This is a genomic window from Streptomyces sp. NBC_00631 (assembly GCF_045206895.1).
Lineage (GTDB): Bacteria > Actinomycetota > Actinomycetes > Streptomycetales > Streptomycetaceae > Streptomyces.
This window is the reverse complement of the sequence record NZ_CP107734.1, coordinates 8,097,005-8,210,470: the sequence shown is the minus strand read 5'-3', so window position 1 is coordinate 8,210,470 and position 113,466 is coordinate 8,097,005. Positions and strand designations below refer to the sequence as shown.

Below are 113,466 nucleotides of genomic sequence, written 5' to 3'. Positions count from 1 at the left end.
GGCCACGACCGCGGCCAGAAGGTGATCGCGACCGCCTTCGCCGACCTCGGCTTCGACGTCGACGTCGGCCCGCTCTTCCAGACCCCCGAGGAGGTCGCCCGCCAGGCGGTGGAGGCGGACGTCCACGTGGTCGGCGTGTCCTCGCTGGCGGCCGGTCACCTCACCCTCGTACCGGCGCTGCGCGAGCAGCTCGCCGAGGAGGGCCGGGCGGACATCATGATCGTGGTCGGCGGGGTGATCCCGCCGCAGGACGTGCCGACCCTCCTGGAGATGGGCGCCACGGCCGTGTTCCCGCCCGGGACGGTGATTCCGGACGCGGCCCACGACCTGGTGAAACGGCTGTCGGCGGAACTCGGGCACGACCTGTGATCGATGTCGACGCCTATGTGAAGGGTGTGCTCGACGGGAGGCGCGCTGTCATCGCCCGCGCCATCACCCTCGTCGAGTCCACCCGACCACAACACCGGGCACTGGCCCAGGAGTTGCTCACCGAGCTGCTCCCGCACAGCGGCCGGGCCCGGCGGATCGGCATCAGCGGGGTGCCGGGCGTGGGCAAGTCGACGTTCATCGACGCGTTCGGCACCCTTCTGACGGGGCTGGGACACCGGGTGGCGGTGCTGGCCGTGGACCCGTCGTCCACCCGCACCGGCGGCTCGATCCTCGGCGACAAGACACGCATGGAGCGGCTGGCGGTCGACCCCGACGCCTTCGTCCGCCCCTCCCCCAGCGCGGGCACGCTCGGCGGGGTCGCCAAGGCGACCCGCGAGTCGATGGTGGTCATGGAGGCGGCCGGATACGACGTGGTCCTGGTCGAGACGGTCGGCGTCGGCCAGTCCGAGACCGCGGTCGCCGACATGGTCGACTCCTTCCTGCTGCTCAGCCTGGCCCGCACCGGCGACCAGCTCCAGGGCATCAAGAAGGGCGTGCTGGAACTCGCCGACGTGATCGCCGTCAACAAGGCGGACGGCCCGCACGAGCGCGACGCCCGGTCCGCGGCACGGGAGTTGGCCGGCGCCCTGCGGCTGATGCACGGCAAGGACGCCTTCTGGACTCCCCCGGTGCTGAGTTGCAGCGCCCGGGAGTCGACCGGCCTGGAACTGGTCTGGGAACGGCTGGAACAGCACCGGGCGCTGCTCGACTCCACCGGACGGCTCGCCGACAAGCGCCGGGAGCAGCAGGTGGGCTGGACCTGGTCGATGGTGCGGGACGAACTGCTCGGCCGGCTGTACGCCGACCCGGCGGTGCGCGCGGCCGCCCCCGACCTCGAACAGCGGGTCAGGGACGGCACGTTGACGGCGACACTGGCCGCCGAGCGCATCCTCCGGGCGTTCGAGGGGCCTCAGGACAGCTGATCCTGGAGCGCCTCCCGGGCCCGGGCGACGCGGGAGCGGACCGTGCCGACGGGGCAGTCGCTGACCTCGGCGGCCTCCGCGTACGGCAGCCCGAGCAGCTGGGTGAGGACGAACGCCTCCCGCCGCTCCTCGGGCAGTGCCGCCAGCAGGTCGAGGAGCGCGACCCCGTCGTCGAACCCGGGCAGCCCGTACGGCTGAGCCCGCTCGACGGCCTGCTGCCAGTCGGGGACGTCCGCCGGGCGGGGCCGGGTGGCGGCGTACCGATGACTGTCCACGACGGCCCGGCGGGCGATCGACAGCAGCCAGGACCGGGCCGACGAACGGCCCTCGAAGCGGTGCAGGCTGCCCAGCGCGCGCAGGAACGTGTCCTGCGCGAGGTCGTCGACCGCCTGCGGGTCGGCGCAGAGATGGGCGACGTACCGGAGGACGTCACGGTGCAGAGCCCGTACGAACGCGTCCACGGCGGCCGTGTCCCCGGACCGGGCGGCGAGAGCCCAGGCCGTGATCGACGCGTCGCGGTGCGCGTCCGGCGCAGTGCGTGCGGGCAGGACGGAAGTGATCACTGGGTGTCCTTGTGAGAAAGGTGAGCGGGGGCGACGGCCCTGTGGTGCCCGCGGATGGGGGCGTGCGGCCGCCGTGTTCGTCCGGGGCGCGCCTGGGCGGCCCCGGAACACCAGCTGTCGTCAGGCGACAGCCGTCCGCACGGGCGGACCCCGGGTAGTGATCGCGTGGACGAGGGCGAGCAGCCGCGGCGCGCGGTCCGAACGGCGGCGGCGCAGCAGGGGGCGCGGGCGCTCGGGGGTGACCGGCAGGGCGAGCAGCAGCCGGAACGGCGCGACGAGCCGGCCGGCGACGGCCCGGACGATACGGAACGCCGCGCGTTCGCCGTGGCCGAGCCAGAGGCCGCACAGCAGCGCGGCGAGGAGGTGGGCGGCGAGCATGCCGGTGGAGGCCGTGCCGCCGGCGCCGAAGCCCAGGTATTCGACGGGGTCGGTATGAGCGGGGCCCATGTGCATCGACCCCATGTTCATGGCGGCCATGTCCCCGGCCGTGTCCATGTGCATGGACCCCATGGGCGTGGTGTGGGTGGTCCACACCTGAGCCGCGGAGAAGCCGGAGTGCAGTGCCGTCTGGGCGCCGACCGCGGCGGACACCACCAGCGGCAGCCCGCGTTCGCGTGCGGACAGGGCCCAGCCGAGGGCGCCGGTGAGTGCCAGGGCGACGGCCAGGGCAGAGGCGGGGACCCGGTTCCCGGACATCAGGACGTGCCCCAGGGCGGCGAGCAGCACGCAGACGGCCGCGAACACCGCGGACCGTGTTGTGCGCGCACACCACCCTGCCGTCATGGCGCATCATCCTTGCAGCCGGCGCCGACCTGTCGGGGAGTGGTACGGCGATCCACAGGCAGTGCGCTCAACTCACAGGTGGTGTGGGGTGGTTCACAGAGCCGTTCGGCCCCGCCCCCTTACGGGGCGCTGTACAGCCGCGGGCGGTCGTGCCGCTGGGGCGGCACGGGTGGGCGCTGGGGGTCCCCCTCTGGGGGAGGCACCCTGCCAGCGCCGGTGAGCGTCCCCCACCCCCCGGTCCCAGCCCCGCTCAGCCCCTCGCCCACGGCCCGTCCGGCACCGCCGTCCGTACCCTCTCCCCCGTCACGTCCACCACGATCGTCCGGTCGTCGTCCAGGTCCTCCCTGACCCGGCGCAGCCGCCCCGCCCCGTCGATCCAGTACCGCAACGGCACGTCACCGGCGGAGACGACGTCGTAGCGCCGGCCGTCGATCCGGTCCGTGCCCAGATGGCGTCGGCCCGACCGGGCGATCCGGCGGGCGTCGTCCGGGCGGTCGGCGGCCAGGGACAGCGTCAGCCGCAGCGCCGTGTCCAGCGAGGCGGGCCCGTACCGGCGGCGGATCCACGCCGTCGGCCTCAGCCGCGCGGCGTCCCGTACCGCCTCCGCCGTCGACGCCGGTCTCGCCAGCGGGCCCGCGCTGCCGTCGGCCTTGGGGCGGGCGACCGCCAGCCCGGCACCGTCCCACGCCAGCAGCCCCCGCTCCGCCGCGTCCCCGGTGTCGAACCAGCCCACCGCCCGGTGCCGGCGCTCGTCCACCACCGCACGGACCACCGCCGTACCGCCGGGCAGCGGCGCCCGTACCGTCACCTCGGCCGGGCTGTCCTGGTACACGCGGAGCGGGGCGAGGGCCATCCGCCGGGCCTCGTCGGCCGAGAGGGGGCGGGGTCCGTCGCCACCGGCGAGGAGGAACGGCAGTGCCGCGCACGCACCGGTGACGGCGGCGAGGGCCGCCCAGGTCCAGGGGGATCGCAGCCGTGCTCGTAGGCGCGCCGGTGTCATCCGCATGGCACGTACCTACACGCGGACGGGCCGCGCCCGGTCGACACCGGTGCGCGGCCCGCTCGGCGTCACCCGTGCGGGGTGCGCCGTTTACTCCGTACCGATGCTGCGGACGGCCTCGCGGATCAGGTCCGCGACCTTCTTCGGGTGGGCGAGCATGACCAGGTGGGACGAGTCGACCTCGACCGTGGTCATGCCGGCGCGCTCGTAGCCGTAGCGCTCGACGTCGGGGTTGATGGTGTGGTCCGAGGACGCCACCAGGCCCCAGGACGGCTTGGTCTTCCAGGCCGCGACCGGGGCCGCCTCGGCGAAGGCCGCGCCGGCCAGCGGACGCTGGGAGACGGCGAGCACCTGGGCGAGGCCGGGATCCACGTCGGCGGCGAAGATCGCGGGGAACCTGTCGATCCCGACGGTCACGTCGGTGCCGGGCTCGTCGGAGCCCTCGACCGGGAACGGCGTGTACACCAGGGCCGAGGCCAGCTCGGAGTCGGGGAACCTGCCCTGCAGCTCGCCGAGGCTCTCGCCCTCCTCCAGGGCGTAGCCGGCCAGGTAGACCAGGGCCCGCACGTTGTCCTCGGCACCCGCGACGGTGATGACGGCACCGCCGTAGGAGTGGCCCACCAGGACGACGGGGCCGGGGACGGCGCGGACCACCGAGGCGATGTAGGCGGCGTCGCCGGTGAGACTGCGGTTGGGTACGGCAGGGGCGAGCACGTTCAGGCCGTCGGCCAGCAGTTCGGGGATGACCCGGGCGAAGCTGGACGCGTCGGCGAAGGCGCCGTGCACGAGGACGACGGTGGGTGTGGGGTCGGTCATGGAAGTTCCTTGTCTGCTGTCCGGGTCGGTGCCGGCCGGCGCGGGTCGACGCCGATGTCGGTGCCGACGTCGTGGGCGGCTTCCGCGTGGCCCGGGGCGGGGTGCGCGATGTCGGCCCCCAGGTCGAAGGCCGCCGTCCGGACGGCCTCCGCCGGCTCGGTCTCCTCGCGCCCGGCCCGCGCCCGGAGCTGGTGCCGGGTGAACCGGTCCGTGAGGCGCCTCAGGCCCGGGTGGCCGTCGGGCTCGGGCGGGTCATCGGTGGTCACGCCGGCCTCCCCGGTTCAGGCGGTGTGCAGGGCGGTGTGCAGGGTGTGTACGGCCAGGGTGATCGCGGCTTCGGCGGCGTGGGTCTCGCGCAGGGCGTTGAGCATCACGAAGTCGTGGATGATGCCCTGGAAGCGGACCGCGGTGACGGGCACACCGGCCTCGCGGAGCTTGTTGGCGTACGCCTCGCCCTCGTCGCGCAGGACGTCGGCCTCGGCGACGACGACCAGGGCCGGGGGCAGGTCCTTGAGCTGCTCGGTGGTGGCGCGCAGCGGGGACGCGGTGATCTGGGCGCGCTCGGCCTCGTCGGTCGTGTACTGGTCCCAGAACCAGAACATGCCGTCGCGGCGCAGGAAGTAGCCCTCGGCGAACTGGTGGTACGACGCCGTGTCGAAGCTCGCGTCGGTCACCGGGTAGAACAGCACCTGCTGGAGCAGCGGGAGGCCGCCGCGCTCCTTGGCCATCAGGGTCAGCGCGATCGTCATGTTGCCGCCGACCGAGTCACCGGCCACCGCGATCCGGGCGGGGTCCAGGTCCTTGGTGGCGCCCTGCTCCACGACCCACTTCGCGACGGTCCAGTTCTGCTCGATGGCGACGGGGTAGCGGACCTCGGGCGAGAGGTCGTACTCGGGGAAGACGACGGCGGCGTTCGCGCCGACGGCGAGTTCGCGGACCAGGCGGTCGTGGGTGTGGGCGTTGCCGAACACCCAGCCGGCGCCGTGGATGTAGATGATCACGGGCAGGGTGCCGGTGGCGCCCGCGGGCTTGACGATGCGGGCCCGGACGGTGCCGGTGGGACCGCCGGAGACCGTGATCCACTCCTCGTCGACGGCCGGCTTGGCGATCTCGCCCGACTGCACCTCGTCGACGGCCTTGCGGCCCTCCGCGGGGGCGAGGTCGAAGAGGTAGGGCGGGTTGGCGGTGGCCTCGACGAAGGCCTGCGCGGCGGGTTCGAGCACCGGCGTGACGGGCGTGACGGCTTCGGACATGCGAGTCTCCTGGATCGGCGTGGGGCACACCGGTCGTTCCGGCGCCACCGCGGTTCACCGTAGGAGCACTGTGCGCCGTGCAGTTGCCCCTGAGTGCACTGCCGGTCTCCCCGCAGCGCACGCGGGCCCCGGGTCATCTCTGATCGAGATGACTGACATCCCGGATCATCGTCCGCGAGAGGGAAGCATGGAGGACGGCCGAGCGCTGGGGGGTGGTGAGAGCAACGCCTCCTGTGAGGAAGGTCCCGTGTCCCAGTCGTCGTCCGAAGAAGTCCGTTCCCCGCGCCGGGAGGCAGCCGCCGAGGCCGCCCACGGGGTGCCGGGCCCGCTGATCGCGCTGTTCGCCGTCGCCTCCGGCATGACGGTCGCGAACCTGTACTACGCGCAGCCGCTGCTGTCCGAACTGCGCGGTGTCTTCCACATCGGCGAGGGCACCGCGGGTCTGCTGATCACCCTCACCCAGGTCGGCTATGTGATCGGCATGGTCTTCCTGGTCCCGCTCGGCGACCGGCTGGAGAAGCGGAGCCTGATCACCGCGCTGCTGACGGTCACCACGCTCGCCCTGGTGGCGGCCGGTCTCGCGACCGGATTCCCGATGCTGCTGGTTGCCTCGCTGGTGAGCGGTGCCACCTCGGTGGTGGCGCAGATCCTCGTCCCGTTCGCCGCGAGCCTGGCGCCCGACCACGCCCGGGGCCGGGTCGTGGGCCGGGTGATGAGCGGCCTGCTCACCGGCATCCTGCTCTCCCGCACCCTCAGCAGCCTGGTCGCCGGCATGGCCGGCTGGCGGATCGTCTACCTCGGCTCGGCCGTCCTGATGCTCCTGCTGGGCGTGGCGCTGCGGCTGGCCCTGCCCCGGCACGCGCCGACCACCTCCGTGCCGTACCACCACGTGCTGCGCTCCACGGCGGCGCTGGTGCGCACGCACCCCGCGCTGGTCCGCCGGGGCCTGTACCAGGCGGCGATGTTCGGTGCCTTCAGCGCCTTCTGGACCACCGTCTCCTACGTCCTGACCGGGCCGCACTTCCACTACTCCGCCGTCGGTGTCGGGGTCTTCGCGCTGGTCGGCGCGGCCGGTGCGGCCGTCGCCCCGTTCGCCGGGCACTGGGCCGACCGCGGGCTGGCCCGGCCGATGACCGGTGCCGCGTTCGGCGTCGCCTCGCTGGCCTTCGCGGCAGCGGGCTTCGGCCGGCACAGTGTCGTCCTGATCGGGCTCGCGGCCGTCGCCCTCGACATGGCCGTGCAGACCAGCCTGATCCTCGGCCAGCACACCGTCTACCAACTCGACCCCCTCGCCCGGGCCCGGCTCAACAGCGCCTTCATCGCGATCTTCTTCGTCGGCGGCGCCCTCGGTTCGCAACTCGGGTCCCTCGCCTACCGGTTGGGCGGCTGGAGCGCGGTCAGCCTGTTCGGGGCCGCCCTGCCGGTACTGGCCCTGCTGTACTGGCTGACCGAGCGCCGAGAGCACGTGGCGCGCTCGGCATAGGGCGGTCGCGCTCGGCACAGGGCGGTGGGGGCCGCTCGCCGGTCGGTCCGGGACAACCGGGCGGCGCCTGCCTAGGATGCGGCCCAGACCGCCGCCCGGCAGAGGCGGGCGCTGCGCCACCGGGAGCGGATGATGGACCTGCGGCAGATGGAAGTCGTCGTCGCCGTGGCGGACACGGGCGGGTTCACGGCGGCGGCGCGGCGGCTGCACGTGGTCCAGTCCGCTGTCTCCGGCACGGTCCGCGCGCTGGAACGCGAGCTCGGCACGGCCCTGTTCACCCGGACCACGCACCGGGTCGGCCTCACCCCGGCGGGTGAGGCGTTCGTCCCGGCGGCCCGGCAGGCCCTGCGCGCCGCCGAGCTGGCCCGCGAAGCGGTCCACGCGGCGCAGGGGGAGCTGTGCGGCCGGGTGACGGTCGGCACGATGCAGGGGGTCTGGGCGGACCTGCACCTCGCGCTGGGCGCGCTGCGGGCCGAACACCCGCGGGTGGTCGTCCAGTTGCGGCAGGCGGCGGTCGCCGACATCCGGCAGGCGCTGCGCGAGGGCACGGTGGACCTGGCGGTGGTGGCGCTGGACCGGCAGCAGCAGCGCGGGCTGGTGAGCAGGCTGCTGTCCCGGGAGGAGATGGTCCTGGTCGCCTCACCCCGCCGGAGTCTCACCACGAGCGGCCCCGAAGGCACCGTCGACCTGGCCGACATCGCCGAGCTGCCGCAGGTGGAGTTCACGCCGGGCTGGGCCATCCGGGAGGCGGCCGACCGCTCGTTCCGGGCGGCCGGCGTCGAACGCGCCACGACCTTCGAGGTCAACGACATCGTGGCCGCGTCCGAACTGGTCCGGGGCGACCTAGGGGTCTGCATCATGCCACCGACCATCGCCGGCCGTTTCCCGGACCTGGCGACCTACCGGATCGCCCGGCACGCGCCGACCTGGAAGGTGATGGTGGTACGGCCGCCGGGAGAGCCCCCGGCGGCCGTCGCGGCGCTGCTGCGCCATCTCGCCTGAACCGCCCGGCCGACGGGCCGGCCGTCAGAAGTTCCCGGACTCCGGGATCACGTGCATCGCGGCCTCCTCGGCCGACGCCCCGGCGCCGTCCAGGCCCCGGTCGGAGGCGAACAGGTCCGAGTCGGTGACCTCGTGCGCACCCTCGTCCGGTGCGAGGAGCCGTCCGGCGCGGACGTCGCCGACCTCGTCGTCGAGGAGTTCGCCGTCCGTGTCCCAGACGTCGCCGAGGTCGTCACCCTCCGGGACGGCGAGGTCGGGCACCTCCTCGGCGAGGCGCTCGTCCAGGGTCTCCCCGCGTCGCCCCTCCGCCGCCGTCACGCCGGTGTGCTCCACGGCCCAGGGCCGCTCCGGCGGCGAGTACCCCTCGTCCAGGGCCTCCTCGCCGGCCCGGTAGTCCAGGGTGTCCGAGGCGTCCAGCAGGCCCGCGTCGTCCTGCACCTCGGAACCGTCCGGCTGGTAGACCTCGTCACCCATCGCCTCGTCGGTCATGTGCGCTCCATCGTCACTCGGTCATCGTTCGATCCGGTCGTCAAGCGGAAGGGTAGAGGCGGTGGTCGCGGCGGCGCGGCGCGACCACGAAAACGCCGGTGGCCCGTGTGCGAAGGCCGGACGGTGGTCGGGTGCCAGGGGCCGGCCGGCGCATGCCGACCTGACGCGGTCCGGCCACGCCACCGCCGGGTAACCGGACCGTCGCGGACACCCGCCGCCCCGCCTTGCACGAAGGCGGCCCCCAGGTCCTCGACCGCGTGACCGGCGTCCTCGCCCCTTTCCGCTCGCCCCTCTTCGCTTGCCTCTTTCCGCTTGCCCCTCTTCGCTTGCCTCTTTCCGCTTGCCCCTCTTCGCTCGCCCCTTTCCACTCGCCCCTCTTCGCTCGCCCCTTCCCACTCGCCCCTTCCCACTCCCCCCTTTCCACTCGCTTCTTTCCACTCGCCTCTTTCCACTCGCCTCTTTCCGCCGAAGGCCGGTGCTCGGGACGGTAGGCGGGGGAAGCAGGGGGGATCGTTCACGGTGTGCACCTTGGCTCGCCCGTCGGCGACAGGCGGCGGTGTCAGCCGCCCTGGTCCGTGCCCGCCGCCCGCCGCCACTGCGCCGGCGACATGCCGTACGTCTCGCGGAAGGCCCGGCTGAAGTGGGAGGGGCTGGTGAAGCCCCAGCGGGCGGCCACCGCGGCGATGGACCGGTGGGCGGCGCCGGGCAGGGCCAGCTCCTCGTGGGCCGCCTCCAGCCGGCGGGCGCGGATCCAGGCGCCCACGGTGGTGCCCTGGCACTGGAAGAGCCGGTGCAGATAGCGCAGCGAGATGGCGTGCTGGCCGGCGATGTCCCGCGGGGCCAGTCCGGGTTCGCCGAGCCGGGCCCGGACGGACGCGGTGATCCGCTCCCACAGGGCCGACTCGGCCTGCCCGCCGGTCCGGTCCAGAGCCAGCGTGGCGAGGATGTCCACGACGGTCCGGGCGAGCTGTTCGCGGCGGCTCGGCTCGGGCCGGGACACCTCGTCGGCGAGTCCGTCGAGCAGGGGGAGCAGCAGGCCCGCCGCGCCCCCGTCGGCGCCGTCCACCGCGGTGGCGGTGAGGGCGTGCAGCTGCCGTTCCTCCAGGCGCAGCAGGGCGCGGGGCACCATGAAGACCCGGGTCCGCTGCCGCTCGGGGAGCACGATCCGGAACGGGCGCCGGGCATCGCAGAAGGCCAGCCGGCCGGGGCGCAGCTCGGCGGTGCGGCCGTCCTGGAGGAGCAGGGCGGTGCCGGTCAACTGGCGGCGGACCAGGATGTGGGTGCGTGGGTCGGCGGCGGCCGCGCGGGCGCCGCGCAGGATCGTGCCGGGGCCGAAGTCCTCGGTGGCGATCTGCAGGGCGCCGAGCCGTTCGGCGACCAGTTCGCCGGTCCAGGGACGGTCGTGCGCCACGGTGACCTCGACGTCCACGAAGGTCCGCGAGAGGGCGCGCTGCCAGGCGCCGAGGCGGTCGCCGGGTGCCAGGTCCCGGGCGGCGCAGGACACCACGGTCAGCATGGCGGTCCGTCCGCCCGGACCCGGTCCAGCCAGTCCGTCGGGGACAGCCCGAAGGAGCTGCGGAAGGCCTTGCCGAACCCGGCCGCGCCGGTGAACCCCCAGCGGCGGGCGACCTCGCCCAGGCTGACCGGGCCCGGGGGGCGTGCGGCCAGTTCCCGGCGGCACTCGCCGAGGCGCAGGTCGCGGATCCACCGGCAGACGGTGGTGCCCTCGCCTTCGAACAGCCGGTGCAGACAGCGCACCGATATGCCGTGCGCCCGGGCGATGACGGACGGGGTCAGTCCGGGGTCCGACAGGTGCCAGCGGATGTAGGTCCTGACGCGCGTCAGCAGCACGCCGTCGGCGCCCGGCAGCTCGGCCGGGTCCGCGCCCAGTTGATCCGCCGCCGTGGCCGCCACCAGGTCGATGACGCTCTCGGACAGCCGCTCGGCCATCGGTGTGGTGTACGACGCGGAGGTGTCCGCCAGCCTTTCCAGCAGCGGCCCGAGCAGCGCGGGGAGCCCGTCGCCCGGGTGGACCGCGCGGCCGGTGAGCTGCCGTACGTCGGCCTCCGAGAGCATCAGCAGCGGGCGCGGTATGGCGAAGATCTTCATCCGGAAGCGGTCCGGGAAGGTGGTGCGGAAGGGGCGGCGGGTCTCGAAGAACCCGATGTCGCCGGGGAGCAGCTCGGTGGCGCGGCCGTCCTGTTCGACCCGGGCCCGGCCGGTGCCCTGGACGGCCACGAAGACCTCGCGGCCGTCGCCGCGGGCGATGAACCGCGGCCCCCGGTGGACCCGGCCGGGGTCGGCCTCCACCGTGGTGATCCGCAGGTCCCCGAGGCGGTCGGTGCGCAGGGTGGCGTCGTAGGCAGGGCCCTCGGCGGCGATCTCCATCCCCACCAGGGTGTCGAACACGGCGTCGTGCCAGTACTCCAGGCTCTCGTCGGGCGGGACCGAGCGCGTGGTCAGCACCCTGGTCCGCTCGCTCGCCGCGCCCGCCGGACGCCGGGTTCTCTCCTCGTAGGAGCCGATCGCGGTTGGCATGCCCTCAGCTTCACCGGTCGACGGGTGCCGGCGCATCAGTCGGCCGACTGGTCCTCGGTCCCGTTCCCGGGCCGGTCACCGCAGCCGGGCCCGGAGAAAGGCGCACCCGGTCAGCACGGCCGCCCGGGTGGGCGGGCTGTCGGCGAGGGCGTGCAGCGCCACGAAGTCGTGGATGGTCCCGAGGAACCGCAGGGCCAGCGCCTCGACCCCGGCCTCGGACAGTCGCCGCGCGTACTGCTCGCCCTCGTCCCGGGCCACGTCGGCCTCGGCGGTGACGACCAGGGCCGGCGGCAGCCCGGCCAGCTCCGCCATTCGCGCCCGCAGCGGTGCCGCGGTGGGCTCGTTCCGGCGGGCCGGGTCGGCGGCGTACCGCTCCCAGTAGGCGCGCAGCGCCCGGCGGGTGAGCAGGTAGCCGGTGGCGAACCGGTGTTGCGAGGGGCTGTCGCAGCGGGCGTCGGTGAGCGGGTAGTAGAGGAGCTGTGCGCGGATCCGCGGACCGTTCCGCGCCTTGGCCAGCATGGTCACGGCGGCCGCCAGCGTGGCACCGGCGCAGTCGCCGCCGACCGCCAGCCGGCCGGGGTCCAGCGCGAGCGCGCCGGCCTGGGAGACCGCCCAGTCCAGCAGGGCGTAGCACTCCTCCAGCGCCATCGGGTAGCGGGCCTCGGGGGCGCGGCTGTACTCGGGGACGACGGCGCACACCCCGGCGCCGGTGACGAGTTCGCTGATGAGCCGGGCGTGGGTCTGCGCGTCGCCGAACGCCCACCGGCCGCCGTGCAGGTACAGCAGGGCCGGGAGCGGCCCCGGCACCCCGGCCGGGCGTACGGTCCAGAAGCCGAGCAGCCGCGCGGGGCCGACCGGTGCCACCTGGAAGACCGCGTCCACGTCGAAGTCCTCGAACCGGTCGGCCTGGGTCTCCCGCAGCGCCTGCCGTGCCGCGTCCGGGCCGAGGTCGTCGAGGGCAGGGGGCACGCCGGCGGCGCTGACCAGGCGCTGTACCACGGGGTCGAGGACGACGGCGGTACCCGGGCGCGGTCCCGGACCTGGGCGCGGTCCCGGTCCCGGACCCGGTCCTCCGGGTGTCATGGGCGCTGCCCCGACCGGCCCTCGGGCGCCCTCACCGGCCCTGCACCAGGTCACGGAGCTGATGGCGGCTGCTGACGCCGAGCTTGGGATACACGTTGTACAGGTGCGAGCCGACGGTGCGCGGCGAGAGGAAGAGCCGCTCGCCGATCTCGCGGTTCGACAGGCCGCGCGCGGCCAGCTGGACGATCTGCCGTTGCTGCGCCGTGAGTTGCTCCAGCGGTACGGCGCCCACGGGGGCGGGTGCGGCGCCGCTGGCGCGCAGCTCGCTGCCGGCGGCGGCCGCGAGGGCGCCGGCGCCGAGGCGTTCGGCGGTCTCCAGGACCGTGGTCAGCTGCTGGCGCGCCTCCAGGGTGCGGCGGCAACGGCGCAGCCAGATGGCGTAGTTGAGGCGTACGTGGGCGCACTCCCACGGCCAGCGGTTCGCCCCGTGGTTGACGAGCGCGAGCTGGAAGTGCCGCTCGGCCTGGCCGTCCGGGCCGACCAGGGCGGTGGCGTGGTGCAGGAGCAGCGTCATCCTGGTGCTCGGGCGGTCCCCCTGTTCCGCCAGGACCCGTTCCACGACGGGCAGGGCCTCGGCCGACCTCCCGGTGCGCTGGGCGGTGACGGCGAGTTCGGCGACGGCGCGTGCGGACAGGACGGGGTGCAGGGGCGCGCCGTCGGCGGTGAACAGGTCGCGCAGCCGCCGCCAGGCGTCCTCCATGTCCCCACGGGTGAAGGAGGCGAGGCCGCGGGCGCTCAGCAGCCGGGCGTGGGTGGCCCGGTTCTCGTCCAGGCAGACGGCCCGCCAGACGTCGGGGGTGAACCAGGGCTCCGGCGGCAGGGTGCCGCGCAGCGCGCGTACGGTCAGGGCCTGCGTCTCCAGATCGGCCCGCAGCCGTGGCAGGCGCAGCACCGTGGCCTCCGTGAGGGCGTCCTCGATCACGCTCCCGGCCTCGGCGAACCGCCCGGTGGCCAGGAGGGTGTCCACGAGCGGCAGCACCGACCAGCCGCGCAGCCCGAAGGCGCGGGCGCCGCGCAGCCGCTCGTCGGCCGTCCGCGACTGCCCCAGGTCCACGTCCGCCTCGTCCGCCTGGCGGGCGACCGCGGCGAATACGGCGCGGGCGACGCGGGCGGTCGACGCGTCGGGGGCGCTGTGCGTCCGGCCGGGGCCGGGCGAGGCGCCGGTGGCCGTGGCGGACCGCGGCCGGGCACCCGCCGTGACCTCGGCGACCGCCGTGACCTCGGTGGCCGCAGCGACCCCGGCGGCCGCCATGACCTCGGTGGCCGCAGCGACCGCCGTGACCTCGGTGGCCGGGGTGAACAGTGCGGCCAGGGCCCGCCGGGTGTGGGGGGTGTCCAGGCGGGCCAGTGGTCCGGCCGTTGCGGGCCGCCACCGCCCGGACGCGTCGGCCCGCCGGGCCCGGTCGAGCAGCGCGGGCAGTGCCGCCGTGTGCTCCGGCAGCCCGGACTGGGCGGCGATGTCCGCCGCCAGGACGGCGAGGGCGCGCGCGAGGGTCCGGTCGACGACGGGAAAGTGCTCCGAGGCGTCGGCGAGCAGTTCGAAGGCCTCGCGCTGGGCGGACTCGTGGGAGAGGACGGAGGCCAGGGCACCGGCCGCGGCACAGCCGAACTCCGGCTCGGCGGACTCCCGGACGAGCCGTTCGTACAGCTCACGGACCCAGCCGGGGTCGCCCGCGGCGTGGGCCGCCGTCAGGGCCTCGGCCAGCCGGCGGGCGCGTTCCGGCGACCGTGGGCTGAGCCGGGCCGCCTGCTCCAGGGCGCGTGCGGCCGCCACCGCGTCCCCGCGCCGCCAGGCGGAGGCCTCCAGGGCGGCGGCGATGAACGCGTCGGCGCCCACGGTGGCGGCGGCCAGGTGCCGGGCGCCGACCTCGGGCAGCACGGCGACCCTGGCGAGTTCCCGGTGCGCCTGCTGACGTTCGCCCGCCGGGCGCGTGAGGTAGGCGGCCGAGCGGGCCAGGGGATGCCGGAAGGCGAACCGGTCCTCGGCCAGCGCGATCAGCCCGGCGGCCTCCGCGGGCGCCCACACCGACAGGTCGCCGGTGCCGAGGGCGGCCATCACGGCGGCCACGGGCTCACCGGGTCCGGCGGCCGCCGCGTACAGCAGGGCCCGGCGGGTGTCGGCGGGAAGCGCGTCGACCCGTACGCCGAAGACGTGCGCGTGCCGTACCGCCCTGGCGGGGCCCGGCGCTCCGCGGCCCAGTTCCACGAGGGCCAGCGGGTTGCCCTCGGCCTCGGCGAGGATCTCCAGCCGGTGCCGGCCGGCGGGCACCGCCGGCTGCCGGTCGAGGAGGGCGGCGGCCGAGGTGGCGCTCAGCGGACCGAGGCGCAGGGTCTCGGTGCCGGGCGGCGGGGTGGGCAGGGCCGTCTCGTGACGTGCGGCGAGCAGCACGGTCAGGGCGCGGCCGGTCAGCTGCCGGACCGCGGCGAACAGCGTCTCGGGGAAGGCAGGGCCGCACAGGTCGGCGTCGTCCACGCAGACCAGCACCGGCCGGGACGCGGCGAGCCGTTCCAGCAGCGCCGTCACTCCCGCGTGCAGGTCGGCCTCGTCCGCCGGGTCGTCCGCTCGCGGTACGGCCGTCAGCGCCCGTTGCTGCGCGGCGGGCAGGGCGGCCAGCTCGTCCCGTACCGGCGGTGTCAGCATTTGGTGCAGACAGGCGTGCGCATGCCGTGGGTCCTCGGCCCAGCCCTGCGCGGCCAGCACCAGCACCCCGTCGGCGGCGGCCTGTTCCCGGACGTGCCTGAGCAGTGTCGTACGCCCGGTCCCCTCGTCACCGAGGAGCAGCAGGGTCTGGGCGGCGCCGGTCTCGCGCGCCACGCACCGCAGAATCCGCGCGATCTCGCCGTCCCGGCCCAGAACGGTCGCCTCGTCGCCGATCGTGGACTGCTGGGGTGGGTGGACCGACATGCACATACTCCCCGGGCGGTGCGCGTTTTCCCTGTTCAGAGCCATCATCGCGAAGACCGGGCAGGCCCGCTTCTGTCACATGACCAGTCACCGGCGCCACCGGCCCGGCCGGTCCCCAGGGCTGCCACCTCACCGGCACGCGCACTTTGCCGGCACGCGCACGATCCCGCCCTTTCGACCCACCACGGCTCCGGCCCCTACGACCGGTCCGTGGCTCCGGTCCCGTCGACCGGCCCGCAGTTCCCGTGCCGTTGGCCCGGCCACGGCTCCCGCCCCCTCGGGCGACCCGCGACTCCCGCCCCCTCGACGGGCGCTGGCAGGATTGTCGTATCAGTGGCTCGACGACAAGGACGTGGTTCATGCACGCCGGCACCACCGACCACCTCTCCGATCCGGGCATCCTGGGGCGGGCCGCCGAGCTGGGGCGTCTTGACCGGCTGCTCGGGGCGGTGGACGGCGGCGGCCCGCAGGTGCTGGTGCTGAGCGGGGAGCCGGGGGCGGGCAAGAGCACCCTCGTCGACTGGGCGGCCGAGCGGGGCCGGGCCCGGGGCCTCGGGATCCTGCGGGTGCGCGGCAGTGAGGGCGAGGCCGGTCTGGGGCTGTCGGGTGTGCACCAGTTGCTGCATCCGCTGCTGCCCGGAGAGGGCCTGCCCGCGGGGCAACGGGAGGCGCTGGACCGTGCCTTCGGACCGGAGGCGGCGGGGTACGAGCTGAAACTCGACCAGCTGTCCCTGTGCGTCGGCGTGCTCGGGCTCATCACCGGGGCCGCCGCGCGCCGGCCGCTGCTCCTGCTGGTGGACGACGCCCAGTGGCTGGACCTCGGCTCGGTGGACGTGCTGGCCTTCCTCGCCCGGCGTCTTGAGGGCAGGCCGGTGGTGCTGCTGCTGGCCGCCCGCGAGGACGGCGTACCGGCCCGCTTCGACCGGGCGTTCCCGCAGGTCACCGTGGGTCCGCTGAGCCGTACCGCGGCCGGGCAGCTGCTGGACGCGCAGCCGGATCCGCCGCGCGGCAAGGCACGGGCCGAGATCCTTCAGCAGGCGGCCGGCAATCCGCTGGCCCTGATCGAGCTGCCCCGCGCGCTGGCCCGGGGCCGGACCGGCGACATGGGGGCCGGCGGGGCCGGGGGCGCCACGCTGCCGCTCACCGCACGCCTGGAGAACCTGTTCGCCGCCGACCTGCCAGGCCTGCCCGCGCCCACCCGGGCGGCTCTGCTCCTGGTGGCCGCGGCCGGGCCCGCACGGCTGACCGATCTCCTGCGGGCCGCCCCCGAACTGGACGTCGTATCGGCGCTGGACCCCGCCGAACGCGCCGGCCTGGTGCGGGTGGCCGACGGCGGGGTGCTGCTGCGGCACCCGCTGGTCCGCTCGGCCATCTACCACGCGGCCTCCTTCCACGAGCGTCGGCAGGCCCATCTCGCGCTGGCGGCCGCACTCGCGGAGGAGCCGGACCGCCGGGCCTGGCACCTGGCGGCCGCCGCGACCGGCCAGGACGCGGAGGTCGCCGACGCCCTGGCGGAGAGCGCCGAACGGGCCCGGGGCCGGGGCGGCTACGCGGCGGCCGCGACCGCGCTGGAACGCGCGGCCGAGCTGACCCCGGCGCCGGAGCTGCGAGCCCGGCGCCTGCTGACGGCCGCGCAGGCCGCGATGTTCGCGGGTCATCCGCAGTGGGTCGGCGAGCTGAGCGGCCGTGTCGGCCGGCTGACCGAGGATCCCCGGCTGCGTGCCGAGGCCTCGCTGCTGGGCGGCTGGGCTCTCGGGGTGACGCTCCGTCACGAGGAGGCGCTGGAACTTCTGTTGGGCGTCGCCGAAGCCACCGCGGCCTCGGCCCCGGGCCTCGCCCTCGGCGCCCTGAGCACCGCCGCCACGTCCGTCTACAACTCCGGAGCACCGCACTACCGCGCCGAACTCGACCGGATCGGCGGCCTGATCGACGGGGACGGGGATCCCGCCGGCCGTGCCTGGGCGCGGGCGGTCGTCGATCCCCTTCACGAACGGTCCCGTCTGGCGCAGCGGTTGGCGGACGGGATGGCCGCCCTGGCGCGGGACGAGTCCCTCGGCAACCTCACGGCGCTGGGCGGCACGACCTGGATCCTGGACGAGACCGAGCAGGCCGTGCGCGTCCTCGGGCGGACCATGGACGTCCTGCGGCGGGCCGGCAGCGCGGGCACGAACGCGACCGTGACCCAGGCGCTCGCCCTCGCCCTGTTCGAGAACGGCTCGTGGACGGCGGCCGAGGAGGCGGCGGACGAGGCGTTCTGGATGGCGACGGAGGCGGGAGCGGACAACGTGACCGTGGGCGCCCGCATCCTGCGGGCCGCCCTGCGCGCGCTCCAGGGCGACCCCGCGGCCGCGCGGAGTCAGGCGATGCAGGCCGTACGGGGCATGGACCCGCGCAGGTCGCTGAGTCTTCAGGTCCGCCACCGGCACGCCATGGGCATGGCCGCGTTCGTCGCCGGCGACCACGCGGAGGCCTATGAACAGTTGCGCGCGACCTTCACCCGGGACTTCCGTCCGGCCCCCGTCCACTACCACGCCTCGCTCTACTACCTGGGCGACCTGGCGGCCGCGGCGGTCCGCGCCGGGCGGGCGGACGACGCGCGCACGGTGCTCGACGCCGTCGAGCAGGACCTGAAGCCCGACCCCTCCCCCCGGCTGGCCGCCGTGCTCCACCGGGCCACCGCCCTGCTGACCGACGGCGACGACGCGGAGCGGCACTTCCGCGCCGCGCTCGACGACTCGGCCACCGACTGCTGGCCGTTCGAAAAGGCCCTCGTCCACCTCGACTTCGGCGAGTGGCTGCGGCGGCGCCGCCGCAGCACCGAGGCGCGCCCGCACCTGAGCCAGGCCCTGGAGTGCTTCCAGCGCCTGGACGCCCGCCCCTGGATCGAGCGTGCGACGGCGGAGCTCCGGGCCGCTGGGGCGGCGACGGCCCCCGCCACCCCAGGCGGCGAACTGACCCCGCAGGAACGCCAGATCGCCGAACTGGCCGCCCAGGGCCTGACCAACCGCGACATCGCGGCCCGCCTGTATCTCTCCCCCCGTACGGTCGGTTACCACCTGCACAAGGTCTTCCCCAAGCTCGGCATCACGGCCAGAGCCCAGCTCCGGGACGCCCTCACCCACGAGGACCAGGGCTGACCCGGTCCGGCGCGGCCGCTCCATGAATGCGCCATTCCAATATCCGATAAGTAGCCTTTATCCTGTTTATTCGTTCTCGCTGCGGCCGCAGTGGTGGAGCAGGGACGCGCCAGGAGGCCGGAATGCACCGCTCGATCGTGACCGCGACCCGGCCTTCCGTCGCCGGACACTCGTGATGTCGGGGATCGGGGAGGGGGAGCACGAGAGGGAGCCCCACCTCCCCGGCCTGCACCTGCGCCTGCGTGACGAGCTGGGCCGGATCGACGAGCAGTTGCGCGCCCTGCTGACCGCCATGGACCGGTTGCAGGGCCTGCTGGACGCGGTGGTGGCCATCAGCCGGGAGGTCGAGCTCCCCTCGGTGCTGCACCGCATCGTGACCACCGCCATGGAGCTGGTGGGCGCCCGTTACGGGGCGCTCGGAGTGCTCGACGAGTCGGGAGACAGCCTGGCGCAGTTCATCTCCGCCGGTCTGTCCGAACAGGAACACGCCGCTCTTGCCGAGACCGGCTTCCCTCGCGGCCTGGGGGTCCTCGGGCACCTGATCCGCCACCCCGAGCCGCTGCGGGTGGATCACATCCAGACCCATCCGGCGTCCGCCGGATTCCCGCCCGGCCACCCGCGCCTGCGCACCCTGCTCGGCGTCGCCATCAGCGTGCGCGGCCAGGTCTACGGTGACCTCTACCTCTCCGATCGGCGCGACGGACGGCCCTTCGACGCCTACGACGAGAGCGTGGTCGTAGCCCTGGCCGGTGCGGCCGGCATCGCCATCGAGAACGTCCGTCTGTTCGAACGGGTGCGCCTCGGAGCCGAGCAGTTCCAGCGCCTTCTGCTGCCCAAGCTGCCCGACCTGCGGCCCTTCACTGCCGCCGCCGTCTACCGGCCCGCCGCGGAGCCCAGCCGCCTCGGCGGGGACTGGTACGACGCGATCCCGCTGCCCGGCGACGTCGTGGCGGTCGTCATCGGTGATGTGGTGGGGCACGATCTCAGGGCGGCGGCCGCCATGGCCTCCATCCGCAACATGCTGCGCGCACTGCTGTTCGAAGGGGGCGGCACGCCCGGCGCGGTGCTCGCCCAGCTCGATCGCACTCTGCAGGCCATCACCGAGAATCCCGTCACCACCACGACGCTGGCCCGCATCGAACCGGACGGGCCGGGCTGGCAACTGAGATGGAGCAGCGCGGGGCACGTCCCGCCGCTGCTCATCGCCCCCGGGCGCCGGGCGGAGTACCTGCTCGTCGAGCCCGGCCTGCCGCTCGGGGTCGACTCCGAACAACCTCGCCCCGACCACTCCCGGTTCGTGCCCCCGGGCGCCACCCTGGTCTTCTTCACGGACGGACTGATCGAGCGCCCGGACCGGCCCATCGACGCGAGCCTCGACGAACTCACCTGTCTCGCCACCGCGTACGCCGATCTGCCCCTGCAGGAGTTCGTACAGGCACTGGCCGACCACCACCCGAGCGACGGTCACGACGACATGGCCGTGCTCGCCCTGCGCACCCCGCGCGGCTGACCCCAGGGGGCTCCGCCGGGACGCCCGGCTCAAGGGTGCCGTGGATGATTCGGGGGATCCGGCGGATGATGGACCTCGGGGCGATGTCGATGCGGAGGTCGCCCGATGACTGTCGCGCGGCGTGCACAGCTCCGGCGCGGTGGTGTGGCCGTCCTGGACATCTGTGTCGTCGCCGCGCTCTACTACGGCTCGGCCAGGCTGGGGCTCATTCAGCAACTGGTGCGCAGCCAGGTCACCCCCCTGTGGCCGCCCACCGGTATCGCCCTGGCGGCCCTGCTCCTGCGCGGCCCACGGGTCTGGCCCGGGATCGCCCTCGCCGCGCTCCTGGCCAACATCTCCCTGGGGCCGTCGGTCTGGGCCGTACTCGTGATCGCGACGGGGAACACCCTCGCGCCCGTCTGCTCGTACCTGCTGCTGCGCCGTACGGGATTCCGTCTCGAACTGGACCGGCTGCGGGACGCGCTCGCGCTGATCTTTCTCGGCGCGTTCACCGGCATGCTGATCAGTGCCACGACGGGCAGTGGGACCCTGGCGCTCTCCGGTGCGCTGCCCGCCGGCGGCTTCTGGCCCACCTGGTCGGTCTGGTGGACCGGTGACGCGATGGGCGTCCTGGTGGTGACGCCGGTCCTGCTGGTGCTGCGCTCGGCGCGGTGGCCGAAGAACGCTCCGGCCTCCCGCTGGGCGGAGGCGCTGCTGCTCGTCGCGGCCACCTACGGCGTCGGTCTCCTGGAGACCGGCAGCATCCCCCTCCTGTTCCTCGGCTTCCCGTTGCTGATCTGGGCGGCCTTCCGCTTCCGGCTGGCCGGGGCGGCACCCTGCGCCCTGGCCGTGTCCACCTTCGCGGTCGTGGCCGCCGCCCGGGGCGCCGGCCCGTTCTCCGGTCACGACCTGCTGACAAACATGATCACCCTGCAGGCGTTCAACGGTTCCTCCTCACTCACCGCACTGCTCGTCGCGGCGACCGTCAGCGAGCGCGACGCGACCCACAGGGAGATCGCGCGAGCCTGCGCCCAGCTCGCCGCCATGGTGGCCAAGATCACCGCGGTCGGCCACCCCGCCCTGCCCCCCGACGCCGACGGCACCACGGAGGACCGGAAAGAACCCGACGAACAGCCCAGCAGCCCACCATGACCCCCACCCCGGCCCCGAGCGGTTCGTGCGCCGGCCGGTTCCTGCTTCCCGCCGGGGGATGACGGGGGTCGGTGCGGACGGCGCCGTCGTCCGCGGCCGGGACGGGTGCGGACGGGCGACTGGGGACGGGCGGAGGCGGACGCGCGGAGGCGGACGGACTGCCGGGTCCGCCCGCACCGCCCGGTCAGGTGGCGGTGTCCCGCTTACGCGTGCGTTCGGCGGCGCGGACGATGTTGCGGGCCATGCCGCCGAAGACGACGGCGTGGAAGGGCGACACACTCCACCAGTAGAGCTGGCCGAGCAGTCCGTGCGGGTGGAACAGGGCCCGCTGCCGGTAGCGCGCGCCGCCGGCGCCCTCCTCCTCGACGTACATCTCCAGCCAGGCCAGCCCGGGCAGCCGCATCTCGGCGCGCAGCCGCAGCAGCCGTCCGCGTTCGATCTCCTCCACCCGCCAGAAGTCCAGCGAGTCGCCGACCCGCAGCCGCCGCGCGTCACGTCGTCCCCGGCGCAGACCCACCCCGCCGGCGAGGCGGTCGAGCCAGCCGCGCACCGCCCAGGCCAGCGGGAAGGAGTACCAGCCGTTCTCCCCGCCGATGCCCTCGACCACGTCCCACAGGGCGTCGGGAGCCACCTCGGCGTGGCGTTCGCGTACGTCGGTGTAGAGGCTGCCGCCGGCCCACTCCGGGTCGGTGGGCAGCGGGTCGCTGGGAGCACCCGGCACGGAGGCGGAGGACCAGCGGGTGACGACCTGGGCGTCCCGCACGCGCTGCAGTGCGAGGGTGACGGCGCGGTCGAAGCCGACCGGGTGGCCCGGCAGGCTGGGCACGTACCGCTCGATGTCCCGTTCCCGGCACACCACCTCGTGGCGCAGCGACTCCGTCAGCGGGCGGGCGATGGCCGCCGGTACGGGGGTCACCAGGCCGACCCACTGACTGGACAGGCCGGGCGTGAGCACCGGCACGGGCACGATGAGCCGCCGGGGCAGGCCGGCGACGGCGGCGTACCGCTGCATCATCTCCAGATAGGTCAGCACCTCGGGGCCGCCGATGTCGAAGGCGCGGCTGACCTCGGGCGGCAGTCCGGCGCACCCCACCAGGACGCGCAGCACGTCCCGTACGGCGATCGGCTGGATGCGGGTGTGCACCCAGCGCGGCGTGACCATCACCGGGAGCCGCTCGGTCAGGTAGCGCAGCATCTCGAAGCTGGCCGAGCCGGAACCGATGATGACAGCGGCCCGCAGCACGGCCGTGGGCACGCCCGAGCCGAGGAGGATGCGCCCCACCTCGGCGCGGGAGCGCAGATGCGGTGACAGTTCCCGCTCGGGCACCTCGGCCGGGGTGAGCCCGCCCAGGTAGATCAGGCGGCCGACGCCGCATCTGCGGGCCTGTTCGCCGAAGACACGGGCCGCCTGCCGGTCGGTGTGCTCGAAGTCGGGGCCGGCGCCGAGTGCGTGCACCAGGTAGTAGGCGACATCCACGCCCGCCATCGCCGCCGCCACCGAGCCCGCGTCGGCGACATCGCCCTGGACGACCTCCACCCGACCGGCCCACGGCTGGTCACGCAGCTTCTCCGGTGTGCGCACCAGGCAGCGGACCCGGTACCCGGCGTCCAGCAGTTCCGGCACCAGCCGTCCGCCGATGTAGCCGCTGGCACCGGTCACCAGACAGGTCCTCGGCTCCGTGGCAGCGGTGCCGTTCACGTTCGTCGTCCCGGCTGTCTCGTCCGCCACGCGAACCGCCTCAGTCTCGTCCGTGCGCCCTTGCGCCCCTCGGTCCCGATACCTCTACGGTGCGGTCCGCCCGTCCGGATACGCCGGGTGACCGCGGCATCCGGGTGACGCGGAGCTCTCGACCGCCGGCCGGAGCACGCCCAGATGCGACGGCGATGCCCCTGGGCGGCTCAGGGGGGAGTGAGGGTGTCGAGTTGGGCGGCGAGGTCGGGGTGGGTGGTGATGAGGTGGGGGCGGGTGGCGTGGAGGGGGTGGATGAGGTCGGCGGGGTTGTCGTGGGCGAGGGCGGCGTGGAGATGCCTGAGGGGAAGGCGGGCGGCGTCCGGCAGGTCGGTGAGGGCGGTGATCTGGCCGGCGATGCGGCGCAGGTCCGCTGCGTTGTGGCGGGCCCAGGCGGTGGTGGTGCGTTCGGCGGCGCGGCGTTCGCGGGTGGCCTGGACGCGTTGCTCGCCGGTGGTTCCGGCCGGTCCGGGACGGCCGCGAAGGTAGCGGCGTTCGGCGGCCTGGCGGCTGGCGACGCCAAGGGGGTGGGCGAGGTCGGCCCAGCTGGCTCCGGCGTCCCGGGCGGTCTCGATCAGGCCGGTTTCCCATCCGGCGAGCCGCTCGCGCACCTGCCGCAGCAGGAGAAGGGAGGCCAGGGCCTGGTCCGTGCCGACTTCGGGAGCCTCGGAAGTGCCGGGGGCCTCGTGCCGGGCGGCGCGGAGGGCGTCGTCTATGGCCTCCAGTGCCGCCGCGGCGGCGAAGAACGACGTCGGCCTGTTCGCTTCGGCGCTGGGTGAAGCCGGCAGATCGGCCGGGGTCATGGGCACCTCCCTCGCGGTTGTCATCCTTCAGACGACACCGTGTTTGTCATCCATTGGATGACATGTTACAACGGTTTCAGTGAGGCGCATTGGCAGCCACTGCCCGAACCCTCTGGAGGTGTTTTCCGATGTTGATGCGCACTGACCCCTTCCGTGAGCTCGACCGGCTGGCGCAGCATCTGATGGGTCCCGGCACCTGGTCGCGGCCGTCCCCGATGCCCATGGACGCCTACCGCGAGGGCGACCGGTACGTGGTGTCCTTCGACATTCCCGGCGTCACCGCGGACGCGATCGACATCGACGTCGAACGGAACATGCTGACCGTCAAGGCCGAGCGCCGGCCGGCGGCGAAGGCCGACGACGTGCAGATGGAACTCTCGGAGCGGCCGCTGGGGGTCTTCTCCCGGCAGCTGGTGCTGGCCGACACGCTGGACACCGAGCACATCCAGGCCGACTACGACGCGGGCGTGCTCACCCTGCGCATTCCGATCGCCGAGCGCGCCAAGCCCCGCAAGGTCGCCATCGGCGTCGGATCCGACCGCGGGGAGATCTCCGGCTGAGCCGGACGGAGAAGGGCTGAACAGCGGCGGAGGACGGGTGACCGCTCTCCCCTCGCCCGTCCTCCGCGCCCCGGAGACCGGGGCCGGGGAAGGCTCCGCCCACGGCAGAGCACCGAGCCGCCGGCCCACGAGCGGTTCCGGTTCGTACGGGCGACCACGGCCCGGGGCGGGGGCGCCACCGGAGCGGACCGCCGGCCGGGACATCGGCGCCGCCCCCGCCGTCCTCACCATCGTCTCCGCAGCGCTCTTCGGCCGCCCCCGGCCCACCCGACCACCCATCCCTGGTGACCGCACACCGGCACCCCGACCCTGGTGACAGAAAGGCAACCACCGCAGTGATGTCCGACCGACGCGCACCCTTCCAGCAGCCCTACGGGAGGGCGTACGAGCAGATGCTGGAGAAGGTCCGCTACGACGGCGCCTACGCCACCCGCGAGAAGGCCGAGGAAGCCGTGCGTCTGGTCCTCGCAGGCCTGGGACGCCAGCTGACCGGCGACGAACGCGCCGAACTGGCCGCCCGCCTGCCCTTCGAAGCCGCACGCATCCTCACCGCCCAGGTCCCCGACATCCAGCCGCTCACCGGCTGGGCCTTCGTCAAGGACCTCGCCGCCCGCACCGGCGCCTCCCAGGCCACCACACGCTGGGACACCGGTTCCGTCCTCTCCGCCGTCGCGGCCTGTGCAGGCCAGGAGCTGGTCACCCGCATCCTTCACCAGCTCCCCTCCGGCTACGCGCTGCTGTTCGGCCGCGCGGAGCTCACCCCCGCCGCGTAGCGGCGACGAGGAGCAGGTGCGGGGCGGACGCGTCCTGGGCGTCGCGGTCCGCCCCCGCACCCTCCGCACCGCGAGGTGACCGCTGCCGCCCGCTCGGCCACCCGCGCCGACGAGCCGACACGCCCCTCCGAGCGCATCAGGACCGCCCCGCGTACCCGGCCGGGGCGCCCTTCCGACCGCCTGCCGTACAGGACGATCCCACCAGGCGCTGGGCGCGCTTTCCGTATCCTGCCTGTCGATATCCGAAACCGGCCAGGTGGCCGACCAGCCCCCCTCCTCAGCGCTGAAGTGCCACGCAACACTCCTTGCTCGATCTATCGAGTTTCGATAGATTCCCATCGTGAATCGATGGAGGGGTGGGCCATGGGCAAGCTGACAGTGGGTGCGCTGCGTGCCGTCCTCGGGGTGGTGTTCGCCGGGACCGTGTTCGTGCAGGCCGGGATGGTGTGGGCGTTGGCCGCCAAACCGGCGGACGGATCGCTGCCGCTCACCCCGCTGCGCGTGATCACGATCCTGGGCATGGTGTCGGCCCAGGTCGCCCTGGTCTGCGTATGGCGGCTGGTGACCATGGTGCGACGCGGAACCGTGTTCTCCGACGCCGCCTTCCGGTACGTGGACGGCGTGATCGGCGCGATCGTGGCGGCTGCCCTCGTGTGGTTCGCGGTCACGGGCATCAACGCCCCCGGCCAGCGGGACGATCCGGGCGTCACCGTCATCATGGCCGGGATCGGCGTGGCCATCCTCGGGGTCGCGCTCATCGTGCTCGTGCTGCGGATGCTGCTCACCCAGGCCGTCGCGCGCGACGTCCAAGCGGCCCGGATGCAGGCCGAGCTGGACGAGGTGATCTGATGCCCATCGCCGTCGACATCGACGTGATGCTGGCCAAGCGGAAGATGTCCGTGGGCGAACTCGCGGACCGCGTAGGGATCACCCCCGCCAACCTGGCCGTCCTCAAGAACGGCCGCGCCAAGGCGGTGCGCTTCGCGACGCTCGCCGCTCTCTGCGAGGTGCTCCAGTGCCAGCCGGGCGACCTGCTGCGCTGGGAGGCCGAGGACGCCGCGGGCGGATGACCCGCCCCAGGGCGGGCGCTCCGGCGACGACGGGGACGGGGGCGGCTCATCCAGGGCGTGGATGAGCCGGATAGCGGATTCGGATCGCGCGGAGGATGGTGGCCGGGTTCCGGACGACTCATAGTCGTCCCTACCCGCACGCCGCTGTCCGGATCATTCGCCGGCGCGCGCGGCCGTCCCCGCATGCCGTGCGTCCCCGGCGCCCGTCACAGGCATGCCCGCTCCCGTACCCCGCCTCTGGAGTCGCCATGCCCGGTTCCGTTCCGCCGCCGCCTTCCACGGCGGTCGACGACGCCGCCCCCTTCCCCGTGGCCGTCTCGGGCCCCGCCCATCTGCTGCGAGTGACCCTGCTGATGGCGGGCAGCTGCCTGCCGATCCTGGGCGCGGTGCTCATCGCCCCGGTACTGCCGAAGATGCAGGACCACTTCGCGTCGGTCCCCGGGGCCAAGGCGCTGGTGCCGCTCGCACTGACCGTTCCGGCGCTGTCGCTGGCGCTGCTGGCGCCCTTCGCCGGGGTGATCGTGGACCGGCTGGGCCGCAAGCGCCTGCTGATCCTGGCGACCCTCCTGTACGCCGTGTTCGGCACGGCACCGCTCTGGCTCGACTCGCTGGGGGCGATCATCGCCGGCCGGGCCCTGGTCGGGGTCACCGAGGCCGCCATCATGACGTGCTGCACCACTCTGATCGGCGACTACTACACCGGTCACCGGCGGGTGAAGTACCTCGCCCTGCAGACCATGTGCGCCTCGGCGTCGGCCACCGTCTTCTTCGTGCTCGGCGGCACCGCGGGGTCGGCCGGCTGGCGCGTGCCCTTCTGGGTGTACGCCGTGAGCCTGCTGCTCGCCCCGCTGATGGCCACCGTCCTCGCCGACCCGGCGCACCGGCCGGTCAGCACGGAGATCCCGGCCGGGGCCGAAGGGCGATCTCCCTTCCCCTGGCGGCCGTTGGCAGGCATCTGCGCTCTCACCTTCTTCGGCGCGATGGTCTTCTACACCGTCCCGGTCGAGATGTCCTACCTGCTCGACGATCTCGGGGTGGAGAACTCCGGTGTGATCGGTCTGGCGACCGCGATCGCCAGCGCCGCCACCGTGGGCGGAGCGGTCGCCTTCGCCCGTCTCAAGCGCTCCCCCGACCCGATGCTGCCCGCCGTCCTCGCGGTCTGTGCCTTCGGGTTCGGGGTGATGTCCCTCGCCGGGAACGCCCCGCTGCTGGTCATCGGCGCGGTCGTCAACTGCGTGGGCACCGGCATGCTGCTGCCCGCCCTGCTCACGAGCGCCATGTCCCGGCTGGCGTTCGAGGACCGCGGCCGTGGCACGGGGCTGTGGATGTCGGCCTTCTTCGCCGGTGAGTTCGTCTGCCCGCTGGTGCTGCTCGCCGGGGAGTCGGCGGTCGGCAGCCTGGCCGGTGCCGTGGGTGTGCTCGGGCTGGCCGCGGCCCTGGTCGCCGCGGGGCTCCGGGCGTCCCGGGCGACGGCGGGGCAGCCGGCCTAGGAGCGTCGCGAGTGCCCTCTCGCTACCCCATGAGCGTCGCCCCCACCTCCGCGGCTTTCTGGCGCAGCCAGATGTGGGCCGCGTCCTGGGCGTGCACGGGATGCCACCACATCGCCTCCTGTACCGGCACCGCCTCGAACGGGCAGGGCAGGACCCGCACCGCCGCCGAGCACACCGCCCGCCGCGCCAGCCGCTCCTGGATCATGGCGACCCGGCGGGTGCCCTCGACCATGTGCGGCAGCAGCTGGAAGGTCTGCACCGAGACCTCCACCCTGGGGCTGATGCCGATCATGCTCAGCTGGCGGGCGGCCGGGGCGTCGTACGGGCGCTGGTAGACGGCCCAGGGCAGCTGGGCCAGCTGGTCGAGGGTGAGCTCGTCGCCGACCTCGGGATGGTCGTCGGCGACCATGCACAGCCAGCGGTCCTGGTGGAGGTCGACCGCGGGGAAGCCGTCGATGACGCCGTGCGGCATCAGCAGTCCGTCGACGGTGCTCAGCAGGGCCGCGGTGTTCTCCTCGACGGAGGGTGCCGGGTGCCGGAAGGTGAGCCGGATGCCAGGCGCCTCCCGGTGCAGGTCGCGAGCGAGCGCGGCGCCGAACACGGCGGCGCCGTAGTCGGAGGCGAGCAGGGTGAACTCGCGTTGCTCGGCGCCCGGATCGAAGTCGGCCTGGCTGGCGAAGACCCGCTCCAGCAGGTCGCACGCGGTGGCGCTGCGGTCCCGCAGGGCCACACCGAGCGGGGTGAGTTCATAGCTGTTGCCGGTGCGGGCGAGCAGCTCGTCGTCGAAATGACGGCGCAGTCGGGCCAGCGCGGCGCTCATGGCGGGCTGACTCAGCCCGACGCGCTCCCCGGCCCGGGTGACGTTGCGCTCCTCCAGCAGCGCGCGCAGGGCGAGGACCAGATTGAGGTCGAGTCGGGACAGGTTCACCGGGACCACCTAGGCGAGGGAAAGGCATCCACCGCGTGGATGGGCCTGATCCACAGGATTGATTTCCGTGATTCACGGATCACGGTCAGAGTAGACCGCAACCCCGCAGGAGGAAATCTGATGGCAACGCTCGCGCACCCTGCCGGTCCGTTCGCACCACCCGCCGGCCCGTTCGCGCTCGGCACGTTCTCCGCCGAGGACGGGAATCCGTTCCCCGGCCTCCTGGCGCGGGGCCGGGTGCTCGACCTGAGCCGCGCCCTCGTCTGGGCGCCGTCCAGCGTGCGCGCCGTGGTGGAGCGGTGGGAGGAGACCCTCCCCGCCCTGCACGGACTGGCGGACGACGACACCCTCGACCGGCGGCCCCTGGAAGGTCTGCGCGTGCACGCCCCGATCGAGCCGCGCCAGATCTTCCAGTCCGGCGCGAACTACCGGCAGCACGTGATCGACCTGGAGGTCGCCCACCGTTCCCCCGACGACCCTCGCACGGCCGAGCAGGCGCGTGCGGAGATCGCCGCCGTGATGGACCGGCGGGCCGCCGAGGACCTCCCGTACGTGTTCATCGGCCTGCCCACCGCGGTCACCGGCCCCTACGACGACGTCGTACTCCCCGACTGGGCCGAACAGCCGGACTGGGAGCTGGAGCTGGCCGCCGTGATCAGCAGGCCGGCGTACCGGGTGCCGGTCGGGGAGGCCCTGTCCCACGTCGCCGGGTACACGATCGCCAACGACCTCACCGACCGGGCCGCCGTCTTCCGCCGGGACATGCCGGCCGTCGGCACCGACTGGATGCGCAGCAAGAACGCACCCGGTTTCACTCCGCTCGGCCCGTGGCTGGTCCCGGCCGGGTCGATCACGGACCCCGGCGACCTGCGGATCACCCTCAGGCTCAACGGCGAGACCATGCAGGACGAGTCCACCAAGGACATGCTCTTCGGCGTCGCCCGGCTGCTCTCGTACGTCTCGCAGACCGCGCAGCTCCTGCCCGGTGACCTGGTGCTGACCGGCAGCCCGGCCGGCAACGGCATGCACTGGGGACGCCTGCTGCGCGACGGCGACGTGATGGAGGGATCCATCACCGGTCTGGGCACGCAGCGCACCCGATGTGTCGGGGAGGCCGCGTGAACCGGCACGATGCCGAAGGTGCCATCGCCGAGGCCGCCAAGGCGTACTCGAACTGGGGTCGTTGGGGCGCGGACGACGTGCTCGGCACGCTCAACTTCCTCGACGGGACCAAGCGCCGTGAAGGGGCCGCACTCGTCCGCCGAGGCGTCAGTTTCTCGCTCTCGCAGTCCTTCGACATGAACGGCCCGCAGAAGGGCTGGCGCCGGCGTACCAACCCGGTGCACACCATGCTGGACACCGGCACCGACGCGGCACTCGGCAACCAGGGCTTCCCGCACGGCATCGGCGGCGCCGACGACGTGATCGCGATGCCGTTGCAGTGCTCCACGCAGTGGGACGGCCTCGGCCACATCTTCGACCACGGCAGGGCCTGGAACGGACGCGCGGCCGAGAAGGTCGTCACCTCCGACGGCGACCTCGTCACCGGCATCGAGCACATGGCGCCGTATGTCGCGGGACGCGGAGTGCTCCTGGACGTGGGCCACGTCGTCGGCGCCGAAGGCGAGCTGGCCGACGGGTTCGCCATCACCGAGCAGCACCTGACCGCGACCGCCGAGGCGCACGGCGTGACCGTCGGCCGCGGTGACATCGTGCTCGTCCGCACCGGACGGCTCACCCGCGCCCGGCGGGACGGCTGGGGCGACTACGCGGGCGGACCCGCACCCGGGCTGTCGTTCACCACGGCCGGCTGGCTGCACCGCACCGAGATCGCCGCCATCGCCACCGACACCTGGGGCTTCGAGGTACGGCCCAACGAGTTCGAGAACGCCTTCCAGCCGCTGCACCAGGTCGCCATCCCCAACATGGGCCTGCTGATCGGCGAGATGTGGGACCTCGACGCCCTCGCCGCGGACTGCGCGGCCGACGGCGGGTACGAGTTCTGGCTCACCGCCGCACCCCTGCCCATCACCGGAGCCGTCGGCTCCCCCGTCAACCCGATCGCCGTCAAGTAACGGGCGGAACAAGGGAGTTCCTCATGATCCCCGTGATTCCCAAGAGCACCACCCGCAGTGTCCTCGTCGTGGGCGGCGGCACCTCCGGAAACGCCCTGACCGTCCTGCTGCGCCGGGCCGGGATCGGCGTCGACCTGGTCGAGGCGAGCCCCGACTGGAAGGCGTCCGCCGGCTCCGGCATCACACTCCAGGGCAACGCACTGCGGGTGCTGCGCGAGGTCGGGGTCCTCGAAGGGATCGAGAAGGACGGGTACGCCGCCGAGGGCGTCGCCGTCCTGGCGCCGGACGGCACCGTGCTCCACGCCCACGAGGAGCTGCGCACCGGCGGCGACGACCTGCCCGCCCACATCGGCATGCGGCGGCCCGGGCTCCAGCAGCTCCTCATCGACCAGGTGCGCGCCTCGGGCGCCGGCATCCGGCTCGGCACCACCGCCACCGCGTTCCAGCAGGACGCCGAGGGCGTGGACGTCACCTTCTCGGACGGCACCACCCGCCGCTACGACCTGGTCGCCGGCGCCGACGGACTGGGCTCCGCCACCCGCCGGATGATCGGCATCACGGACCGGCCCGAGCCCATCGGCATGGGCATCTGGCGCGCCCCCGCGCCCCGCCCGGCCGGCGTGCGCCGCACCGAGATGATCTACGGCGGCCGCTGCTTCATCGCCGGGTACTGCCCGACCGGCGAGGACACGGTGTACACGTATCTCGTCGAACCGGCCCGCGACCGGGCCTCCTTGGCCCCGGAGACGTACGCCGACGAGATACGGGCGCTCGCCGACGGCTACGGCGGTGTGTGGCCGGAGCTCCGCGCCGCGTTCACCGACCCGAAGGCCGTCAACTACGCCTGCTTCGACCGGCACCTGGTGGAGGGCCCCTGGCACCGCGGCCGGATCGTGCTCGTCGGCGACGCCGCCCACGCCTGCCCGCCCACCTTCGCCCAGGGCGCCGCGATGTCCCTGGAGGACGTCCAGGTCCTCGCCGAGCTGCTCAGCTCCGGGGACGACTGGGACGCCGCGTCCCTCGACCGGCTCCTCACCGACTACCACGCGCGACGGCTGCCCCGCGTGCGCATGGTCGTCGACGCCTCCGTCCAGCTCGCCCGGTGGCTGCTCGACGGAGTGCGCGACGCGGACGTGCCCGGACTGATGTTCCGCACGCTGAGCGCGCTGAAGGAACGCCCGTGACCGAGCCGCACCCGACACCCACGATCGACGTCCACGCCCATCTCCTGCTCCCGGAGATCGAGGAGGCCGTCGCGGGGCACCCCGGCCTCGCCGAGGCCCGCGCCCTCGACGCCCGCCGCAACGGCCCGGCGGCCCTGGCCGTGAACGGCCCGATGGTCGGCGCGCGCGTGCCGAAGCTGACGGACGCCGCCGTGCGCCTGGCCGCGATGGACGCCCAGGGCGTGGACGTGCAACTGGTCAGCCCGTCCCCGTCGCACTACCACTACTGGGCCGGCCTCGAACTGGCGCAGCGGTTGTGCCGGCTGGCGAACGAGGGGACGGCCGCCCACTGCGCGAAGGCCCCCGACCGGCTGCACGGCCTCGGCCTGGTCCCGCTCCAACACCCGGACAGCGCCGTCGAGTTGCTCGAAGACGCTCTGGCCCAGGGGCTGCGCGGCGTGGAGATCTCCTCGCACGCACCCGGCCGCGAGTTGTCCGACCCGGCGTACGAGCCCCTCTGGTCGCGGGCGGAGGAGACGGGAGCCCTCCTCTTCCTGCACCCGTTCGGCTGCACCCTCGACGAGCGCCTGGACCGGTGGTACCTGTCCAACACCGTCGGCCAGCCCGCCGAGAACGCCGTCGCCCTCTCCCATCTGATCTTCTCCGGTGTCCTGGACCGCCATCCCGGCCTGAAGCTGATCGCGGCGCACGGCGGCGGCTACCTTCCCACCCACCTCGGCCGCTCCGACCATGCCTGGCGGGCCCGTCCTGACGCGCACGGCTGCGGCCGGGAGCCGAGCAGCTACGTCCGGCAGCTGTACTTCGACTCCCTCGTACACGACCCGTACGTACTGCGGGAGTTGGTGCGGGCCGCGGGCGCCGACCGGGTCCTGCTCGGCTCCGACTTCCCCTTCGACATGGGCACGGACGACCCGCTCGCCGCGCTGCGCGCCGCCGGCCTGCCCGACCCCGACTTCCACGCCGTACGAGGCGGCAACGCCGCCGGCCTCCTCCGGAAGGACTGACGCCATGCGCCTGCTCACCCATCTGCGGCACGTCGATCTCGCCGTGCCCGACTACGACAAGCAACTCGACTTCTACGCCGGTGTCTGGGGGCTGACCAAGGTCGCCGAGGACTCCGGGATCGCCTTCCTGGCCGCCGAGGGCAGCCCCGAGCAGTACGTCGTACGGCTGCGCAAGGCCGGCGAGAAGCGTCTCGACCTGGTCGCCTTCGGCGCCGCCTCGATGGCCGACATCGACACGCTCGCCGAGCAACTCCTGGCCGGTGGCGTCCAGTTGATCTCACAGCCGGTCAAGGTGGACACCCCCGGCGGTGGTTACGGCTTCCGCTTCTTCGACGTCGACGGCCGCACCGTCGAGGTCTCCGCGGACGTCGAGGCCCGGCAGCACCGCAGGATCGAGGAGAAGGAGTCGATCCCGGTCAAGCTGTCGCACGTCGTCCTCAACTCGCCCGATCTGGACCGGACCCGTGCCTGGTACGAGACCCACCTCGGCTTCCGCCACTCCGACACGCTCAGCTCCCCGCACGTCGGTGACGTCATGCACTTCATGCGGATCAGCAACCAGCACCACTCCATGGCCATCGCCAAGGGCCCGCACACCTCGCTGCACCACGTCTCCTTCGAGATGCGCGGCATCGACGAGTACATGCGCGGCTCCGGCCGGGTGCTGCGGGCCGGCTTCCGGAAGGTCTGGGGGCCTGGGCGCCACATGGCGGGCGACAACACCTTCACCTACTTCCTCGATCCGCACGGCAACACCGTCGAGTACACGACCGAGTTGGAGGAGCTGGACGAGGACACCTGGCACCCGCACGTCTACGACTTCTCCCAGCCCGAGGTCACCGACCAGTGGGGCACCGCCAACCCGATGAACGAACTGGTCGCCAAGGAGTCCTTCAACGACGCCGACCGCGGCTGCTTCGTGGCCCCGCCGGTCTGATCCGTCTCTGGAGAGGGACCACCATGCGATTTGCCACGTACGAACACCGGGGCCGGCGCCAGGTTGCCGTCGTCGAGGAGGACGGCACGCTGTACCCGCTGCCCGGCGTCGCCTCACTGGCCGGCCTGCTCGCCGAGGGCGGCGGCCTGCCCGGGCTGCTCGACGCGGGCTCCGCGACGCTCGATGCCCCGGCCGGCCCGCACGTCCGCGACGTACGGCTGCTCCCGCCGCTCCAGCCGCCCACCGTGCGGGACTTCGTCACCTTCGAGGAACATGTCGAGGGCGTACGGCGGTCCGTGGACGGGACGGCGGGGGTCCCGGAGCAGTGGTACACGGCCCCGACGTTCTACTTCACCAACCCCTACGCGATGTACGGCCCGTACGACGACATCCCCGTGCCGCCGGGGTCCGGCATGCTCGACTTCGAACTCGAAGTCGCCGCCGTCATCGGGAAGGAGGGCGGCGACCTCACCCCCGAGCAGGCCCGTGACCACATCGTCGGCTACACCGTCCTCAACGACTGGTCCGCCCGCGACCTGCAGTCCGCCGAGATGAAGGTCGGCCTCGGCCCGTGCAAGGGCAAGGACACCGCCACCACGCTGGGGCCCTGCCTCGTCACCGTCGACGAGCTGGAGCACCACCGCGACGCCGACGGCTTCCTGCGTCTCGCGCTCACCGCCGCGGTGAACGGAGAGGTGGTCGGCGAGGACCTGTTGTCCAACATGAGCTGGACGTTCGAGGAGATGGTCGCCCACGCCTCGCGCGGCACGTGGGTGCGCCCCGGCGACGTCCTCGGTTCCGGGACCTGCGGCAACGGCGGCTGCCTGGCCGAGCTGTGGGGCGTACGCGGCAGGCAGGACCCACGGCCGCTGCGGCCCGGCGACACGGTGACGCTCACCGTCGAGGGCATCGGCACGGTCTCCAACACCGTGGTGCGTGGCGCTGATCCCGTGCCGGTGGCGGCCGCTCGGCGCCGCTCCCGGGAGCGTCCGCCGAACGCCTGAGAGCGCGGGGCGCACCGCGGTGGCCGAGCCGTCATGCGCCCGTCGTCGATCCCGGGCGGACGATCATCAGGACCACCACGACCAGCCAGACGAGGGCGAACATGCCGGTGATCATCGACAGCCGGGGCAGCCGGGCGATCAGGGACTCCGTGGAGGTCGAGGTCCGTTCGGGCGTGTCCAGCCGGGTGACCACGGCGTCCTGGGTGCCGAGAACCGCGATGCCCAGCAGGACGGCGGCCACCGCCGTCAGGGCCATGGAGGCGATGAGCCAGGCGCTGCCCATCACCCCCATCACCTCGGCGGTGCCGACACCGAGGACGGGGACGGAGATGCCGGCCACGGCGTAGACCCGGCAGATCCGGTGCAGCAGCTGGACCGACCCCGTGGCCGCCCGCTGCTCGGGTCCGTCGGCCAGTGCCTGGCGCGCGTAGCGCGGAAACAGGCTCGCCGCAACGGTGACCGGCCCGATGAGCAGGATCGCCGCCAGCACGTGGACGCTGAGCAGGAATTTGGCCATGCCGGTGTCTCCTCTTTTCGCGCGCTCGCCGGGCGGGGCATCAGGCGCACAGTTTCAGTCTGCCTTAAACTCGCTCGACGATAGCATTCCTCTCTCAAGAACCCGGAGCTGCCGGTCGTCGGCGTCCGGCCCCGGAAGGTGGGACAGGTGACGAGCAACCCGGCCGAGCGCCCACCCCAAGGGCGCCCCGCGCTGTTGCTGATCGCCCTGGGGCGGATCGTGCGGGAGGAGGCCGAGCGGGCCCTTGAGGCCCAGGGGCTGTCGCTGCGGCATCTGAGCGCCCTGGGGCACCTCTCGCGCGAGCCCGGGCTCTCCTACAGTGCGTTGGGGCGGCGGGCCGGCATCACCGCGCAGAGCATGCAGGCCACCGTTCGCCAGCTCGAACAGGCCGGCGCCGTCCACCGCGTGACTCCAGCAGGACGCGGCCGCACCGCCGAACTACGCGTCACCGACACCGGCCGCCGGTTGCTGCACGAGATGGACCATGCCCTCAGCTCGGTGGAAACCGCGCTGCTCGACGGGCTCACGGCCGAGGAGCAGGCCGGCCTGGGCACGCTGCTGCACCGCCTCCTGACCAGGAGCCTGCGCGCCGACGCCCCCGGCCGCTCCTGACACCCCCTGACGCCCCCTGACGCCCGCCGCACGACGGCGACGTACTCCTCGCTCAGGTCGACGCCGGTCACCTCGGCGCCTGGGTGCCGGGCCGGATGGCGGTCCGGGCCGTCCGGTCCGCTTCCCACGCCGAGGACCCGCCGGCCCGCCCTCGACTCCAGGTACTCCGCCGGATGTTCGAGCGCTTCGCCCGTCTTCCGGCGCGGGTCGCCCTGCCGGTGACGGCGGGCCGCGGCGGACGACCGCTGCGCGCTCACGGGGACCGCCGGCCGGTGTCGTCCTGGTCGTGATCGGTGGAGCGGGCGACGTGCCGCCAGGCGTCCAGCTCCTTACGGAAGGCCTCCAGCTTGGCGTCGAAGGCTTGCAGGGTGTCGGCTCCGAGCGGGAGGCGCAGGGGCGGCTCGGCGGTGCCGGCCATCTCGACGATGGCGCGCGCGGCCTTGACCGGGTCGCCGGGCTGGGTGTGGTTGAGGCTCGCCGCGGCCGCACGCATCGCGCCGACGGTGGGCGCGTAGTCGTCGATCGTGCCGGGGCCGGTGCGCAGGCTGGCGGGGTCGAGGAAGTCGGTGCGGAAGAAGCCCGGTTCCACGAGCGTCACATGGATGCCCAGGGGCGCCAGTTCGGTGTGGAGAGTCTCGGTGAAGCCTTCCACGGCGAACTTCGTGGAGGCGTAGACGCCCCAGCCCGGTGCGGTGGCGAAGCCCACGATGGAGCTGATGTTGATCACATGCCCGGAGCCCTGGCGCCGCAGTACCGGCAGTACGGCGCGCTGGACGGCGAGCGGGCCGAAGACGTTGGTCTCGAACAGCGCGCGTACCGCGGCGTCGTCGGACTCCTCGACGGCGGCCAGCAGGCCGGTGCCGGCGTTGTTGACCAGGACGTCGATCCGGCCGAACCGCTCGACCGCCGCGTCGACGGCCGCTTGGATGCTCTGGTGGTCGGTCACGTCCAGCGGCACGGCGAGCAGCGTGTCACCGGCGTCGGGAAACTGCTCGCGGACGGTTTCGGCCTTCCTCGCGGTCGCGACCACCTGGTGGCCGGCGGCGAGGGCGGCGCGGGTGATCTCCAGGCCGAAGCCCCGGGACGATCCGGTGATGAACCAGACACTCATTGATTTCTCCGGTGTTCAGGCGGTGGGCAGGTCGAAGGCCGCGCGGTTCTGGGCGACGAAGCCCTCGACGTCGAGGGGTTCGCTGCCGCCGATCGTCTTCACCAGGTCGTTGGTGCCGGCGAAGACGCCGTTGCGGTAGTCGACGGCCACCGCGAGCAGGTGCTGGACCAGGTGGTCCGGCGCGCCGCGCCCGCGCAGGATGGCGGCGAACTCGTCGAGCTCGATGGGAACGTAGGAGACTTCACGGTCCAGCGCCCGCGACATCTTCTCGGCGATCTCGTAGTGGTCGAGTTCCTCGGCTCCGTAGAGCGGGTAGACCTGGCCGGCGTGCGGGGCGGGGTCTTCCAGGATGGCGGCGATCACCTTGGCCTGGTCGCTCTCCGCGATGGGGGCGTGGCGTCCGTCGGCGAACGGCAGGCGCAGTTCGCCGGTCCCGTCGGCCCAGGTGTCGATCAGCCACTGGGCGAAGAAGGTCGGGCGGATGTGGGTGACGGGGACCGGGAAGCGGTCGAGGACGCGTTCGGCGACCCAGTGCTGGCGGGCCGCGTTGCTGGCGGTGTGGCGGCGGGCGGAGACCTGCGACATGTTCACGATCGCCTGGACGCCGTTCTCCTCCGCCGCCTGCGCCACGTTCACGGTGGCGTCCATCGGGCCGGGACGGATCGGATAGGTGAAGTACAGGGCGTCGATACCCTGCGTCGCCCGAGCCAGCGAGTCCAGGTCGAGGACGTCGCCTTCCACGACGTCCGCTCCGAGGGTGGCGAGCCGCTCGGCGCGCCCGTCGAGGCCGCGGACGAGAGCGCGGACACGGTGGCCGCGCTGGAGGAGGAGTTCGGTGGTCTGGCCGCCGGTCTTACCGGTGGCCCCGATCACGAGGAGGTTGCGTTCCATGAGGGTGATCTCCGTTTTCCTGAGCGGGAGCTGAAGGGGGATTCCAGCGTCAGCCCTGTGCGCGGGTGACGCATGAGATGGGCGGGAGGCGGTGCGCCGCCCGCCCGGCAGGCGGCTGCGGTCACCGGGCTCGGCCCGGTCGGCCGCGCTCCTGCGGTCAGGGGGTGCGCCGGGGCCGGAGGGCGAGCAGGGCGGCGGCCGCGGCGACTCCGGCGCCGGCCTGGACGTACCAGGCATGGTCGAACCCGGCGGTCGTGGCCTGGGGGGTGAGCGCGACGAGCAGGGCCACGCCCACGGCGCTGCCGATCTGCCGGCTCATGTTGAGCACGGCGCTGCCGGTGGTGGCCCGCTCGGGTGCCAGGGTGCCGGCGGCGGCGAACAGCGGCGCCTGGGCCAGTCCGCCGGCCAGGCCGACCAGGATCAGACCCGGGAACATGCCGCCCCAGTAGTCGGGGGTGGTGTGCACGGCCGCGAGCCAGTACCCGGCGGCGAGCGCCATGGCCAGCGTTCCGGTCACGGCGGGGGCGGTACGTCCGAAGCGGCGCTGGAGGGGACCGGCGTTCATCGCGAAGGCGATCGAGGCCAGGGGGGCCGGAGCGATGGAGACGCCTGCGCGCAGCGGGCTGAAGTGCCAGACCTCCTGCATGAACAGGGCGGTGCTGAGCAGGACGATGGCGAAGCCCGCGGAGAACAGGAAGAGGGCCACGGTGGCGGCGGTGAACGGCCGGCCGGCGAACAACTGCTTCTCGATCACCGGCGCCTCGGCGCGCAGGGTCCGCTCGACGGTCGCGGCCCCGGCCAGGACGGCGCCGGCGAACAGCGACACGGTGCGGATGTCTGTCCAGCCCCACCCCGGCCCCTGGACGGTGGCGAGCACCAGCAGACTCACGGCCAGCAGCAGCGCGAGGGCGGAAGCCGGGTCCGGCACAGCGGCACCCCTGGGCCGGCGCACCTCGGGCAGCAGCAGCGCACCGGTGACGAGGGTGGCGACGCCCACCGGAACGTTGATCAGGAAGATCCACCGCCAGTCGACGGTGACGAGCAGACCGCCGACGGGCGGCCCCGCCGAGGCCGCGATCGCGCCCATGCCCGCCCACAGGCCGACCACCAGAGTGTGCTGGCGCCTGGGGAAGCTCGGGTAGAGCAGGCCGAGCGAGGTCGGCACGATCATCGCCGCGCCGACGGCCTGGAGAGCCCGGGCACCGACGAGCACACCGAGGCTCGGCGCGGCGGCCGCGACGGCGGAGGTGAGGGTGAACAGCGCCACTCCGGAGAGCAGCATCTTCTTGCGCCCCCAGTGGTCCGCGACGCGGCCCGCGGGCACGAGTACGGCGGCGAAGACGATCGCGTAGGCCGACAGCACCCATGACACGCTCGCCACGCCCGTGCCGGGGAACGACCGCCCGATCCCGTCGAGGGCGACGTTGACGACGAAGAAGTCGAGCTGCGCCATGAAGGCGACGGCACCCAGCACCGCCATGATGCTCCAGCGGCGCGGGTGACCCGCCTCGGCGACGGCCGGAGCCGGTCCGGTGTGCGGTGTCGTGGTGACCGCCTGCGGTGCAGCCTCTGTGGACATCGTGTCCGCCTCCCAACAAAATGGGCCTGGCAGCCCTTTTTTGACCTGCCCCCAGGAGACACCGCACAGAAAGGGTTGTCAAGCCCTTTTTTGCGGTACGCTGGTCACCATGACCACCACCAGCCAAGCGTCGGGTCAGAGACTGACCGCCAAGGGCCTGGCCACGCGCGAACGCATCGTCCGGGCGGCGGCCGAGCTGTTCTACGAGCACGGCGCACAGAACACCAACAACGAGCAGATCCGGGAGGCCGCCGGGGTCAGCGGCTCGCAGCTGACGCGCCACTTCCCCACCAAGGAGTCCCTGGTGCGCGCCGTGCTCGCCTGGCAGGCCGACAGCATCGTCGCCCGCCACCAGACACCCGAGCTGGGCGAACTGGACAGCTTCGCCGCCCTGCACCGATGGGCCGACAGGTACGTCGCCTCACGGGACATGCTGCGCGGCGGCTGCACCTTCGGCTCCCTGGCGGCCGAGGTCGTCAAGTCCGAGCCCTCCCACCGGGACGTGGTGGCCGACGGCTTCGAACGGTGGCAGGAGCTGTTCAAGCGCGGCCTGAGCAAGATGCGCGAGCGCGGCGAGCTGCGGCCGGAGGCCGACCCGGCAGCGCTCGCCCACCTGCTCGCGGCCGCGTTCCAGGGCGGAGCGCTCCTGGACCAGGCGGCCGGTGAGTCCACGCCCCTGCAGGACGCACTGCACGGGGCGCTGGCCTACATCGAGTCGTTCGCCGCAGAACACTGACGTACCGCGAAGTGCGGTCCCGCGGGCAGGCAGCACTCAGAAAGCGTCGGAGGAGACCGGGCGGAGCGCCCGCCTGGAGCAGGCCTGCGCCGTCAGCGGGAGTCCTGCGAACGCCTGCCCGGAGACCCGTTCCAGCGTGACCGCGCCGGCCCCGGCCCTGGCCGGCACTTCCATGCCTCGGCCTCGACGGCCATGAGCAGGCGGCTGATTCCCGGGGCGTCCGCCGCGGCATCGAGGTCGCCATGTCTCCGCGCGGCCCGCACGCACCCGGTCAGCGAAGCCTCACTTCCCCAAGGGCCCGCCTGACGCGTGCGCCGGCCTGCGGATCGCGACCGGCCCCCTCGACGACGCAGCCGGTCACCATGCAGCCGAGCCGGTCGGGGTCCTCACGCACGAACCGCGCCGACCTCACGAGACACACGTGCGGCCGCGCCGTCGCGGTGTCATCGGAGCCGTCGAGCACAGCCGCCCACGGCATCGGTGCGGTCGCAGTACGCCTGCAGCGTCCGCAGGTACGGCTTGCCCTTGCCGCCGAAGGCGGCGCAGCGGCTGCCGCGGCCCAGTCCGCCGGCCTTGGTGATGCCGCCCACGCCGGCACCCGGCACCCGGCACGGCGGAACCGCCGCTCGACCGGCCTCCACGACCTGATCCCTCCCGAAGTCGAATCCCGGTGGGCGCCCCATGAGCCACAGCCTACCGGCCGCACAAGCGTTCTTGACATTCCGTTCCAGAAGTTCTTACGGTTCCCGACACAGCGGTCCAGAACCCTGGGGTCCGCCGCTCACGGCATCCCGCGAATCCCGCAGAACGGATGAGACGCATGTCCTCGCACGGCACTGCTCCGCCATCGACCTCGGAATGCGGCGACCTTCCCACGCCGCGGGCCTCACACCGGCCGCCGCTCTCCGTGATGCCCTCCACCGCCGAGAGCATGCCGTCTCTCGAATCCGCTTCCAGCGATTGGGACATGTACCGATGGGTCTGACACCAGGAATGAAAAGCGGCCGGACGGTGACCGACGTGGTAACCCCTGACCTGGTGGTCCACCTCACCCAAGGGGTGGAGGGCGGCGGTCGTACCGTGAGCCGGACGCCCATGACGGGCGAGATCATCGCGGAGCTGCCCGAGTCGGCACCGCACGATGTCGAGATGGCGTTCAGCAGGGCACGGGAAGCCCAGAAGAAATGGGCCATGCTTTCGGTTCGAAGGCGTGCGGCAGTGCTTCTCCGGTTCCACGACCTCCTCCTGGACAGACAGGCGGAGGCGATGGACCTGATCCAGGTGGAGACGGGCAAGGCTCGCCTGCACGCACACGAGGAAGTGCAGGGAGTCGCCGTGGTGGCCCGGCACTACGGACGCAAGGCTCCCGCATACCTCCGGCCGCGGCGGCACCTGGGCGCGTTCCCGGTGCTCACGAAAGTCACCGAGTGGCACCACCCGCGAGGCGTGGTCGGTCAGATCGTCCCCTGGAACTACCCCCTTGAACTCGCCCTGGGCGACGCGCTGCCCGCACTCGTCGCCGGCAACGCCGTGGTCACGAAACCGGACACGCAGAGCACCCTCACTCCCCTGTGGGCGCGCCGACAGCTCATCGAGGCCGGGCTGCCGGCCGACGTCTGGCAGATCGTCATCGGCGACGGCCGGAGCGTCGGGTCCGCCGTCGTGGATCAGGCCGACTACGTCGCGTTCACCGGCTCTGTCCGCACCGGCCGGGAAGTGGCGACCCGAGCGGCGGGCCGCCTGGTCGGCGCGTCACTCGAACTGGGCGGCAAGAACGCCCTGCTGGTACTGGCCGACGCGGACCTGGACAAGGCGGCCGAGGGCGCGGTTCGCACCTGCTTCTCCTCGGCCGGCCAGTTGTGCCTGTCGGCCGAGCGGATCTACGTCCACTCCTCGGTCGCCGCCGCGTTCTTGGAGCGATTCGTCAGACGCACGAAGGCGCTCACCCTCGGGGCTTCGCTGAGCTACGGGGTCGGCATGGGTTCACTGGCGGGCCGGCGCCAACTCGAAACGGTGTCCCGGCACGTCGAGCAAGCCGTCGCCGAGGGGGCAGCGGTCCTCGCCGGGGGAAGGCCTCGCCCCGATCTCGGCCCGTTCTTCTATGAGCCCACCGTCCTGGACGGCGTCGAGCCGACGATGGCCGTCCATGCGGAGGAGACCTTCGGCCCGGTCGTCTCGGTGTACCGCTTCACCGGCGAGGACGAGGTGATCGAGCGAGTGAACGCCACGCCGTACGGCCTCAACTCCAGTGTGTGGACGAAGGACACCCGGCGCGGTGAGCGCATCGCCACCCGCCTGCAGAGCGGCACCGTGAACATCAACGAAGGCTACACATCCGCCCATGGCAGCGTCCGCTCGCCGATGGGCGGCATGAAGGAATCCGGACTCGGCCGTCGGCACGGCCTCGAAGGCATCCTCTGCTACACGGAGTCGCAGACCGTCGCCACGCAGAGAATACTTCCGCTGGCTCCGTCGATGGGCATGGACGACCAGCGGTACGCAGCCTTCATCAGCCTGAGCCTACGTGTCATGAAGGCGCTGAGGCTCCGCTGAAGCCGACCGCGCGAACACCCACGGGCGCGTTCGTGCACCTACTCACCGACGAGGTACCGACCACGGATCCGCTGCCCGAACGAGGCCCTGGCGGAGTGACCGCACCGCATCGCGCCGAGCCGCTCGCACGTCGTCATCGGCATGCGCGGCTGCTCGTGGCCCTCACCGAACTGATCGGCGACTGCGCCCGGACCGCCGGTGAGCTGTACAGGCCGGCCGCCGCTGTCCGGCCCCCACAGGCCGACGTCCCCGTGCGCCTCAGGCCGCTCGCCGGCCTCAGCCGGTCCGCCGGTGCCCGGGTGGACACGGCACGCGCTCAGGACGCCGCGCGACGCGCCGCAACAGAGGCGGAACGGCAACCTGCTTCGGGGTGCCCGGGCTGTTGCGGATCAGGGCCACGTCGTAGTGGAGTGACGTCTCGAAGTCGGCGATGGCGATCCCGTCCCAGTCGTACAGCGACGAGATGTCGCTGTGCTGCTCGTGTTCCCACGCAGCGGTGATTCCCTCCGCCGAGAAGGAGGTGGCGCCGCAGAACGAGTGGTGTACGACAACAACTCGCTCGATGCCGAAGAGGTGCTGGGAGACCGTGATCGAGCGAAGGGCGTCCGCCGCGCGCCCGCCTCCGACGACGAGGGAGTGGATGCTCGACAACCTGGCGGACCCCGTCACCGTCGACGACCTCGCACAACAGGCCCCCACATGTCCCGGCGGACCTTCATCCGCCGCTTCCGCGAGGAGGCCGGTACCACGCCGATGGCCTGGCTGACCGACGCACGCATCGACCGAGCACGCGAACTGCTGAAGGCGAGCAACGTGCCCGTCGAACAGGTCGGCCGCCTCACGGGCCTCGGTGCTCCCGCTTCCCTGCGGGCCGCTTTCCACCGGCACCTCGGCACCTCGCCCCAGGAGTACCGGACGCTGTTCCGCCACAGGGACGAGACTGCGCGGACCTGACCCGCGCGGCCGCCTGCGGCAGCCCGCCGGATCATCGAGCTGGACAGCAGCCACGCCTCCCCGGCCTCCCAGCCCGGACCCGTCGCCGACCTGGTCGAAGAAGCCGCCAGGACCAGCGCCTGACCTCCAGCGGCAGCAACGGGCTCGCGGCGCCGCTCCGGGAGATGTCCCGCACTCGACGCGGGCCTGACAGCACATTCACCCGAATGGCCTAACGTGACGTGCCACCCACATGGGTGAAGATCAAACTGGCTAGTGCCCGACCGAGGCAATCCGTGAAAGGGGAACCACATGCGCATTCGACGAATCCTCGCCGCCGTCATCGCCACGGCAGCCCTCGCCGGACTCGGCCTCACAGGCGCCGCAACCGCCGCCACCGCCCAGGGCGGCCCGTCCTACGTCACCCCCTCTCAGTGCAGGCAGGGTGGCGGAACGGCCGATCTGACGGACAACCTCTGCAAGGGCGGTACGCACGACGGGCAGCAGATCGACTGAACCTCACCAGGCGTCCCGCAGCCACGCGCCGCGGGGCGCTCCCGTGCGGTCGGGCCGGCCGACGGCGGTCGCGTCGGTCAGCGGGTGCCGAGACTGCCGGTGTACACGTCCGTACGGTTCTGTGGTGCGCCGGAGTGGGTCTCGGTGAGCACGGCCCGTACTCCCTTGCCGTCCGCCGCCAGGCCTTGGTAGTCGCCGAGGAAGTAGCCCCCGGAGAACGGCGCCTGCAGCCAGTCGAAGACCCGCGAGATCCGTCGTTCGGACCGGAGCTCGGGGTTTCCGTGCCGCAGCGTGGCCAGTTGGTAGGCGGTGGGCAGGGTGGTGGTGTTGCCGGGCCTGAGGAAGCGCAGGTCGTAGTAGGTGAGCGCGACCCTGCCCCGCTCGGCGACCGCGATCGACGGTGAGAAGGCCGGCACGCCCCTGGGGCTGATCAGCTCCGGGGTTCCCCAGGTGCGCCCGCCGTCGGTGGACCGCACGAGCTGGACGGAGTCGAACTCTCCACCGGAGAAGTCCGAGCCCTCGTAGGCCATGTACAGCGTGCCTGTCCTGGGGTCGACGGCCGGGCTCGGCAGGGTGGCCGCGGCGCGCAGCAGTTTGGTGGGGTCGTTCGGGTCGACCTCCGGCACGGAGCTGTCCCGGGCCACGGCGACCGGGGCGCTCCAGGTCTCTCCGGCGTCGGTCGAGGTGACCATCGCGTAGTGGGCTTCGAGGACGGTGCTCAGGTCGTCGGCGAAGGTGATCGTGTCGAAGAAGTCGTACAGGGTGCCGGTGCGCCGGTCGGCGACGATCAGATGGCCGATGGTCTGGGTGTTGGGCACGGCGCTGGTGTCGACGAACCGCCGGGCCCTGCTCCAGGTGCGGCCGCCGTCGCGGGTGAGGGAGATGTAGCCGGGACCGTCGAGGGAGCTGGGGCCGGGTGGGTCGTTGTCGAGGCGGTCCCAGACCTGGTAGGCGGTGCCCCTGCGGATCGGGTCGGCGGTGAGTGAGGGCTTGTCGTTGAAGAACGGCTGCTCGTCGACGTGCGTGGTGGTGAGGTTCCGCCAAGTGCGGCCGCCGTCGCGGGAGGTGACTGCCAGGAGGGCGCTGCGCGTGCTCTTCGTGAAGTCGACGCCCTCTCCGCCGGCGTAGACCGTGCCGTCCGGTCCGGTGCTCACCCAGGGGTCGGTGGCCCGTTCGTAGTCCGCGCCGCCGGGGGCGCACAGGCTGAACGGCAGCGTGCTCCGGTGGAAGGTGTGGCCGTCCGTGGTCCAGCCGGCCGCCAGGCCACGGGCGCCGCCGTCGTTCCAGCGGTCCTGCTGGAACACGGTGACCACGCGCTTGGGGTCGCGCGGATCGACGGACAGGTACGGCTCGACCTCGGTGCCAGGGTGGACGATGCTGTCGGGGGACCTCGCTCCGATGGTGCACTTCGCGTACGGGTCGCCGTGGGACACCTTGACCAGTGATGTGCCGTCGGGGTTCCGGTCTGCTGCGGCGGGAGTCGTGCCGGTGACCGTGACGACCAGGAGCGCGGCGGTGGTGACGGCGGTCAGGGGCAGCAGGACGCGCATGCGGGATCTCCTCCGGGCCTGTCGGCCGGGGTACGGGACCGCCGTCGTCGGAGCGGCCTGGGGCACGGAGGCGTACCGGAACGCGAGGGTGGGGCGACTCCGCTTGGTCCTTTTCGGCGTTGCAGCCGGTGCCCTTGATGGGCCGAACGACGGAGTCGTCCCCGGGCGTCGAGGAGTCGCGGAGCATGACGGAGCCGACCGGCGGGTGCACCGTGCCGGTCGGCTCCTTGGTCATGCTGTTACGGCGCCGTCTCGTAGGTCCCCGGCGAGGGCCGCGTGCCGGTTGGCGATGCCGGCGGCGCGTTCAACGCCCGCGCCGGCAGGAGGACTCCACTCTGCGCCTGTTCAATACCTGCCGAGTGTCAACAACGCTCGTGATCAATACAGCCAGGAAATGCGAGCGCGGTGTTCAGGACGGCGCGGACCGTCTCGAGGCGGTGACGGCCCTGGCTTCGAGACGGTCGGCGTCCACCGTCGCGGGTGGCGCGCTGTCGAGTCGGGCGCGGGCGATCCGCCCGACGTTGGACCGGGTGCCGTCACTCCATTACCCACCGCGCCGGGTGCACCGGCCGGACTGGTCGCCCAACCGTGCGCCGACCTGTCAGGTGATCGCCTGCGAGGTCCCGTCAGGCAGCGCGCAGACGTAGCCGGCGTAGGCGCGTGCAACGATCTGTCCGCCGGCGGCCGTGCAGTCGTCTCTGGAGATGGTCGGAGACGAGGCGGCCCCGGCGCTGACAGCGCCGACGGCGCTCACGCCGGCAAGGGTCGCCGCGGCCAGGGCGAGGCCCAGGATTCTTCGCATGCGCATGGCTTCCTCCTCCTCTCAGGCGCCTTCGTTCGGCCTTCGGGAAGGACAAGTCTCGGGACGACGGCGCCCTCTTCCTCAGCATGGGGGCTCCGCATGAGGCCCGCGAGGCGAGGCTGGGCGCCGCGCCCGGGCGGTGACTGCCCGGCCCCGGAGAGGCATGACGTCACCGACCTCGTCCTCTAACGCGGTTCGTGGGCCGCCGCCCGGCAGGCAGCGGTCGCGGCGCCGCCCGCCACTCCGGCCCCGGTCAGTCCGCTCACACAACTCTGCAGGTCTCCGACCACGCCACGGCTGCAGGCCGCTGTGACGGAGTCGGAGGCGGTGGCACCGGCCAGTTCGGCCATCTGTGTGCAGGCGGGGATGTCCGCCCGGACCGCGGGAGCGGCGAGGACCGCACCACCGAGGGTGAGGGTCAGGCCGGTGAGGGCACCGGCGATACGGGTCGACGTGCGCATGGGACGCACCTGCCTTCCGGGTTGGTCGCGCGGTCCTGGTCCCGGCGGGCCGGATCCACGCGGCAAGGCCGCCTGGCGACGCTCGGTGAGTGGTGCTCCAACTGGCGGGCTCACGGACTGACCGCACGATTCCGCGTCGCATCCGTTGAGCCGCACCGGGACATGGTCGCCAGGCCCGGGGAAAGGGCCCCGGACCGGATGAGACGCACTCGGACCTCCACTCACGGGCCCCTCACTCCAGCGTCGCATCCTCTCCCCCGCCCGTCCTGGGCATCGGGGGGCGGCCGCGCTGAGTAACCGCGATTGCGCGAAGCGCGGCAGCCGGCCCGGCCGGCCCACCAGGTGGATCGGACGGCCCGGCTACCGCCGGTCCTGCCCCCGGCTCGCGCCGCCTTGAGTCTCCGTCGCCGCAGCAGCTTTGACCGGTGTGGATGCCACAGCGCCTCGCAGACCAAGGCAGTCGCTTCGTTGAGCGCTCGGAGGTACTCGACCTTGGCTCCTCCGCCGTCCTCAGGATCGGGATACTCTTCCCAGCTTCGAGAGCAACGCTCATGACTTGTGGATCAGTTTCAGGAAGGCACACCCGTGCTCAGCGTAGTCACCGACGACGGTGCCACCCAGTCCGGCCCCTTGAGCGACGAGACCGTCCGCGAGGACGCCCGCCGCATGCCGGCCGCCGCTTTGGAGGCGGAAGCCAACCGGTACCTGACCGAGTTGGCGACTGGAACCGACGATCACGGGCGGCGGCTGGTGGTCAGCAACGGCCACCTGGCCCACAGCGTGGTCACCGCGGCCGGAAAGCGCGTCGAGTCCCCCCAGGCCCGTCGGCGCGCGATCACCGGCGCTCACCTCGTTCTTGTGGTCCGCGCGGGTGCCCGGTTCAAGGACGGCGTCCTGATCGAGCGAGAGGGGGCAGCCGCGTGAGAGAGACCCCGGGCCCCGGCAGCTGTCGTAGCAGCGTAGAACTGCAGATCGAACGGGTCATCGTGGCGTCCCTCGAACAGGCCACTGTCAATGTGCGCTGCCTGCGGGGACCAGTCCGTCGCGGTGCCCGCTTCATCCGCCTCCGCGGTGCAGCGCAGGCACTCGACCTGACACTGACACAGGCCCTCGTCTACGGGCACCGAGTAGCAGAACTCGACACCGGTCTCACCGCCTTCGTGACGCTCCGAGGAGAAGGCGTCCAGCACCTCTTGACGGGCACTCCGGCCTCAGGATGGCAGGTCATCCAAGGTGCCAACCCGTTGCCCTGACCCAGCGATCCACGGGAACTGACCATCACCCGCTTCGACGTGCACGACCTCAAGGACAGCAGCTTGAGCTCCGCGGGGACACCCAGGAACTCGCGGACGGTGTCGGCGTAGACGCCGAGTACGGTCTGCGGGATGCCGGCCAGTCCCCCGGGCGCCAGCGAGAGCAGGAAGTTCTGCGCGTACATGCCGGTGTCGCCGGCCGCCCGTACCCCGTCTCCGAGTGCCGGCATGAACAGGAAGGCGGCGTGGGGTGCGCCGTAGAACTCCAGGTTCTCGCGGACCGCCGCCCTCCTGCCGTCCCGGTCCGAGCGCTCGACGCCCCGGGCCCGGTAGACACTCGCGCCCAGGGCCCGCGACCGCTCGAGGTAGAGGCCGTCGCCGTAGCCGTCGGTGAAGTCCGGGGAGGTCCGCCCGTCCTCCTCGGCCAGGAGCAGCTCTTTGGCCAGGGCGTCCCGCGCCGCCCCCGAGACGACGTGCACTGACCACGGCTGGGTGTTGCTGTTGGAGGGCGCCGTCTGCGCGTCTTCCAACACGCCGTAGATGTCCGAAGGGGACAGGGTGGTGGGCAGGAACTGCCGGGGAGAGCGTCGAGAGCGTGCGATCTCGGTGAAGGCTGATGTGGTGCCGGGCAAGGCGGTTCCTCTCCATGGCGCGCAGTCGCCGCCACGGCGGCCGCGGCACAGCGCAGTACGGCAGGCCATGCGAGGTGGCAACCGAAGTGAGGGCCGGACGCGAGATGCACTCTTGCGGGTACCTGCAGGCTTGCGGATGTTCGCAGGCAGCGGGGTGCCGAGGCTACAGCGTGGGGGACTGTGCGCTCTTCGTGTTCGTCTTTGCGTGTTCGTGGTGTGCCGGCGCTGCCGCTCTCGTGCCGTTGGGTGCACGAGTGCCGCGTCGGGTCTCAGCGGTGGGCGGCGCGGTTCATCTCGACGACGTCGTCGACGGTGGGGTTGGTACCGAGGGCGGCGATGCGTTCCGGGAGGCTGTCGCGGATGGCCGCGTCCTTGGCGCGATCGGCCGCGGCCAGGGCTGCGGGCAGTTCGTCGAGGGTCGGTTCGGTGCAGTAGGCGGGGCTGTTCGGCTGCTGGCGCCAGGAGTCGGCCAGCGTGCCGGCGTCGTAGGGATCGAAGCCGGTGTCGTCCACCAGGCTCATGGCCACCTTCCGCGACTCCTCGGAGTCGCCGGCGACGGGGATGGCGAGGCGGCCGGGCGTTCCGGCCGGAACGCCCTTGGTGCGCTGGGTTTCTGCCAGGGCGGCGTTCCACGCCTTGACCACGGGGCGGCCGAGTAGCTCGGCGGTGTACACGCTCTCCAGCTGGCCGTTGTCCACCGCCTCGATCGGCTCGCTGAGCATGCCGGGGTAGTAGTTCGAGGTGTCGATGACCACTGTCTCGTCGGGCACCGACGCGAACAGGTCCGTCAGCTGGCCCGCCACGCCGAACGGGATCGACAGGACGATGACGTCCCGGCCCTGGACGGCGTCGGCGAGGTCCGCCGCGCGGGCTCCGGACTCCAGCACCTCCGCCCGGACGGCCTCGGGGCCGCGGGCGTCGGCCACCTGGACGTCGTGACCCGCCACGCTGAGCTTGGCAGCAAGGTTCCCACCGATGGCACCGGCGCCTATGACAGTAATTTTCATGATTTGTTCCTTAGGAGGTTGCGCCGCCCCTGGGGGCAGCACGATGTGAGGGATGGGTGGTGGTGCCGCCTGGCGTTGCGGGGCGGAGCGGGGTGCCTGGCGATTTACGCCTGGGTGTCCTGCTGTCGGTAGCCGCTCGCGATGAGCGTGCGGAGCCGGTCGAGCGACTCCTCCTCGGTACCGGTGCCCTTGATCCAGGCAACGGAGCAGGCCGTGAGGAACAGGTCGTGCCCCCGCACCGACGCGCGCACGCGCCCCGCGAGCTGCGCGGCTCGCACGTACTGATCGGTGGCGGAGATGAGGATGTCGCAGGGAATCGTCAGCGGGTTGTCCGGCTCCTGCGCCCGGGCCGCGGCCCTGAGCGGGTCCGGCAGACCGCTGAAGGCGCTGAAGTTCCATCGCCCGCAGCCACTGCTCCAGGGCCTCGGCCGGGTCGCCGAGCTGCGCGATGTCCTTCCGCGCCGAGCCCGGCCCGGTCCCCCGGCCCAGAACGTCAGGAAGTGAGCTGCTGGTGCCCTATGACGGAGAGCAGTTCGAGTTTGCTGTGGCTCTCGGTGCCGGGGCGAGTGGTCAGCACCACCAGGGTCTGGGCGCGGTTCTCGGTGTACAGGAGCTGGGCGTCGACGTCGATACGGCCGAGTTCGGGATGCAGGATGGTCTTGCAGTCGTCGTAGCGTTGGGCGACCTCCTGGAGTTCCCACATGCGGACGAACTCGGGGCTGTGTTCCTGGAGTTCGGCGAGGATCCGGGCGGCTCGAGGGGTGTCGCTGCCCGCTGTCAGCGCGGCCCGCAGGCGCGCTGCCTGGGCACGACCGTGGCGTTCGTGACTCTCCTCGGGAACCCACAGCCGCTCGGCCGGGTCCATGAACCAGCGGTAGTAGCCGCTACTGGCAAGACCGGTGTGGCGGGTCTGGTCGCCGAGCAGCGCCACAGCCAAGGGGTTCATGGCGAGGGTGTCGACCAGGTCGGTCTGCACCAGGGCCGGGGTGTCGTCGAGGCGGTCCAGGACCCGCATCAGGGGCGGGCTGACATGTTCGGAGCGGTGGCAGCGGGCCGGGGCGTTGTGGCCGATGAGGACGAAGAGATGGTCGCGTTCGTCCAGGGTCAGCCGCAGCGCCCGGGCGAGAGCCGCGGTGATCTGGACTGAGGGCTGCGGGGCACGCTGCTGCTCCAGCCGGGCGTAGTAGTCGGTGGACATGCCGGCGAGCTGCGCGACCTCCTCGCGGCGCAACCCCTGCGTACGCCTGCGCGGCCCCTCGACCAGCCCGACGTCGCGGGGCCGCAGCGCCTCACGCCTGTGGCGCAGGAATTCCGCCAGTTCCTTCTTGTCCATGCCGTCCATCCTCGCCGCAACCCGCCCGGCTATCCAGAGACCGCCGATCCATGGCTGAGCCCTCCTCTCCCACCCGCGCGAAGCCTCTCGTACGGCCGACGCGAGGGCGCGCAGCGAGACGACCCGATGATCACCCCCCTGCATGACCCGCTGGGAATTCGCTGGCTGTCGGCGGTGCGCCGCAGGCCGTCGGCATGGAAGGCGGCCTGCGGCGACGGACTCCGTCGAGGACCCCTGATGCTTTGCACGGCCCCCGGGCCTCGTCGCCCGGCCTGGCCGATAGGACGAGGTTCCTCGTGTGACGGCGCTCGCCTGCTGTTGTTTCCCGTCGGAACCAACAGGTCGGTCAGCTGCCGCTGATCATGGCGAGGACGTCGTCGTAGGAGCCGTTGGCCTGCGCGTCGCGGATGAAACTGGCGCGCTCGACGACCAGCTCCTTCGCGTCGGGCTTCTCCCGCAGCAGGTCGAGGGTCTCGGTGAGGAAGTCGTCCAGCGGCATGGAGTGTTCGCTGTCCTGCTGGCCCATCAGGGTCGTGCGCACGCCCGGCGGGACCACCTCGATCACCTGGACGCCGGAGTCAGCACCGGCGAGCTGGATGCGGAGGCTCTCGGAGAAGGAGTGCAGCGCGGCCTTGGTCGCGCTATAGGTCGGGGTGCTCTGATACGGGACGAACGCCAGCGCCGAGGTGACGTTCATGACGACCGCGTCGTCCTTGCCCACCAGCAGCGGCAGGAAGGCGTACGTCATCCGGATCGTGCCGAGCAGGTTGACGGTGACGTGGTCCTCGGCGACCGGGAGTCCGGCCGGGTCGAGGAGGTTCTCCCGCAGCATGATGCCGGCGTTGTTGACCAGGACGTTCAGCCCTGGGTGGCTCGCCGCCACGGTCTCACGGGACCGGGCGATCGAGTCGGGGTCCGCCACATCGAGGACGAGCGCGTCGATGCCCGGGTGCTCGGCCGTGATCTCGTCGAGGAGCTCCTTGCGCCGGCCGGCGACGATCACCTTGTTGCCGGCCTCGTGCAGACGCAGGGCCAGACCGAGGCCGATGCCCGAGGTTCCGCCGGTGATCAGGATCGTGTTGCCGGTGATCTTCATGGGGGTCTTGCTCCTTCGCTACGGCGGGCCGGTGAGCGCCCGCAGCCTCGACCGTAGGAGCGCCCGCGCAGGGACGGGAGAGGACGGCTTGTCCATGGATCGGCGGTCCCTGGCTGAGCCGTGGAAGGCGCCCTGCCGGTCAGCGCCCCCAGACCGGGCGCAGGGAGCCGCCGGTAGGAGACCCCGGTGGCCAGGATCACAGTCTGTGCGGTAACGGCGAATCCGTCGTTGGACCGCAGCACCCGCGCGGGACCTGGCCGGCTCCAGCGTCCGCGAGCCTGCGCGGCAGCACCGGATACGAACTCGTCACTCGCACCCTTGCAGGTCAGCGGCATCTTTCTGTCGTCAGGACGTCAGCTCACCCAATCCCGCTGAACAGCCGGGGTCGGCCCAGGGAGCGGGCAATCACAGCGGTCCTGCGGTCTTCCCTGCGGCCCGATGCTGGTGGTGGTCGGACGACGGTCTGCACCGTGCTCCGGTTCTGGACCTCGCTGCGCGGCATACGGGCATGAGCATCGTTTGGGCGCCGATGAGAAAGCGGTCGTAGGGCTGCTGGACAGCAACGCGGGCTGCCGGGCCGCCTGCCCCGTACCCAGCGTCGGCGAGACGAAGAGGTGACGAGCGCGTCCGCCGACGGTGCAGCACCCGACCACCGTCGGTCCTTCGGTCCGTCGCTCCGTACGCGAGGGTCCATGTGCGATCTCGGTCGCCTGGTGGCCGTTCGGCGGTGAGCGGTCAGCGGCTCGGCTCGTAGGTGAGTTGCTTGACATGCCGCAGGGTCAGGGCGGTTTCCCGAGAGTCCGTCCTGCTCGGGGCTGAGCAGACTGCGGCAACCAGCTCACCGGGGATCCGCCCTCGCTCGCTCCGGACACCGGCTCGCACTCGGCTGCCGCCATCCCGGAGTGCGGGTGCGCGCCGCCTTCGCCGCACAGGACGTGGTCGACATGGTGCGCACCAACGCGGGGAGCCGGGCTGCTGACCACCGCCGGACCACCGCGCGAGCAGGGGCTGTGGTGTCCCGTCATGCAGGAGTTGGTGTTGCTGACGCCGCCCCACGGCCGTTCCCTCCGGGCAGGACGGTGGCTCGCGAAGAGCCGGCCGGGCACTGGCTGATCATCGTGCAGTGGGGCACGGCCGGGCGGGCCCATGTGAGCGACCTGTGCAAGCACGGTGTGGTCAGTGCTGCCGATGATGCTGGAGGGGGGGTGGGGCCGGCGGTGGTGACCGACCCGGGCGGCGGACGGTGGGAGCGGGCGGGCGCCCTGGTGCTCGATCCGGAAGCGAACGGCGAGCTGCGTATCGCGCTGATCACCGCCGCGGCCCACTGTCCCCGGCGGCGGTGTCCTTCCAGGACGAGCTGACGGAACCGCAGTAAAAGCCACCTTATAGGGCGACCCTATAAGGAACATCGGCATTGCGTCTTGGACGCGCTGCCCGGCCCGCTGCTGGAATCGGCCCTATGACCAACCCGGAACCACCGCTTCACCCTCATCCCCGGTGACGGCTCGGGACCGCGGGACCGAGGTCCTGCCGCCCGCCCGGTTCCTGCCGTTCGGCCGCGCCTACTGCAAGGCGAAGGAGAAGTCGTTCTGAGCGCCGATACCCACGGCGGTGGCACTGCGCAGACTTCCGCCACGTGATCGTTGCGGGTAGGCGGCAATCGGAGGAGGCCCTCGCCACTGGACGCGGAGTCACCGAACTCGTACGGGACAAGGGCCTCCTCCCCGCCGGCACCCTCGCCGAGCTGCTCCGTCCCGAGGCCGTCGCGGGACCCGGTCAAGCCCTGGTGTGACGTGATCAGGCGCGACCTCGACTGACGTTCCCCCTCAACCACTCGTAACAGACCAGGAATTCGCCATGTCTCTACCCCTTCATGCCCAGACGCGGCCCGTCCCCGAGGCAGCGGTGCTGGAAGGGCTGCCTCCACTCCACGACGTGAGCGCCGTGGAAGTGGCCGCCCGCATATCCGGCGGCCCCCGTCTCGTCGTCCTCGACGACGATCCGACCGGCACCCAGACGGTCGCCGACGTGCCCGTTCTGACGTCCTGGACGGTGGACGATCTGCGCTGGGCGCTGCGCCAGGACAGCGCCGTCTTCTTCGTCCTCACCAACACCCGCAGCCTGTCCCCTGAGGACGCGGCCGCCCGCAACCGCGAGGTCGTCCGCGCCCTGCACGCGGCGGCGGCGGCCGAGGGCACCGGCTACGTCCTGGCCAGCCGCGGGGACTCCACGCTTCGCGGTCACTTCCCGCTGGAGACCGATGTCCTCGCAGAGGAGCTGACGGAGCTGGGCGCAGGTGCTCCGGACGGCGTGGTAGTGGTCCCCGCCTACATCGAGGCGGGCCGGCTGACCGTTGGCTCCCGCCACTGGATGCGGACCGCCGACGGACTGCTCCCGGTCGGCGAGAGCGAGTTCGCCCGCGACACCACCTTCGGCTACCGCAGCTCCTCGCTGCCCGAGTGGGTCGAGGAGAAGACGGGCGGACGCATCCCCGCGGACGAGGTTCTGCGCGTCACCCTCGACGACCTGCGCGGCGGCGGCCCGGCGCACACGGCGCGGCTGCTGTCCTCGCTGCGCGGCGGACGCACTGCTGTGGTCGACGCTGTGTGCGACGACGATCTGCGGGTGCTGGCCCTGGCACTCGCGGAGGTGGAGGAGAACGGCACGCGACTGCTGTACCGGGTCGGGCCGTCCTTCGTCAGGGCCCGCGCCGGACAGGCTGCGCGGGCACCGCTCACCCCGGCCGAACTGCGCCCGCTGCGCGGCGACGCACCGCACGGTCTCATCGTCGTGGGGTCTCATGTCGCGCTGACGACACGGCAGTTGGACCGGCTGCGGGAGCGTGGTGGGATCGCCGAGTACGAGCTGGACGTGGCCCTGCTGCTCGACGAGGAGCGGCGTGAGGCCCACATCGCCGAGGTCGCGGCCGCGGCCGCCGGCGCGCTGGACTCGGCGGACGCGGTGATCCGTACCTCGCGCGTGCTGGTGACGGGTGCCGACGCGGACGACAGTCTGGCGATCTCCCGCCGGGTCTCCGCCGCGCTCGTTCAGGCCGTGCGCCAGGTCAACGCCTCGCGGCGGCCCGCTTTCGTCCTCGCCAAGGGCGGGATCACCTCCAGCGACAGCGCCACCCACGGCCTTCGGATCCGCCGTGCCTGGGCCCGGGGCACGCTGCTGCCGGGCATCGTCTCGCTCTGGGAGCCGGTGGACGGCCCCGCCGCCGGCATCCCCTACATCGTCTTCGCCGGGAACGTCGGGGGCGCCGACGCCCTCGCCGACGCCCTCGACCTGCTCAGGAGTGCCTGATGCTGCTGCACGGAACCGAACCCCTCAAGGAGGCGGCGGCCGCCGGTCACGCCCTGCCTGGCTTCGTCGCCTACAACCTGGAGACGGTCCAGGGCATCACGGCCGCCGCCGAGGCCGCCGGACGGCCGGTCATCATCCAGGCGGGCTCCAGCCCCTTCAAGCACGCCGGCCGCGAGGCCCTGATGCGGCTGGCGCTGGACGCCACCGCACGCTCCTCGGCCCGCCTCGGTGTACACCTCGATCACAGCCGGGATCTGGAGGAGATCACCGCCTGCCTGGAGGCGGGCTACACCTCCGTCATGGTCGACGGCTCCCATCTGCCGTTCGCCGAGAACATCGCACTGACGCAGGAGACGGTCCGGCGGGCTCGTGACCACGGTGCCTGGGTGGAGGCCGAGCTCGGTGCCCTGCCGGGCGACGAGGACGTCTCCACCGACGCCGTCGCGCAGGCCGCTGCGATGACCGATCCGCAGCAGGCGACCGAATTCGTGGCCGCGACGGGCGTGGACGCACTCGCCGTCGCCGTCGGTAACGTCCACGGCTTCACCAAGCACCCGGTCCGCCTGGACCTGGAGCGGCTGGCCGCGATCCACGAGGCCGTACCGGTCCCGCTCGTCCTGCACGGCGCCAGCGGTCTGCCCGTCGAGGAGCTGCACGGCGCCCTCGCCCGAGGCGTCGCCAAGGTCAACGTCAACGCGGAACTGCGCCGCGCCTATCTGGAGGCCACCCGCGTGACCCTCCCGTCCGCGCTGCCCGGCTCCGACGTCGTCTCCCTGTGGGCGGCGGGCCGCGGCGCGGTCCGGGACGCAGCCCTGGATGTCATCAGCCGCCTGAGCCCCCACGCCGAAGGGGGAAGCGCATGACCTGAACTCAGCCCGGCTGTCCGAGCCGCACCACAGCGACGGACACAGGACCGTCGTACGCCGATTCCTCACCCTGTTGGAGCCACGCATGTCCACCACTGCCTCGATCGCCGTTCTGCATACCAGCCTGCTGTTCGTGAACCCCGATTCGGTTATCAACGAGTACCTCGCGGAACTCGCGCCGGATGCCAAGGTCCTGCACTTCGTCGACAGCGACGTGCTCGCAGCCGTGGTGCGCGACGGTGAGGTCTCACCTGCCAGCACCCAGCGCATGGTGCACCTGGCCCAGGCGGCGGAGGCCGCGGGCGCCGACGTCGTCTTCTCCGCCTGCTCCTCGGTCGGTCCGGCCATCGACGTGGCCCGACGTCTGGTCTCCGTCCCGATCGTCAAGATCGACGATGCGATGACCGCGTCAGCGGTCGAGACCGCGGACGCCGTCGGCGTCCTGGCCACGGTCCCCACGACGCTGCCGCCGACCCGTTCCCTCGTCGAGGAGAAGGCCCGGGCGGCCGGTCGCGATGTCACCGTCCGGGAGCGGCTCTGCGAGGGCGCCTTCGCGGTGCTGATGTCCGGTGACCGCGACCGCCACGACGCGATGGTGCTGCACGGGGCACGGGCGCTGGCCACCGAGGTCGACGTGATCGTGCTGGCCCAGGCGTCCATGGCACGGCTGGCTCCCGCGATCGCGGAAGCCGTCGGCAAGCCCGTGCTCTCCAGCCCGCGCAGCGGAGCGGAGAACGCGGTGCGTGTCCTGAACGAGCAGACGGCTGAACCTGTTTGTGCCGCGGTCAGGGCCTTCGAGACCGTGGAAGGGCAGGGAGGCTGCGGAGCCGGATAGTGGCACCGCATCGCTGGGATCCGGCTTTGACGGCGCGGTCCATGGTGTTGCGCTCCACGCGGTCCGTGGCGTCGTTGCCGACCGGGCGACCTCCGCCAGTTCCCTTTTGTTGCGGTTGGCCGTCTGGTCGGCCTGCTCCGGGACCACCGCCCCGGTTTTCCCTTCACACAGGTGAGTACGGCCGGCTCGGACCGGGAGTACGCCTTGCCCCCTGCGACAGCCCAAAGGGACAGGTCGTCGACCACGGCCCTTGGCCGTCCCAGGCCGGAACACAGGAGTCAGCATGCCGAGGTTCGCAGCGAACCTGTCCATGATGTACACCGAGCACGATTTCCTCGACCGCTTCGCCGCGGCCTCGTCCGACGGCTTCCAGGCCGTCGAGTACCTCTTCCCTTATGCGTACGACGCCGCCGAGCTGCGCCGCCGGCTCGACGACCACGGGCTGGAGCAGGTGCTCTTCAACGCCCCTCCCGGAGCGTGGAAGTCCGGGGAGCGCGGGATGGCGGCACTGCCCGGACGAGAGGCGGAGGTGCGTTCCGGGGTCGACCGGGCGCTGGAGTACGCAGCGGCGTTGGGCTGCCCGCGGGTGCACCTCATGGCCGGACTGGTCCGGCCTGACGCGACACCGGCCGAGCGGGCCAAGCACCGCGACACCTACCTGACGAACCTGGCCTGGGCCGCGGAACAGGCCGTCGCGGCGGGCGTCGACATCCTGATCGAGCCAATCAACGGCCGTGACATGCCCGGCTACTTCCTGAGTACCCAGGCCGAGGCCCACGCCGTGGTGCAGGAGGTGGGAGCCTCGCATCTCAAGGTGCAGCTCGACCTCTACCACTGCCAGATCGTCGAGGGCGACCTCACCGCGACCCTGCGCCGCGACCTGCCGACCGGCCGGGTCGGTCATCTGCAGATCGCTGGCGTGCCCGACCGGGGCGAGCCCGACCGGGGCGAGATCAACATCCACCACCTGCTCGACGTGGTCGACGAGCTGGGCTTCGAAGGCTGGATCGGCTGCGAGTACCGCCCCCGCGCCGACACGAGCGAAGGTCTCCGCTGGCTCCACGACTACCAGAGCCGACGAGGGGACAACGCATGAAGACGCGGTTCGTTCGCATGGTGCACCGGGGGACGGGCTGCTGCTCGCAGACCCGTCCGTGCCGCTGGATGCACCCGTGGCGACCAATCCGCTCGGGGCCAGGAATGCCCCCTCTGGCCTCCCGCCTGACACAACGTCCGAACATCGTGCCCGCGACGGACAGATCACGCATGGGCTCCGTGCGGGGCGTCAGAAATACTCAATGGGCCGGGGCAGTAGCACGCTCCACACCGCCGGCGCAGGCCGCCGCCCATCAGGTCGCCTTCGATGCCGATCGTCCGGCACTTCATGTCGAGGTCAACACCCGTGGCGGCAGCCGTCAGGCCCCGCTCCGAGACGCGCGATAAGTCTGGTCGAACTCGGCCCAGTGACGCCCGGTATGTCCGCTCCCGATTTTCGTCGTTGTCACATCCAGTAGAGGAAGAACATGTCGCTCCTGAAGACCATCGATCCCAACCCCTCCTTCGCGCCCCAGGAGTCCGGCCCGCTGCCGGAACGCCTGATTTCCGGCAACCCGGCTTACAAGACCTGGGCCCAGGACGCCGCCCGCGGGGAAACGATCAAAACGGGCGTCTGGGAAGCCACGCCCGGCGAGACGCACTCGATCAAGGGCGAGCTCTTCGAGTTCTGCCACATCCTTTCCGGCGTCATCGAACTCACGCCGGAAGGCGGCGAGCCGGTGATCTACAAGGCAGGCGACAGCTTTGTCATGAAGCCGGGCTACGTCGGTGTCTGGAAGACCATCGAAACCGTGCGCAAGATCTATCTGACCGTTTCATAAGCCCGGCTCAGCGAAGCGGTACGGGGCGATGGGACCGGGCGGCTGCCGCCCGGTCCCTCCACGCTGCTCGGCGTCCGGGTCCAGCCAGGTGCCGCAGGTCGGAGAGAGAAAAGGCGAGTAGCACGCGCCCCGACCGGTAGGAGTCACCGGTCGGGGCGCGTGCTACTCGCCTTCAGGCTGGGGGCGTTTCGTCAACCACGTATCCGCGCCGCTTGTCCACCACGTTGCGCAGCGGCCGGCCCTCGATGTGCCGGGCGAAGTTGTCGAGGAACATCTCGACGAGCTCCTCCCGCTCGCTGGTGGTCTCGCCCGCCGTGTGCGGGGAGATCATCACGCCGGGCATGTTCCACAGGGGTGATTCGGCAGGCAGCGGTTCCTGGGCGAACACGTCCAGGGCTGCGCCGGCGAGCCGTCCGGCGGCGAGGTGGTCGACCAGCGCCTCCTCGTCGACGAGTCCGCCACGGCCTACGTTGATCAGCCGGGCCCCCGGCTTCATGGCCGCCAGCACGGGGGCATCGACCATGCCCCGGGTGTCCTGGGTGAGGGGTGCGGCCAGGACGACGTAGTCCGCTTCTGCCAGGGCGGAGCGCAGGGTCGACGTACCGTGGACCGTGCCGAAGTCGGGGTCGTCCGTGCGGGACGCGCGGCCGGCACCGCTCACCCGCATCCCGACGGCGCGCAGCAGCCGGGCGATGGCCCGGCCGGTCGGACCCGTCCCCCAGACCAGCGCGGTGCGTCCGGTGATGCCGTCGCTGGGCCGCGGACGCCACTCGCGGCGCCGCTGGTGCTCCCAGGTACCGGGGAAGTCCTTGGCGAGTGCGAGGATCATGCCGAGGACGTACTCGGCGGTCGGCTGTTCGTAGACCCCGCGGGCGTTGGTCAGGACAACCTGCGGATCGTCCACGAGAGCGGGGAACAGGAAGGAGTCCACGCCCGCTGACGCCGCGTGGACCCAGCGGGGTGCCTTCTCCGGATCGTCGGGCCAGGACTCGCGGATGGCCGGGGTGCTGGTCACCCAGGCCAGGAGGACGTCGGCGCCGGGGAGCAGGTAGGGCAGTTCCTCCTCGGTCGCGTAGACGGTGTCCGCGAGGCTTTCGATGCGGTCGGTGGCGGGGGGCCGGTTGCCGCGGTAGAGGACGACGAGTCGCTCGCGCATGTCAGGCTCCGACGGGGACGGCCATGTACTTGTACTCCAGGAACTCGTCGATGCCGACGAGTCCGCCTTCGCGGCCCAGGCCGGACTGCTTGACGCCGCCGAAGGGCGCGGCGGGGTTGGAGACCAGTCCGGTGTTGATGCCGATCATGCCGCTTTCGAGGCGTTCAGCGACGCGCAGGGCACGGTCGAGGTTCTGGGTGAACAGGTAGGCGGCCAGACCGAATTCGGTGTCGTTGGCGGCGGCGAGGGCCTCGTCCTCGGTCTCGAAGGCGCGGATCGCGGCGACGGGGCCGAAGATCTCGGTGTCGATGATCGCGGAGTCGGGGGCGATGCCGGTGAGGACGGTGGGCGGGTAGAAGCAGCCCGGCCCTTCGGGGAGTTCACCGCCGGTCAGGGCGGTGGCACCGCGCTTGACGGCTTCCCGCACCAGGTCGTGGGCCTTGCTGCGGCCGGCGAGGTCGATGAGGGGGCCGACGTCGGTGCCGGGTTCGGTGCCGGGCCCGACGGTGAGGGCGGCCATGCGGGCTGCGAGGCGGGAGGAGAACTCCTCGGCGACGGAAGCCTGGACGAAGATGCGGTTGGCCGCGCAGCAGGACTCGCCCATGTTGCGCATCTTGGCGACCATGGTGCCCTCGACGGCCACGTCGAGGTCGGCGTCGTCGAAGACGATGAGGGGGGCGTTGCCGCCCAGTTCCATGGAGGTGCGGATGACGGTGTCGGCGCACTGGGCGAGCAGGATCCGCCCGACCTGGGTGGAGCCGGTGAAAGAGAGCTTGCGGATCTTCCCGCCGCGAAGGAGGGGTTCGACGACGCCGGCGGCGTCGGAGGTGGTGACGATGTTCAGCACCCCGGCCGGCAGGCCCGCTTCGGTGAGGATCTCCGCCAGTGCGAGGCTGGTCAGGGGGGTCTGGGGGGCGGGTTTGAGGACGATGGTGCAGCCGGCGGCGATGGCGGGGCCGATCTTGCGGGTGCCCATCGCCAGCGGGAAGTTCCAGGGAGTGATGAGCAGGCAGGGGCCGACGGGCTGACGGGCGACCAGCAGACGGTTCCTTCCGTCGGGGGCGGTCATCATGCCGCCGTCGATACGCACGGCTTCCTCGGAGAACCAGCGGAAGAACTCCGCGCCGTAGGCGACCTCGGCACGCGCCTCGGCCAGGGGCTTGCCCATCTCCAGGGTCATCAGCAGCGCGAGGTCCTCGGTGCGCGCGATGATGATGTCGAAGGCGCGGCGCAGGATCTCGCTGCGCACGCGCGGCGGGGTGGCGGCCCAGGCGGCCTGCGCGGCGACCGCCGCCTCGACCGCACGGCGGCCGTCGGCGGGTGAGGCGTCGGCGATCTGGCACAGTTCCTCGCCGGTGGCCGGGTTGTCGACGGACAGGGTCCGGCCGGACTCGGCGTCCCGCCAATCGCCGCCGATGAACAGCTGCTTGGGAACATCACGGACGACAGTCATCGTGGGTATCTCCTTGTAGGTGTAGAGAGGCTGCCGACCGGTCAGCGGATGCGGTCGAGCGTCTTGTAGTAGGCGCCCGCGAAGGGCAGGAACCAGGCGGTGCCGTTGTAGAGGGGGATGCGGGGCGGGGCGATGTCGCGGACGGGGCTGACCTCGGGGTGGCCGTCCATCACCTCGGCCATGACGTGCCCCATGTGGGTGGCCATCTGCACGCCGTGGCCGGCGTATCCCATCGAGTAGTGGACGCCGTCCTCGGTCTGCCCGGCGTGCACGATGCGGTCCATGGCGAAGCCGACCGAGCCGCCCCACACGTACTCGATCTTGGTACGGGAGAGCTGGGGGAAGATCTCACACATCTCACGGAAGAGGACGGCCCCGCTCTTCTTGTCCGAGGTGGGGTCGGACGGGGCGAAACGGGCGCGGCCGCCGAACAGCAGCCGGTTGTCCGGGGTGAGCCGGAAGTAGTGGCAGACCTTGTTCGAGTCGACGATGAGGCGGGCCTTGGGAATGATGTCCCGGGCGAGCTCCTCGCCCAGCGGCTCGGTGACGATGATGAAGCTGCCCACGCAGACCTGCTGGCGACGCAGCCAGGGGAAGTTCTTGTCGGTGTAGGCGTCGGTGGCCATCATGACCTGCCCGGCACGGATGACACCGCGCTCGGTGCTGACCTCGAACCGGCCGGCGGCGGTACGCCGCACGCCGATAGCAGCGTTGCGCTCGTGGATCTCGACACCGGCGCGCTCGCACGCCTCGGCCATACCGCGCACGAAGCGGCCGACGTGCAGGGCGGCGCTGAACGGGTCGAGCAGGCCGCCGTGGTAGGCGTCGGATCCGATCTCGGAACGCAGCTCGGCCTTACCGATCAGAGTGGTCTCGTGTCCGAAGTACTTGGCAAGGTCGCGCTGTTGGGCCTTCTTGCTCTCGAAGTGCGCGGGGCGGGACGCGACACCCAGGCGTCCGACGCGGCGGAACTGGCAGTCGATGGACTCCTCGTTCACGAGCCGCTCGACGGTGTCCACGGCCTCGCCGTAGGAGTTGTAGATCTCGCGGGCTCGCTCCAGTCCGTACCGGCGGATGGCCTGGCCCGCGCCGATGGTGAAGCCCAGGTTGGCCATGCCGCCGTTGCGGGCGGAGGCACCGGAGCCGATCTGGCCCTTCTCGACGAGGGTGACGCGGGCGCCCTTGCGGGCGGAGTGCAGGGCGGTGGACAGACCCGTCAGGCCGGCGCCGACGACCACCACGTCGGTGTCCTCGGTCAGCGGCTTGCCGGATCGGTCGGGAAACGCCCCGGCGGTTTCTATCCAGTAGGGAATCGTCTTCATGTCGGGTCCTTAGCGGGGAGTTTCGAAGGGGGCGCGGCCGGGCAGCACCAGGGGCCCGGCCGACGGCGATGTCAGGTGCGAGGGCGAGTACGCCATGGCGATGAGGCCGCGCTGACGGCTGTGACGGTCGGGGCGACGTCGAGACAGCGGGCGTTGGAGACCAGGACCGGCAGGGAGCGGGTGTCACGTACACCGCAGTCGGTCAGCGTCTCCTCCAGCCTCGCTGCCGGAGCCGCTGCCACCTGTCGGTGCCGCTGCCTACAACACCCTTTCGAGGAATGCCTGGGTTCGTTTCTCACGGGGGTTGCCCAGGACTTCGCGTGCGTCGCCGCGCTCGACTGCGATGCCTTCGTCCATGAACAGGACTTCGTCGGCGACTTCGCGGGCGAAGCCCATCTCGTGGGTGACGAGCAGCATGGTCATTCCGTTGCCGGCGAGGTCGCGCATGACGGCGAGTACTTCACCCACGCGCTCGGGGTCCAGCGCGCTGGTGGGTTCGTCGAACAGCATGATGGTGGGTTCCATCGCCAGCGCGCGGGCGATGGCCACGCGTTGCTGCTGGCCGCCGGAGAGTTGAGCAGGGTACTTGTGGCCACAGCCCTTGAGGCCGACCTTGGCCAGCAGCTCCTGTGCCTGCTCCCGGCAGGTGGCGCGGTCCTTCTTCTGCACCAGCACCGGTCCGGACATGATGTTGCTTTCGGCGGTCATGTTCGGGAACAGGTTGAACTGCTGGAACACCATGCCGATGCGGGCACGCTGCTCGGCCAGCCGCTGCGGGCGGACGGCGTGGTAGGCGTCGCCCTTCTCGACGTAGCCGAAGTCCTCTCCATTGACTCGCAGTACTCCGCGGTCGACGGTCTCCAGACCGTTGATGCACCGCAACAGGGTGGATTTGCCCGATCCGCTCGGCCCGATGATGCAGGAGATCTCCCCGGCCGCCACGGTCAGGTCGATGTCACGCAGGACCTGGTGACGTCCGAAGCTCTTGCACAGCTTGCGTGCGACGATCGTTCCGTCGGCGTTCACAGCAGGGACTCCCTCGTGGTGGGAACTGGCTGGCCCGCCCCCGGCTCGGCCGAGACGGCGGCCGGGGTCAGCCGTGCCCGGGTCGAGCGGGAGAAACGGCGCTCGATCATGGACTGCGGCACGCTCAGCACCAGCGTCATGATCAGGTACCAGAGGCTGGCCACGATCAGCAGCGGGATCGTCTGGTAGTTGCGGGCGTAGATCGACTGTGCGCTGTTCAGCAGGTCGGCGACGCCGAGCACGCTCACCAGCGAGGTCTCCTTGAGCATGCCGATCACCTGGTTGCCGGTGGCCGGGATGACCGCCGGCATGGTCTGCGGGATGATCACATGCCGGAGCTTGGTGAACCCCGACATGCCCAGGGACTCCGCCGCCTCGTGCTGTCCGCGACTGACCGAGGCGAACCCGCCGCGGATGATCTCGGACATGTAGGCGGCCTGGTTGAGCGTCAGCCCCACGATGGCCGCGGTCATCGGCGTCATGATCGCGTTCACGTTCACCGGCGTGGAGATGTCGGTGAACGGGATGCCGATCGAGAGGTGCGGGTACAGCGCCGCGATGTTGAACCAGAAGACCAGCTGCACGAGCACCGGCGTGCCGCGGAAGAAGGCGATGTAGAGCTGGGCGAGCCCGGAGACGGGCCGCTGGTGCGACATGCGCATCACCGCCAGCACCAGCCCGAGCAGCGTGCCCAGGGCCATGCTCGCCGCCGTCAGGAGGAGCGTGATCAGCAGGCCGTTGAGGATGGTCTCGGTGGTCAAGTAGCTGAACACCACCGGCCAGCGATAGTTCTCGTTCGTCACCGCCGTCCACACCAGACCGGCGACGATCGCGATCGCGACGGCCCAAGCGACGTAGTCGCGCGGTCGTTTCGGCGTGATCCGCTTCTTTTCTTCGGCCAGCAATGGCGACATCGGTCGGCTCCCGGTCTTCGTACCGATCAGATCCGTGGACATGTCAGTCCTGCGGGACGGCCATGGCCGCGGTCTTGATCCCGAGGTCCTTGAGACCCCAGCGACCGAGCGCCTGGGTGTACTTGGGGTCGTCGATGATCGACTGGATGGCAGCCTTCACCGCGGGGGTCAGCGGCGAGTCCTTCTTCAGCGCGACGGTCGCGGGCTTGGTGGCCACCAGGGGCTTGAGGACGTCGAACGTCTTGGGCTGCTGCGCGGCCGCCCACTCGAGCGAGATGAAGTCGTACATCACCGCGTCGATCCGCTTGGAGACCAGCTGGGTCAGAGCGTCGTTCACGCTGGGCAGGCTCACCGACTTGATGGCCGGCTTGCGCTTGCTCGTACAGTCCTGCTTGGACAGCTGGGGCAACCACTGCAGCTCCGCGGTGCTGCCGGAGGGGACGGCGACGCGGTGCCCGCACAGCGTGTGGGTGCCCAGCTTCTGCGGGTTGCCGTAAGGGACGGATACTCCGGTCCCGGAGTTGACGTAGTCGACCATGTCGAGCACCTTCAGCCGGTCGCTGGTGGCACCCATGGTGGAGGCGGTGAAGTCGTACCGATCGGCCTGCAGTCCGGTGATGATGGTGTCGAACTTGACGTTGTTGATCTGGAGTTTCAGGCCGAGCTTGGCAGCGATCAGCCGGGACATGTCCGGGTTGAACCCGATCGGGGTCTTGTTGTCCGATGCCATGAACGTGGTGGGCGGATAGGCCAGGTCCATGGCCACCGAGAGCGTGCCCTTGGCCTTCACCGCCGCGGGCAGCAGCTTCACCGCGTTCTGGTCCGGCGTCACGCCCACCGAGATGTCGTCGGTGTGCTCGGCCGACGCGCCGGATCCCCCGCCCTGCGTCGTGCTCTTCGCCGCCGCGTTCTGTGCGGTGCCAGTTGCCCCGCACGCGGCGAGCGCGAGGGCCAGGGCGGTGGTGACGATCGGGATGCTCAGGTGTCTGTTGACCTGCATCGCGGCGGCCACGGCGCCTGCGGTACGGAATACGTTTCTGCGGCCTGTCCGGTTGGTTTCCATGGCGGTGCCTCCTGGGGATACGGGGATACGGGGATACGGGGAATCCGTGATGCGGGGACGACGTGCGGATCGGACCGGGGGGGTGGGTGAGCGGGTGCGCGTCGCGCGTCAGATGCCGAGCATCTGGTTGAGCTCGTCCAGGGACTTGACGGTCACGTAGTCGTAGCCGTGGGTGACCGGGTCGCAGCCGCGGTCCAGCAGGACGAGGTTGCGGAAGCCCATGTCGTGCATCGGCATCAGGTCGTAGCGGGTGTGCGAGGAGACGTGCACAAAGTCCTCGGGGGACGCGTCGAGCTGGTCGAGCATGTACTCGAACGCGGCGTAGCGGGGCTTGTAGTAGCCGGCCTGCTCCGCGGTGAAGACCGCGTGGAAGTCCGCACCGAGCCGGGGCACGCTCTCGGCGAGGACGGAGTCGTCGGCGTTGGAGAGGATCACCAGCTTGTAGTTCTCGCCCATCTTCTTCAGGGGTTCCGGCACGTCGGCGTGCGGGCCCCAGCTGCGCACGCCGTCGGCGAGCCGCTTGCCCGCGTCCGGGGCCGCCTTGATGCCCCACTTGCGGCAGACCCCCTCGAAGGCGGCCTGCAGCGTCTGCTCGTAGGGGTAGTACTTGTCGAGGACCGAGTCGTAGCGGTAGCCGCGGAACTCCTTGACGAACTGGTCCCAGTGCTCGGCCTGGATCTGGTCGCCGACGAGCTCACGCGTGATGGGGGTCATCGGCCACTCGATCAACGTGCCGTAGCAGTCGAACGAGACGTACTTCGGGCGGAACTGGAACGAGGGAATGGGCATGGACGTGCTCCACTTTCTTGCGTCGGGGAACCGGTGAGGGCCAGCGCGGCTCTTTGGGCATGCTCATGACAGAGGTGTCGAGGAGTGGGGGGGCGATGACGTCGACCATCGCCGGGGATCAGGCCGAGCCGACTCCTGCCGGAGCGAGGAAGTCGACAGGGTGCTCCGTGGTGCCGTCGAGCGCCAGGTCGGCGGCGATCTCTCCCATCGCGGGCGAGGACTTGAAACCGCTGCCGGAGAACCCCGCCATGACGATGATGTCGTCCTCGCCGGGGAGATGACCGACGAGCGGGTTGCCGGACTCCGTGTAGCCCTCCATGTAGGCCGACATCCTGATGGGGTCGGGGTTCAGGTCGGGCATGAGTTCATCGATGAGCTCGCGGAAGACACCGAGTTCGTCGGGGCGGACGGTACGGTCGAGCCGATCGGGCTCGGGCACCGGCGCATGGTATTTGACGGAGAGACCGAGCTTGACGGAGATGCCGTCGGGCGACGGGATTCCGAAGCAGTCGTGGGGGGCGGCGCGTACGAAGGAAGGGGCACCGCCCGCGAACCAGTCGTGGCGGGTGGGCAGGTGCCAGGAGCAGACCACCCGGCGGACGTCGACGGTCCGGGGGAGGTCCGGGAGCAGGGTGTTGATCCAGGGGCCCACGGTCACCACGGCGGCGTCCACGTGGTCCGTGCCCAGGTCGGTGACGATCCGCACCCCGCCGCCCGCGGCGGGGACGACCTCGCGCACCGTGGTGTAGCGGTGCAGCCGGGCGCCCAGGTGCTCGGCACGGGCGGCGGCGGCCTGGATCGACGCCTCCGGCCTGATGACGGCGCCCAACCGGTCGAGGACAGCGGTGTGTCCGTCCGGGAGCCGGTGCTGCGGGTAGCGGCGGGCGAGTTCCTCCCGGTCCAGGACCTCGTGATCCAGCCCGTGGGCGGCGCTGGTGGACAGAAGGAGGCGCATGGACGGTGAGGCGGTCTCTCCCATCACCAGGCTGCCGCTGCGGCGTAGCAGCGACCGGCCCGTCTCCGCCTGGAGCTGCTCCCACATCCGGTCCGCCAGCCGCAGCAGCGGGATGTACCCCGGCTCGCCGAGGTGGGCGGCTCGGTAGATACGACTCTCGCCCCCGGCCGCGCCGCGGTCGTGACCCGGTGCGTAGCGGTCGTAGCCGATGACCTCGGCTCCGCGGGCGGCCAGTCGCCACATGGCCTGGCTGCCCATGCTGCCGGCACCGATCACGGCGACGCGCTTCGGGACGCGCATGAGGTCGCTCCTCTCGATGGTGTGGTGGGTGGCAGTGGGGCCCCAGCACTGTGCGGACACCGTGCGGACCTTTCCGGTTCGCGTCCTGCTGGGGATGGCGTTCACTCTCCGCCCGGGAGAACCCGCAGGGCAACCCACACTGTGTTCCGCCTCGGGGCCTTCTTGAGACGGTCTGTCACGGCGGACGACCGGGCTGCCCGAATGACGGGCCGCCTCTTGTCACGATGAGTGGCCGATGCGAAGGTGAGCCCGATTCCCCTCGGAAGAAAGCACCACCTATGCCACCCAGACGTCACGCAACCGGGCACTTCCCCACGCTCAGGGAGGTACTGCGCCTGCCCGTGCTCGCCGAAGGGATGCCTCGCGTGCTGGCAGGCGAGTCACGGCTGGACAGCCCGGTGCGCTGGGTGCATGTCACCGAGCTGCTCAACCCCGCGGACTTCCTGGAGGGCGGCGAGCTGATCCTGACGACCGGTGTGCCGCATCCCGAGAACGCCTCCGAGCTGCGCGGCTACGTCGACCAGCTCTCGGACGTCGGCGCGGCCGGCCTGATCGTGGAGCTCGGGTACCGGTACCAGAAGGTGCCCCAGGAGCTGGTGGCGGCGTGCCGTGCCCGTGATGTGCCGCTGGTCGAGCTGGCCCGTGGCGTCCGGTTCATCGACGTCACGCAGACGGTGCACGCGCTCATCCTCGACGCCCAGGGCGCCCTGCTGCGCCGCGGGCGGGACATCCAGGACATCTTCACGGCCCTGACGCTGCGGGGCGCGGACCCCGAGGAACTGGTGCACACCACCGCGGAGCTCACCGGAGCCCCCGTGGTGCTGGAGGATCTCACCCACCGGGTCCTGATGTGCGAGCTGCTCGGCCGGCCGTACGAGCCGGTGGTGTCGGCCTGGTCGCGGCGTTCGCGGGCCGCCCCGACGCCGGAGAGGATCACGCCGAGCGGCCCGGAGGGGTGGCTGATCGCGCCGGTGCAGGACCACCACGGCCCGTGGGGGCGGCTGGTCCTGCTGGAGGACCGGCTGAGCGCCGAGCCCGACCCGGAGCACGTCCTGGTGCTGGAGCGTGCGGCGGTCGCGCTGACCATGGCGCGTCTGGCGGGGCAGGCGTGGTGGGAGCGCCGGGCCCACCGCTCCGTACTGCGGGACCTGTACGAACGGCGTTTCCGCTCCCCCGCGGACGCCCGCGCCCGCGCCGAGGCACTAGGACTGCCCACCCTCGGACACCGCCTGTTCGCCGTGGTCATCCGCCACCCGTACACCGGCGCCGAGGGGGAGCACCTCGACGAACGCATCGCGAAGGCGCTGACGCACACCGGTGTCCGCGCCCTGGTCGGCGAGACGGCCCCGGGCCGCATCGGTGTACTCATGGCTCTGGCGCAGGCGAGCGCCTGGCAGCCGGTCGCCGAGCGGATCGGCCGCCTGACCCGGGAAGAGCTCGGACCGCGGGCAGTCGTCGCCGTCGGCCCCGGGGTGACCGACCTGGGCGGGATCGCCCGGTCGTGGCAGGAGGCGGAGCAGACGGCCGCGGCCATCACACCGGCCTCCCCGGAGCGGTGGTTCTACGTCCCCGCCGACGTCCGGCTGCCGGAGTTGCTGGGCGTCCTGCGCGAGGACACCCGTCTTCAGCGGTACGCGGAACGGCAACTGACCCGCCTCATCGAGCACGACGACCGCAACGGCGGCGATCTGCTCCCGGCACTGCGCGCCTATCTGGCGGCGGCCGGGAACAAGTCGGTAGCGGCGAAACTCGCCGGCATGTCCCGGCAGGCGTACTACCAGCGCCTGCACACCATCGAGCGGCTCCTCGGCTGCGACCTGGAGTCAGGTCTGGAGCGCACGTCCCTGCACGTCGCGGTGCTGGTTCTGGACGCGGGAGAAGCAGCGGCAGAGGGCGTGCGGGGATGACTGGTGGGCGGCGTCGTTCCTGCCGCCCACCGCGGAAGAACATGGCTCAGAGGAACTCGATCAGCCTGTCGGTGAACTCGGCGGTGGTTGCGGTTCCGCCCAGGTCACGGGTGCGGGTATGGGTCTCGGCCAGGACCGACGCGATCGCGTCCGTGATGTCCTTGGCTGCGGCTGGATGGCCGAGGTGGTCGAGCATCATGGCCGCGGACCAGATCGCGCCCAGCGGGTTGGCGATGCCCTGGCCCGCGATGTCGGGCGCTGAGCCGTGTACCGGCTCGAACATCGAGGGGAACTCACCCTCGGGGTTGAGGTTGGCCGCCGGGGCGATCCCGATGGATCCGGCGACCGCGGCCGCGAGGTCGCTGAGGATGTCGCCGAAGAGGTTGGAGGCGACGACGACGTCGAAGCGGGCGGGGTCGAGGACGAACTTGGCCGCCAGCGCGTCGATGTGCTCCTGGTCCCAGGAGACTCCGGGGTGCTCGGCGGCCCGCTCGGCGATCAGCTCGTCCCAGAACGGCATGGTGTGAATGATGCCGTTGGACTTGGTGGCGGAGGTGAGCTTCCCTCGGCGGCGGGCGGCGAGCGAGAACGCGTAGTCGGCGACACGGGTGACCCCGGCCCGGGTGAACACCGCTTCCTGGACGGCCAGCTCCTCGGGCGTGCCCTGGTTCAGCCGTCCACCGATCTCGCTGTACTCGCCCTCGGCGTTCTCCCGCACGATGACGAGATCGACCTCGCCCGGCTGTGCGCCGCGCACCGGACTGTCGATGCCTGCGAAGACGCGGACGGGCCGGAGGTTGACGTACTGGCGGAAGCTGCGCCGGATCGGGATCAGCAGCCCCCACAGCGAGACATGGTCCGGCACCCCCGGGTAGCCGACGGCGCCCAGCAGGATCGCGTCCTTGTCGCGCAGCTGGTCGATCCCGTCGGCGGGCATCATCGCGCCCTCCCGCAGGTACCGCTCGCACGACCAGTCGTAGGACGAGTAGGACAGGCTGAAGCCGTGGCGGCGGCCGAGAACATCGAGCACCTGCTGTGCTGGGGGCAGTACCTCGGCGCCGATGCCGTCGCCGGGGATCAGGGCAATGCGGTGGTTGGTCGTCATGCCGTCGATTGCAGCAAGGCGGTCCGCGGGGCGTCCAAGACGCAAAGCGGATATCCCTTATAAGCGGCGCCTATCAGCTGCCGGCGGCCGAGAGGGCGGCCGTGACGAACGCGGCGGCCGCCGGCGACAGGCTGCCGCGGCGGCTGACGAGAGCGATGTCCAAGGTGGTCTCCGGCTCGATGTCCAGGACGCGGGCGCCCAGCTGCCGGGCGAGGTCCCGCCAGGAATCCATGACCACCGCGAGCCCGACACCGGCCAGCACCAGGGGCATGAGCGACACCCGGTGCTCGGTCTCGGCGGCGACGGTGAACTCGATGCCCTGTTCCCGCAGCGCGTCGACGTAGGCGCGCATTCCGGTACCCGGCTGCCCGACGATCAGCCGCTGTCCAGCAAGCTCCTGGCACCCCACCGCTGTCCGATCAGCGAACGGGCCGTCGGCCGGCACCATCAACGCAAAGCGCTGCCGCCCCAGCGCATGGCGGACGACCTCCTTGTCGGAGAGCGGCCCGGCGGACGCCAAGAGCCCCAGTTCCACGGCACCCGTGCGCACCATGTCGATCACATCACGCGCGGTGAACGCCGCTTTGATGGCCACGGAGACGCCGGGATACCGGTGGCTGAAGGCACTCACCAGACTCGTCAGCGGTTCCACCGCCTGCGACGGCACGGATGCCACGTCCAGGCGCCCCTTCCGCAGCTCATGCACCGCCGCGACACTCGCCCGCGCCGTCTCCAGACTCCGCACGGCCTCCCGGGCAGGCTCGATCAGAGCCTTCCCGGCCTCCGTCAGCACTGCCCTACGCCCGATGCGATGGAACAGCTCGGAACCGAGATCACGCTCCAGTGCCCGCACGGCCTGCGACAGCGACGGCTGCGACACGTACAAGGCGGAGGCCGCACGGTTGAACCCCCCACGATCAACGATCGCAAGGAAGTACTCCAGCTGCCGAATATCCATTACGCACCCTCTGCCCTTCAGTGAAGCAGCCGCCGACTCGACGGTCCCGACCATGGTCGCGTGAAGGACAGCCTCGACGAAGCATGTCGAACCGGACGTTGCAGTGCATGTACGGCGCCACCTGAGCAGGGTCAACAAGCACACCGCTGATCGACGAGCACTCCTCGTCCGAGGCGTTGCGTTGACCACTTGAACCCGCACCGATGAGAGGGACACAAGCGTCCTGCGAGCAACCGCGCGGCCCGGCCGGGGACTGGGAGTCCGGTGTTCATACCTTGCTCGCGACCACCATGTAGTTCTCGGCCTCAAGATCGAACGTGCTCAGTTCCGCCTGGAGTCCGACCCGGTGCAGCTCGACTTCGAGTTCCTCGTACCGGTAGGGCCAGCAGGACAGCACCTCCGAGCGGACGAGAACCAACCCGGTCGCATCAACGTGCGCGATCGCAATCTCGATGTGGTGCTCCTCCTCCCAATGCGGCGCGATCTCCCAGCGGTAGACCACGACGGCATCGCGACCGTTGCGGCGGACGAGTCGGTCCCCGATGTCCAGCCGGGAACCTCTGGCCCTCACGAGTTCCCACGTGCGGGATGTGAGTACCAAGCGCCCGCCGGGGCGCAGAAGCCGTGACATCGACTCCAGAGCAGCACGCCTGCCTGTCGCGCCTGCGGCATGGTGAAGCGAGTTGCCCACGCAGAACACCATGTCGAACGTGGTGTCCTGGAAATGGTCGGGCAACTCTTCCCAGTTCGCCCGCACGGCCTGGACGGATGCCCCGAACTCCTCGGACAACGCGGCAGTCCGACGAACCATCGCCTCGCTGGCATCAGTTGCGACCACCTGGATGCCCCGACAGGCAAGGCCAACCGCCAACTGTCCGCTTCCGCACGAACAGTCGAGGACCTGAGCATTCGACGGCAGGAGACCCAGGACGTCGTCGAACGTCGCAGCGAACTCGGCAGGAGGCAACTTTGCATCCGAGATGAGCCACTCGTACACCTCGGCAAGCACGTCATAACCCGTCACAACGACTACCCCCGGTCACGCGGCAGACTCGCGGTAGGACGCCAGTCCATCAGCGGGGCAAGCCGGGCACCAATGGTTTTTTCGCAGGGCACCGAGTCCTACCGCCTCGCTCACAGCCGCGAACTCGCCCGCTAAGCCATCCCCAGCCGTCCGGGCTGCCGTCAGAATTCACCACCCTCCAGCCGCCCGAGGCCACGAACCGCCGTCAACTCCGTGAGCGCCATGCTGCGGGCGCTGCGCCCCTCTCACCTCGGTGATGGGCTTGGACGAGACGGTCGTCGCCACCGTGCGGGCCCGCCGCGGCCCGGACTCCGTCACCGGCATCCCCGAGGGACGTGACGGGACGTACAGCAGCGCCGGAGGACCGGGCCGCTTGCCTGCGCGACTTCCGCAAGCTCCTGACTCAAGACGCGAGGGAGCGAGCGGTGTGGAAGCCTGTGCGGTCGCCACCAGGCGGACCGTCGCCGCGGTGACGACCGCACAGGAGCCCTCGGTACGCGCAGGCCGGTGTGACCGGAAAGGACGGCGCCCCGGCCCGACCGCGTCATCTCCGCGCCGCTCCCGATGTGCCGGCCTCCACCGCGGCCGCCCATGCCTGGAGTCCCTGGTCCACCGCCGTCTCGTCGATCACCAGGGCCGGGATCATCCGCACGACCTGGTTCCAGGCGCCACACAGAAGCAGGAGCAGACCCTGGTCGACAGCGGCCCGCTGCACGCGGGCGGCAGTCTCGGGGTCCGGACTGCCGTCCTCGGTGACGAACTCGGTCGCGAGCATGAGCCCGAGGCCGCGTACGTCGCCGATGCCTGCGGTCCGGTCGGCCACCGCCTCCAGGCCCTGGCGAAGGCGCTTGCCCATCGCCTCGGCATTCTCGACGAGCCTCTCGTCGCGGACGACGTCGAGGGTGGCGCAGGCCGCGGCGCAGGCGACGGCGTTGGCGCCGTACGTACCGCCCTGCGAGCCGGGCCACGCCTTGGTCATCAGCTCCTCGGAGGCGGCGATTCCTGACAGCGGGAACCCGCTGGCCAGGCCCTTGGCGGTGACGAGGATGTCGGGCGTGACGCCGAAGTGGTCGTGACCCCAGAAGCGACCGGTGCGGCCGACGCCCGTCTGTACCTCGTCGAGGATCAGCAGGAAGCCGTGGCGGTCCGCCCGCTCCCGCAGGCCCTCCATGAAGGCGCGGTTGGCGGGGACGTATCCACCCTCGCCGAGCACCGGCTCGACGATGATCGCGGCCGTGTCGGCGGGCGAGGAGATCGTCTGGAGCGTGTAGTCCAGCTCCTTCAGGGCGAAGCGGGTCGCGGTCTCCTCGTCCCAGCCGTACCGGTACGCAGACGGGAACGGAGTGACGACGACACCGCTCATCAGCGGGGAGAAGCCGGACCGGAAGCGGGTGCCGGAGGTCGTCATGGAGGCGGCGGCGACCGTACGGCCGTGGAAGCCGCCGTGACAGACGATGACATTGGGACGGCCGGTGGCCTGCCGGGCCAGCCGCAGCGCGGCCTCCACCGCCTCGCTGCCGGAGTTGGTGAAGAACAGGCTGTCGAGCCCCTCAGGCAAGACCTCGCCCAGCTTGTCGACAAGCCGCCGCAGCGGCTGGTGCATGACTGTCGTGTACTGGCCGTGGACGAGGGTGCCCACCTGTTCCTGGGCGGCCGCTACGACCTTGGGGTGGCAGTGCCCGGTGCTGGTCACGCCGATGCCGGCGGTGAAGTCGAGGTAGCGGCGGCCATCCTCACCGTAGAGGTGGACGCCCTCTCCCCGGACCGCCACCACGGGCGTGGCCTGGCGTAGGTGCGGCGACAGTGCAGTCATGTTCGTCTCCCGGCGGATCGTCGGTCTGGCTCCGGTCCGGTCGAGCATCTCCGCGTACCTCGATGACGCCAATACTCGATCTGTCCGCCCCCGCCGCGGCATCTGGACGTTGTGTCAGCCGCACCCGGCATCACGCCCCGCTCGTCCTGCTCACAGCAGCCCTTTCAGAGCTCTTGCGCAGGTCAGCGAGGATTGTCAGGGTGACAGAGCACCCAGGGAGGCCCCATGCACGAGAACCACACGGCTGCGCGGCCCGTCACCGACGGTCCTGACGCCTCCTTGGCAGCCCCACACATGGCCACCGCCAACCATCCGCTCACCGTGGCCGACGTTCTGATGCTTCCCGTCCTCGCCGCCGGGCAGCCACAGGTCGTCACCGGAGCAGACCTCCTCGACCGCCCCGTCCGCTGGGTTCACATGACCGAGCTGACCGACCCTGCCTCCTTCCTCAAGGGCGGCGAGCTCGTACTGACCACCGGTATGCCCCTGCCCGAGGAGCCGGCCGGCGTACGCCGCTACGTGAACGAACTCGCCGACGTCGGCACGGCGGCCTTGGTCATCGAACTGGTCCGCCGTTACCACCGCCCGCCCGACGCCCTGGTCCATGCCTGCGAGGCCCGCGGGCTCCCCCTCGTGACCCTGGCCAAGGACGTCAACTTCCTTGAGGTCACACAGGTCGTCCACGCTCTCATCCTCGGCAACCAGGCCGAGGAGATGCGCCGGACCCAGCGCATTCACGAGGCGTTCACCGCCCTCACCCTGCGCGGCGCTGTGCCCGAGGAGGTCGTACGTGCCGCCGCTGAGATGAGCGGCCACACCGTCGTACTGGAGAACCTGGCCCACCAGGCACTGATCTGCGCGCCCTCCGCAGGCACGGTCGAGGCAGCGCTCAGAGACTGGGAACGGCGCTCACGAGCGACACCTTCCGCCGGCCGCACATCCGTGTCAGGACCCGGCGGCTGGCTCGTGACATCCGTGGAGTACCAGGGCGAAAGCTGGGGCCGGGTGGTCATGCTGCCCGCTCCGTCAGGCCGGCCCACCCCCTCGGCATTCGGCCCGACGGCTGTGACCGTTCTGGAGAGAGCTGCGATGGCCCTCACCATCGCCCGCGTCATCCACCCCGTGCCCTGGGAACGCACCGCACACCGCAATCTCCTGCGCGACCTCGTCGGACAACGTCACCACTCTCCTGCGGACGCCGCAGCCCGGGTCGCCGCACTGGGTCTGCCCACCAAGGACTGCGGCTTCATGGCCGTGCTCGCGGACTTCCCTCAAGAGACGGACGCGACGAAAAGCGAGGCCCTCCTCTGCGAAGAGCTGAGGAAGCAGGGGACACAGGCCCTCGTCGGCGTTCTCGGCCCCACGCGCCTCGGCATCCTCCTGTCCCTGCGCCCCGGCCAGCCCTGCCCATCCATGGTCGAACATCTGAGCCGCACCGTACTCGAGTTGGCGCCGGGGGCCACCGTCAGCGCAGGCAGCGAGGCGGCGGACCTCTTCGATGTCGCCCGATCCTTCCGCGAGGCGACCCGCGTCACCGAAGCCACCGAGCCCGGCCAGCCGCTCCCGCCGGGACGCTCCTACCACAAGCCATCCGACATCGGCCTGCGCCGCCTTCTCTTCGCGCTCCGGGAGGACATCCGGATCCAGGACTTCACCGAGCGCCGGCTCAGCCGCCTCCTCGACCATGATGCCCGCCACGGGACGGACTTGCTGACGACCTTGCGCCACTACCTTGACGCGGCAGGCAACAAGACCCTGGCAGCCCGCTCCGGCGGTCTGTCCCGCGAGACCGTCTACCAACGTCTGCGCAGCATCGAGCGGATACTCGACTGCGATCTCGAGTCCGGCGAACACCGCACCGAACTACACGTGGCACTCACAGCGCTCGACGTCCTACGGGTCAGGTGAGCCGGTAGGACTCAACGGGCCAGCGGCGCTCCCGATGCGTGACCCAGGCATACGAAGGGGCATGTCCAGCTTCGTATTCGCATCGGGCTCTGTGGTTCCTGCGATTGACCTGAACCTTCTGGCGTATGCCGGAACACGTTTACCTGATCACGAGCCTGACGGTGCGCCAGGCGCACACTGCGGGCTCTCGCACGACCTGACGGTCTTTCAGCCCGTGCGTCATTCGTGCGTCAAGCCGCAAGAACCAACGGGCTCCGCCGCTCCCACGCCCCCTCATCCTCAGGCGAATGCCCAAGCCACGCGGCATCGACCGCCTTCACCCGTTCCCACCTCCCAGACAGGTCGAACCGACGAAAGAAGTCAGAAAACCGCAGGTCAAGAGCCCTTTCCAGTTGGCTCCAGGATCGCGACGCACTCCACGTGCGCCATCATCGGAAAGATGTCATGGGGAGGCTCGATAGGAAAACATGCAGGTCAGACGGCATTTTTCCGCTCCGGGAACGAGCTGTGAAGCAGTCGGAGCGTCAAACGAGCGTCACGAACGACAGCGCGCGCCCCGAGCACGCCATCGACGCCGCGGCCACGCTCTGCATCCCCCACGCCGGCACCTTCATCGGCCCGCGGCCCCGGCCAGCCGAGCCGCGACAACCTCGCGGGGCCGAGAGGACCTTCCCCGCCCTCGCCGAGTACGCCGACGACGAGCGGCACGTGCGCCCGATCATCGAGCGCCTCATGGAGGGTTGGCTCCCCGACGGCCGCCCCGACCTCGCCTATCGCCGACCGGGAGTACGGCCTCCTCGTGGTCGGCGCTGGGCCGCGAAGCCGACTGCACCGTGCGCTGCGGCCTTCGGTCAGCCGCTACTGCCTCGCCCACACCCCGCGCCCTGTTCTCGTGGTATCACCGTCTCCGCTTCAGGCCGACCTCGCGGCCGTGCACCGCCGGAACACCTGGCGGCTGCGGCTGGACAGCGGCCACGCCGAGAGGGCGTTCGAGGCCGTGCCGCGCGACGCCTGAGGCATTCATGGCGTCTCATGGCGCCGGATGACGCCACCTGGCGCCAACTGGTGCCAAATTGGCGCAGTGCATGCACCCGAACACGCGCGAGCAAGCGTGATGCCGCCATGGCCCAAGAATTGCGTCACCAAGTTTCCGCAGTTCCGGGCGGCCACCGCCGGGACCGTCACACTCAAGGCGCCATTCGAGCTTGCGAGTGGCGCCATAGTGGTGCCACCATGTCACCATGGACCTCACCCCGTATGTCGAGACCCTCCGCCGTGAACTCGCGGTAGCCGCCGAAGCCGGCGGGGACGATGCCCGTGAGCTGGCCGAGCGACTGACCGCTCCGCTGGAGTCGGCGACCCGGCTGACCATGCTCAACGTGCTCTCCGCCGCGATGGACGAGATCACTCGCGAACTCGCCCCCGGCTCGGTCGACGTACGGCTGCGCGGGCTCGACCCCGACTTCGTCGTGACGCTGCCGCCGACCGGTGGCGGCTTTGCGGAAGCAGGCGACGCACCCGTCGAACCCGTCCGTGCGCCGACGCCCGCCGAAGGCGACGAGGGGGGCACCGCCCGCGTCAATCTGCGCCTGCCAGCCCCTCTCAAGGCGCGGGCCGAGGAGGCCGCCGCCCGCGAGGGGCTGTCGGTCAACGCGTGGCTGGTGCGGGCCGTGTCGGCCGCGGTCGACGGCGGCGCGCAGCCGCGTACCCCGCAGCGGACCCGCACGGTCGGACAGAGCTTCACGGGCTGGGTGCGCTAGCCGCGCCTGCCCTCGAACTGCACCTCGCACTTCATCCACACCACGTCCCACCCGCGGGGACGACTCACGGACTCAAGAGGACGGGACAGCCATGCCTTCTTTCGACACACCCGAACTGATTTCGGTCACCGCCCATGTGGGCGCCGGCTCCATCCTCTTCGCCGCGGGCGACCGTCTCGACACCGTCGTCCAGGCGCGGCCCCGCGACCCGAAGAGGGACAAGGACGTGCGGGCCGCCGAGCAGACCGAGGTCTCCTACGCAAGCGGCGTGCTGACCGTCCGGACGAAGGAACGGCGCATGCTCGGGCCCAGCGGAGTCGTCGACGTGACGGTCGAGCTGCCCACGGGATCACACATCGACATGACCGGCCCCTGGGTCCAGGTGCTCGGCGAGGGCCGGCTCGGCGAGGTCCGGGTGAAGACCTCGGTCGGTGACGTCCGCCTCGACGCGACCGGCCCGCTGAAGCTGGCCGTGTCCCACGGTTCGATCGTCGTGGACCGGGTCGAGGGAGCGGCCGAGATCACCACCAGCTCCGGCAACGTGCGCGTCGGCCTCGTCGACGGTCCCGCCGTCCTGAAGAACTCGAACGGCACCACGACCGTCGGCACCGTGACCGGCGAGCTGCGGGCGAGCGGGACCAACGGTGCCATCGACATCACACGCGCCGGGGCATCGGTCACCGGCACCGCGACCAACGGCTCCCTCCGGGTCGCCGAAGTCGCCCGTGGTGAGATCCAGTTGGAGACCTCTAACGGCTCCATCGAGATCGGTGTCCGCGAGGGCACCGCCGCCTGGCTCGACGTCAGCTCCCAGCGCGGGCAGGTACGCAACACGCTCGCCGAGTCCGAGGCGCCGGAGCAGACCGAGGAGACCGTCACGGTCCGGGCACGGACCAACTGGGGCAACATCGACGTCAGCCGCTGCCGGCTCTGAGCACCGGCCCGCCAACTCACCTACTTTTCCAGTGACTTCAGTCTGCGTTCGTCTTCGAGAGTCCCCGAACGGGAGCTGCAGTGCGTGATGAGCGTGGTCCTCGTCGGAGCCGTCGCGGTGGCGATCGGGTTCAGGGCGACGGACGCCACCGTCGTGGAGTGGATCCTGGCGCTCGGGCTGCTGACCCTCGACTCCCTGGCGATCACCTGGATCGCGGTCGGGATGGGCCTGGCGAGCCCGAACCCCGAGGCCGCCAGCAACAACGCCCTGCCGCTGATGGTCCTGCCGCTCCTGTCCAGCGCCTTCGTGCCGGTCGACGCGATGCCGGGCTGGTTCCGGCCGATCGCCGAGTACCAGCCGTTCACCCCCGCCATCGAGACCCTGCGCGGGCTGCTCCTCGGCACCGGTATCGGCCACAACGGGTGGCTGGCCGTGGCCTGGTGCGTGGGGCTGGCCGTGCTCGGCTACTTCTGGTCCAAGTCGCTGTTCGGCCGCGAGCCGAAGTAGAGACCAGCGGGCCGCGGCCGACAACCCGTCCCGCACCAGGGCGGCGTACTCCGACACCACGTCAGGCGTACGCCGCCGCTCGGCCCCTTCAGGAGGTCGCCGCCGCCGGCAGGTCCAGCTGCTCGCGCTCCGGGGCCGTCGGTATCGCCAGTACCATGGTGAGGCCGCCGCCGGGAGTGTCCTCGGCATTGAGCGTGCCGCCGATGGCGTCGGCGAAGCCTCGTGCGACCGCGAGGCCGAGTCCGACGCCGGCGCCGCGGGGCGAGTCGCCGTACCGCTGGAAGGGTTCGAAGATCTGTTCCTTGGCCTCGTCCGGGACACCGGGGCCGCGGTCGACGACCCGTACCTCGACCCGGTCGGCGAGGGCGCTCGCGGAGACCAGGACCTTCTCGCCCGACGCGCTGTACTTGACGGCGTTCTCGACGACGTTGGCCACGGCCCGCTCCAGCAGCCCCCGGTCGACGTACACCATGGGCAGGGTCTCGGGGATGTCCAGCTCGACGCTGTCCTCGGGGACCCCGCCGAGCGCGATCGGCACGACCTCGTCGAGGTCGGTCTCGCGGATGATGGGCGTGACGGTGCCGGTCTGTAGGCGGGACATGTCGAGGAGGTTGCCGACGAGGTGGTCGAGGCGGTCGGCGCCCTCCTCTATGGCCTCCAGCAGCTCGGCCTGGTCCTGTTCGGACCACTCGACGTCGTCGGAGCGCAGCGAGGACACGGCCGCCTTGATGCCGGCGAGCGGGGTGCGCAGGTCGTGGCTGACGGCGGCGAGGAGCGCGGTGCGGATGCGGTTGCCCTCGGCCAGTTCCTTGGCGCGGTCGGCCTCGCGCTGCAGGCGCTGGCGGTCCAGGACGACGGCGGCCTGCGCGGCGAACGCAGCGAGCACCCGGCGGTCGGCGGCCGGCAGCACCCGGCCGCGCAAGGACAGGGCCATGTGGTCGCCGACCGGTACGTCCACGTCCGCGTCCTCGGGGATCTCGGCGGGCCGGGGTCCCACGCTGCCGGCGCAGGTCCAGGGGGTCGTCTCGTCGGTCCGCTCCAGCAGGGCCGCCGAGTCCATGCCGAAGGTCTCGCGGACCCGTTCCAGCAGCGCCTCCAGGCTGGTCTCGCCGCGCAGGATGTTCCCGGCGAGGAAGGAAAGGATCTCCGACTCGGCGCGCAGCCGGGCCGCCTGGTGGGTGCGCCGCGCCGCGAGGTCCACCACCGAGGCCACGGAGAGGGCGACTCCGACGAAGATCACGATGGCGACGATGTTCTCGGGGTCGGCGATGGTGAAGGTGTGGACGGGCGGGGTGAAGAACCAGTTGAGCAGCAGCGAGCCCACCACCGCGGAGGCCAACGCGGGGAAAAGACCGCCCACGAGGGCCGCCGCCACCGTCAGGCTCAGGAACAGCAGCATGTCGTTGGCGAGGCCGACCTCCGGAACGGCGCTGGTGAGCAGCCAGGTGAGGAGGACGGGGCCGAGCACTCCGACGAGCCAGCCCCAGATGACCCGGGCGCGTCCCAGGCGCGCTCCGCGGGCCACCGGCAGTCCGCGGCCCTTGCCGGCCTCGTCGTGGGTGATGAGGTGGACGTCGAGGTCGGGGCCCGACTCGCGGGCGACCGTGGCGCCGACGCCCGGTCCGAAGGCGTACTGCCAGCTGCGGCGCCGGGAGACGCCGAGGACGATCTGGGTGGCGTTCACGCCCCGCGAGAAGTCGAGCAGTGCGGCCGGGATGTCGTCGCCGACGACCTGGTGGAAGGTACCGCCGAGGTCCTCCACCAGGGTGCGCTGGACGGCGAGTTCCTTCGGGGAGGCGGAGGTGAGGCCGTCGCTTCGAGATATGTAGACGGCGAGCACCTCACCGCCCGCGCCCTTCTCGGCGAGCCGCGCGGCCCGTCGTATCAGCGTCCGCCCCTCGGGACCGCCGGTCAGACCGACCACGATCCGCTCCCGCGAACCCCAGATGGTCGAGACCTGGTGTGCACTGCGGTACTCGGTGAGATACGCGTCGACCCGGTCGGCCACCCACAGCAGCGCCAGCTCCCGCAGGGCGGTCAGGTTTCCGGGCCGGAAGTAGTTGGACAGGGCCGCGTCGACCTTGTCCGGTTTGTAGATGTTGCCGTGTGCCATACGGCGGCGCAGCGCCTCCGGTGACATGTCGACCAGCTCGATCTGGTCGGCGCGCCGTACGACCTCGTCCGGGACGGTCTCGCGCTGCCGCACCCCGGTGATCGACTCGACCACGTCACCCAGCGACTCCAGGTGCTGGATGTTGACGGTGGAGATCACGTCGATCCCGGCCGCGAGCAGTTCCTCCACGTCCTGCCAGCGCTTGGTGTTCCGTGAGCCGGGGACGTTGGTGTGGGCGAGCTCGTCCACCAGGGCGACGGCAGGGGCGCGGCGCAGGACGGCGTCCACATCCATCTCGGTGAAGGTCGCGCCCCGGTAGTCCAGTTCCTTGCGCGTCACCTGTTCCAGGCCGTGCAGCATCACCTCGGTGCGCGGCCGGTGGTGGTGTTCCACGAAGGCGACCACACAGTCGGTGCCCCGCTCGATACGGCGGTGCGCCTCCGACAGCATCGCGTACGTCTTTCCGACGCCGGGTGCCGCGCCGAGGTAGATCCGGAGCTTGCCGCGTGCCATGTCATCCTTCGAAGCGATAGCCCATGCCGGGCTCGGTGATCAGATAGCGGGGGTGCGAGGGGTCCGTCTCCAGTTTGCGGCGGAGCTGAGCCATGTAGACACGCAGGTAGTTGGTCTTGTTGCTCTGCGAGACGCCCCAGACCTCCTGGAGGAGGTACTTCTGCGTGACCAGCCGGCCCGGGTTGGTCACCAGGATCTCCAGCAGGTGCCACTCGGTCGGCGTCAGCCGCACGTCCCGCCCGTCCCGGACGACCTTCTTCGCGAGCAGGTCGATGCTGAAGCCGTCCGTCTCGACCTGGGTGGCCTCCGGCACCAGCGGCGCGTCCTCGGTACGGCGGACCGCCGCCCGCAGCCGGGCCAGCAGCTCGTTCATGCTGAACGGCTTGGTGATGTAGTCGTCGGCGCCCGCGTCCAGGGCGGCGACCTTCTCGTCGGACGCCTGCCGGGCGGACAGGACCAGGATCGGTATGCGGGTCCAGCCGCGCAGGGCCTTGATGACGTCGACCCCGTCCATGTCGGGCAGTCCGAGGTCGAGCATCACCACGTCCGGCTGACGCGCGGCCGCCAGCCGCAGGGCCGTGGCACCGTCCGGAGCGGCGTCCACTCCGTACTGGCGTGCCTGCAGGTTGATGACGAGGGCCCGTACGAGCTGCGGGTCGTCCTCCACCACGAGCACCCGGGTCATGGGTGTGTGCCCTTCCTGTCGTACGTCGGGCCGGACGGCGCCGGACGTGACGCAACCGCCGTCATACCTGCAGGAGTCGACGGCACCAGGACGCCTCCCGGCCGCCGACTCCCGCTCTTGTCGCGTAATCCCATCAGTGCTTCGCCGCGAGGTCCTTGAGCGCGATGTTCAGTTCGAGGACGTTCACGCGCGGCTCCCCGATGAAGCCGAGGGTGCGGCCCTCGGTGTGGTTCTTCACCAGCTTCTCCACCGCGGAGACGGACAGGCCGTTCTTCTCCGCGACCCGGTGGACCTGGAGCTCGGCGTAGGCCGGGGAGATGTCCGGGTCCAGGCCGGAGCCAGACGACGTGACCGCGTCGGCGGGCACCTCGGACGCCTTGACCGTGTAGCCGGGCACCGAGTTGTCCTTGACGACCGCGGCCTTGGCGTCCTCGACCTGCTTGATCAGGTCCTTGTTGTCGGCGGCGAGGTTGGTGGCGCCCGAAAGGATCAGCTTGTACTGGGTGTTGACGCTGTTGCTGCCGAGCCCGTTGGCCGGGCGGCCCTGGAACCACTGCAGGGCGGCGTCCGGGGTCTCCTGGCCCTTCTTCAGCGGCAGGTTGTACGACTGCCCGATCAGGGACGAGCCGACGACCTTGCCCTCCGACGTGATCTCGGAGCCGTTCGCCTTGTTGTGGAACAGCGCCTGCGCCACACCGGTGACGACCAGCGGGTAGACGACGCCCGTCACCAGGGTCAGTACCAGGAGGGCCCGCAGGCCCGCGCCGAGCAACCGGGCGGTGTTGGTTACGGAGTTGTTCATGGCCTTCAGCCGATTCCGGGGATGAGGGAGATGAGCAGGTCGATGATCTTGATGCCGATGAACGGGGCGATCAGGCCGCCGATGCCGTAGATCGTCAGGTTGCGGCGGAGCATCTTGTCCGCGCTGACCGGCCGGTACTGCACGCCCTTCAGGGAGAGCGGCACCAGCGCGATGATGATCAGCGCGTTGAAGATGACGGCCGACAGGATCGCGGAGTCCGGCGAGGACAGGCCCATGATGTTGAGTTTGTCGAGCCCCGGGTAGACGGCCGCGAACAGCGCCGGGATGATCGCGAAGTACTTCGCGACGTCGTTGGCGATGGAGAACGTGGTCAGCGCACCCCGCGTGATCAGCAACTGCTTGCCGATCTCGACGATCTCGATGAGCTTGGTCGGGTTGGAGTCGAGGTCGACCATGTTGCCGGCCTCCTTGGCGGCCGACGTACCCGTGTTCATCGCCACGCCCACGTCGGCCTGGGCCAGCGCCGGCGCGTCGTTGGTGCCGTCACCGGTCATCGCGACCAGCTTGCCGCCGGCCTGCTCCCGCTTGATGAGGGCCATCTTGTCCTCGGGGGTGGCCTCGGCGAGGAAGTCGTCGACGCCCGCCTCCTCGGCGATCGCCTTGGCGGTCAGCGGGTTGTCACCCGTGATCATGACGGTCTTGATGCCCATGCGGCGCAGTTCCTCGAACCGCTCCCGCATGCCGTCCTTGACGACGTCCTTGAGGTGGATGACACCCAGGATCCGGGCGCCCTCGGCATCCTCGACCGCGACCAGCAGCGGGGTGCCGCCGGCCTGCGAGATGGCCGCCGCGAGGGTGTCCGCGTCCTCGGCGACCGTGCCGCCCTGCTCCTGCACCCAGGCGATGACCGAACCGGCCGCGCCCTTGCGGATCCTGCGTCCATCGACGTCCACGCCCGACATCCGGGTCTGGGCGGTGAAGGCGATCCACTCGGCGTGCGCCAGCTCGCCCTGGTGCCGCTCGCGCAGCCCGTACGCCTCCTTCGCCAGGACGACGATCGAGCGGCCCTCGGGCGTCTCATCCGCCAGCGACGACAGCTGGGCCGCGTCGGCCACCTCGGCCTCGGTCACCCCGTGCACCGGCACGAACTCGGAGGCCTGCCGGTTGCCGAGGGTGATGGTGCCGGTCTTGTCCAGCAGCAGCGTGGAGACGTCGCCGGCGGCCTCGACCGCGCGGCCGGACATGGCGAGCACGTTGCGCTGGACCAGCCGGTCCATGCCGGCGATGCCGATCGCCGACAGCAGCGCACCGATCGTCGTCGGGATCAGGCACACCAGCAGGGCGACCAGCACGACCATCGTCAGGTGGGTGCCGGCGTAGTCGGCGAAGGGCGGCAGGGTGGCGACGGCCAGCAGGAAGACGATGGTCAGCGAGGCGAGCAGGATGTTCAGCGCGATCTCGTTCGGCGTCTTCTGCCGGGCCGCGCCCTCGACCAGGCTGATCATCCGGTCGATGAAGGTCTCGCCCGGCTTCGTCGTGATCTTGATGACGATCCGGTCGGACAGCACCTTCGTACCTCCGGTCACCGCGCTGCGGTCACCGCCGGACTCGCGGATGACCGGAGCCGATTCACCGGTGATCGCCGACTCGTCGACCGACGCGACGCCCTCGATGACGTCACCGTCACCGGGAATGATGTCGCCCGCCTCGCAGACGACCAGATCACCGATCCGCAGTTCGGTGCCGGGCACCTGCTCCTCGGTGTCCCCCACCAGACGGCGGGCCACCGTGTCGGTCTTGGCCTTGCGCAGGGTGTCCGCCTGGGCCTTGCCGCGGCCCTCGGCGACCGCCTCCGCCAGGTTCGCGAAGATCACGGTCAGCCACAGCCAGGCACTGATCGCCCAGCCGAACCAGTCGCCCGGGTCCTTGAACGAGAAGACCGTGGTCAGCACAGACCCGATCCACACCACGAACATCACGGGCGACTTGACCATCACCCGCGGGTCGAGCTTGCGGCAGGCGTCCGGCAGGGACTTGAGCAGCTGCTTGGGGTCGAAGAGTCCGGCACCGACGCGGCCCTCGGGTGCCTTGTGCCCGGTGGGGACGTCACTGTGCGGCGCCCGGGTCGGGGTGGCTGTGGACATGGAGTCCTCTGACTTCTCTATACGGGTGGTCATGACGCCAGCCCCTCGGCCAGCGGGCCCAGCGCCAGGGCCGGGAAGTACGTCAGACCGGTGATGATCAGGATCGCGCCCACCAGCAGACCGGTGAACAGCGGCTTCTCGGTACGCAGGGTGCCCGCGGTAACCGGCACCGGCTTCTGCTCGGCGAGCGAGCCGGCCAGTGCCAGCACGAACACCATCGGCAGGAAGCGCCCCAGCAGCATCGCGAGACCGGTCATGGTGTTGAACCAGTCGGTGTTCGCGTTCAGACCGGCGAAGGCCGAGCCGTTGTTGTTCGACGCCGACGTGAACGCGTACAGGACTTCCGAGAAGCCATGCGCCCCGGAGTTCAGCATCGAGTGCGGCGGTGTCGGCAGCGCCATGGAGGCCGCGGTGAAGATCAGCACCAGCGCCGGCGTGATGAGGATGTAGCAGGCCGCCAGCTTGATCTCACGCGCGCCGATCTTCTTGCCCAGGTACTCCGGCGTACGGCCGACCATGAGACCGGCGATGAACACCGCGATGATCGCCATGATCAGCATGCCGTAGAGGCCGGAGCCGGTACCACCGGGCGCGATCTCGCCCAGCATCATGCCCAGCATGGCGACGCCGCCGCCGAGACCCGTGAAGGAGGAATGGAACGAGTCCACCGCACCGGTCGACGTCAAGGTCGTGGACACCGCGAAGATCGACGAGGAGCCGACCCCGAAGCGGACCTCCTTGCCCTCGTACGCCCCGCCGGCCGCCTGGAGCGCCGGGCCGTGGTGGGCGAACTCGGTCCACATCATCAGGGCCACGAAGCCCAGCCAGATCGTGAACATCGTCGCCAGGATCGCGTAGCCCTGCTTCACCGAGCCGACCATCACACCGAAGGTGCGGGTCAGCGAGAACGGGATGACCAGCAGCAGGAAGATCTCGAAGAGGTTGGTGAAGGGCGTGGGGTTCTCGAACGGGTGAGCGCTGTTGGCGTTGAAGTAGCCGCCACCGTTGGTGCCGAACTCCTTGATGGCCTCCTGGGAGGCGACCGCACCGCCGTTCCACTGCTGCGAGCCGCCCATGAACTGACCGACCTCATGGATGCCGGAGAAGTTCTGGATGGCACCGCACGCCACCAGCACGATCGCCGCGATCGCCGCACCCGGCACCAGGATCCGCAGCGTGCCGCGCACCAGGTCGGCCCAGAAGTTCCCGAGCTCACCGGTGCGCGAGCGCGCGAACCCGCGCACCAGCGCCACCGCGACGGCGATACCGACGGCCGCCGACACGAAGTTCTGCACGGCCAGACCGGCGGTCTGCACCACGTGCCCCATGGTCTGCTCGCCGTAGTACGACTGCCAGTTCGTGTTGGTCACGAAGGAGACGGCCGTGTTGAACGACTGCGCCGGGTTGACCGAGGAGAAGCCGAGCGAGCCGGGCAGGACGCCCTGGAGCCGCTGCAGCAGGTAGAGGAAGAGGACGCTGACCGCGGAGAAGGCGAGGACACCGCGCAGGTAGGCGGGCCAGGTCATCTCGGTGTCGGGGTTGGCACCGATGCCCTTGTAGATCCACTTCTCGACGCGCCAGTGCTTGTCGGAGGAGTAGACCCTGGCCATGTAGGTGCCGAGGGGGATGTAGGCGAGCGCCAGCGCGCCTATGAGGGCGACCAGTTGGAGGACGCCCGCGAGTACGGGACCCATGTCTGCTCTCAGAACCTCTCCGGGAAGATCAGGGCGAGGACGAGATAGCCCAGCAGGGCGACGGCCACGACCAGGCCGACTACGTTCTCGGCGGTCACAGCTTCGTCACCCCCTTGGCGACGAGGGCCACCAGTGCGAAACCCGCGAGCACGGTGACGACGAAGGCCAGATCGGCCATCGCGAACTCCTGGAGTGAGGTTCGGTTGGAACGGACGCTTAGAGGAAAGCGCCTCTCCGGCCGGTTTCGGCCACCCGTTGACGGCTCTCTTACGGCAGCCCGCACGGCCTTGACGGGACTCTTACGGCCTTGCCCCGTACCGGCGAGTAGGAGCGCCGTGACCGGCGGTGACCCGGTTCACAGCCGGAAGCGCAGTCTGCAGATCACCGCGTCCGATTCGCGCCGTACGGCATGCGCGACCACGGCCCCCCGCTGGTTCTGCAGCAGCCGCTGCCACAGCCGCTCCGGCTCGGTCTCCGGGATCAGCACGGTGACCTGGGTGCCCGGCTCGGCGGCCGCCACCTCTCGGACGTACTCGGCGATCGGGCGGCCCAGGCTGCGCCGCTCGCACGTCAGCCGGACCAGGGACACCCCGGGGTCCCACTCGGCCCAGGCGCGCTCCAAGGCGTGCAGGGCGGCGCGGTCCTCGGGGTCCGGGTAGCACACGGTCACCGCGCGGACCTCGTCGCCGAGGGAGGTGGCCGCCGTGAGCGCCTCCGACGTCAGCCGGGACAGGGACGAGACGGGGACGATCACCAGGGAGCGCTCGCGGTGCGGCGTCTGCGGTATGCGGCCCAGGCCCAGCCGCTCGCCGATGCGGCCGTAGGCGCGGTGCACGGCCTCGAAGACGACCACGAGCAGGGGCAGGGTGATCACGATCAGCCAGGCGCCCTCCTCGAACTTGCTCGCCGTGACGACGACCGTCGCGACACCGGTGAGCAGCGCGCCGAAGCCGTTGAGCAGGGTCTTGCCGCGCCAGCCGGAACCCCGCTCCTGCCGCCAGTGCCGGACCATGCCGACCTGCGCGACGGTGAAGCCGACGAAGACGCCGATCGCGAACATCGGCACGAGGGTGTTGGTGTCGCCGCCGGAGAAGACCAGCAGCGCGGCCGAGACGACCGCCAGCGCGAGAACGCCGTGGCGGTGCACCTGTCGGTCGGCCTTCAGGGCGAAGACGTGCGGGGCGTAGTTGTCCCGGGCGAGCAGCTTCAGCAGCACCGGCAGCCCGCCGAAGGACGTGTTGGCGGACAGCGCCAGCAGGATCATCGTGGCGAACTGGATGACGTAGAACGCCCCGTTGTGGCCGAGTGAGGCGTCGGCGAGCTGGGCCAGGACGGTCACGCCCGCGACCGGCTGGAGGTGGAAGCGGCCGATCAGCACCGACAGGCCGATGAGCATCACGCCGAGTACGGTGCCGAGGGCGACTTCCGCTCGTTGGGCGCGCTTGACGCGCGGGACGCGGAAGGAGGGCACGGCGTTGGCGATGGCCTCGACGCCGGTGAGCGCGGCACAGCCGGCGGCGAAGGCTTTCAGCAGAAGCAGGGCGCCCACGCTGGAGGCGTTGTCGGCCAGGACGGAGGCGTGCCCGGCGGCGGTCGCGGTGCTGACGGGGTGGGAGCGGAACAGTCCGACGGCGATGAGCACGAAGATCGAGCCGACGAAGACGACCGTCGGCACGATGAACGCCTTCGCCGACTCCACGATGCCCCGCAGGTTGACGCCCGTGATCAGGGCGAGCACCGCCAGGCACAGCCACAGCCGGTCGCCGTAGAGGCCCGGGAAGGCGGAGGTCAGGGCGGCCACGCCGGCCGTGACGGCGACGGCGACGTTGAGCACGTAGTCCAGCACCAGGGAGGCGGCCGCCACCAGGCTGGTGCGCGCGCCGAGGTGGGTCTTCGCGACGGCGTAGGAGCCACCGCCGTCCGGGAAGGCGGCGATCACCTGCCGGTACGACGCCACCAGCACCGTCAGCAGCGCGGCGATGGCCAGCGTGACCGGCAGTGTGAAGCCGAGACCGTGCGCGCCTGCGGCGGCCAGGACGAGGACGATCGCCTCGGGCCCGTATGCCACCGACGCCATCGCGTCCAGCGACAGGGCCGCGAGCCCCGTGACGGCGGTCAGGCGATGGTGCTCGCCGGTATCAGGTGGCTCCTCGCCGGCGGGTACAGCGTCCGGCTCGGTGGTCAGGACGGACATGGGCGCGTGCTCCTTCTTCCTTCGGCCGCGCACGAGGTTTGAAGTGCGCGCGGCTGCACCCAGGTTCTGTCCGTTTCCCGTCGCATCCGACTGTTCCTTGCGGCATCTTCGCGCCGAAGCAGCCGATCTTGACGGGACGTTGACGGGCGTGTGATCTGGGCGACTGCCGTGTGCCGCCGCGCGTGCCCGCCATCAGACGCAAAGATCCGTCGGAGATCCGTCAGGACCGCATCAAGAGGGTGCCGACCGGGTTCCGCCGGTCACTACCGTCGATGCCATGAAACGCCGTGCCGACGAGTGCGGAGGACCACTCGACGCACCCCCGGACGACGGGGCCGAAGAGGCGGCGAACGACGTCGAGTGGAGGCGGGAGTTGTGGGCCGCCGCCCGCTGTGCCGGCATACTGCTCGCTCTCCTGCTCCTGGTCGACTGGGGCTCCGGCCGGGTCACCCCGTGGCGCTCCGCGCTGTGGCTCACTCTCACCGGGCTGCTCTTCGTCCTCCTGTATCCCGCCCGGGTGTCCGCGGGCCGGAACTGGCTGGCCTCGCGCCAACTGGTGCGCGAACGCAGGGTACGGACGGATCTGCTGGTGTCGGTCCGCTGCCTGGACGGCATCTCCCCACGGCTTCTGCTGCGGGACGCCCTCGGTGGCCGCGTCGAGATCGAACCCGAGGTTCTGGTGCGCAATCCACAGCTGTGGTCGCTCCTGGACGCGGGCGCGCGCAAGGCCGCCGCCGGCGGCTCGCTGCTGTGCGGCACGACCGCCCTGCGGCGCATCGCCCTGCGCGTGGACCGGGAGACGGCCCACGCCGTGTTCAAGGCGTCCGGCCTGGAGTGAGCCTCAGCCGTTCCTGACCGGACCGGCCGTGTCCAGCGCCGACCCCGTCTGGTCGGCCAGGGTCACCGCCACGAGCCGGGCCTGAAGCGAGGGCACCGGGCCCGGGCCGGGGGTGAGCATGAAGCGGCCGAGGTAGTGGCCGTTGCCGTAGGTGCGCAGTTCGATCTCGCCCTCGGGCCAGCCGGCGGCATCCACGTCCCAGGAGCGCTTGCCCACCGTCACACTGGCGTCGTCGTGCAGGCGCGGCGGCTGCCCCAGGAGAGTGCCGTACTCGAAGCGGCAGGCGCGCAGGCCGAGGACGTCGGTGAGTTCGCGCCGGACGTGGTCGACGACGGTGTCCGCGGACCGGGCCGACTGCGCGAGGTCTGCCGTGGTGTGGATCCGCGCCAGGTACCCCGCGTCCGTCACCGTGATGACCTCCAGACGCCGGGCACGGGCGGCCAGTTGGGACACGATCAGACCGACCGCAAGAAGCAGTACCGCCGTCTCGATGTCAGCGGATGCGCTGATGTCGAACGTCTCGTACGGCCGGGTGAGGAAGAAGTCGAACCAGGCCGCCGCCGACAGGGCCGCGACCACGCCCGCCGTACGGCTGCCGAGGGCGGCCACCGCGACGACCACGACGACGAGGACAAGTGCGGCGTTCGTGTGCGACAGGCTGGTACGGAGCGGAACGAGTGCAAGGGCCACCAGGAAGGGGGCGGCCAGGCCCGCCGTCAGGGCGAGGCGGTCCCGCAGCGGCCAGGACCGGGGCGTGACACGGGCCCCTCCCCCACGGTGCAGCTTCCAGCTGCCGGTCACAGTGCTCATCACACGCCTCCTGCGCTCTGCTCGGTCGGTACGGCACTCAGGGTCTGCGCGGCGAACGGCAGCGACACGACCATCGTGAGGCCGCCGCCAGGGGTGTCTTCGGGGGTGAGGGTGCCGTTCATGGCTTCCGTCAGTCCTCGGGCCAGGGCCAGGCCGAGACCGAGGCCGGTGGTGTTGTCGGTGTCGTCGAGCCGCTGGAACGGCTCGAAGAGCCGGTCGCGGCCGTCGGCCGGCAGACCGGTTCCGCGGTCCACGACCCGCAGCTCCACCCGGCCCGCCAGGGCACTGGCGGTGACCAGCACCTTCTTCCCCGGCGGTGTGTGGCGAGCGGCGTTGCCGACCAGGTTGGCGAGCACCCGTTCCAGCAGCGGTGGATCGGCCAGCACCGCCGGGATCTCCTCGACGTCCGCCACGTCCACACCGGGGACGTCCGCCAGCGCCATGGGCAGCACCTCCTCCAGGGAGGTGGCACGCAGGTTCAGGGTGAGTGCGCCGGCCTCCAGGCGGCTGAGGTCGAGGAGGTTCTCCACCAGCCGGTTGAGCTTGGCCATGGACTCGTCGGCGGTGGCGAGGAGTTCGTCGCGGTCCTCGGCGGAGAAGTCCACGTCCCGGCTGCGCAGCGAGGTGACAGCTGCCCAGCCCGCGGCGAGCGGCGTGCGCAGGTCGTGGCCGACGGCACGCAGCAGGGCCGTGCGCAGCCGGTCGGCGGCCTTCACCGGCTCCGCCTCGGCGGCGGCCTCGGCGAGCCGGGCCCGTTCGACGGCCGAGCCCACGTGCGCGGCGAACGCGGCCAGGACCCGTCGTTCGGACGACGACAGGGTGCGGCCCCGCAGCGCGAGCCAGGCGCCGGAACCGGCGGGAACGGCCGTCACGCCCGGCGCGCCCGGCGGTTCGTCGACCAGGTCCGCCGACTCCATCCCGAAGGTCTCACGGGTGCGTTCCAGCAGGGCGGGGATGGTCGCTTCGCCGCGCACGATGCTGCCGGCCAGGGACGACATGGTCTCCGCCTCGGCCGTCGCCCTGGCAGAGCGGCGTGACAGGCGCAGTGACCGGTCCACCACGGCGGCCACGGTGGCGGCCACGACCGCGAACACGGCGAGGGCCAGCAGGGCGTTCGGGTCGTCGAGGGTGAAGGCCCCGATGGGCGGGACGAACCAGTCGTTGAGCAGCAGGGACGCCGTGACCGAGGCGATCACCGCCGAGGCGACCCCGCCTATGCAGGCCACGCCCACCACGGCGAGCAGGAACAGCAGGGCCTCGCTGGTCAGGTTGAGGGTGCCCCGCAGCTGGGCAAGAACGACCGTCAGCAGCACGGGAATCACCAGCCCGGCAACCGGACCGGCGATCAGCCGGGCCGTCGACAGCGTGCGGCGCCTCGACGGCAGCAGGGCGCCGCGCCCGGCCCGTTCGTGCGTGACCCGGTGGACGTCGATGTCGCCGGACAACTCGGTGACCGTCTCCCCGGTGCCGGGCCCGGTCAGGAACCGGGCGAACCGGCCGCGTCGGCTGGTGCCCAGCACGAGCTGGGTGGCGTTCTCGGCCCGCGCGAACTCCACCAGCGCGGTGGCCACGTCGTCGCCGACCACCGAGTGGTAGCTGCCGCCGAGATCCTCGACCAGCCGGCGCTGCCGGGCCAGCGACGCATGGGAGACACCGGCCGCCAGGCCGTCGCTGCGGGCCACGTGCACGGCGAGCAGGTCCGCTCCTGCCATGGGGGTCCCCCCGCTCGAGCGAAGCCGAGAGTGGGGGAGATCGGCGATGCGCGCGGCCCGCCGGATCAACGTGTCACCCTCCGGGCCGCCGCTCAGCGCGACCACGACACGCTCGCGGGTCTCCCACACCCCGCCGATGCCGTGCTGCGAGCGGTACTCCTGGAGTGCCTCGTCGACCCGGTCGGCCGTCCACAGCAGCGCCAGCTGCCGCAGCGCGGTCAGATTGCCGGGCCGGAAGTAGTTGGCGAGGGCCGCGTCGACCTTCTCGGGCGCGTAGATGTTGCCGTGCGCCATCCGGCGGCGCAGCCCCTCGGGCGGGATGTCCACCAGCTCGATCTGCCAGGCGCGCCGTACGACCTCGTCCGGGACGGTCTCGTGCTGGGGCACCCCGGTGATCTTCTCGACCACGTCGTTGAGGGACTCCAGGTGCTGGATGTTCAGCGCGGTGATCACGTCGATGCCGGCGTCCAGCAGCGCCTCGATGTCCTGCCAGCGCTTGGGGTTGCGGCCCTCGCCGGGGACGTTGGTGTGGGCGAACTCGTCCACGATCGCGAGCTGCGGCCGCCAGCCGAGCAGCGCGGCCAGGTCCATCTCCTGGAAGTGGCCGCCGCGGTAGGAGCAGGCGGTCCGGGGGACGGCCGCCAGGCCGCCGAGCATCGCCTCGGTCTGCGGGCGCCCGTGGCACTCCGCGAAACCCACCACCACATCCGCCCCGCGCGAGGCGCGCCGCCGCCCCTCGTCGAGCATCCGGTAGGTCTTGCCGACCCCCGGAGCCGCCCCGAGGTAGACCTTCAGTCGTCCGGGCCGTACGTCACTCATCGCCGCCGACGCGCTCCGCTCACTGGTTCAACTCCCCCACGCACAGGAGGTCCCTCCTCTCAAGAAAGCCGCTTCGCGGGGCCCTCGGCGCGGCTGTTAGCGCTTCCTTGGCGCCGGCCCCGGGGACCTTGACACTGTCTTGACGTGACCAGGCCCGATAGGGTGAGGGAAGGTGTGCCGGGAAGTCTGGTCGGCCGGGAGTCAGAGTGGTTCCCGTTCAGGCTCCAAGGGGACGGCATGCGCAGCGTCGGTACGGTTCTGGCCCTCGTGGTCCTGGCCACGGTGGTGGCCACCTTCGCACGCCGCTGGCGCATCCCCGCCCCCTCCCTCCTCGTGGTCGCCGGTCTCACGGTGGCGCTGCTGCCGGGCACCCCGCAGATCGAGATCAGCCCGGACGTCATCGGCCTCGTCGTCCTCCCGCCACTGCTGTACGCCTCCGCCGAGGAGATGCCCTGGCGTGAGCTGCACGCGGTGTGGAAGCCGGTCGGCATCCTCGCCATCGGGCTGGTGCTCGCCTCGGCGGCAGCCGTAGGCGCGGTGGCAGCGCTGGTGACTCCCCTGTCCTGGCAGATGGCGTTCGTACTGGGCGCGATCCTGGCCAGCACCGACCCGGTCGCGGTCACCGCACTCGGCCGCCGGCTCGCCCTGCCGCCCAGGGTCCAGGTCCTCGTCCAGGCCGAGAGCCTGTTCAACGACGCGACCTCGCTGGTCCTGGTCCGGGTGGCGGCCGGCATCGCCGTGGCCTCCGCCGCCGCCAACTGGGGAGCGGCCGGCGGCGAGTTCCTGGTGCTCGCGGGCGGCGGCACCCTGATCGGCGCCGCGGTGGCCGGCGTGATCACCCTGATCCGCCGCCGCACCGAGGACCCTGTCCTGGAAACCGTGATCGCCCTCGTCACCCCGTATGCCGCCTACCTGCTGGCGGAGGCCGCGCACACCTCCGGCGTGACCTCGTGCGTGGTGGCCGGCGTGGTCCTCGGCGGCCGGGGCGACCGGCTCACCAACGCCCGCATACGCCTTCAGCTGCACGCCGTGTACGGCACGGTCGTCTTCCTCCTGGAGAGCGTCGTCTTCAGCCTGATCGGACTGGCCCTGCCCGCGCAGGTGCGGGCGCTGGCCGACGGCGACCGGGCCTGGCCCCTGTACGCCCTCGCGGTCGCCGCCACACTCGTCGCCGTACGTCTGCTGTGGCTCGCGCCCCTGTCGGCGCTGGTCCAGCGCAAGGGTGGAATCGGCCGGGTGAACTGGCGGGTGCCGATGGTGCTGACCTGGGCGGGCACCCGCGGGGTGATGCCACTGGCCGCCGCCCTGTCCATCCCCGAGGTCATGAAGAACGGCACCCCGCTCGCCGACCGACCACTGGTCCTGGTCCTGACCACCTCGGTCGTGGTCGTCACCCTCGTCATCCAGGGCTTCACCCTCGCCCCGGTCGTCCGCGCCTCCGGCATCGCCCTGGAGCCCGCCCACACCGCACGCGAGGAGGCCGAGGCCCGCTCGCACCTCGCCCACGCGGGTCTGGCCCGCGTAGAAGAGCTCGCGGAGCTGGAGGTCGTGCCGGACGTCGTCCTCGACCGTCTCCGCCGCGGCCTGACCGCCCGCCTCGACGACGCCCGCGACCGCCTCACCGAGCAGAACGGCACCGCGGTCGCGACCGAGTCCGCCGACCTGGTCTACCGCCAGCTCCGCCGCGACCTCATCACCGTCGAGACCACCGAGCTCCAGCGCCTCTACGACGCCCACACCATCAGCGACACGACCCGCCGGAGGTTGCAGCGGTGGCTGGATCTGGAGGAGGCGCGGTTGTCGGACGCGTAGCACTCCGCGAGGGAAAGCCGAGTCAACTTCGGAGTCGTGCTTCGTCTGCGAGTCCGCCGTGGTTGCTCGCGCCCACGCGGCGGAGCCGCACATCGATACGGCCCCCCGCCCCTGGCGGGGTGCAGTGCCCCGGAGTATTTCAGCGGAACTCTGCCAGCCTCGGGCGCAAGCCCAGAGCCGTCAGAGCCGCTGCGGCGAACAAGACACCGCACACCCACGGAAGCCAGCCGCTCACCGCCGACCGCCCCGCGCCGACGGACGACGTGAAGTGGGCGCGGTTGATGGCCGTCACCTTGTCCAGGGCGGTCATCCAGGCTCCGAAGTGCGCGTTGGACGTGCCCGGTTCCCAGCCCATGCAGAACTCGACCGCTTCCTGTTCCTTGCCGGCCGCCAGCAGCGCACGGATCAGGCGGTCGTCGCGCTGGTAGACGGCGTACGTCCGTACCGTCTTCTCCGCCGCCGCCCGCTCGCCGGGGAAGGTGATGTTCGCCAACTCGCGCTGGAACTCGCCGGTGAAGCGCAGAACGTGGTGGTCGGACTCGTACGCCTGCCAGGTGGTGGCGAGTTCGGAGTCGTACGTCGACAGGGTCGCGCCCTTCAGGCCGTACAACTGCTGCGACTTGGCGAGGAACGCGTCCGCGTACTGGTCACGGCGCTGCGGGTCGAGCAGGTAGCGGCTCTCGTCGGCGTTTGCGTCATAGGCGATCGCGCGGGCCCGCGAGAGGGCGACGACGGAGTCGAAGGCGTCATGCCGGGCCACGCGCAGGTGGCCGGCGGAGGCGGAGAGCATCTGGCTGCCGAGGATCACCGCGAGCAGCGTGCAGACGGTGGCGGCCATCACACCGGGGTTGAGGATGCGCCGGAAGCTGCGGGCCAGGTACCACTGCAGGACACCGAGTACGGCCAGCAGCAGCACGCCGAGAGCAAGCACTGCGGCGAGCTGTGCGGAGAGGCTGGAGCGGGCCGAGGTGTACTCGGCGTCGAAGGCCGCGTCGTTCGAGGAGACCAAGGTGTTCGCGGCAGGCAGAAGTTGGGCGCGCAGCAGGTCGGTCGCGCGGCGGTAGTCGGCGAGGGCGGCCGGTCTGCCACCGCGGTGGCCGTCGTTCTCCAGAGCCCGGCCGATCAGCTCCTGGTACTCGGCGAAGCCGTCGGTCAGGGACTCCACGGTCTTCTCGTCGGCCGCGCTGCCCTGGGCGGCGACGGCGAGGGTCCGCAGATCGTGCCCGATCTCGTTGCGCGCGTCGCCGTAGAAGCCGACGGCCTTCGTGTACGGCGTCTGCAGGCGTCCCTTCCCCGCGTCCCCGCCGGACAGCAGGATGTTGGCGGCCTGGGCGTCCATGTCGTTCAGGGCCAGGTCGAGATCGGCGGCGCTGGTCGTGCGGGGCGCGTCGCGCCCGGCCACCCTGCTCCAGGTGCCGAGGGTGCCGAGTCCGGCCACCAGCAGGAGTGTGGCGAGGACGGCGACGAGCAGGACCGTGGCCGCGCGCAGAAGACGCAGCCGCGCGGGCACGGACGCCCAGTAGCGGCGGCGCAGAGCGGCCCGAGCGGCCCCGGCCCGCCGCCCCGGGCGCAGCCCCGGACCCGGTCCGGCCGTCTGCGAAAACCCTCGCTGCCGTGGACCGGGGCTGCCCCCGGACGGGGTGACCACCGTTCTTCGTGGCGGTGCGCTTTCCTCGGCTTCCTCGGTCTGAGGACCCTGCGCCGACCCGGCCGTGAGAGTCACGGTCCCTCCAACGTCACGCCACGGACGGTGTATCCGTCCCCCCGTTGCCGATCAGTCTGCGACCGGATCCGGCCACCGGCTGTTCTCCTTGACGGGTCCCTGATGGCTCCTCAGCTTTGTTTGACGGCACTTTGACGCCAACGGCACCCGGCCGTACAGGTGCCGCAAATTCCCTGTCCGGCACGGGGGTTATGGCTAAGGGCGACGCTGGATTCGCTGTGGGCCGCCAGGGAGACCGTGAGCGTCAGCGGCCTCCGGCCGAAGGAGCCCCCACTCCGAAGCGGTGCGAAGGCGGTCCAGTGCGTGTCCCATGGCAGGCACCCGCGCGCGACATCCGTCGTCGTCCTGCGCGATTTCGGCGTCCTGGGCGAGCCCGGCGGCGTCCGGCCGGAGGTGTACGGCATCCTCTGCCAGGTCGTCGGCGGCGGCGCCTTCTCCAAGACCCTCGCCACCACCGGCGGCTTCCTGGCCACGCCGTCCGCGAGTACGTGCGGATGTTCGGCGAGTTGCAGACCTTCTCCAGCGCCATCACCCCGTACAGACCGCGGCCGCCCTCGCGGCCCTGCACATCGTGACCTCACCGGAAGGCACGCAGCGGCGGGCGGCCAGCGCGGCGGTCACCACCCGGCTGTGCGAGGGACCCACGGCCCGCGGTCTGGAAGTCACGGCGACGTCGTCTGTCCGGTCGTCCCGGTCCTCATCGGCGACGTCCCCTCCGGCCTAATCGCCCACCTGATTGAGCAGTCGGGCGTCGCCTCCGACGCCGCCCGCTTCCGTCTGCAGGCCATGGCAGACCACGGCGGCGACGATGTCGACACCGCCATCGACATCTACATCCGCGACGCCTGTATACGCTCGGCACGGGAGGCCATCGCCTCGACCCACCGAGCCGCCTGACGCACACCCCCGGCAGGGCTACCCCGTCGCGAAGGGCGCCGCCCTGCCGCCAGGTACAGGCGGCTCCCCAGCGCTCCACGCAGGCGGCCCTCGGCGCCACCCTCCTCACCCCGATGTGCAATCGGCACGCACCTGCCGCTCTTAACGGAGTCTTAGCGCGCTTGGAGCACACTCCCATGGGCCCAGGCGTCACTCTCTGCTTACGCTGGTGCCGCCGTCCGCGTGATGGCCGGAACCCCACGCTGAGCCGCACATCTGGAGCACGCCGATGGTCACCACCGAACACCCACCGCGCCGTCTGCGTGCGTGGATGCTGGAGGGGCTGTCCGACATGGGCAAGCCCGGCGGCCACACCGGCCCCCACGCCGAACCGGAGCCCCCGCACCAGGGCCAGCGCTGGTGGCGGGTGATGTGCCTGACCGGTGTGGACTACTTCTCGACCCTCGGCTACCAGCCGGGCATCGCCGCGCTCGCGGCCGGTCTGCTGTCGCCGATCGCGACGATCGTGCTGGTCGTCGTCACCCTGGCCGGCGCCCTGCCGGTCTACCGGCGCGTCGCCGAGGAGAGCCCGCACGGCGAGGGCTCCATCGCGATGCTGGAGCGGCTGCTCTCCTTCTGGCAGGGCAAGCTCTTCGTGCTGACCCTGCTCGGCTTCGCCGCCACCGACTTCCTGATCACCATCACGCTGTCTGCTGCGGACGCCTCCACCCACCTCATCGAGAACCCGCACCTGACGAGCACGCTGCACGGCCAGCAGATGATCATCACCCTGCTGCTGGTGGCCTTGCTCGGCGCGGTCTTCCTCAAGGGCTTCCTGGAGGCCATCGGCGTCGCCGTCGCCCTGGTGGCCGCGTACCTGGCGCTCAACACCATCGTGGTCATCGTCGGCATGTGGCACGTCCTCACCGCCGGGCACGTGGTCACCGACTGGACCAGCACCCTCACCACCGAGCACGGCAACATCTTCGCCATGATCGGCGTCTCCCTGCTGGTCTTCCCCAAGCTCGCCCTCGGTCTCTCCGGCTTCGAGACCGGTGTCGCCGTGATGCCGCACGTCCAGGGCGACCCGGACGACACCGAGGAGAATCCCAAGGGCCGCATCCGCGACACCAAGAAGCTGCTCACCACCGCCGCGCTGATCATGAGCGTCTTCCTGATCGCCACCAGCTTCATCACGACGGTGCTCATCCCGGAGAACGAGTTCAAACCCGGCGGCCAGGCCAACGGGCGCGCGCTCGCCTACCTCGCGCACGAGTACCTGGGCAACGCCTTCGGCACGGTCTACGACCTCTCGACCATCGCCATCCTGTGGTTCGCCGGCGCCTCCGCGATGGCCGGCCTGCTCAACCTCATGCCCCGCTACCTGCCCCGCTACGGAATGGCTCCGCACTGGGCCCGCGCCGTGCGCCCGATGGTCATCGTCTTCACCCTGATCGCCTTCCTGGTCACCTGGATCTTCGACGCCAACGTCGACGCACAGGGCGGCGCCTACGCCACCGGCGTGCTGGTCCTGATGTCCTCCGCCGCGATCGCGGTGACCATCGCCGCCCGCAGGGCCGCGCAACGCGGGTGGACCATCGGCTTCGCGGTCGTCTCGGCGGTCCTGCTCTACGTGACCGTCGCGAACGTCGTCGAGCGCCCGGACGGTGTGAAGATCGGTGCCTGCTTCATCGTCGGCATCATCCTGCTCTCCCTCCTGTCCCGCCTCGCCCGCGCCTTCGAACTGCGCGTGACGAGCGTGACGCTCGACGACATGGCGGAACGATTCGTCCGCGATATGGCCAGCCGCAAGATGCGGTTCATCGCCAACGAGCCGGACCGCCGCGACAAGGCCGAGTACCGCGACAAGATCGAGCAGATCCGGGCCGACAACGACATGCCCGAGCAGGAGGACTTCGTCTTCGTCGAGGTCACGGTCACCGACCCCTCCGAGTTCGAGGCGGGACTGACGGTACGCGGCGAGGTCCTGCACAACCGCTACCGCGTCCTGACCCTGGAGTCGGCCTCCATCCCCAACGCCCTGGCCGCCCTGCTGCTCCACGTACGCGACAGCACCCGCTGCACCCCGCACATCTACTTCGAGTGGACCGAGGGCAACCCGTTCGCCAACTTCCTGCGCTTCTTCCTCTTCGGCCAGGGCGAGGTCGCCCCGGTCACCCGTGAGGTGCTGCGCGAGGCTGAGCCGAACCGCTCCCGGCGGCCCCGCGTCCACACCGGCTGAGGCGACCGCGTCAGGATCCCGTCAAGATTCAGCCGTACGCCGCTAGGCCGTGTATCGAAAGTGGATCTTGGGCTGTGAATGATCACGGTTCATGGGGCGGGGAGATCTCACGAACGAACAGTGGGCGATGCTGGAGCCGCTGCTGCCGAAGGGAATGAAGGCGGGGCGACCGCCCGTCTGGCCTCGGCGGCGGCTGATCGACGGCATACGGTTCCGAGTCCGGACCGGTGTTCCGTGGCGGGACGTGCCCGTCGAGTACGGGCCGTGGGGCCGGGTCTATGACCTGTTCCGCCGGTGGCAGCGGAGCGGCACCTGGCACCAATTCTCACCCGCCTGCAGTCCCAGGCCGACGCCGCGGGCGCGATCGTGTGGGACCTGAGTGTTGACTCCACGGTGTGCCGCGCCCATCAGCATGCGGCCGGGGCCCGCAAGCAGGGTGACTTGCAAAAGGAACCACCGGGTGGGGTGTTCACCGAGCCCGGAGATCACGGGCTCGGACGTTCACGCGGCGGGTTCACCACCAAGCTGCACCTGGCCGTCGAGCAGGGCCAAAAGCCCATGTCGATCGTGATCACGGCCGGGCAGCGAGGAGACTCACCGCAGTTCCAACCCGTGCTGGAGAAGGTTCGCGCGCCCCGCATCGGTCCGGGCCGGCCACGCGTCCGCCCCGATCGTGTACGGGCGGACAAAGCGTATGCCTCCCGCAGGAACCGCGCCTACCTGCGCCGGGGGATCCGCTGCACCATCCCGGACAAGGACGACCAGGCACGCAACCGCCAGAAGCTCGGCTCCCGTGGCGGACGGCCGCCGCACTTCGACCCGGTCGACTACCGCAAGCGCCATGCGGTCGAGTGCGGGATCAACCGCCTCAAGAGACATCGCGCCGTCGCCACGCGATACGACAAGCTCGCCGTCCGCTACGAGGCAACCGTCCTCATCGCGGCCATCAACGAGTGGCTGTGACTCTCGGCTGTCACGTGGCGGGATCCACGTTCCACGCCGCAGGCAGATCGCTGCCGCAGAAGACGCAGACGAAGTCGTCCTCGCGCACGATGTTGCACTCCTGGCAGTCAGGACACCGCCGGAACACCACCTCATGGGTGAACCCGGAGGGTCGCCCGAGCCCTACCTCGTCCAGAGCACGAGCAACTTCCAACCAAGAGGTGACGTCCGGGCAGTACCCGGTGGACTGATTGCTGACCTCGCTCACGGCCCACCGGTCCGCCTCGCGCACGAAGCCGATCTCACCGGCACTCAAAACCAGGGCTCCGCCGGCACAGGCCACGTGCTCGCTTCGCCGCGGCGCCAGCCGGAGCACGCCGTCCGTGCCAACCACGAAAGTGAACGGTTCGGCCAGCTCCGCCGCCGATCGCTCAGCAATCCAGCCACCGAACTCAGCGGCCGAGCCGATCGGGCACCCGCCGTTGTCAGGCCGGACCGCAGCCTTCAGCTCGACCGGTCCGACGTATCGGTAACTCCGCCCCCGCGTACTCACGTGAGCCAACCTAGAGCACTTCCGACACACGCCCTAGGTCCGAAAGCTGTTACGCATGACGGGGTATGGAGCATGGGGCGGGTCATCCTCGTGCGTTCCAGACGAGGGGGGCCTTGCGGATCCAGGTGTCCATCTCCAGCGTGTCGAGGAGGAAGCGGGCGAGATCGGCGCGGTTGATCCACGTCCCCGGCTTCTCGGTGCCGGCCTCGGCGGCGTGCGGAGAGCCGCTCATCGGCTTGTCGGTGAGGGCGACGGCCCGGGCGAGGGTCCAGTCGACGTCGGAGGCGCGAAGGAGCTTGTCGACGCCGTGGTGGTCGTCGAAGCCGGCCTTGAGGTTGGAGACCTTGATCAGGGCCTTGAACACCGGGTTGAGCCGCGCCCAGTCGTCTCCGGCGCCCATCGTGGAGGTCACGACGATCCGGTTGATGCCCTCCTCCTTCATCACGGTCAGGGTGTTGCGGGTGACGTCGGTCATGAACATGGGCGGACTGACGGGTTTGGCCCAGGGGTTGTCGGAGGCGCGGGAGTTGTTGAGGGCGCTGATCACAGCCTCCGTTCCGTCGGCGGCCTTGCGGAGGTCGTCGATGCTGGCGGGCGTGCCCTTGATCAGTTCGACGCCGGCCGGGGCCTGGACGGCGTCGGGGTTGCGTACGAGGGCCCGGACGCGGTGGCCGCGCTGTGCGGCCTGCTTGAGGACGTGGATGCCGGTGCGGCCGGTGCCGCCGAGGATGAGCAGGTGGGACATGGTGATCGATTGCCTTTCGGGACCAGCATGGCCGGGCTCTTTCGGGACCATCCCGGCCGCGGTTGGAGACGGGCAAGGCCGGTCAGGCGGCCTGCCGGCCGCCGATGGCCGTGGCCAGGCCGCGTGCCTGGGCGTGGGCGTCGGTCAGTGACGCCTCGTGGAGGGGGAGGAGAGGGGCCATCATCGGCACGTGCGGGGCCATGGTCAGTTCGGGTAGGACCGTCGTCAGGTCGAGGCCGAGGTTGGCCGGGTGGCCCAGGACGGTTTCCAGCGTGGGCACCAGGTGGTCCATGCCGTGCTTGGGGGCGCCGGGGCCGTAGCCGCCGCCGCGTGCGGAGATCACCGTGGCGGGGCGGCCGAGGGTGGGCGGGGCTGCGTCGAAGCTCAGGGTGCGCCCGGCGACCATGATCTGGTCCAGCCATGCCTTGAACACGGACGGCATCGTGAGGTTGTACATCGGCACGGTGAAGAGGTAGGCGTCGGCGCCGAGGAACTCCTCGATCAGTTCGTCCTGGACCGCCGCGGCTTTCGCCTGCTCGGGGGTGTGCTCGGCGGGGTCGGTGGTGCGGGCGGTGATGCCCGCCGCGCTGAGGTGCGGGGCGGGGGAGACGGCCAGGTCGCGGTGGACGACCGCGCCCTTCCACTCGTCACGGAAGGACCGGGCGACCTGACGGGAGACGGATGCCTCGCCGAGCGAGGAGGCGTCGATGTGCAGCAGGTAGGACATGGAGAGGTCAGCCTTTCGACATGATCAAGGGTGTGTCGTGGGGTGAACGGTGGAGGTCAGCTGCGGGCCGGTACGGCGCAGCCGTCGGGGCCGCAGACCGCAGCGTCGCCGTCGGTCGCGAGGGTGAGCGGGTGGGATGCGTCCCAGGCCGTGCGCAGCACGTCGAGAAGGCCGTCGCTGTCCTGGGCCCCGGGGATGCCGTACGTGCCGTCGACGACGATGAAGGGCGCGCCGGTGGCGCCCAGGCGCTGGGCGCGGGCGGCATCGTCGCCCACCTGCCGCTGGTAGCGGTGCTCGGTGAGCGCCCGGCGGGTGCCCTCGCGGTCCAGGCCGATCTCCAGGCTCAGGTCGAGCAGGTCGTCCAGGCTGAAGACGGGGCGGGCCTGGCCGAAGTATGCGTGGAAGATCGCGTCCCAGGCTTCGCGGTTCTTGCCCTCGGCGGAGGCGTGGGCGAGGAACTCGTGCGCCAGGTCGGTGTTGGCGACCAGGTTGTCCAGCACCCTGTAGGGGGTGAGTCCCTCGGCCTCGGCCAGCGCCTCGATCCGACGCGTGGACGCCTCGGCCTGGGAGCCGCCCATGCCGTGCCGGCGCAGCAGCACCTCACGGACGCTGAACGTCTCATCCACGGGGAAGGAGCTGCTCAGCGGGAACGAGTGGTGGACGACCTCCACCTCGTCGCCGTGCTCGAACCGCTCAACAGCCCGGTCCAGACGGTGGCTGCCCAGTCCGCACCAGGGGCAGGTGACCTCGGCCCAGATCTCGATCTTCATGACGCGCGCCTCCCGTGCCTGCGCTTGCTTCCTACTTTTTGTTCGTAGCGTCATGATGGGACAGTATGGAAGTCGATACAAAAGGCACATCGGTGTTCGTGCCGGAGAGGAATGTGCGTCATGGAGGTCACCGGCAGTTCGGGCGGCGCGGCGGCGGTGGGGCCCTGTGCCCGCATCCCCGCCGAGCACATGGCCTTCATCCGGCAGGTCCTCGACCGCGTCGGCGACAAGTGGAGCCTGCTGCTCATCGCGGTGGTGGAGGCCGGCCCGCTGCGCTACACCGACCTGCAGCGCCAGGTCCCCGGAATCTCCCAGCGGATGCTCACCCTCACACTCCGCCAGCTCCACGAGGACGGTCTGATCACCCGCACCGCATACGCGGAGGTTCCACCGCGCGTCGAGTACTCCCTCACCCCGCTGGGCCGCGGCCTCCACGAGATCGTGACATCCCTGATCGGCTGGGCCGCCGACCACCACGACGAGATCCGCGAACACCGCGCCCGCGCCGCGGCACCGGCAGCCCGGTCCTGACCGCAGGATCAGCGATCGGCTGTCGGCGCCGCGTGCAGCGCGGACGCCCGCGAACACCACTAGTTGCACAACGACCTGCTCCGCCGCCGCGACCCGGGCCTGCTCGGCCTCGGTCTCAGCCAACTGCTTGCCCAGCAGGCCCCACGAGACCCGTCAGCGCCGCCAAAGAACGAAACCAGACCACGCCCTCGCCGCGTGACGGAAGCGTGTCCGAGATCACGAGAAAACGTCAGCGGCTGGAAGCCGCCGCGTCTGGAAAAGATGCCCACGCCTGTCTGAGCCGAGCCAAGGATGAGCGGCCCTAGTACCTGGGTACTACGGCCGCCGCCGCTATTCGGTCCGTTTGTGCCGCTGAGATGGCTCGGATCGCTCTTAGCGTGAGTTCTGGGCCCCGCGCAGAGACCGGCGCCTTCTTCGCACCACTTTCTTCGTCCGCTATCTGGGAGTAATCCGTGGCCACGTTCCTGTACCGGCTGGGCCGGCTAGCCTTCCGGCGACGCCGGCTGGTCACCTTGTTGTGGATCGTCGTACTGGCGGGCCTCGGGCTCGGCGCCGTGAACACCTCGGGCAACGCCATCGACACCTTCACCGTTCCCGGCAGCCAGTCGCAGCAGGCGCTGGACCTGCTGGGCAAGGAGTTCCCGCAGGCGTCCGCATCGGGTGCCAGCGCGCGCGTCGTCTTCCAGACGGCCGACGGCAAGAAGATGACGTCCGGCAGCGCCAAGACCGAGGTCGACGCCCTCGTCGCCGAGCTGAAGACGGCTCCGCAGGTGGCGAGCGTCTCGGACCCGTACGTCTCCGGGACGGTCAGCAAGGACGGGACGATCGCCTACACGCAGGTGACGTACAAGGTCGCCCAGGCCGACGTCAGTGAAGCGGCCAAGGACGCCCTGCACAAGGTCGCCGACGAGGGCGACAAGGCGGGCCTCACCGTGAACGTCGGCGGCACGGCTGTCAAGGAGAAGGCGACGACCGGCCCCACCGAGCTGATCGGCATCGCGGTCGCGGCCGTGGTCCTGGTCATCACCTTCGGTTCGCTGGCCGCGGGCGGTCTGCCCCTGCTGACCGCGATCTTCGGTGTCGCCATGGCGATGCTCTCGATCACCATCGCGACCCACCTGTGGAACCTGAGCTCCTCCGCCCCGACCCTCGCGCTGATGCTGGGCCTGGCGGTCGCCATCGACTACGCGCTGTTCATCGTCTCCCGCTACCGCAACGAGCTCAAGGACGGCCAGGACCCGGAGGAGGCCGTCGGACGCGCCCTGGGCACCGCCGGTTCCGCGGTGGTGTTCGCCGGTCTCACCGTGATCATCGCGCTGGCGGGACTGAGCGTCATCGGTATCCAGATGATGACCGACATCGGTCTGTCCGCCGCGTTCGCCGTGGCGATCGCCGTGCTCATCGCGCTGACCCTGCTGCCCGCGATGCTGGGCTTCGCCGGGAAGCGGATCACCAAGGGCAGGCTCAAGACCGGGCGCATGAGGAGGCTGGAGCGCGGTGAGGGCGAGTCGATGGGCGTGCGCTGGGGGCGGTTCGTCACCCGCAACCCGGTGAAGATGCTCGCGGTGTCCGTCGTGGGCCTGCTGGCCCTGGCCGTTCCGGCGCTGTCGCTGGAGACGGCGATGCCCGACGACTCCGTCGCCGCCCCGGGCAGCAGTGCCCGCGTCGCGTACGACACCGTGACCAAGGGCTTCGGTGCCGGCTACAACGGCCCGCTGACCGTGGTCGTCGACGCCCGTGGCAGCGGCAATGCCAAGACGGCGGCAGCGGACGCGGTCACCCTGCTCGGCACGATGGACGACGTGGCGTCGGTGAGCCCCGCCCAGTTCAACGCCTCCGGTGACGTGGCGCTGATCCGTGCCGTGCCAAAGAGCTCCCCGAACAGCCAGGAGACCATCGACCTGGTCTCCGGCATCCGTGACCATGGCACCGCGTTCACCAAGGACACCGGCGCCGACATGATGGTCACCGGTACGACCGCGCTGAACATCGACGTCGCCGCCAAGCTCTCCGACGCCCTGGTGCCGTACCTCGCGGTGGTCGTGGGTCTCGCCCTGGTGCTTCTGTTGCTGGTCTTCCGCTCACTGCTCGTCCCGCTCAAGGCCGTTGTCGGCTTCCTGCTCAGCCTGTGCGCCACCCTCGGTGTCGTGGTCGCGGTCTTCCAGTGGGGCTGGCTCGCGGGCGCCCTCGGCGTCGACCAGAGCGCGCCGATCACGAGCATCCTGCCGATCTTCCTGGTCGGTGTGGTGTTCGGGCTGGCCATGGACTACGAGGTCTTCCTCGTCACCCGGATGCGGGAGGCGCACGTGCACGGGGCCGAGCCCACCGAGGCGGTCGTCGCGGGCTTCCGGCACAGCGCCCGGGTGGTCACGGCCGCGGCGATCATCATGATCTCCGTCTTCGGTGGCTTCCTCCTGGACGACGTGCTGCTGGTCAAGTCGATCGGCCTGGGCCTGGCCTCCGCCGTCCTGTTCGACGCCTTCGTCGTCCGGATGACCCTGGTACCCGCCGTGATGACGCTGCTCGGCCGCCGTGCCTGGGCCCTGCCGAAGTGGCTCGACCGCTTCCTGCCCAACGTGGACGTCGAGGGCGAGAAGCTCCGGCACGCCCTCGCCGGGCAGCAGGACGCCGACCTGGAGTCCGACGGGCGGCACGAGTCGCTGACACCCGCGTCACCCGGCCGGAGCTGACCAAACGGCCGTACGATCCGGTCCAGGGCCAGGCAGGCAACCCCTTGACTGGCCCTGGGCAGCCAGCCCGGGCCGGATCGCACCCCGGCCCACACCCATACCCCGCCCGCCGGTCCCACTTCCCCCGGGGACCGGTGGGCGGTCCTCCTGCACCACGGAGGTGTACGCAGTGACCTCACCGCCGACAGTGGAACGGGTCGGCGACCCCGAAACCCTGCTGGGCGACTCCGAGCACCGCATGATCGTCCGGCTGTTGTCCTGGTTCGTCCGGGTGAACCGGGCCGACCAGGCCCACCCTCGGGTCAGGCACTGGGGGCTGCCCGTCCTCCAGGCCATGTTCGGGCTCCCCGCCCTGGCGAAGGCCGTCGACGGTTCCGGGCCCGGCGTCCCCACGGTGGCGGCGCTGGTGATCGGGCTGACCGTCCCACTGCTGTGGCGCGAGCGCCGTCCCATGCCGGTCTTCGCCGTCATCGCGGCCGTGTCCGTGGCGGACATCGCCACCGGTGTCATGGCGGGCTCCAACGTCAGCCGTCTGGTGGCCCTGTACAACGTGGCCCGTCTCGGGACCCCGGTCCAACTGGCCGTCACCCTCGCGGTCAGCCTTCCCGAGGCGGTCGTGACCGGCCTGGTCTTCTCGTCGTACGGGCCAACGTCGTATTTCACCCAGGTCCCGGCCATGGTGACCGTACTGGTCGTAAGCACCGTGGCGGCGGTCGGACTGGGGCTGGCCGGCCGGGTCGCACGCGCTTACATCGCCGCTCTGGAGGACCGGGCCGTCCGCCTGGAGATAGAGCGTGATCAGCGGGCCCGCCTCGCGGTGGCCGACGAGCGCGCCCGGGTCGCCCGCGAGATGCACGACATCCTCGGCCACACCCTGTCGGTGATCGTCGGCCTCGCCGACGGCGCCGCCGGCCTCGCCGAGACCTCACCCAAACGCGGCGCCGACACGCTGCACATCATCGCCGACAGCGGGCGCAGCGCCCTGGCCGAACTGCGCCGTCTGCTCAACGTCGTCCGCGCGGGCGACGAGAAGCCAGAGGCCACCCCGCTCGCGCCGCAGCCGGGCCTGGCCGACCTCGACGCCCTGCTGGCGAGGGTCCGGGACGCCGGTCCCACCGCCACCCTGCACACCGAGGGCGACCTGACCGGCCTCGGTCAGGGACTCGAACTCGCCGTCTACCGCATCGTCCAGGAAGCCCTGACCAACACCCTCAAGTACGCCGCCTCCGACACCACAGTGAGCGTCGTCATCGCCGTCGTCTCAGGCGCCGTGCACATCAGCGTCGAGGACAGTGGACCGGCCGCAGCACCGCGGGCGACCGACCGAGAGGGCGGCGGTCACGGCCTGGTCGGCATGCGCGAACGGGCCGCCCTCTACGGCGGACAGGTCACCGCGGGACGCAACTCCCGGGGCGGCTGGACCGTCCGCGCCCGTCTGCTCCCTCCCCCGTCCCATCCCCCCGCTCACACGGAGAGCCAACCGGCATGACCACCGTTCTCATCGTCGACGACCAGGCGCTGCAGCGTCTCGGCTTCAGCATGCTCCTGGAACAGCAATCCGACCTGAGCGTGGTGGGCGAAGCCAGCCACGGCGCCGAAGCGGTCCGCAAGGCCGCCGAACTCCGCCCCGACGTCGTACTCATGGACATCCGCATGCCCGGCATGGACGGCATCGAGGCCACCCGCCGCATCGTCCAGGCCGGCGGCCGCTCCCATGTCCTGGTCCTGACCACCTTCGACCTCGACGAGCACGCATATGCCGCCCTGCGCGCCGGAGCCAGCGGCTTCCTGCTCAAGGACGCGCTGCCCGACGAACTGGTCGCCGGCATCCGCGCGGTGGCCGCCGGGGACGCGGTCATCGCACCCGGCCTGACCCGCAAGCTCATCGACGCCTTCTCCGACCGCCTGCCCGGCCGCAGCCCCGAGCAGGAGCGGATGCTCTCCGCGCTCACCGAGCGCGAGCGCGAAGTTCTCACCGCCATCGCCTCCGGCTGGAGCAACGCCGAGATCGGCGAACGGCTCAACCTCGCCGAATCCACCGTCAAGACCCACGTCAGCCACATCCTCGCCAAGATCGACGCCCGTGACCGCGTCCAGGCCGTGATCTTCGCCTACGACACCGGGCTGGTCAGGCCCGCATGACCGGCACCACGATCGATGGGCCTTGCAGATTTCTCTCACTCATCCTGAGCAAGGCACGGTTCCGAAGTGGGCGACCGCGCTGGTGCGGGCTCTGCTGGTCCTCACGAACAAGGAAGTTGCCCGATGACCGACGATCTTGTCGCTGGACTACCGCCCCGGACCTGGCCGAGCATCCCGACGCCCACGCACACCAGACCATCCGACCTGCAGTTTTCACGATGCACACTGCTCAGTCGCATCGCCGACTCGCACATCCTGTTCAGGCTGAGTGCAAGGACGCTGGAACCCGGCGTGCGGCGTCATGCGGGTCTCGGACGGCTGGATAGGGTGCGAATCCGCCGCGGTAGGACGATGACGCGTGGAGATCGTGATGCAGGTCGAAGAGCTGAACGCCGTGGACCGCTCGCAAGCCGACCCGATCCCGCGTCTCGGCTTCAACCCGCCGCGGCAGCCAGTGCCCGGCTTCGAGATCATCGACCTGGCCACCCTGCACCAGCGGCGCGCCCGCAGGGACCCTCACGGGGTTCACCGGGTCGATTTCCACACCCTTTCGCTGATCACGGAGGGCAGCGGGGAACACATGATCGACTTCGTGACCTATCCGTGCCGGCCAGGCACCCTGCTCTGGGTACGGCCGGGCCAGGTCCAGCGCTACGTCCGACCGGGCACGACCAACGGCGTGCACGTGCTGTTCACCCCTTCCTTCCCGCCTCACCTGAATTGCGCCGACCGAGTGATCAGCACCTGGTACGGACCGGCCTGCCGACAGCTCGGGGCGAGCGCCGACTACGCCGCCCTGACCACGCTGATCGGCCAGTTGCGCGCGGAGTACGACCGTCCCGACGAGTCGGCGTCACCGGAGATCCTCAGGCACCTCCTCGCCGCCGTGCTGCTGTACATCGACCGGCTTCCCCGTGACGGTGAGCACGGCGACCCGCACGCGGGCGGGGAGGTGTACGCCCGCTTCCGCACCGAGCTGGAACGCTCCTACGCCACCACCCGCCGCGCCGCCGACTACGCCGAGCGTCTCGGCTACACCGTCAGGACCCTCACCCGCGCCTGCACGGCCGCCACCGGGCAGCCCGTCAAGCACGTGATCGACGCCCGCGTCGCTCTGGAGGCCCAGCGGCTGCTGGTGCACACGGACGAGCCGATCGCGGCCATCGCCCGGCGCCTCGGCTTCCCGGAGTCCACCAATTTCGGCAAGTTCTTCGTTCGCCACACCGGCACGACGCCCGGTGCCTTCCGGAAACCGCGGAGCGCTGAGACTCGTGGTTGACGCGTCCGTCGTCGTTTCACCACGCCGTGTCCTCGTTCCACCTTGCAGGCCATGAGGTCGAGGGAAAAGCTGGAGATCGTTCTGGAAAGGCGCCCTGGACAAATCCTGCCCGGAAGTCGGCCACCGCTTTGGTTCTGTCGCGGCGCGGCAAGGCTGTTCGATCGTGTTTTCGGTGCACGCCTTGCCCGAGGTTGCGGACGGCGGCTCACGGCGCTCTCCGGAAACCACCTGCTACCTCCCACCGGAGTCCTCTCATGAGCGCCCTCGACTTCGCGGTCCTCGACCTCGACTTCCCCGCCGGCAGCAAGAACAAGACAACCACCCTCGTCACCGGTGAGACGGACGCCCTGCTGGTGGACACCGCCCTTGTCCGCGATGCCATGACCGACTGAACGCCCCACTCGCACCTGAGGACACATCAGATGAACCCGACCGTCGTACTGGTTCATGGCGCGATGCACACGCCGTGGATCTTCAACCCGCTGCGTGAGCGGCTTGTAGCCCGCGGTATCGCCTCCCGTGCCGTGCAGCTGCCCAGCAGCAACCCCGACAGTGCCGCTGCCCAGGGGCTGACCGCGGACGTGGCCGTGGTCCGTGCCGAGATCGAGGCCGTCGAGGGGCCCGTGGTTCTCGCCGCGCACTCCTACGGCGGCGTGCCCGCCACCTGGGCCGCCGCAACGGAGGACCGGGTCGCCGAACTCGTCTACCTCGCCGCCTTCGCGCTGGAGCCCGGGATCTCGATGATGGAGTGGATGGGCGGTGACTTTCCGCCCACCTGGATCCGCTCATCCGACGGTCTCGCCGTCAAGGTGGGGGACGCGGAGCAGTCCATCTTCAGCGGGGTCGACCCGGTCCTGACCGCCGAGGCCGTCAAGCGGCTCAACTGGCAGGGCGTGCGCGCCTTCACCGAGAAGCTGGGTGCCGCGCCGACGGACTTGCCTTTGACGTACCTCGTGGCCACCGAGGACCCCGCCCTCCCGCCGGCCGTGCAGGAGCAGTGGGCCGCGCATGCCGCCCACAGCCTGCGTATCCCCTCGGGACACTCCCCGCACCTCTCGCACGCCGACGAGGTGGCAGACCTTCTCGCGGGAGCGGTCGCACGCGTCGAACGGTGAAGACCTCCGAGCGCCGCCGAACGCCAAGCCCGCAGACCGGGCACGAGCACCAGGAGCATGACAGACCGTGTCCGAGCAGAAGGTCGGCGGCACCTGGCTCTCCCGCCTCCAAGCTGACGTCCGAGCAGAGACCCAGGTCGGCACCGTCGCCGGTGGAATCCCCGGTCACATCCAGGCACCGGGAGCTTGTCCCGGCGCCTTCAGCGGAGCCCCCAGGCGTGAGAGCAGCGAACTCGCGCTCTCAGCTTGGGAAAGCGACGGCGCTTGGATGGCGCTATAGCTTCTGACCTGCGGGGATGCCGTCCTGGGTGCCACGAAACCCACGGCCGGGCGGGATGATCCTATCCGGCCGTGGGCCTGGCGCCACGGTGCCGCCGGACACCTGGGTGAGGTGGTCGCCCCGACCTGACTGGTCGTAGACGACGGTGATGACGTTCAGCGATGAACCGATGCTCCACGGCCGACGGCTTCTACCGACGGCCAGTCATCAGGCATCGGCTTTCGATCCCAACACCCCCTTCACAGAACACCTGTTCGACGTGAAGGATGGGGGTGATCGCGTGTCAGTTCGGCACGTCGCTCGATGGACCAAGGCCCTACACATCACCTGACACCCCATCAGAACGAGCGTCAAATGAGCGTCAAGATGCCTCGGAGAGCGTCATTTCAGCGTCAAGATATCGCCCGTACCGCCCACACCGCACATAATGCGCATCGGCAAAGCCGCAGGTCAGGCACCCTTCCCGACCGGTTCAAGAATCGCCACGCATTCCACATGATGCGTCATCGGAAACAGGTCGAACGCCCGCAGGGTCCGTACCCGGTATCCGCCGTCGCGGAAGTACGCCAGGTCGCGGGCCAGGGCCGCCGGGTCGCAGGCCACGTACGCGATTCTGCGGGCGTCCAGCGATGCCAGGTGCTCCACCGTCTTACGGCCGGCGCCCGCGCGGGGCGGGTCGAGGACGATGAGGTCGACCTCCGTGATGCCGGTGCGCGGCAGGACCGTCTCGACCTTGCCCTGCTCGATGCGGACCCGCGGGAAGTCGGCGAGGTTGTGCCGGGCGTCCTCCAC

103 protein-coding genes and 3 pseudogenes (2 of these 106 only partly in view) are annotated in these 113,466 nt (G+C 71.2%); 51 read left to right on the top strand and 55 right to left on the bottom strand.

Translation table 11 applies throughout. The features are described from left to right. Both scpA and meaB read left to right on the top strand, forming a co-directional pair. Window positions 1-369, top strand: partial view of a methylmalonyl-CoA mutase gene (gene scpA / locus OHB00_RS37690; protein WP_406441649.1) — the final stretch only. It extends 1,791 nt beyond the left edge of the window; the window shows 369 of its 2,160 coding nt (coding positions 1,792-2,160); the start codon falls outside the window, past its left edge; it ends in the stop codon at window positions 367-369. Further along, entirely contained in the window at window positions 366-1,352 is a 987-nt protein-coding gene (meaB, locus tag OHB00_RS37685) for a methylmalonyl Co-A mutase-associated GTPase MeaB (RefSeq protein WP_406441647.1), read from the top strand. Before scpA ends, meaB begins: the two co-directional genes overlap by 4 nt. On the opposite strand, the gene OHB00_RS37680 is transcribed toward meaB, so the two are convergent. The 6 genes from OHB00_RS37680 to OHB00_RS37655 all read right to left on the bottom strand — a co-directional run bounded on the left by OHB00_RS37680 (window position 1,340) and on the right by OHB00_RS37655 (window position 5,767). Continuing rightward, entirely contained in the window at window positions 1,340-1,915 is a 576-nt protein-coding gene (locus OHB00_RS37680; RefSeq protein WP_406441645.1) for a sigma-70 family RNA polymerase sigma factor, read from the bottom strand. The two genes, meaB and OHB00_RS37680, sit on opposite strands and share 13 nt — an antisense overlap. A gap of 120 nt (window positions 1,916-2,035) precedes the next feature. Further along, on the bottom strand, window positions 2,036-2,698 hold the full coding sequence (locus OHB00_RS37675; protein WP_406441643.1) for a hypothetical protein: 663 nt from the start codon (window positions 2,696-2,698) through the stop codon (window positions 2,036-2,038). 250 nt (window positions 2,699-2,948) lie between these two features. After that, a complete protein-coding gene (locus tag OHB00_RS37670; protein WP_406441642.1) occupies window positions 2,949-3,704 on the bottom strand; it encodes a hypothetical protein in 756 nt (251 codons plus the stop codon). 84 nt (window positions 3,705-3,788) lie between these two features. Continuing rightward, complete coding sequence (locus OHB00_RS37665) at window positions 3,789-4,514, bottom strand: alpha/beta fold hydrolase (protein WP_406441640.1); 726 nt, start codon at window positions 4,512-4,514, stop codon at window positions 3,789-3,791. Then, complete coding sequence (locus tag OHB00_RS37660) at window positions 4,511-4,780, bottom strand: hypothetical protein (RefSeq protein WP_406441639.1); 270 nt, start codon at window positions 4,778-4,780, stop codon at window positions 4,511-4,513. Before OHB00_RS37660 ends, OHB00_RS37665 begins: the two co-directional genes overlap by 4 nt. A gap of 15 nt (window positions 4,781-4,795) precedes the next feature. Continuing rightward, the gene (locus tag OHB00_RS37655; RefSeq protein ID WP_406441637.1) at window positions 4,796-5,767 is read right to left on the bottom strand and encodes an alpha/beta hydrolase; all 972 of its coding nucleotides are present in this window, start codon (window positions 5,765-5,767) and stop codon (window positions 4,796-4,798) included. Window positions 5,768-6,083: 316 nt separating this feature from the next. Between OHB00_RS37655 and OHB00_RS37650 the strand changes: the two genes are divergently transcribed. Further along, the gene (locus tag OHB00_RS37650; protein WP_406446161.1) at window positions 6,084-7,250 is read left to right on the top strand and encodes an MFS transporter; all 1,167 of its coding nucleotides are present in this window, start codon (window positions 6,084-6,086) and stop codon (window positions 7,248-7,250) included. A 132-nt stretch (window positions 7,251-7,382) separates the two neighbouring features. Beyond that, window positions 7,383-8,252, top strand: a complete 870-nt coding sequence (locus tag OHB00_RS37645; RefSeq protein WP_406441635.1) for a LysR family transcriptional regulator — start codon at window positions 7,383-7,385, stop codon at window positions 8,250-8,252. A gap of 24 nt (window positions 8,253-8,276) precedes the next feature. On the opposite strand, the gene OHB00_RS37640 is transcribed toward OHB00_RS37645, so the two are convergent. The 5 genes from OHB00_RS37640 to OHB00_RS37620 all read right to left on the bottom strand — a co-directional run bounded on the left by OHB00_RS37640 (window position 8,277) and on the right by OHB00_RS37620 (window position 15,267). Further along, on the bottom strand, window positions 8,277-8,741 hold the full coding sequence (locus tag OHB00_RS37640; RefSeq protein ID WP_406441633.1) for a DUF5709 domain-containing protein: 465 nt from the start codon (window positions 8,739-8,741) through the stop codon (window positions 8,277-8,279). A 559-nt stretch (window positions 8,742-9,300) separates the two neighbouring features. After that, the gene (locus OHB00_RS37635) at window positions 9,301-10,257 is read right to left on the bottom strand and encodes a helix-turn-helix domain-containing protein (protein WP_406441631.1); all 957 of its coding nucleotides are present in this window, start codon (window positions 10,255-10,257) and stop codon (window positions 9,301-9,303) included. Continuing rightward, on the bottom strand, window positions 10,251-11,279 hold the full coding sequence (locus OHB00_RS37630; protein ID WP_406441629.1) for a helix-turn-helix domain-containing protein: 1,029 nt from the start codon (window positions 11,277-11,279) through the stop codon (window positions 10,251-10,253). Before OHB00_RS37630 ends, OHB00_RS37635 begins: the two co-directional genes overlap by 7 nt. Window positions 11,280-11,354: 75 nt before the next feature. Continuing rightward, window positions 11,355-12,278 carry an alpha/beta hydrolase gene (locus tag OHB00_RS37625; RefSeq protein WP_406441628.1) on the bottom strand — a complete coding sequence of 308 codons (924 nt, stop codon included), beginning with the start codon at window positions 12,276-12,278 and terminating at the stop codon, window positions 11,355-11,357. Between the two features lie 115 nt (window positions 12,279-12,393). After that, window positions 12,394-15,267, bottom strand: a complete 2,874-nt coding sequence (locus tag OHB00_RS37620) for an AAA family ATPase (RefSeq protein ID WP_406441626.1) — start codon at window positions 15,265-15,267, stop codon at window positions 12,394-12,396. Between the two features lie 359 nt (window positions 15,268-15,626). On the opposite strand from OHB00_RS37620, the gene OHB00_RS37615 reads away from it, so the two are divergent. From OHB00_RS37615 to OHB00_RS37605, 3 genes are all read left to right on the top strand, one after another. Further along, window positions 15,627-18,404 (top strand): ATP-binding protein, encoded by a 2,778-nt coding sequence (locus tag OHB00_RS37615; protein ID WP_406441625.1) that lies wholly within the window; start codon window positions 15,627-15,629, stop codon window positions 18,402-18,404. A gap of 175 nt (window positions 18,405-18,579) precedes the next feature. Next, window positions 18,580-19,914, top strand: coding sequence for a PP2C family protein-serine/threonine phosphatase (locus OHB00_RS37610; protein WP_406441623.1), 1,335 nt, complete (start codon window positions 18,580-18,582; stop codon window positions 19,912-19,914). A 105-nt stretch (window positions 19,915-20,019) separates the two neighbouring features. Next, window positions 20,020-21,045, top strand: coding sequence for an MASE1 domain-containing protein (locus OHB00_RS37605; protein ID WP_406441621.1), 1,026 nt, complete (start codon window positions 20,020-20,022; stop codon window positions 21,043-21,045). A gap of 184 nt (window positions 21,046-21,229) precedes the next feature. Here OHB00_RS37605 and OHB00_RS37600 read toward each other — a convergent pair whose 3' ends face one another. Both OHB00_RS37600 and OHB00_RS37595 read right to left on the bottom strand, forming a co-directional pair. Next, window positions 21,230-22,774 carry an SDR family oxidoreductase gene (locus OHB00_RS37600; protein WP_406441619.1) on the bottom strand — a complete coding sequence of 515 codons (1,545 nt, stop codon included), beginning with the start codon at window positions 22,772-22,774 and terminating at the stop codon, window positions 21,230-21,232. A 170-nt stretch (window positions 22,775-22,944) separates the two neighbouring features. Next, entirely contained in the window at window positions 22,945-23,577 is a 633-nt protein-coding gene (locus OHB00_RS37595; protein ID WP_406441617.1) for a type III effector protein, read from the bottom strand. A 128-nt stretch (window positions 23,578-23,705) separates the two neighbouring features. On the opposite strand from OHB00_RS37595, the gene OHB00_RS37590 reads away from it, so the two are divergent. The 5 genes from OHB00_RS37590 (at window position 23,706) to OHB00_RS37570 (ending at window position 27,470) form a co-directional block, all read left to right on the top strand. Further along, entirely contained in the window at window positions 23,706-24,137 is a 432-nt protein-coding gene (locus tag OHB00_RS37590; protein ID WP_406441616.1) for an Hsp20/alpha crystallin family protein, read from the top strand. Window positions 24,138-24,475: 338 nt separating this feature from the next. Beyond that, window positions 24,476-24,910: a DUF2267 domain-containing protein gene (locus OHB00_RS37585; protein WP_406441614.1), complete on the top strand. Its 435-nt coding sequence runs from the start codon at window positions 24,476-24,478 to the stop codon at window positions 24,908-24,910. A 363-nt stretch (window positions 24,911-25,273) separates the two neighbouring features. After that, on the top strand, window positions 25,274-25,759 hold the full coding sequence (locus OHB00_RS37580) for a DUF2975 domain-containing protein (RefSeq protein WP_406441612.1): 486 nt from the start codon (window positions 25,274-25,276) through the stop codon (window positions 25,757-25,759). Beyond that, complete coding sequence (locus tag OHB00_RS37575) at window positions 25,759-25,980, top strand: helix-turn-helix domain-containing protein (protein ID WP_406441610.1); 222 nt, start codon at window positions 25,759-25,761, stop codon at window positions 25,978-25,980. The genes OHB00_RS37580 and OHB00_RS37575 overlap by 1 nt, the downstream gene beginning before the upstream one ends. Before the next feature lie 248 nt (window positions 25,981-26,228). Next, complete coding sequence (locus OHB00_RS37570; RefSeq protein WP_406441608.1) at window positions 26,229-27,470, top strand: MFS transporter; 1,242 nt, start codon at window positions 26,229-26,231, stop codon at window positions 27,468-27,470. A gap of 22 nt (window positions 27,471-27,492) precedes the next feature. Here OHB00_RS37570 and OHB00_RS37565 read toward each other — a convergent pair whose 3' ends face one another. Next, a complete protein-coding gene (locus OHB00_RS37565; RefSeq protein ID WP_406441607.1) occupies window positions 27,493-28,398 on the bottom strand; it encodes a LysR family transcriptional regulator in 906 nt (301 codons plus the stop codon). A gap of 120 nt (window positions 28,399-28,518) precedes the next feature. On the opposite strand from OHB00_RS37565, the gene OHB00_RS37560 reads away from it, so the two are divergent. Genes OHB00_RS37560 through OHB00_RS37535 form a run of 6 tightly spaced genes read left to right on the top strand, consistent with a single transcriptional unit; the run spans window position 28,519 to window position 34,602 of the window. Next, window positions 28,519-29,520: a fumarylacetoacetate hydrolase family protein gene (locus tag OHB00_RS37560; RefSeq protein ID WP_406441605.1), complete on the top strand. Its 1,002-nt coding sequence runs from the start codon at window positions 28,519-28,521 to the stop codon at window positions 29,518-29,520. Further along, window positions 29,517-30,473: a cyclase family protein gene (locus OHB00_RS37555; RefSeq protein ID WP_406441603.1), complete on the top strand. Its 957-nt coding sequence runs from the start codon at window positions 29,517-29,519 to the stop codon at window positions 30,471-30,473. The genes OHB00_RS37560 and OHB00_RS37555 overlap by 4 nt, the downstream gene beginning before the upstream one ends. A gap of 23 nt (window positions 30,474-30,496) precedes the next feature. Beyond that, entirely contained in the window at window positions 30,497-31,657 is a 1,161-nt protein-coding gene (locus OHB00_RS37550) for an FAD-dependent oxidoreductase (RefSeq protein ID WP_406441601.1), read from the top strand. Then, complete coding sequence (locus OHB00_RS37545) at window positions 31,654-32,661, top strand: amidohydrolase family protein (protein ID WP_406441599.1); 1,008 nt, start codon at window positions 31,654-31,656, stop codon at window positions 32,659-32,661. The genes OHB00_RS37550 and OHB00_RS37545 overlap by 4 nt, the downstream gene beginning before the upstream one ends. Before the next feature lie 4 nt (window positions 32,662-32,665). Then, entirely contained in the window at window positions 32,666-33,598 is a 933-nt protein-coding gene (locus OHB00_RS37540) for a VOC family protein (protein WP_406441597.1), read from the top strand. A gap of 23 nt (window positions 33,599-33,621) precedes the next feature. Next, window positions 33,622-34,602, top strand: coding sequence for a fumarylacetoacetate hydrolase family protein (locus OHB00_RS37535; RefSeq protein WP_406441596.1), 981 nt, complete (start codon window positions 33,622-33,624; stop codon window positions 34,600-34,602). A gap of 31 nt (window positions 34,603-34,633) precedes the next feature. Here the strand turns inward: OHB00_RS37535 and OHB00_RS37530 are convergent, their stop codons facing one another. Beyond that, a complete protein-coding gene (locus OHB00_RS37530; protein WP_406441594.1) occupies window positions 34,634-35,119 on the bottom strand; it encodes a DUF2269 family protein in 486 nt (161 codons plus the stop codon). A 147-nt stretch (window positions 35,120-35,266) separates the two neighbouring features. Between OHB00_RS37530 and OHB00_RS37525 the strand changes: the two genes are divergently transcribed. Next, window positions 35,267-35,731, top strand: a complete 465-nt coding sequence (locus OHB00_RS37525) for a MarR family winged helix-turn-helix transcriptional regulator (protein ID WP_406441592.1) — start codon at window positions 35,267-35,269, stop codon at window positions 35,729-35,731. A 253-nt stretch (window positions 35,732-35,984) separates the two neighbouring features. On the opposite strand, the gene OHB00_RS37520 is transcribed toward OHB00_RS37525, so the two are convergent. From OHB00_RS37520 to OHB00_RS37510, 3 genes are all read right to left on the bottom strand, one after another. Further along, window positions 35,985-36,842 (bottom strand): oxidoreductase, encoded by an 858-nt coding sequence (locus OHB00_RS37520; RefSeq protein WP_406441590.1) that lies wholly within the window; start codon window positions 36,840-36,842, stop codon window positions 35,985-35,987. A 15-nt stretch (window positions 36,843-36,857) separates the two neighbouring features. After that, a complete protein-coding gene (locus tag OHB00_RS37515) occupies window positions 36,858-37,733 on the bottom strand; it encodes an NmrA family NAD(P)-binding protein (protein ID WP_406441588.1) in 876 nt (291 codons plus the stop codon). 157 nt (window positions 37,734-37,890) lie between these two features. Next, the gene (locus OHB00_RS37510) at window positions 37,891-39,312 is read right to left on the bottom strand and encodes an MFS transporter (protein WP_406441586.1); all 1,422 of its coding nucleotides are present in this window, start codon (window positions 39,310-39,312) and stop codon (window positions 37,891-37,893) included. A 109-nt stretch (window positions 39,313-39,421) separates the two neighbouring features. Here OHB00_RS37510 and OHB00_RS37505 point away from each other — a divergent pair, with 109 nt between their 5' ends. Next, entirely contained in the window at window positions 39,422-40,048 is a 627-nt protein-coding gene (locus tag OHB00_RS37505; RefSeq protein WP_406441584.1) for a TetR/AcrR family transcriptional regulator, read from the top strand. Between the two features lie 443 nt (window positions 40,049-40,491). Here OHB00_RS37505 and OHB00_RS37500 read toward each other — a convergent pair whose 3' ends face one another. After that, window positions 40,492-40,689, bottom strand: coding sequence for a hypothetical protein (locus OHB00_RS37500; RefSeq protein ID WP_406441582.1), 198 nt, complete (start codon window positions 40,687-40,689; stop codon window positions 40,492-40,494). A 334-nt stretch (window positions 40,690-41,023) separates the two neighbouring features. On the opposite strand from OHB00_RS37500, the gene OHB00_RS37495 reads away from it, so the two are divergent. Next, window positions 41,024-42,601 (top strand): succinic semialdehyde dehydrogenase, encoded by a 1,578-nt coding sequence (locus OHB00_RS37495; protein WP_406441580.1) that lies wholly within the window; start codon window positions 41,024-41,026, stop codon window positions 42,599-42,601. 276 nt (window positions 42,602-42,877) lie between these two features. On the opposite strand, the gene OHB00_RS37490 is transcribed toward OHB00_RS37495, so the two are convergent. Further along, window positions 42,878-43,270 carry a hypothetical protein gene (locus OHB00_RS37490; RefSeq protein WP_406441578.1) on the bottom strand — a complete coding sequence of 131 codons (393 nt, stop codon included), beginning with the start codon at window positions 43,268-43,270 and terminating at the stop codon, window positions 42,878-42,880. 30 nt (window positions 43,271-43,300) lie between these two features. On the opposite strand from OHB00_RS37490, the gene OHB00_RS37485 reads away from it, so the two are divergent. Further along, a complete protein-coding gene (locus tag OHB00_RS37485) occupies window positions 43,301-43,555 on the top strand; it encodes a helix-turn-helix domain-containing protein (protein ID WP_406441576.1) in 255 nt (84 codons plus the stop codon). Window positions 43,556-43,846: 291 nt separating this feature from the next. Then, window positions 43,847-44,050, top strand: coding sequence for a hypothetical protein (locus OHB00_RS37480; RefSeq protein WP_406441574.1), 204 nt, complete (start codon window positions 43,847-43,849; stop codon window positions 44,048-44,050). A 77-nt stretch (window positions 44,051-44,127) separates the two neighbouring features. On the opposite strand, the gene OHB00_RS37475 is transcribed toward OHB00_RS37480, so the two are convergent. The 3 genes from OHB00_RS37475 to OHB00_RS37465 form a co-directional block, all read right to left on the bottom strand. After that, window positions 44,128-45,600, bottom strand: coding sequence for a neuraminidase (sialidase) (locus tag OHB00_RS37475; protein ID WP_406441572.1), 1,473 nt, complete (start codon window positions 45,598-45,600; stop codon window positions 44,128-44,130). 601 nt (window positions 45,601-46,201) lie between these two features. After that, window positions 46,202-46,408 carry a hypothetical protein gene (locus OHB00_RS37470; RefSeq protein WP_406441570.1) on the bottom strand — a complete coding sequence of 69 codons (207 nt, stop codon included), beginning with the start codon at window positions 46,406-46,408 and terminating at the stop codon, window positions 46,202-46,204. A gap of 179 nt (window positions 46,409-46,587) precedes the next feature. Beyond that, window positions 46,588-46,863 carry a hypothetical protein gene (locus OHB00_RS37465; RefSeq protein ID WP_406441568.1) on the bottom strand — a complete coding sequence of 92 codons (276 nt, stop codon included), beginning with the start codon at window positions 46,861-46,863 and terminating at the stop codon, window positions 46,588-46,590. A gap of 585 nt (window positions 46,864-47,448) precedes the next feature. Between OHB00_RS37465 and OHB00_RS37460 the strand changes: the two genes are divergently transcribed. Continuing rightward, on the top strand, window positions 47,449-47,787 hold the full coding sequence (locus OHB00_RS37460) for a hypothetical protein (protein ID WP_406441566.1): 339 nt from the start codon (window positions 47,449-47,451) through the stop codon (window positions 47,785-47,787). Window positions 47,788-47,977: 190 nt separating this feature from the next. Here the strand turns inward: OHB00_RS37460 and OHB00_RS37455 are convergent, their stop codons facing one another. From OHB00_RS37455 to OHB00_RS37445, 3 genes are all read right to left on the bottom strand, one after another. After that, a complete protein-coding gene (locus tag OHB00_RS37455) occupies window positions 47,978-48,748 on the bottom strand; it encodes a nitroreductase family protein (protein ID WP_406441565.1) in 771 nt (256 codons plus the stop codon). 269 nt (window positions 48,749-49,017) lie between these two features. Continuing rightward, window positions 49,018-49,755, bottom strand: a complete 738-nt coding sequence (locus OHB00_RS37450; RefSeq protein WP_406441563.1) for an NADPH-dependent F420 reductase — start codon at window positions 49,753-49,755, stop codon at window positions 49,018-49,020. A gap of 104 nt (window positions 49,756-49,859) precedes the next feature. Further along, on the bottom strand, window positions 49,860-50,033 hold the full coding sequence (locus OHB00_RS37445) for a hypothetical protein (protein WP_406441561.1): 174 nt from the start codon (window positions 50,031-50,033) through the stop codon (window positions 49,860-49,862). Between the two features lie 25 nt (window positions 50,034-50,058). On the opposite strand from OHB00_RS37445, the gene OHB00_RS37440 reads away from it, so the two are divergent. Next, a complete protein-coding gene (locus OHB00_RS37440; protein ID WP_406441559.1) occupies window positions 50,059-50,259 on the top strand; it encodes a hypothetical protein in 201 nt (66 codons plus the stop codon). Here the strand turns inward: OHB00_RS37440 and OHB00_RS37435 are convergent. Beyond that, window positions 50,249-51,088, bottom strand: coding sequence for a helix-turn-helix transcriptional regulator (locus OHB00_RS37435; RefSeq protein ID WP_406441557.1), 840 nt, complete (start codon window positions 51,086-51,088; stop codon window positions 50,249-50,251). The two genes, OHB00_RS37440 and OHB00_RS37435, sit on opposite strands and share 11 nt — an antisense overlap. Window positions 51,089-51,434: 346 nt before the next feature. Beyond that, window positions 51,435-52,184, bottom strand: a complete 750-nt coding sequence (locus OHB00_RS37430) for an SDR family oxidoreductase (protein ID WP_406441555.1) — start codon at window positions 52,182-52,184, stop codon at window positions 51,435-51,437. 1,079 nt (window positions 52,185-53,263) lie between these two features. On the opposite strand from OHB00_RS37430, the gene OHB00_RS37425 reads away from it, so the two are divergent. From OHB00_RS37425 to OHB00_RS37395, 7 genes are all read left to right on the top strand, one after another. Continuing rightward, window positions 53,264-53,545 carry a hypothetical protein gene (locus OHB00_RS37425; protein ID WP_406441553.1) on the top strand — a complete coding sequence of 94 codons (282 nt, stop codon included), beginning with the start codon at window positions 53,264-53,266 and terminating at the stop codon, window positions 53,543-53,545. Window positions 53,546-53,820: 275 nt separating this feature from the next. After that, a complete protein-coding gene (locus OHB00_RS37420; RefSeq protein ID WP_406441551.1) occupies window positions 53,821-53,976 on the top strand; it encodes a hypothetical protein in 156 nt (51 codons plus the stop codon). A gap of 143 nt (window positions 53,977-54,119) precedes the next feature. Beyond that, window positions 54,120-55,490, top strand: a complete 1,371-nt coding sequence (locus tag OHB00_RS37415) for a four-carbon acid sugar kinase family protein (protein ID WP_406441550.1) — start codon at window positions 54,120-54,122, stop codon at window positions 55,488-55,490. Further along, window positions 55,490-56,353, top strand: a complete 864-nt coding sequence (locus OHB00_RS37410) for a ketose-bisphosphate aldolase (protein WP_406441548.1) — start codon at window positions 55,490-55,492, stop codon at window positions 56,351-56,353. The genes OHB00_RS37415 and OHB00_RS37410 overlap by 1 nt, the downstream gene beginning before the upstream one ends. 88 nt (window positions 56,354-56,441) lie before the next feature. After that, a complete protein-coding gene (locus OHB00_RS37405) occupies window positions 56,442-57,191 on the top strand; it encodes an aspartate/glutamate racemase family protein (protein WP_406441546.1) in 750 nt (249 codons plus the stop codon). 283 nt (window positions 57,192-57,474) lie between these two features. Further along, entirely contained in the window at window positions 57,475-58,287 is an 813-nt protein-coding gene (otnI, locus tag OHB00_RS37400) for a 2-oxo-tetronate isomerase (protein ID WP_406441545.1), read from the top strand. 427 nt (window positions 58,288-58,714) lie between these two features. Beyond that, on the top strand, window positions 58,715-59,068 hold the full coding sequence (locus OHB00_RS37395) for a cupin domain-containing protein (RefSeq protein ID WP_398962668.1): 354 nt from the start codon (window positions 58,715-58,717) through the stop codon (window positions 59,066-59,068). Window positions 59,069-59,240: 172 nt separating this feature from the next. Here OHB00_RS37395 and OHB00_RS37390 read toward each other — a convergent pair whose 3' ends face one another. The 8 genes from OHB00_RS37390 to solA form a co-directional block, all read right to left on the bottom strand. Continuing rightward, a complete protein-coding gene (locus tag OHB00_RS37390) occupies window positions 59,241-60,224 on the bottom strand; it encodes a D-2-hydroxyacid dehydrogenase (protein ID WP_406441543.1) in 984 nt (327 codons plus the stop codon). Between the two features lies 1 nt (window position 60,225). Next, window positions 60,226-61,677 (bottom strand): NAD-dependent succinate-semialdehyde dehydrogenase, encoded by a 1,452-nt coding sequence (locus OHB00_RS37385; protein WP_406441541.1) that lies wholly within the window; start codon window positions 61,675-61,677, stop codon window positions 60,226-60,228. A 41-nt stretch (window positions 61,678-61,718) separates the two neighbouring features. Then, window positions 61,719-62,999 (bottom strand): NAD(P)/FAD-dependent oxidoreductase, encoded by a 1,281-nt coding sequence (locus tag OHB00_RS37380; protein ID WP_406441540.1) that lies wholly within the window; start codon window positions 62,997-62,999, stop codon window positions 61,719-61,721. A gap of 258 nt (window positions 63,000-63,257) precedes the next feature. Then, window positions 63,258-64,025, bottom strand: a complete 768-nt coding sequence (locus tag OHB00_RS37375) for an amino acid ABC transporter ATP-binding protein (RefSeq protein WP_406441538.1) — start codon at window positions 64,023-64,025, stop codon at window positions 63,258-63,260. Then, window positions 64,022-64,939, bottom strand: a complete 918-nt coding sequence (locus OHB00_RS37370; protein WP_406441536.1) for an amino acid ABC transporter permease — start codon at window positions 64,937-64,939, stop codon at window positions 64,022-64,024. The genes OHB00_RS37375 and OHB00_RS37370 overlap by 4 nt, the downstream gene beginning before the upstream one ends. 43 nt (window positions 64,940-64,982) lie before the next feature. Further along, window positions 64,983-65,951: an ABC transporter substrate-binding protein gene (locus OHB00_RS37365; protein ID WP_406441535.1), complete on the bottom strand. Its 969-nt coding sequence runs from the start codon at window positions 65,949-65,951 to the stop codon at window positions 64,983-64,985. Window positions 65,952-66,110: 159 nt separating this feature from the next. After that, window positions 66,111-66,791 (bottom strand): haloacid dehalogenase type II, encoded by a 681-nt coding sequence (locus tag OHB00_RS37360; protein WP_406441533.1) that lies wholly within the window; start codon window positions 66,789-66,791, stop codon window positions 66,111-66,113. 118 nt (window positions 66,792-66,909) lie between these two features. After that, on the bottom strand, window positions 66,910-68,046 hold the full coding sequence (gene solA / locus OHB00_RS37355; RefSeq protein ID WP_406441531.1) for an N-methyl-L-tryptophan oxidase: 1,137 nt from the start codon (window positions 68,044-68,046) through the stop codon (window positions 66,910-66,912). Between the two features lie 278 nt (window positions 68,047-68,324). Here solA and OHB00_RS37350 point away from each other — a divergent pair, with 278 nt between their 5' ends. After that, window positions 68,325-69,953, top strand: a complete 1,629-nt coding sequence (locus OHB00_RS37350) for a PucR family transcriptional regulator (protein ID WP_406441529.1) — start codon at window positions 68,325-68,327, stop codon at window positions 69,951-69,953. A gap of 46 nt (window positions 69,954-69,999) precedes the next feature. Here OHB00_RS37350 and OHB00_RS37345 read toward each other — a convergent pair whose 3' ends face one another. The 4 genes from OHB00_RS37345 to OHB00_RS37330 all read right to left on the bottom strand — a co-directional run bounded on the left by OHB00_RS37345 (window position 70,000) and on the right by OHB00_RS37330 (window position 74,853). Then, on the bottom strand, window positions 70,000-71,058 hold the full coding sequence (locus OHB00_RS37345; RefSeq protein ID WP_406441527.1) for a tartrate dehydrogenase: 1,059 nt from the start codon (window positions 71,056-71,058) through the stop codon (window positions 70,000-70,002). Window positions 71,059-71,131: 73 nt separating this feature from the next. Next, window positions 71,132-72,016, bottom strand: a complete 885-nt coding sequence (locus OHB00_RS37340; RefSeq protein WP_406441525.1) for a LysR family transcriptional regulator — start codon at window positions 72,014-72,016, stop codon at window positions 71,132-71,134. A gap of 268 nt (window positions 72,017-72,284) precedes the next feature. Continuing rightward, window positions 72,285-73,040 (bottom strand): class I SAM-dependent methyltransferase, encoded by a 756-nt coding sequence (locus OHB00_RS37335; protein ID WP_406441523.1) that lies wholly within the window; start codon window positions 73,038-73,040, stop codon window positions 72,285-72,287. A gap of 544 nt (window positions 73,041-73,584) precedes the next feature. Beyond that, complete coding sequence (locus tag OHB00_RS37330; protein ID WP_362660225.1) at window positions 73,585-74,853, bottom strand: aminotransferase class III-fold pyridoxal phosphate-dependent enzyme; 1,269 nt, start codon at window positions 74,851-74,853, stop codon at window positions 73,585-73,587. 225 nt (window positions 74,854-75,078) lie between these two features. Here OHB00_RS37330 and OHB00_RS37325 point away from each other — a divergent pair, with 225 nt between their 5' ends. From OHB00_RS37325 to OHB00_RS37300, 6 genes and pseudogenes are all read left to right on the top strand, one after another. Beyond that, entirely contained in the window at window positions 75,079-76,761 is a 1,683-nt protein-coding gene (locus OHB00_RS37325) for a PucR family transcriptional regulator (protein ID WP_406441521.1), read from the top strand. A 748-nt stretch (window positions 76,762-77,509) separates the two neighbouring features. Then, window positions 77,510-77,647, top strand: a pseudogene (locus tag OHB00_RS37320) (universal stress protein); the annotation flags it as partial. A gap of 6 nt (window positions 77,648-77,653) precedes the next feature. Next, window positions 77,654-77,776, top strand: a complete 123-nt coding sequence (locus tag OHB00_RS37315) for a hypothetical protein (RefSeq protein WP_406441519.1) — start codon at window positions 77,654-77,656, stop codon at window positions 77,774-77,776. Between the two features lie 226 nt (window positions 77,777-78,002). Further along, window positions 78,003-78,521 (top strand): toxin-antitoxin system HicB family antitoxin, encoded by a 519-nt coding sequence (locus tag OHB00_RS37310; protein ID WP_406441517.1) that lies wholly within the window; start codon window positions 78,003-78,005, stop codon window positions 78,519-78,521. A 91-nt stretch (window positions 78,522-78,612) separates the two neighbouring features. Continuing rightward, window positions 78,613-79,455, top strand: a complete 843-nt coding sequence (locus tag OHB00_RS37305; RefSeq protein WP_406441515.1) for a DUF4097 family beta strand repeat-containing protein — start codon at window positions 78,613-78,615, stop codon at window positions 79,453-79,455. A gap of 75 nt (window positions 79,456-79,530) precedes the next feature. Beyond that, window positions 79,531-79,962 (top strand): annotated as a pseudogene (locus OHB00_RS37300) (ABC transporter permease); the annotation flags it as partial. 88 nt (window positions 79,963-80,050) lie between these two features. Here OHB00_RS37300 and OHB00_RS37295 read toward each other — a convergent pair. The 7 genes from OHB00_RS37295 to OHB00_RS37265 all read right to left on the bottom strand — a co-directional run bounded on the left by OHB00_RS37295 (window position 80,051) and on the right by OHB00_RS37265 (window position 90,068). Then, complete coding sequence (locus OHB00_RS37295) at window positions 80,051-82,588, bottom strand: DUF4118 domain-containing protein (protein WP_406441514.1); 2,538 nt, start codon at window positions 82,586-82,588, stop codon at window positions 80,051-80,053. A 1-nt stretch (window position 82,589) separates the two neighbouring features. After that, the gene (locus tag OHB00_RS37290; protein ID WP_406441512.1) at window positions 82,590-83,273 is read right to left on the bottom strand and encodes a response regulator; all 684 of its coding nucleotides are present in this window, start codon (window positions 83,271-83,273) and stop codon (window positions 82,590-82,592) included. A gap of 133 nt (window positions 83,274-83,406) precedes the next feature. After that, window positions 83,407-84,075 carry a potassium-transporting ATPase subunit C gene (locus OHB00_RS37285; protein WP_406441511.1) on the bottom strand — a complete coding sequence of 223 codons (669 nt, stop codon included), beginning with the start codon at window positions 84,073-84,075 and terminating at the stop codon, window positions 83,407-83,409. 5 nt (window positions 84,076-84,080) lie between these two features. Beyond that, a complete protein-coding gene (gene kdpB / locus OHB00_RS37280) occupies window positions 84,081-86,180 on the bottom strand; it encodes a potassium-transporting ATPase subunit KdpB (RefSeq protein WP_406446160.1) in 2,100 nt (699 codons plus the stop codon). A gap of 29 nt (window positions 86,181-86,209) precedes the next feature. Then, a complete protein-coding gene (kdpA, locus tag OHB00_RS37275; RefSeq protein ID WP_406441509.1) occupies window positions 86,210-87,874 on the bottom strand; it encodes a potassium-transporting ATPase subunit KdpA in 1,665 nt (554 codons plus the stop codon). An 8-nt stretch (window positions 87,875-87,882) separates the two neighbouring features. Further along, a complete protein-coding gene (gene kdpF, locus OHB00_RS37270; RefSeq protein ID WP_009326374.1) occupies window positions 87,883-87,972 on the bottom strand; it encodes a K(+)-transporting ATPase subunit F in 90 nt (29 codons plus the stop codon). 257 nt (window positions 87,973-88,229) lie between these two features. After that, window positions 88,230-90,068 (bottom strand): APC family permease, encoded by a 1,839-nt coding sequence (locus OHB00_RS37265; RefSeq protein WP_406441507.1) that lies wholly within the window; start codon window positions 90,066-90,068, stop codon window positions 88,230-88,232. Between the two features lie 277 nt (window positions 90,069-90,345). Here OHB00_RS37265 and OHB00_RS37260 point away from each other — a divergent pair, with 277 nt between their 5' ends. Continuing rightward, window positions 90,346-90,906: a hypothetical protein gene (locus OHB00_RS37260; RefSeq protein WP_406441505.1), complete on the top strand. Its 561-nt coding sequence runs from the start codon at window positions 90,346-90,348 to the stop codon at window positions 90,904-90,906. A 3-nt stretch (window positions 90,907-90,909) separates the two neighbouring features. On the opposite strand, the gene OHB00_RS37255 is transcribed toward OHB00_RS37260, so the two are convergent. Then, window positions 90,910-91,716 carry a DUF4118 domain-containing protein gene (locus OHB00_RS37255; protein ID WP_406441503.1) on the bottom strand — a complete coding sequence of 269 codons (807 nt, stop codon included), beginning with the start codon at window positions 91,714-91,716 and terminating at the stop codon, window positions 90,910-90,912. Then, complete coding sequence (locus OHB00_RS37250; RefSeq protein ID WP_406441502.1) at window positions 91,716-94,247, bottom strand: ATP-binding protein; 2,532 nt, start codon at window positions 94,245-94,247, stop codon at window positions 91,716-91,718. Before OHB00_RS37250 ends, OHB00_RS37255 begins: the two co-directional genes overlap by 1 nt. Before the next feature lie 237 nt (window positions 94,248-94,484). Between OHB00_RS37250 and OHB00_RS37245 the strand changes: the two genes are divergently transcribed. Further along, window positions 94,485-96,059 (top strand): Na+/H+ antiporter, encoded by a 1,575-nt coding sequence (locus OHB00_RS37245; protein ID WP_406441500.1) that lies wholly within the window; start codon window positions 94,485-94,487, stop codon window positions 96,057-96,059. Window positions 96,060-96,198: 139 nt separating this feature from the next. Here the strand turns inward: OHB00_RS37245 and OHB00_RS37240 are convergent, their stop codons facing one another. Beyond that, window positions 96,199-97,569, bottom strand: coding sequence for a hypothetical protein (locus OHB00_RS37240; RefSeq protein WP_406441498.1), 1,371 nt, complete (start codon window positions 97,567-97,569; stop codon window positions 96,199-96,201). A gap of 843 nt (window positions 97,570-98,412) precedes the next feature. Between OHB00_RS37240 and OHB00_RS37235 the strand changes: the two genes are divergently transcribed. The 3 genes from OHB00_RS37235 to OHB00_RS37225 all read left to right on the top strand — a co-directional run bounded on the left by OHB00_RS37235 (window position 98,413) and on the right by OHB00_RS37225 (window position 101,863). Further along, window positions 98,413-98,679 carry a hypothetical protein gene (locus tag OHB00_RS37235; protein WP_406441496.1) on the top strand — a complete coding sequence of 89 codons (267 nt, stop codon included), beginning with the start codon at window positions 98,413-98,415 and terminating at the stop codon, window positions 98,677-98,679. A gap of 268 nt (window positions 98,680-98,947) precedes the next feature. Next, on the top strand, window positions 98,948-100,900 hold the full coding sequence (locus OHB00_RS37230; protein WP_406441494.1) for an amino acid transporter: 1,953 nt from the start codon (window positions 98,948-98,950) through the stop codon (window positions 100,898-100,900). A 91-nt stretch (window positions 100,901-100,991) separates the two neighbouring features. After that, window positions 100,992-101,863, top strand: a protein-coding gene (locus OHB00_RS37225; RefSeq protein WP_406441492.1) for an IS5 family transposase whose coding sequence is annotated in 2 segments (ribosomal slippage) — window positions 100,992-101,220 and window positions 101,220-101,863 — 873 coding nt in all. Because the reading frame shifts where the segments join, the coding sequence is not laid out codon by codon here. Window positions 101,864-101,873: 10 nt separating this feature from the next. Here OHB00_RS37225 and OHB00_RS37220 read toward each other — a convergent pair. The 4 genes from OHB00_RS37220 to OHB00_RS37205 all read right to left on the bottom strand — a co-directional run bounded on the left by OHB00_RS37220 (window position 101,874) and on the right by OHB00_RS37205 (window position 104,637). Continuing rightward, the gene (locus OHB00_RS37220; protein ID WP_406441490.1) at window positions 101,874-102,395 is read right to left on the bottom strand and encodes a hypothetical protein; all 522 of its coding nucleotides are present in this window, start codon (window positions 102,393-102,395) and stop codon (window positions 101,874-101,876) included. 82 nt (window positions 102,396-102,477) lie between these two features. After that, window positions 102,478-103,140, bottom strand: coding sequence for an NAD(P)-dependent oxidoreductase (locus OHB00_RS37215; protein WP_406441488.1), 663 nt, complete (start codon window positions 103,138-103,140; stop codon window positions 102,478-102,480). An 82-nt stretch (window positions 103,141-103,222) separates the two neighbouring features. Beyond that, complete coding sequence (locus OHB00_RS37210) at window positions 103,223-103,867, bottom strand: FMN-dependent NADH-azoreductase (protein ID WP_406441486.1); 645 nt, start codon at window positions 103,865-103,867, stop codon at window positions 103,223-103,225. A gap of 56 nt (window positions 103,868-103,923) precedes the next feature. Beyond that, complete coding sequence (locus OHB00_RS37205) at window positions 103,924-104,637, bottom strand: DsbA family protein (RefSeq protein ID WP_406441484.1); 714 nt, start codon at window positions 104,635-104,637, stop codon at window positions 103,924-103,926. Window positions 104,638-104,757: 120 nt separating this feature from the next. On the opposite strand from OHB00_RS37205, the gene OHB00_RS37200 reads away from it, so the two are divergent. The 7 genes and pseudogenes from OHB00_RS37200 to OHB00_RS37170 all read left to right on the top strand — a co-directional run bounded on the left by OHB00_RS37200 (window position 104,758) and on the right by OHB00_RS37170 (window position 112,394). Further along, complete coding sequence (locus tag OHB00_RS37200) at window positions 104,758-105,168, top strand: winged helix-turn-helix transcriptional regulator (protein WP_406441482.1); 411 nt, start codon at window positions 104,758-104,760, stop codon at window positions 105,166-105,168. Window positions 105,169-105,620: 452 nt separating this feature from the next. Next, a complete protein-coding gene (locus OHB00_RS37195) occupies window positions 105,621-107,858 on the top strand; it encodes an MMPL family transporter (protein ID WP_406441480.1) in 2,238 nt (745 codons plus the stop codon). Window positions 107,859-108,027: 169 nt separating this feature from the next. After that, the gene (locus OHB00_RS37190; RefSeq protein WP_406441478.1) at window positions 108,028-109,347 is read left to right on the top strand and encodes a sensor histidine kinase; all 1,320 of its coding nucleotides are present in this window, start codon (window positions 108,028-108,030) and stop codon (window positions 109,345-109,347) included. Further along, complete coding sequence (locus OHB00_RS37185) at window positions 109,344-110,000, top strand: response regulator (protein WP_406441476.1); 657 nt, start codon at window positions 109,344-109,346, stop codon at window positions 109,998-110,000. Before OHB00_RS37190 ends, OHB00_RS37185 begins: the two co-directional genes overlap by 4 nt. 370 nt (window positions 110,001-110,370) lie before the next feature. Continuing rightward, window positions 110,371-111,279 carry a helix-turn-helix domain-containing protein gene (locus OHB00_RS37180; protein WP_406446158.1) on the top strand — a complete coding sequence of 303 codons (909 nt, stop codon included), beginning with the start codon at window positions 110,371-110,373 and terminating at the stop codon, window positions 111,277-111,279. Window positions 111,280-111,533: 254 nt separating this feature from the next. Next, window positions 111,534-111,653: pseudogene (locus OHB00_RS37175) on the top strand (MBL fold metallo-hydrolase); the annotation flags it as partial. Between the two features lie 48 nt (window positions 111,654-111,701). Beyond that, window positions 111,702-112,394, top strand: a complete 693-nt coding sequence (locus OHB00_RS37170; RefSeq protein ID WP_406441474.1) for an alpha/beta fold hydrolase — start codon at window positions 111,702-111,704, stop codon at window positions 112,392-112,394. Window positions 112,395-113,124: 730 nt separating this feature from the next. Here OHB00_RS37170 and OHB00_RS37165 read toward each other — a convergent pair. Then, window positions 113,125-113,466, bottom strand: partial view of a class I SAM-dependent RNA methyltransferase gene (locus tag OHB00_RS37165; protein WP_406441472.1) — the end only. 987 nt of this gene lie beyond the right edge of the window; only the last 342 of its 1,329 coding nucleotides appear in the window; its start codon lies beyond the right edge, outside the window; its stop codon occupies window positions 113,125-113,127.

What these genes read in the sequence shown, in the direction of transcription:
- OHB00_RS37170 (WP_406441474.1), top strand. Translation starts at nt 111,702, where the DNA reads ATGAACCCGACCGTCGTACTGGTTCATGGCGCGATGCACACGCCGTGG.
- OHB00_RS37470 (WP_406441570.1), bottom strand. Translation starts at nt 46,408, where the DNA reads ATGCGCATGCGAAGAATCCTGGGCCTCGCCCTGGCCGCGGCGACCCTT.
- OHB00_RS37615 (WP_406441625.1), top strand. Translation starts at nt 15,627, where the DNA reads ATGCACGCCGGCACCACCGACCACCTCTCCGATCCGGGCATCCTGGGG.
- OHB00_RS37260 (WP_406441505.1), top strand. Translation starts at nt 90,346, where the DNA reads ATGAAACGCCGTGCCGACGAGTGCGGAGGACCACTCGACGCACCCCCG.
- OHB00_RS37480 (WP_406441574.1), top strand. Translation starts at nt 43,847, where the DNA reads ATGCGCATTCGACGAATCCTCGCCGCCGTCATCGCCACGGCAGCCCTC.
- OHB00_RS37405 (WP_406441546.1), top strand. Translation starts at nt 56,442, where the DNA reads ATGTCCACCACTGCCTCGATCGCCGTTCTGCATACCAGCCTGCTGTTC.
- OHB00_RS37505 (WP_406441584.1), top strand. Translation starts at nt 39,422, where the DNA reads ATGACCACCACCAGCCAAGCGTCGGGTCAGAGACTGACCGCCAAGGGC.
- OHB00_RS37215 (WP_406441488.1), bottom strand. Translation starts at nt 103,140, where the DNA reads ATGTCCCACCTGCTCATCCTCGGCGGCACCGGCCGCACCGGCATCCAC.
- OHB00_RS37550 (WP_406441601.1), top strand. Translation starts at nt 30,497, where the DNA reads ATGATCCCCGTGATTCCCAAGAGCACCACCCGCAGTGTCCTCGTCGTG.
- OHB00_RS37590 (WP_406441616.1), top strand. Translation starts at nt 23,706, where the DNA reads ATGTTGATGCGCACTGACCCCTTCCGTGAGCTCGACCGGCTGGCGCAG.
- OHB00_RS37185 (WP_406441476.1), top strand. Translation starts at nt 109,344, where the DNA reads ATGACCACCGTTCTCATCGTCGACGACCAGGCGCTGCAGCGTCTCGGC.
- OHB00_RS37285 (WP_406441511.1), bottom strand. Translation starts at nt 84,075, where the DNA reads ATGAACAACTCCGTAACCAACACCGCCCGGTTGCTCGGCGCGGGCCTG.
- OHB00_RS37255 (WP_406441503.1), bottom strand. Translation starts at nt 91,716, where the DNA reads ATGAGCACTGTGACCGGCAGCTGGAAGCTGCACCGTGGGGGAGGGGCC.
- OHB00_RS37475 (WP_406441572.1), bottom strand. Translation starts at nt 45,600, where the DNA reads ATGCGCGTCCTGCTGCCCCTGACCGCCGTCACCACCGCCGCGCTCCTG.
- OHB00_RS37640 (WP_406441633.1), bottom strand. Translation starts at nt 8,741, where the DNA reads ATGACCGACGAGGCGATGGGTGACGAGGTCTACCAGCCGGACGGTTCC.
- OHB00_RS37495 (WP_406441580.1), top strand. Translation starts at nt 41,024, where the DNA reads ATGGGTCTGACACCAGGAATGAAAAGCGGCCGGACGGTGACCGACGTG.
- OHB00_RS37585 (WP_406441614.1), top strand. Translation starts at nt 24,476, where the DNA reads ATGTCCGACCGACGCGCACCCTTCCAGCAGCCCTACGGGAGGGCGTAC.
- solA (WP_406441531.1), bottom strand. Translation starts at nt 68,046, where the DNA reads ATGCGCGTCCCGAAGCGCGTCGCCGTGATCGGTGCCGGCAGCATGGGC.
- OHB00_RS37385 (WP_406441541.1), bottom strand. Translation starts at nt 61,677, where the DNA reads ATGACTGTCGTCCGTGATGTTCCCAAGCAGCTGTTCATCGGCGGCGAT.
- OHB00_RS37570 (WP_406441608.1), top strand. Translation starts at nt 26,229, where the DNA reads ATGCCCGGTTCCGTTCCGCCGCCGCCTTCCACGGCGGTCGACGACGCC.
- OHB00_RS37210 (WP_406441486.1), bottom strand. Translation starts at nt 103,867, where the DNA reads ATGTCCTACCTGCTGCACATCGACGCCTCCTCGCTCGGCGAGGCATCC.
- OHB00_RS37430 (WP_406441555.1), bottom strand. Translation starts at nt 52,184, where the DNA reads ATGAAGATCACCGGCAACACGATCCTGATCACCGGCGGAACCTCGGGC.
- OHB00_RS37440 (WP_406441559.1), top strand. Translation starts at nt 50,059, where the DNA reads ATGTCGCAGGGAATCGTCAGCGGGTTGTCCGGCTCCTGCGCCCGGGCC.
- OHB00_RS37380 (WP_406441540.1), bottom strand. Translation starts at nt 62,999, where the DNA reads ATGAAGACGATTCCCTACTGGATAGAAACCGCCGGGGCGTTTCCCGAC.
- OHB00_RS37575 (WP_406441610.1), top strand. Translation starts at nt 25,759, where the DNA reads ATGCCCATCGCCGTCGACATCGACGTGATGCTGGCCAAGCGGAAGATG.
- OHB00_RS37390 (WP_406441543.1), bottom strand. Translation starts at nt 60,224, where the DNA reads ATGCGCGAGCGACTCGTCGTCCTCTACCGCGGCAACCGGCCCCCCGCC.
- OHB00_RS37200 (WP_406441482.1), top strand. Translation starts at nt 104,758, where the DNA reads ATGGAGGTCACCGGCAGTTCGGGCGGCGCGGCGGCGGTGGGGCCCTGT.
- OHB00_RS37340 (WP_406441525.1), bottom strand. Translation starts at nt 72,016, where the DNA reads ATGGATATTCGGCAGCTGGAGTACTTCCTTGCGATCGTTGATCGTGGG.
- OHB00_RS37370 (WP_406441536.1), bottom strand. Translation starts at nt 64,939, where the DNA reads ATGTCGCCATTGCTGGCCGAAGAAAAGAAGCGGATCACGCCGAAACGA.
- OHB00_RS37410 (WP_406441548.1), top strand. Translation starts at nt 55,490, where the DNA reads ATGCTGCTGCACGGAACCGAACCCCTCAAGGAGGCGGCGGCCGCCGGT.
- OHB00_RS37655 (WP_406441637.1), bottom strand. Translation starts at nt 5,767, where the DNA reads ATGTCCGAAGCCGTCACGCCCGTCACGCCGGTGCTCGAACCCGCCGCG.
- OHB00_RS37250 (WP_406441502.1), bottom strand. Translation starts at nt 94,247, where the DNA reads ATGAGTGACGTACGGCCCGGACGACTGAAGGTCTACCTCGGGGCGGCT.
- OHB00_RS37515 (WP_406441588.1), bottom strand. Translation starts at nt 37,733, where the DNA reads ATGGAACGCAACCTCCTCGTGATCGGGGCCACCGGTAAGACCGGCGGC.
- OHB00_RS37310 (WP_406441517.1), top strand. Translation starts at nt 78,003, where the DNA reads ATGGACCTCACCCCGTATGTCGAGACCCTCCGCCGTGAACTCGCGGTA.
- OHB00_RS37295 (WP_406441514.1), bottom strand. Translation starts at nt 82,588, where the DNA reads ATGGCACGCGGCAAGCTCCGGATCTACCTCGGCGCGGCACCCGGCGTC.
- OHB00_RS37630 (WP_406441629.1), bottom strand. Translation starts at nt 11,279, where the DNA reads ATGCCAACCGCGATCGGCTCCTACGAGGAGAGAACCCGGCGTCCGGCG.
- OHB00_RS37665 (WP_406441640.1), bottom strand. Translation starts at nt 4,514, where the DNA reads ATGACCGACCCCACACCCACCGTCGTCCTCGTGCACGGCGCCTTCGCC.
- OHB00_RS37510 (WP_406441586.1), bottom strand. Translation starts at nt 39,312, where the DNA reads ATGTCCACAGAGGCTGCACCGCAGGCGGTCACCACGACACCGCACACC.
- otnI (WP_406441545.1), top strand. Translation starts at nt 57,475, where the DNA reads ATGCCGAGGTTCGCAGCGAACCTGTCCATGATGTACACCGAGCACGAT.
- OHB00_RS37610 (WP_406441623.1), top strand. Translation starts at nt 18,580, where the DNA reads ATGTCGGGGATCGGGGAGGGGGAGCACGAGAGGGAGCCCCACCTCCCC.
- OHB00_RS37245 (WP_406441500.1), top strand. Translation starts at nt 94,485, where the DNA reads ATGCGCAGCGTCGGTACGGTTCTGGCCCTCGTGGTCCTGGCCACGGTG.
- kdpB (WP_406446160.1), bottom strand. Translation starts at nt 86,180, where the DNA reads ATGTCCACAGCCACCCCGACCCGGGCGCCGCACAGTGACGTCCCCACC.
- OHB00_RS37345 (WP_406441527.1), bottom strand. Translation starts at nt 71,058, where the DNA reads ATGACGACCAACCACCGCATTGCCCTGATCCCCGGCGACGGCATCGGC.
- OHB00_RS37520 (WP_406441590.1), bottom strand. Translation starts at nt 36,842, where the DNA reads ATGAGTGTCTGGTTCATCACCGGATCGTCCCGGGGCTTCGGCCTGGAG.
- OHB00_RS37485 (WP_406441576.1), top strand. Translation starts at nt 43,301, where the DNA reads ATGTCCCGGCGGACCTTCATCCGCCGCTTCCGCGAGGAGGCCGGTACC.
- OHB00_RS37350 (WP_406441529.1), top strand. Translation starts at nt 68,325, where the DNA reads ATGCCACCCAGACGTCACGCAACCGGGCACTTCCCCACGCTCAGGGAG.
- OHB00_RS37330 (WP_362660225.1), bottom strand. Translation starts at nt 74,853, where the DNA reads ATGACTGCACTGTCGCCGCACCTACGCCAGGCCACGCCCGTGGTGGCG.
- OHB00_RS37325 (WP_406441521.1), top strand. Translation starts at nt 75,079, where the DNA reads ATGCACGAGAACCACACGGCTGCGCGGCCCGTCACCGACGGTCCTGAC.
- OHB00_RS37620 (WP_406441626.1), bottom strand. Translation starts at nt 15,267, where the DNA reads ATGTCGGTCCACCCACCCCAGCAGTCCACGATCGGCGACGAGGCGACC.
- OHB00_RS37265 (WP_406441507.1), bottom strand. Translation starts at nt 90,068, where the DNA reads ATGTCCGTCCTGACCACCGAGCCGGACGCTGTACCCGCCGGCGAGGAG.
- OHB00_RS37465 (WP_406441568.1), bottom strand. Translation starts at nt 46,863, where the DNA reads ATGCGCACGTCGACCCGTATCGCCGGTGCCCTCACCGGCCTGACCCTC.
- OHB00_RS37580 (WP_406441612.1), top strand. Translation starts at nt 25,274, where the DNA reads ATGGGCAAGCTGACAGTGGGTGCGCTGCGTGCCGTCCTCGGGGTGGTG.
- kdpA (WP_406441509.1), bottom strand. Translation starts at nt 87,874, where the DNA reads ATGGGTCCCGTACTCGCGGGCGTCCTCCAACTGGTCGCCCTCATAGGC.
- OHB00_RS37290 (WP_406441512.1), bottom strand. Translation starts at nt 83,273, where the DNA reads ATGACCCGGGTGCTCGTGGTGGAGGACGACCCGCAGCTCGTACGGGCC.
- OHB00_RS37605 (WP_406441621.1), top strand. Translation starts at nt 20,020, where the DNA reads ATGACTGTCGCGCGGCGTGCACAGCTCCGGCGCGGTGGTGTGGCCGTC.
- OHB00_RS37435 (WP_406441557.1), bottom strand. Translation starts at nt 51,088, where the DNA reads ATGGACAAGAAGGAACTGGCGGAATTCCTGCGCCACAGGCGTGAGGCG.
- OHB00_RS37360 (WP_406441533.1), bottom strand. Translation starts at nt 66,791, where the DNA reads ATGCCCATTCCCTCGTTCCAGTTCCGCCCGAAGTACGTCTCGTTCGAC.
- OHB00_RS37180 (WP_406446158.1), top strand. Translation starts at nt 110,371, where the DNA reads ATGCAGGTCGAAGAGCTGAACGCCGTGGACCGCTCGCAAGCCGACCCG.
- OHB00_RS37205 (WP_406441484.1), bottom strand. Translation starts at nt 104,637, where the DNA reads ATGAAGATCGAGATCTGGGCCGAGGTCACCTGCCCCTGGTGCGGACTG.
- OHB00_RS37645 (WP_406441635.1), top strand. Translation starts at nt 7,383, where the DNA reads ATGGACCTGCGGCAGATGGAAGTCGTCGTCGCCGTGGCGGACACGGGC.
- OHB00_RS37535 (WP_406441596.1), top strand. Translation starts at nt 33,622, where the DNA reads ATGCGATTTGCCACGTACGAACACCGGGGCCGGCGCCAGGTTGCCGTC.
- OHB00_RS37530 (WP_406441594.1), bottom strand. Translation starts at nt 35,119, where the DNA reads ATGGCCAAATTCCTGCTCAGCGTCCACGTGCTGGCGGCGATCCTGCTC.
- OHB00_RS37540 (WP_406441597.1), top strand. Translation starts at nt 32,666, where the DNA reads ATGCGCCTGCTCACCCATCTGCGGCACGTCGATCTCGCCGTGCCCGAC.
- OHB00_RS37305 (WP_406441515.1), top strand. Translation starts at nt 78,613, where the DNA reads ATGCCTTCTTTCGACACACCCGAACTGATTTCGGTCACCGCCCATGTG.
- OHB00_RS37395 (WP_398962668.1), top strand. Translation starts at nt 58,715, where the DNA reads ATGTCGCTCCTGAAGACCATCGATCCCAACCCCTCCTTCGCGCCCCAG.
- OHB00_RS37675 (WP_406441643.1), bottom strand. Translation starts at nt 2,698, where the DNA reads ATGACGGCAGGGTGGTGTGCGCGCACAACACGGTCCGCGGTGTTCGCG.
- OHB00_RS37635 (WP_406441631.1), bottom strand. Translation starts at nt 10,257, where the DNA reads ATGCTGACCGTGGTGTCCTGCGCCGCCCGGGACCTGGCACCCGGCGAC.
- OHB00_RS37560 (WP_406441605.1), top strand. Translation starts at nt 28,519, where the DNA reads ATGGCAACGCTCGCGCACCCTGCCGGTCCGTTCGCACCACCCGCCGGC.
- OHB00_RS37595 (WP_406441617.1), bottom strand. Translation starts at nt 23,577, where the DNA reads ATGACCCCGGCCGATCTGCCGGCTTCACCCAGCGCCGAAGCGAACAGG.
- OHB00_RS37670 (WP_406441642.1), bottom strand. Translation starts at nt 3,704, where the DNA reads ATGCGGATGACACCGGCGCGCCTACGAGCACGGCTGCGATCCCCCTGG.
- OHB00_RS37230 (WP_406441494.1), top strand. Translation starts at nt 98,948, where the DNA reads ATGGTCACCACCGAACACCCACCGCGCCGTCTGCGTGCGTGGATGCTG.
- OHB00_RS37450 (WP_406441563.1), bottom strand. Translation starts at nt 49,755, where the DNA reads ATGAAAATTACTGTCATAGGCGCCGGTGCCATCGGTGGGAACCTTGCT.